At 69.3% G+C, this 113,509-nt stretch carries 98 protein-coding genes, 1 tRNA gene and 1 pseudogene (2 of these 100 only partly in view); 59 read left to right on the forward strand and 41 right to left on the reverse strand.

From position 1 onward, the window contains the following. From FBZ89_RS18385 to FBZ89_RS18395, 3 genes are all read left to right on the forward strand, one after another. Window positions 1-1,494 carry the 3' portion of an OPT family oligopeptide transporter gene (locus FBZ89_RS18385; protein ID WP_145751337.1) on the forward strand. Its footprint begins 534 nt before the window's first position, so 1,494 of the gene's 2,028 nt are visible here — the last part of the coding sequence; its start codon lies beyond the left edge, outside the window; its stop codon occupies window positions 1,492-1,494. A 174-nt stretch (window positions 1,495-1,668) separates the two neighbouring features. Further along, window positions 1,669-3,270, forward strand: a complete 1,602-nt coding sequence (locus FBZ89_RS18390; protein WP_145751338.1) for a DUF1800 domain-containing protein — start codon at window positions 1,669-1,671, stop codon at window positions 3,268-3,270. Between the two features lie 18 nt (window positions 3,271-3,288). After that, window positions 3,289-4,581 carry a DUF1501 domain-containing protein gene (locus tag FBZ89_RS18395; protein WP_145751339.1) on the forward strand — a complete coding sequence of 431 codons (1,293 nt, stop codon included), beginning with the start codon at window positions 3,289-3,291 and terminating at the stop codon, window positions 4,579-4,581. A gap of 88 nt (window positions 4,582-4,669) precedes the next feature. On the opposite strand, the gene FBZ89_RS18400 is transcribed toward FBZ89_RS18395, so the two are convergent. Both FBZ89_RS18400 and FBZ89_RS18405 read right to left on the reverse strand, forming a co-directional pair. Further along, on the reverse strand, window positions 4,670-6,118 hold the full coding sequence (locus tag FBZ89_RS18400) for a methyl-accepting chemotaxis protein (RefSeq protein WP_145751340.1): 1,449 nt from the start codon (window positions 6,116-6,118) through the stop codon (window positions 4,670-4,672). Between the two features lie 314 nt (window positions 6,119-6,432). Next, window positions 6,433-7,833, reverse strand: coding sequence for an MFS transporter (locus FBZ89_RS18405; RefSeq protein ID WP_246172317.1), 1,401 nt, complete (start codon window positions 7,831-7,833; stop codon window positions 6,433-6,435). A 173-nt stretch (window positions 7,834-8,006) separates the two neighbouring features. On the opposite strand from FBZ89_RS18405, the gene FBZ89_RS18410 reads away from it, so the two are divergent. Further along, complete coding sequence (locus tag FBZ89_RS18410; protein ID WP_145751341.1) at window positions 8,007-8,933, forward strand: LysR family transcriptional regulator; 927 nt, start codon at window positions 8,007-8,009, stop codon at window positions 8,931-8,933. Here the strand turns inward: FBZ89_RS18410 and FBZ89_RS18415 are convergent. From FBZ89_RS18415 to FBZ89_RS18425, 3 genes are all read right to left on the reverse strand, one after another. Continuing rightward, on the reverse strand, window positions 8,928-9,164 hold the full coding sequence (locus FBZ89_RS18415) for a hypothetical protein (RefSeq protein WP_186457429.1): 237 nt from the start codon (window positions 9,162-9,164) through the stop codon (window positions 8,928-8,930). The genes FBZ89_RS18410 and FBZ89_RS18415 overlap by 6 nt on opposite strands. 52 nt (window positions 9,165-9,216) lie before the next feature. After that, a complete protein-coding gene (locus FBZ89_RS18420; protein WP_211115279.1) occupies window positions 9,217-11,163 on the reverse strand; it encodes a potassium transporter Kup in 1,947 nt (648 codons plus the stop codon). Between the two features lie 129 nt (window positions 11,164-11,292). Beyond that, on the reverse strand, window positions 11,293-12,543 hold the full coding sequence (locus tag FBZ89_RS18425; protein WP_246172319.1) for an ABC transporter substrate-binding protein: 1,251 nt from the start codon (window positions 12,541-12,543) through the stop codon (window positions 11,293-11,295). A 192-nt stretch (window positions 12,544-12,735) separates the two neighbouring features. Between FBZ89_RS18425 and FBZ89_RS18430 the strand changes: the two genes are divergently transcribed. From FBZ89_RS18430 to FBZ89_RS18445, 4 genes and pseudogenes are all read left to right on the forward strand, one after another. Beyond that, window positions 12,736-13,512, forward strand: a complete 777-nt coding sequence (locus FBZ89_RS18430; RefSeq protein WP_246172320.1) for an ABC transporter ATP-binding protein — start codon at window positions 12,736-12,738, stop codon at window positions 13,510-13,512. Then, a complete protein-coding gene (locus tag FBZ89_RS18435) occupies window positions 13,505-14,209 on the forward strand; it encodes an ABC transporter ATP-binding protein (protein WP_145751343.1) in 705 nt (234 codons plus the stop codon). The genes FBZ89_RS18430 and FBZ89_RS18435 overlap by 8 nt, the downstream gene beginning before the upstream one ends. 325 nt (window positions 14,210-14,534) lie before the next feature. Further along, entirely contained in the window at window positions 14,535-15,404 is an 870-nt protein-coding gene (locus FBZ89_RS18440; RefSeq protein ID WP_145751344.1) for a branched-chain amino acid ABC transporter permease, read from the forward strand. Further along, a pseudogene (locus FBZ89_RS18445) lies at window positions 15,404-16,331 on the forward strand (branched-chain amino acid ABC transporter permease). Before FBZ89_RS18440 ends, FBZ89_RS18445 begins: the two are co-directional and overlap by 1 nt. On the opposite strand, the gene FBZ89_RS18450 reads toward FBZ89_RS18445, so the two are convergent. Continuing rightward, a complete protein-coding gene (locus FBZ89_RS18450; protein WP_145751345.1) occupies window positions 16,321-17,112 on the reverse strand; it encodes an NAD(P)H-dependent oxidoreductase in 792 nt (263 codons plus the stop codon). The pseudogene FBZ89_RS18445 and the gene FBZ89_RS18450 overlap by 11 nt on opposite strands. A 98-nt stretch (window positions 17,113-17,210) precedes the next feature. On the opposite strand from FBZ89_RS18450, the gene FBZ89_RS18455 reads away from it, so the two are divergent. After that, window positions 17,211-18,128 carry a LysR family transcriptional regulator gene (locus tag FBZ89_RS18455; RefSeq protein ID WP_145751346.1) on the forward strand — a complete coding sequence of 306 codons (918 nt, stop codon included), beginning with the start codon at window positions 17,211-17,213 and terminating at the stop codon, window positions 18,126-18,128. Here the strand turns inward: FBZ89_RS18455 and FBZ89_RS18460 are convergent. The 5 genes from FBZ89_RS18460 to FBZ89_RS18480 form a co-directional block, all read right to left on the reverse strand. Next, on the reverse strand, window positions 18,125-20,143 hold the full coding sequence (locus FBZ89_RS18460; RefSeq protein WP_145751347.1) for a beta-N-acetylhexosaminidase: 2,019 nt from the start codon (window positions 20,141-20,143) through the stop codon (window positions 18,125-18,127). The two genes, FBZ89_RS18455 and FBZ89_RS18460, sit on opposite strands and share 4 nt — an antisense overlap. A 48-nt stretch (window positions 20,144-20,191) precedes the next feature. Then, window positions 20,192-21,955 carry an N-acetylglucosamine-specific PTS transporter subunit IIBC gene (nagE, locus tag FBZ89_RS18465; protein ID WP_186457430.1) on the reverse strand — a complete coding sequence of 588 codons (1,764 nt, stop codon included), beginning with the start codon at window positions 21,953-21,955 and terminating at the stop codon, window positions 20,192-20,194. Then, window positions 21,955-24,546: a phosphoenolpyruvate--protein phosphotransferase gene (gene ptsP / locus FBZ89_RS18470; protein WP_186457431.1), complete on the reverse strand. Its 2,592-nt coding sequence runs from the start codon at window positions 24,544-24,546 to the stop codon at window positions 21,955-21,957. Before ptsP ends, nagE begins: the two co-directional genes overlap by 1 nt. Before the next feature lie 371 nt (window positions 24,547-24,917). Beyond that, window positions 24,918-27,578: a TonB-dependent receptor gene (locus FBZ89_RS18475; protein WP_186457432.1), complete on the reverse strand. Its 2,661-nt coding sequence runs from the start codon at window positions 27,576-27,578 to the stop codon at window positions 24,918-24,920. Between the two features lie 324 nt (window positions 27,579-27,902). After that, entirely contained in the window at window positions 27,903-29,414 is a 1,512-nt protein-coding gene (locus FBZ89_RS18480; RefSeq protein WP_186457433.1) for a hypothetical protein, read from the reverse strand. A 294-nt stretch (window positions 29,415-29,708) separates the two neighbouring features. Between FBZ89_RS18480 and FBZ89_RS18485 the strand changes: the two genes are divergently transcribed. The 11 genes from FBZ89_RS18485 to eat all read left to right on the forward strand — a co-directional run bounded on the left by FBZ89_RS18485 (window position 29,709) and on the right by eat (window position 41,569). Further along, a complete protein-coding gene (locus FBZ89_RS18485; RefSeq protein ID WP_145751350.1) occupies window positions 29,709-30,746 on the forward strand; it encodes a glycoside hydrolase family 3 N-terminal domain-containing protein in 1,038 nt (345 codons plus the stop codon). A 180-nt stretch (window positions 30,747-30,926) separates the two neighbouring features. Beyond that, a complete protein-coding gene (locus FBZ89_RS18490) occupies window positions 30,927-32,699 on the forward strand; it encodes an ABC transporter substrate-binding protein (RefSeq protein WP_246172322.1) in 1,773 nt (590 codons plus the stop codon). Window positions 32,700-32,777: 78 nt separating this feature from the next. Further along, entirely contained in the window at window positions 32,778-33,755 is a 978-nt protein-coding gene (locus FBZ89_RS18495; RefSeq protein ID WP_145751351.1) for an ABC transporter permease, read from the forward strand. Window positions 33,756-33,760: 5 nt separating this feature from the next. Next, window positions 33,761-34,624 (forward strand): ABC transporter permease, encoded by an 864-nt coding sequence (locus FBZ89_RS18500; protein ID WP_145751352.1) that lies wholly within the window; start codon window positions 33,761-33,763, stop codon window positions 34,622-34,624. After that, window positions 34,621-35,463 (forward strand): ABC transporter ATP-binding protein, encoded by an 843-nt coding sequence (locus tag FBZ89_RS18505; protein ID WP_145751353.1) that lies wholly within the window; start codon window positions 34,621-34,623, stop codon window positions 35,461-35,463. The genes FBZ89_RS18500 and FBZ89_RS18505 overlap by 4 nt, the downstream gene beginning before the upstream one ends. Before the next feature lie 32 nt (window positions 35,464-35,495). Further along, the gene (locus FBZ89_RS18510) at window positions 35,496-36,362 is read left to right on the forward strand and encodes an ABC transporter ATP-binding protein (protein ID WP_211115280.1); all 867 of its coding nucleotides are present in this window, start codon (window positions 35,496-35,498) and stop codon (window positions 36,360-36,362) included. 297 nt (window positions 36,363-36,659) lie between these two features. After that, the gene (locus FBZ89_RS18515; RefSeq protein ID WP_145751355.1) at window positions 36,660-37,553 is read left to right on the forward strand and encodes a glucosamine kinase nucleotide-binding domain-containing protein; all 894 of its coding nucleotides are present in this window, start codon (window positions 36,660-36,662) and stop codon (window positions 37,551-37,553) included. A 79-nt stretch (window positions 37,554-37,632) separates the two neighbouring features. Continuing rightward, on the forward strand, window positions 37,633-38,643 hold the full coding sequence (locus tag FBZ89_RS18520) for an SIS domain-containing protein (RefSeq protein WP_246172324.1): 1,011 nt from the start codon (window positions 37,633-37,635) through the stop codon (window positions 38,641-38,643). Continuing rightward, complete coding sequence (gene nagA / locus FBZ89_RS18525; protein ID WP_246172326.1) at window positions 38,643-39,788, forward strand: N-acetylglucosamine-6-phosphate deacetylase; 1,146 nt, start codon at window positions 38,643-38,645, stop codon at window positions 39,786-39,788. The genes FBZ89_RS18520 and nagA overlap by 1 nt, the downstream gene beginning before the upstream one ends. A 41-nt stretch (window positions 39,789-39,829) precedes the next feature. Further along, window positions 39,830-40,114, forward strand: a complete 285-nt coding sequence (locus FBZ89_RS18530) for a transposase (protein ID WP_145751358.1) — start codon at window positions 39,830-39,832, stop codon at window positions 40,112-40,114. Between the two features lie 78 nt (window positions 40,115-40,192). Continuing rightward, window positions 40,193-41,569 carry an ethanolamine permease gene (eat, locus tag FBZ89_RS18535; protein ID WP_145751359.1) on the forward strand — a complete coding sequence of 459 codons (1,377 nt, stop codon included), beginning with the start codon at window positions 40,193-40,195 and terminating at the stop codon, window positions 41,567-41,569. A 67-nt stretch (window positions 41,570-41,636) separates the two neighbouring features. Here eat and FBZ89_RS18540 read toward each other — a convergent pair whose 3' ends face one another. Then, entirely contained in the window at window positions 41,637-41,876 is a 240-nt protein-coding gene (locus FBZ89_RS18540) for a hypothetical protein (RefSeq protein WP_145751360.1), read from the reverse strand. A 296-nt stretch (window positions 41,877-42,172) separates the two neighbouring features. Between FBZ89_RS18540 and FBZ89_RS18545 the strand changes: the two genes are divergently transcribed. Beyond that, complete coding sequence (locus FBZ89_RS18545; RefSeq protein WP_145751361.1) at window positions 42,173-42,802, forward strand: YitT family protein; 630 nt, start codon at window positions 42,173-42,175, stop codon at window positions 42,800-42,802. A gap of 96 nt (window positions 42,803-42,898) precedes the next feature. On the opposite strand, the gene FBZ89_RS18550 is transcribed toward FBZ89_RS18545, so the two are convergent. Both FBZ89_RS18550 and FBZ89_RS18555 read right to left on the reverse strand, forming a co-directional pair. Next, a complete protein-coding gene (locus FBZ89_RS18550) occupies window positions 42,899-43,135 on the reverse strand; it encodes a hypothetical protein (RefSeq protein ID WP_145751362.1) in 237 nt (78 codons plus the stop codon). A 425-nt stretch (window positions 43,136-43,560) separates the two neighbouring features. Next, window positions 43,561-44,499 carry a S1/P1 nuclease gene (locus tag FBZ89_RS18555; protein ID WP_145751363.1) on the reverse strand — a complete coding sequence of 313 codons (939 nt, stop codon included), beginning with the start codon at window positions 44,497-44,499 and terminating at the stop codon, window positions 43,561-43,563. Window positions 44,500-44,875: 376 nt separating this feature from the next. Here FBZ89_RS18555 and FBZ89_RS18560 point away from each other — a divergent pair, with 376 nt between their 5' ends. Continuing rightward, window positions 44,876-45,517, forward strand: coding sequence for a site-specific integrase (locus FBZ89_RS18560; RefSeq protein WP_145751364.1), 642 nt, complete (start codon window positions 44,876-44,878; stop codon window positions 45,515-45,517). Between the two features lie 4 nt (window positions 45,518-45,521). On the opposite strand, the gene FBZ89_RS18565 is transcribed toward FBZ89_RS18560, so the two are convergent. From FBZ89_RS18565 to FBZ89_RS18575, 3 genes are all read right to left on the reverse strand, one after another. Beyond that, on the reverse strand, window positions 45,522-45,914 hold the full coding sequence (locus tag FBZ89_RS18565) for a type II toxin-antitoxin system death-on-curing family toxin (protein ID WP_145751365.1): 393 nt from the start codon (window positions 45,912-45,914) through the stop codon (window positions 45,522-45,524). Further along, a complete protein-coding gene (locus tag FBZ89_RS18570; protein ID WP_145751366.1) occupies window positions 45,911-46,135 on the reverse strand; it encodes an AbrB/MazE/SpoVT family DNA-binding domain-containing protein in 225 nt (74 codons plus the stop codon). The genes FBZ89_RS18565 and FBZ89_RS18570 overlap by 4 nt, the downstream gene beginning before the upstream one ends. Before the next feature lie 568 nt (window positions 46,136-46,703). After that, window positions 46,704-46,789 (reverse strand) — tRNA-Leu (locus tag FBZ89_RS18575). Between the two features lie 222 nt (window positions 46,790-47,011). Between FBZ89_RS18575 and FBZ89_RS18580 the strand changes: the two genes are divergently transcribed. The 3 genes from FBZ89_RS18580 to FBZ89_RS18590 are packed head-to-tail and all read left to right on the forward strand — an operon-like array spanning window position 47,012 to window position 48,749. Then, window positions 47,012-47,596, forward strand: a complete 585-nt coding sequence (locus tag FBZ89_RS18580) for a YqaA family protein (protein WP_145620028.1) — start codon at window positions 47,012-47,014, stop codon at window positions 47,594-47,596. 31 nt (window positions 47,597-47,627) lie between these two features. Next, the gene (locus FBZ89_RS18585) at window positions 47,628-48,149 is read left to right on the forward strand and encodes a disulfide bond formation protein B (protein ID WP_145751367.1); all 522 of its coding nucleotides are present in this window, start codon (window positions 47,628-47,630) and stop codon (window positions 48,147-48,149) included. A 12-nt stretch (window positions 48,150-48,161) separates the two neighbouring features. Then, window positions 48,162-48,749 (forward strand): demethoxyubiquinone hydroxylase family protein, encoded by a 588-nt coding sequence (locus FBZ89_RS18590; protein ID WP_145751368.1) that lies wholly within the window; start codon window positions 48,162-48,164, stop codon window positions 48,747-48,749. Here the strand turns inward: FBZ89_RS18590 and FBZ89_RS18595 are convergent, their stop codons facing one another. Beyond that, window positions 48,750-50,864, reverse strand: coding sequence for a TonB-dependent receptor (locus FBZ89_RS18595; protein ID WP_145751369.1), 2,115 nt, complete (start codon window positions 50,862-50,864; stop codon window positions 48,750-48,752). Window positions 50,865-51,120: 256 nt separating this feature from the next. Between FBZ89_RS18595 and FBZ89_RS18600 the strand changes: the two genes are divergently transcribed. Then, window positions 51,121-51,996, forward strand: a complete 876-nt coding sequence (locus FBZ89_RS18600; RefSeq protein WP_145751370.1) for a LysR family transcriptional regulator — start codon at window positions 51,121-51,123, stop codon at window positions 51,994-51,996. A 7-nt stretch (window positions 51,997-52,003) separates the two neighbouring features. Here FBZ89_RS18600 and FBZ89_RS18605 read toward each other — a convergent pair whose 3' ends face one another. Next, complete coding sequence (locus FBZ89_RS18605) at window positions 52,004-52,573, reverse strand: HNH endonuclease (RefSeq protein WP_425465964.1); 570 nt, start codon at window positions 52,571-52,573, stop codon at window positions 52,004-52,006. Window positions 52,574-52,837: 264 nt separating this feature from the next. Between FBZ89_RS18605 and gluQRS the strand changes: the two genes are divergently transcribed. Further along, window positions 52,838-53,686: a tRNA glutamyl-Q(34) synthetase GluQRS gene (gene gluQRS, locus FBZ89_RS18610; protein WP_145751372.1), complete on the forward strand. Its 849-nt coding sequence runs from the start codon at window positions 52,838-52,840 to the stop codon at window positions 53,684-53,686. 114 nt (window positions 53,687-53,800) lie between these two features. After that, complete coding sequence (locus FBZ89_RS18615; RefSeq protein WP_145751373.1) at window positions 53,801-54,280, forward strand: hypothetical protein; 480 nt, start codon at window positions 53,801-53,803, stop codon at window positions 54,278-54,280. A 129-nt stretch (window positions 54,281-54,409) separates the two neighbouring features. On the opposite strand, the gene FBZ89_RS18620 is transcribed toward FBZ89_RS18615, so the two are convergent. Beyond that, window positions 54,410-55,270 carry a DUF4743 domain-containing protein gene (locus FBZ89_RS18620; protein WP_145751374.1) on the reverse strand — a complete coding sequence of 287 codons (861 nt, stop codon included), beginning with the start codon at window positions 55,268-55,270 and terminating at the stop codon, window positions 54,410-54,412. Window positions 55,271-55,478: 208 nt separating this feature from the next. Here FBZ89_RS18620 and FBZ89_RS18625 point away from each other — a divergent pair, with 208 nt between their 5' ends. From FBZ89_RS18625 to FBZ89_RS18650, 6 genes are all read left to right on the forward strand, one after another. After that, on the forward strand, window positions 55,479-56,849 hold the full coding sequence (locus FBZ89_RS18625) for a globin-coupled sensor protein (protein WP_145751375.1): 1,371 nt from the start codon (window positions 55,479-55,481) through the stop codon (window positions 56,847-56,849). 65 nt (window positions 56,850-56,914) lie between these two features. Further along, entirely contained in the window at window positions 56,915-57,118 is a 204-nt protein-coding gene (locus FBZ89_RS18630; protein ID WP_050898461.1) for a twin transmembrane helix small protein, read from the forward strand. A gap of 16 nt (window positions 57,119-57,134) precedes the next feature. Then, window positions 57,135-57,710, forward strand: coding sequence for a cob(I)yrinic acid a,c-diamide adenosyltransferase (locus tag FBZ89_RS18635; RefSeq protein WP_145751376.1), 576 nt, complete (start codon window positions 57,135-57,137; stop codon window positions 57,708-57,710). Window positions 57,711-57,905: 195 nt separating this feature from the next. Next, on the forward strand, window positions 57,906-58,655 hold the full coding sequence (locus tag FBZ89_RS18640) for an electron transfer flavoprotein subunit beta/FixA family protein (protein ID WP_145751377.1): 750 nt from the start codon (window positions 57,906-57,908) through the stop codon (window positions 58,653-58,655). Between the two features lie 2 nt (window positions 58,656-58,657). Next, window positions 58,658-59,605: an electron transfer flavoprotein subunit alpha/FixB family protein gene (locus FBZ89_RS18645; RefSeq protein WP_145751378.1), complete on the forward strand. Its 948-nt coding sequence runs from the start codon at window positions 58,658-58,660 to the stop codon at window positions 59,603-59,605. 95 nt (window positions 59,606-59,700) lie between these two features. Then, window positions 59,701-60,573 (forward strand): 3-hydroxybutyryl-CoA dehydrogenase, encoded by an 873-nt coding sequence (locus tag FBZ89_RS18650; RefSeq protein ID WP_145751379.1) that lies wholly within the window; start codon window positions 59,701-59,703, stop codon window positions 60,571-60,573. A 65-nt stretch (window positions 60,574-60,638) separates the two neighbouring features. Here the strand turns inward: FBZ89_RS18650 and FBZ89_RS18655 are convergent, their stop codons facing one another. Further along, a complete protein-coding gene (locus tag FBZ89_RS18655; protein ID WP_246172328.1) occupies window positions 60,639-61,163 on the reverse strand; it encodes a TlpA disulfide reductase family protein in 525 nt (174 codons plus the stop codon). 96 nt (window positions 61,164-61,259) lie between these two features. Here FBZ89_RS18655 and argH point away from each other — a divergent pair, with 96 nt between their 5' ends. The 4 genes from argH (at window position 61,260) to FBZ89_RS18675 (ending at window position 67,182) form a co-directional block, all read left to right on the forward strand. After that, window positions 61,260-62,705, forward strand: a complete 1,446-nt coding sequence (gene argH, locus FBZ89_RS18660; RefSeq protein WP_425465967.1) for an argininosuccinate lyase — start codon at window positions 61,260-61,262, stop codon at window positions 62,703-62,705. An 11-nt stretch (window positions 62,706-62,716) separates the two neighbouring features. Continuing rightward, window positions 62,717-63,037: a hypothetical protein gene (locus FBZ89_RS18665; RefSeq protein WP_145751382.1), complete on the forward strand. Its 321-nt coding sequence runs from the start codon at window positions 62,717-62,719 to the stop codon at window positions 63,035-63,037. Window positions 63,038-63,070: 33 nt separating this feature from the next. Then, window positions 63,071-64,333 (forward strand): diaminopimelate decarboxylase, encoded by a 1,263-nt coding sequence (gene lysA / locus FBZ89_RS18670; RefSeq protein ID WP_145751383.1) that lies wholly within the window; start codon window positions 63,071-63,073, stop codon window positions 64,331-64,333. Between the two features lie 140 nt (window positions 64,334-64,473). Beyond that, window positions 64,474-67,182: a TIGR02302 family protein gene (locus tag FBZ89_RS18675; RefSeq protein WP_186457434.1), complete on the forward strand. Its 2,709-nt coding sequence runs from the start codon at window positions 64,474-64,476 to the stop codon at window positions 67,180-67,182. Window positions 67,183-67,190: 8 nt separating this feature from the next. Here FBZ89_RS18675 and FBZ89_RS18680 read toward each other — a convergent pair whose 3' ends face one another. Then, window positions 67,191-67,976, reverse strand: coding sequence for a zinc-ribbon domain-containing protein (locus FBZ89_RS18680; protein ID WP_145751385.1), 786 nt, complete (start codon window positions 67,974-67,976; stop codon window positions 67,191-67,193). A 242-nt stretch (window positions 67,977-68,218) separates the two neighbouring features. Here FBZ89_RS18680 and FBZ89_RS18685 point away from each other — a divergent pair, with 242 nt between their 5' ends. The 5 genes from FBZ89_RS18685 to FBZ89_RS18705 all read left to right on the forward strand — a co-directional run bounded on the left by FBZ89_RS18685 (window position 68,219) and on the right by FBZ89_RS18705 (window position 74,734). Further along, window positions 68,219-69,118 (forward strand): cell division protein FtsX, encoded by a 900-nt coding sequence (locus FBZ89_RS18685; protein ID WP_145751386.1) that lies wholly within the window; start codon window positions 68,219-68,221, stop codon window positions 69,116-69,118. Then, window positions 69,115-69,777 (forward strand): YdcF family protein, encoded by a 663-nt coding sequence (locus tag FBZ89_RS18690; RefSeq protein ID WP_246172330.1) that lies wholly within the window; start codon window positions 69,115-69,117, stop codon window positions 69,775-69,777. Before FBZ89_RS18685 ends, FBZ89_RS18690 begins: the two co-directional genes overlap by 4 nt. 101 nt (window positions 69,778-69,878) lie before the next feature. Then, on the forward strand, window positions 69,879-70,655 hold the full coding sequence (locus FBZ89_RS18695; RefSeq protein ID WP_145751388.1) for a lysophospholipid acyltransferase family protein: 777 nt from the start codon (window positions 69,879-69,881) through the stop codon (window positions 70,653-70,655). Between the two features lie 212 nt (window positions 70,656-70,867). Beyond that, window positions 70,868-73,135: an adenosylcobalamin-dependent ribonucleoside-diphosphate reductase gene (locus FBZ89_RS18700; RefSeq protein ID WP_145751389.1), complete on the forward strand. Its 2,268-nt coding sequence runs from the start codon at window positions 70,868-70,870 to the stop codon at window positions 73,133-73,135. 714 nt (window positions 73,136-73,849) lie between these two features. Next, window positions 73,850-74,734, forward strand: a complete 885-nt coding sequence (locus FBZ89_RS18705) for an RNA polymerase factor sigma-32 (RefSeq protein ID WP_145751390.1) — start codon at window positions 73,850-73,852, stop codon at window positions 74,732-74,734. Between the two features lie 166 nt (window positions 74,735-74,900). Here FBZ89_RS18705 and FBZ89_RS18710 read toward each other — a convergent pair whose 3' ends face one another. The 5 genes from FBZ89_RS18710 to FBZ89_RS18730 form a co-directional block, all read right to left on the reverse strand. Further along, on the reverse strand, window positions 74,901-76,214 hold the full coding sequence (locus tag FBZ89_RS18710; protein WP_145751391.1) for an aminotransferase class V-fold PLP-dependent enzyme: 1,314 nt from the start codon (window positions 76,212-76,214) through the stop codon (window positions 74,901-74,903). A 74-nt stretch (window positions 76,215-76,288) separates the two neighbouring features. Further along, window positions 76,289-78,988 (reverse strand): TonB-dependent receptor, encoded by a 2,700-nt coding sequence (locus FBZ89_RS18715; protein WP_246172332.1) that lies wholly within the window; start codon window positions 78,986-78,988, stop codon window positions 76,289-76,291. A 166-nt stretch (window positions 78,989-79,154) separates the two neighbouring features. Continuing rightward, window positions 79,155-80,183, reverse strand: coding sequence for a FecR family protein (locus tag FBZ89_RS18720; RefSeq protein WP_186457435.1), 1,029 nt, complete (start codon window positions 80,181-80,183; stop codon window positions 79,155-79,157). Between the two features lie 25 nt (window positions 80,184-80,208). After that, complete coding sequence (locus FBZ89_RS30925; protein ID WP_186457436.1) at window positions 80,209-80,826, reverse strand: RNA polymerase sigma factor; 618 nt, start codon at window positions 80,824-80,826, stop codon at window positions 80,209-80,211. A 101-nt stretch (window positions 80,827-80,927) separates the two neighbouring features. Beyond that, the gene (locus tag FBZ89_RS18730) at window positions 80,928-82,910 is read right to left on the reverse strand and encodes an adenylate/guanylate cyclase domain-containing protein (RefSeq protein WP_145751395.1); all 1,983 of its coding nucleotides are present in this window, start codon (window positions 82,908-82,910) and stop codon (window positions 80,928-80,930) included. Window positions 82,911-83,494: 584 nt separating this feature from the next. Between FBZ89_RS18730 and FBZ89_RS18735 the strand changes: the two genes are divergently transcribed. Continuing rightward, a complete protein-coding gene (locus tag FBZ89_RS18735) occupies window positions 83,495-84,463 on the forward strand; it encodes a thermonuclease family protein (RefSeq protein WP_145751396.1) in 969 nt (322 codons plus the stop codon). 47 nt (window positions 84,464-84,510) lie between these two features. Here FBZ89_RS18735 and FBZ89_RS18740 read toward each other — a convergent pair whose 3' ends face one another. Continuing rightward, window positions 84,511-84,921, reverse strand: coding sequence for a group III truncated hemoglobin (locus FBZ89_RS18740; protein WP_145751397.1), 411 nt, complete (start codon window positions 84,919-84,921; stop codon window positions 84,511-84,513). A gap of 121 nt (window positions 84,922-85,042) precedes the next feature. Between FBZ89_RS18740 and pip the strand changes: the two genes are divergently transcribed. Next, window positions 85,043-85,990 carry a prolyl aminopeptidase gene (gene pip / locus FBZ89_RS18745; RefSeq protein WP_145751398.1) on the forward strand — a complete coding sequence of 316 codons (948 nt, stop codon included), beginning with the start codon at window positions 85,043-85,045 and terminating at the stop codon, window positions 85,988-85,990. 20 nt (window positions 85,991-86,010) lie between these two features. On the opposite strand, the gene FBZ89_RS18750 is transcribed toward pip, so the two are convergent. Further along, window positions 86,011-86,226, reverse strand: a complete 216-nt coding sequence (locus tag FBZ89_RS18750; protein ID WP_186457437.1) for a succinate dehydrogenase assembly factor 4 — start codon at window positions 86,224-86,226, stop codon at window positions 86,011-86,013. A gap of 148 nt (window positions 86,227-86,374) precedes the next feature. Here FBZ89_RS18750 and FBZ89_RS18755 point away from each other — a divergent pair, with 148 nt between their 5' ends. The 7 genes from FBZ89_RS18755 (at window position 86,375) to FBZ89_RS18785 (ending at window position 94,425) form a co-directional block, all read left to right on the forward strand. After that, window positions 86,375-87,691, forward strand: a complete 1,317-nt coding sequence (locus FBZ89_RS18755) for an RsmB/NOP family class I SAM-dependent RNA methyltransferase (protein ID WP_145751399.1) — start codon at window positions 86,375-86,377, stop codon at window positions 87,689-87,691. A 43-nt stretch (window positions 87,692-87,734) separates the two neighbouring features. Further along, window positions 87,735-88,415, forward strand: a complete 681-nt coding sequence (gene rpe / locus FBZ89_RS18760; RefSeq protein ID WP_145751400.1) for a ribulose-phosphate 3-epimerase — start codon at window positions 87,735-87,737, stop codon at window positions 88,413-88,415. 15 nt (window positions 88,416-88,430) lie between these two features. Further along, complete coding sequence (locus FBZ89_RS18765) at window positions 88,431-90,083, forward strand: heparinase II/III family protein (RefSeq protein ID WP_246172335.1); 1,653 nt, start codon at window positions 88,431-88,433, stop codon at window positions 90,081-90,083. A 131-nt stretch (window positions 90,084-90,214) separates the two neighbouring features. After that, window positions 90,215-91,801 carry a bifunctional phosphoribosylaminoimidazolecarboxamide formyltransferase/IMP cyclohydrolase gene (gene purH, locus FBZ89_RS18770; protein ID WP_145751401.1) on the forward strand — a complete coding sequence of 529 codons (1,587 nt, stop codon included), beginning with the start codon at window positions 90,215-90,217 and terminating at the stop codon, window positions 91,799-91,801. A gap of 165 nt (window positions 91,802-91,966) precedes the next feature. Then, window positions 91,967-93,718 carry a sensor histidine kinase gene (locus FBZ89_RS18775; RefSeq protein WP_145751402.1) on the forward strand — a complete coding sequence of 584 codons (1,752 nt, stop codon included), beginning with the start codon at window positions 91,967-91,969 and terminating at the stop codon, window positions 93,716-93,718. 68 nt (window positions 93,719-93,786) lie between these two features. Then, window positions 93,787-94,065, forward strand: a complete 279-nt coding sequence (locus FBZ89_RS18780) for a type II toxin-antitoxin system ParD family antitoxin (protein ID WP_145751403.1) — start codon at window positions 93,787-93,789, stop codon at window positions 94,063-94,065. Window positions 94,066-94,068: 3 nt separating this feature from the next. After that, window positions 94,069-94,425 carry a type II toxin-antitoxin system RelE/ParE family toxin gene (locus FBZ89_RS18785; RefSeq protein ID WP_145751404.1) on the forward strand — a complete coding sequence of 119 codons (357 nt, stop codon included), beginning with the start codon at window positions 94,069-94,071 and terminating at the stop codon, window positions 94,423-94,425. Between the two features lie 78 nt (window positions 94,426-94,503). Here FBZ89_RS18785 and lepA read toward each other — a convergent pair whose 3' ends face one another. The 8 genes from lepA to FBZ89_RS18825 form a co-directional block, all read right to left on the reverse strand. Continuing rightward, on the reverse strand, window positions 94,504-96,306 hold the full coding sequence (gene lepA / locus FBZ89_RS18790) for a translation elongation factor 4 (RefSeq protein ID WP_145751405.1): 1,803 nt from the start codon (window positions 96,304-96,306) through the stop codon (window positions 94,504-94,506). A gap of 97 nt (window positions 96,307-96,403) precedes the next feature. Continuing rightward, a complete protein-coding gene (locus FBZ89_RS18795; RefSeq protein ID WP_145751406.1) occupies window positions 96,404-97,075 on the reverse strand; it encodes a haloacid dehalogenase type II in 672 nt (223 codons plus the stop codon). 29 nt (window positions 97,076-97,104) lie between these two features. Continuing rightward, complete coding sequence (locus FBZ89_RS18800) at window positions 97,105-98,793, reverse strand: methyl-accepting chemotaxis protein (RefSeq protein WP_145751407.1); 1,689 nt, start codon at window positions 98,791-98,793, stop codon at window positions 97,105-97,107. A 199-nt stretch (window positions 98,794-98,992) separates the two neighbouring features. Beyond that, window positions 98,993-101,386, reverse strand: coding sequence for a phenylalanine--tRNA ligase subunit beta (pheT, locus tag FBZ89_RS18805; protein ID WP_145751408.1), 2,394 nt, complete (start codon window positions 101,384-101,386; stop codon window positions 98,993-98,995). Window positions 101,387-101,469: 83 nt separating this feature from the next. Beyond that, window positions 101,470-102,546: a phenylalanine--tRNA ligase subunit alpha gene (gene pheS, locus FBZ89_RS18810; RefSeq protein ID WP_145751409.1), complete on the reverse strand. Its 1,077-nt coding sequence runs from the start codon at window positions 102,544-102,546 to the stop codon at window positions 101,470-101,472. A 239-nt stretch (window positions 102,547-102,785) separates the two neighbouring features. Beyond that, a complete protein-coding gene (gene rplT, locus FBZ89_RS18815; protein WP_145751410.1) occupies window positions 102,786-103,148 on the reverse strand; it encodes a 50S ribosomal protein L20 in 363 nt (120 codons plus the stop codon). 13 nt (window positions 103,149-103,161) lie between these two features. Continuing rightward, on the reverse strand, window positions 103,162-103,362 hold the full coding sequence (gene rpmI / locus FBZ89_RS18820) for a 50S ribosomal protein L35 (protein WP_004271784.1): 201 nt from the start codon (window positions 103,360-103,362) through the stop codon (window positions 103,162-103,164). Window positions 103,363-103,581: 219 nt separating this feature from the next. After that, window positions 103,582-103,878, reverse strand: a complete 297-nt coding sequence (locus FBZ89_RS18825; RefSeq protein ID WP_145751411.1) for a hypothetical protein — start codon at window positions 103,876-103,878, stop codon at window positions 103,582-103,584. A gap of 32 nt (window positions 103,879-103,910) precedes the next feature. Here FBZ89_RS18825 and FBZ89_RS18830 point away from each other — a divergent pair, with 32 nt between their 5' ends. The 3 genes from FBZ89_RS18830 to FBZ89_RS18840 all read left to right on the forward strand — a co-directional run bounded on the left by FBZ89_RS18830 (window position 103,911) and on the right by FBZ89_RS18840 (window position 106,604). Continuing rightward, the gene (locus FBZ89_RS18830) at window positions 103,911-104,144 is read left to right on the forward strand and encodes a hypothetical protein (RefSeq protein WP_145751412.1); all 234 of its coding nucleotides are present in this window, start codon (window positions 103,911-103,913) and stop codon (window positions 104,142-104,144) included. 36 nt (window positions 104,145-104,180) lie between these two features. Continuing rightward, window positions 104,181-104,636 (forward strand): DUF488 domain-containing protein, encoded by a 456-nt coding sequence (locus FBZ89_RS18835; RefSeq protein WP_145751413.1) that lies wholly within the window; start codon window positions 104,181-104,183, stop codon window positions 104,634-104,636. Between the two features lie 213 nt (window positions 104,637-104,849). Then, complete coding sequence (locus FBZ89_RS18840) at window positions 104,850-106,604, forward strand: potassium/proton antiporter (RefSeq protein ID WP_145751414.1); 1,755 nt, start codon at window positions 104,850-104,852, stop codon at window positions 106,602-106,604. 31 nt (window positions 106,605-106,635) lie between these two features. On the opposite strand, the gene FBZ89_RS18845 is transcribed toward FBZ89_RS18840, so the two are convergent. Both FBZ89_RS18845 and FBZ89_RS18850 read right to left on the reverse strand, forming a co-directional pair. Beyond that, complete coding sequence (locus FBZ89_RS18845) at window positions 106,636-107,217, reverse strand: ActR/PrrA/RegA family redox response regulator transcription factor (RefSeq protein WP_322954632.1); 582 nt, start codon at window positions 107,215-107,217, stop codon at window positions 106,636-106,638. Between the two features lie 298 nt (window positions 107,218-107,515). Next, a complete protein-coding gene (locus FBZ89_RS18850; RefSeq protein WP_145751415.1) occupies window positions 107,516-108,892 on the reverse strand; it encodes an ActS/PrrB/RegB family redox-sensitive histidine kinase in 1,377 nt (458 codons plus the stop codon). A 165-nt stretch (window positions 108,893-109,057) separates the two neighbouring features. Here FBZ89_RS18850 and FBZ89_RS18855 point away from each other — a divergent pair, with 165 nt between their 5' ends. Continuing rightward, complete coding sequence (locus tag FBZ89_RS18855) at window positions 109,058-109,501, forward strand: hypothetical protein (protein ID WP_145751416.1); 444 nt, start codon at window positions 109,058-109,060, stop codon at window positions 109,499-109,501. An 84-nt stretch (window positions 109,502-109,585) separates the two neighbouring features. On the opposite strand, the gene cobT is transcribed toward FBZ89_RS18855, so the two are convergent. After that, window positions 109,586-110,623 carry a nicotinate-nucleotide--dimethylbenzimidazole phosphoribosyltransferase gene (gene cobT / locus FBZ89_RS18860; protein ID WP_145751417.1) on the reverse strand — a complete coding sequence of 346 codons (1,038 nt, stop codon included), beginning with the start codon at window positions 110,621-110,623 and terminating at the stop codon, window positions 109,586-109,588. Window positions 110,624-110,707: 84 nt separating this feature from the next. On the opposite strand from cobT, the gene cobS reads away from it, so the two are divergent. From cobS to FBZ89_RS18875, 3 genes are all read left to right on the forward strand, one after another. Continuing rightward, complete coding sequence (gene cobS, locus FBZ89_RS18865) at window positions 110,708-111,523, forward strand: adenosylcobinamide-GDP ribazoletransferase (protein WP_145751418.1); 816 nt, start codon at window positions 110,708-110,710, stop codon at window positions 111,521-111,523. Between the two features lie 32 nt (window positions 111,524-111,555). Next, on the forward strand, window positions 111,556-112,188 hold the full coding sequence (locus FBZ89_RS18870; RefSeq protein WP_246172337.1) for a histidine phosphatase family protein: 633 nt from the start codon (window positions 111,556-111,558) through the stop codon (window positions 112,186-112,188). Between the two features lie 187 nt (window positions 112,189-112,375). After that, window positions 112,376-113,059 (forward strand): lipid-binding SYLF domain-containing protein, encoded by a 684-nt coding sequence (locus FBZ89_RS18875; RefSeq protein WP_145751420.1) that lies wholly within the window; start codon window positions 112,376-112,378, stop codon window positions 113,057-113,059. Between the two features lie 211 nt (window positions 113,060-113,270). Here the strand turns inward: FBZ89_RS18875 and FBZ89_RS18880 are convergent, their stop codons facing one another. Continuing rightward, window positions 113,271-113,509, reverse strand: partial view of a cobalamin biosynthesis protein CobD/CbiB gene (locus FBZ89_RS18880; RefSeq protein WP_145751421.1) — the 3' portion only. Its footprint extends 742 nt past the window's final position; 239 of the gene's 981 nt are visible here — the last part of the coding sequence; the start codon falls outside the window, past its right edge; the stop codon is at window positions 113,271-113,273.

A 113,509-nucleotide genomic window follows, 5' to 3' on the forward strand; every position in this document is an offset into this window, starting at 1 on the left:
TTCTTCCTGATGACGGCGATGCGTTTCTTCACCGAGCAGTTCCAGGGCTTCCTGCGCATCGGCAATGCCGTCACGGGCCTGGGCACCGGCCTGTCCATGGCCCTGCTGGGCGCCGGCTACCTGGTGGGTGCCACCGTGGGCTTCGCCATGTTCGTGGGCGTGGCCATCGCCTGGTTCGGCGCCGTGCCCATCCTGACCTCGCTGCACCCGCCGGCCGACGGCATGGACCTGATCAAGTACGCCAACAGCGTCGTCTGGCGCCAGCAGGTCCGCCTGATCGGCGCCGGCGCCATCGCCGCCGCCGCCATCTGGACCCTGATCGTCCTGGCCAAGCCCATGACGGACGGCATCCGCGCCTCGCTGAACGCCATGAAGGCCGTGCGCGCCGGCAACGCCCACTCCGTCCCCCGGGTGGAGCAGGACATCCCCTTCCACTACGTCATGGCCATCGCCGCCGTGCTGCTGGTGCCGCTGGCGGGCCTGTTCATCTCCTTCATCCTGGGCACGCCGCTGTCCACCCACCTGGTGGTGCTGGTCCTGGCCGGCGTCGTCTTCGCGGCCGTCATGGGCTTCATCGTCGCCGCCGCCTCGGGCTACATGGCGGGCCTGATCGGCAGTTCCAACAGCCCCATCTCCAGCATCGGCATCCTGGCGGCCATCGCGTCATCGCTGCTGCTGGTGACGCTGCTGGGCAAGGACGGGGTGGCCGACCCGGCCATTCGCGCCGCCGCCGTGGCGCTGGCGCTGTTCACCACCTCGGTCGTGCTGACCATCGCCACCATCGCCAACGATAACCTGCAGGACCTGAAGACCGGCCAGCTGGTGGGGGCCACGCCCTGGCGCCAGCAGGTGGCCCTGGTGCTGGGCTGCATCGTCGGCGCCGCCGTCATCCCGCCGGTGCTGAACCTGCTGCAGCACGCCTACGGCTTCGCCGGCGCGCAACTGGATCCGGGCATGGATCCGGCCAAGACCCTAGGCGCCCCGCAGGCGACGCTGATGGCCACGCTGGCCACGGGCATCCTCAGCGGCAAGCTGGACTGGTCCATGCTGGGCATCGGCGCCGTGGTCGGCATCTGCCTGGTGGTGGTGGACGAGGTGTTGAAGGCCACCACCCGCCGCTTCCGCTTGCCGCCCCTGGCCGTCGCCCTGGGCATCTACCTGCCCATGACGGTCACCGTGCCCGTCAGCGTGGGCGCCCTGCTGGCCTACATCGTCGACCGGGTGCTGGCCCAGCGGGCCAAGGCGGCCGGCATGCCCGTCGAGAAGTTCGTCGACGTGTCCCAGCGCCGCGCCATGCTGCTGGCCTCGGGCATGATCGTGGGCGAAAGCCTGTTCGGCGTGGCCCAGGCGGCCATCATCTCGCTGACCGGCAACCAGGAACCGCTGGCGGTCATGGGCGACGGCTTCGCCGGGGCGGCCGAATGGCTGGGCGGCGCCGTCTTCCTGGTGGCCTGCCTGTGGAGCGTCCGCTGGGTGCTGGCCGAACGGAAGTAACCAGCACCGGATATCAAGTGGGGCGAAAAGCCCCATCCCGAAAGGGTTAGAAAGGGGGTCCCATGGGGGCCCCCTTTTTCTATCCATAGACCCTACCGCTACTGGCGGACGCCGGGTTGTGACGGGAAATAGAGTAGCATGGGGGTCGGATCGATTGATCAAGGAGGGCCGGGAATGGTCGTTCCCATCCCAGTTGCGGCCGCTGGCGCCGCCCCGTCGCAGGAATGGATATTCCTGAACCGCTTCGCCTACGGCCCCCGGCCCGGCGACGCCCAGGCCCTGAAGCAACAGGGCATCCCGCATTGGCTGGATGAGCAGCTGCGCCTGGCGGCCGCCGGCACCGGCCCAGGGCCGGAATGCCAGCAGAAGCTGGACAGCGCGGTCATGCGCATCAAATACGACGCCGGCGAAGGCTGGGCCGCGCTGGATGAGATGCGCCCGCTGCGCACCCTGGACCAGCCGGTGGACGCGCTGTGGTCCCTGAACCAGCCGGATCGCAAGCTGCCTTATCAGGAACGGGTGCGCCCGCGTCTGGATTTGGCCGCGGCCACCGTCATCCGCGCCGTCTATGACCCCGCCCAGCTGCGCCAGGTCATGACGCTGTTCTGGCATGACCACTTTTCCGTCAACGCGACCGATAGCTACACGGCCCCGGCGCTGCCCGCCTATGACACCGCCTTGCGGGCCCATGCCCTGGGCAATTTCCGCGATCTGCTTGAAGCGGTGGCGACCAGCCCCGCCATGCTGATCTACTTGAACAACCGATCCTCGCGCGGCGGGGCGGCCAACGAGAACTACGCCCGTGAGCTGTTCGAACTGCACACCCTGGGCCGCGACGCTTATCTGAACACCCAGTACGACCGCTGGCGCGACGTGCCCGGCGCCCTGAAGGGCGCGCCCGAGGGGTACATCGACCAGGACGTCTATGAGGCCAGCCGCGCCTTCACCGGGTGGAGCATCCAGAGCGGCCAGGACCTGGGCGGCTACAAGGCGCCCAACGACGGTCGCTTCACCTACATCGAATCCTGGCACGACAATTACCAGAAGCGCGTGCTGGCGGCGGAGTTCGACAGCTACCAGCCGCCGCAGAACGACGGGCACAAGGTGCTGGACCTGGTGGCCAACCATCCCGCCACCGCCCAGTTCATCTGCACCAAGATGGTGCGGTCCCTGCTGGGCGGGGAACCGTCGCCGGAGCTGGTCAAAGCCGCCGCCGCGACGTGGCTGGACAACCGCCAGCGCCCCGACCAGATCGCCCGGGTGGTGCGGCTGATCGCCCTGTCGCCCCAGGCCACGGCCAATTGGGGCGCCCGGCCCAAGCGGCCGCTGGAACTGGTGGCCAGCTTCGCGCGTGCCACTGGCATCCCCGTCACCGCCAGCGAGCCGCTGGTGGGCACCATGGATAGCGCCGGGCAGAAGCTGTACGCCTGGCCCAGCCCCGACGGACACCCCGTGGCCGACGATTATTGGTTGGGCGCGCAGAACATGCGGGCGCGCTGGAACCTGGCGCTGGGCTTGGCGGAAGGGTGGTGGATGCCCCCCGGCCTGTCCGCCACGGCCCAGATGGGGCCGGCCGCCGCCCACAGCGGCCAGGCGGTGGCCTTCTGGTCCGACCGCCTGCTGGGCAGCCCCACGGCCATCGACGCCGCCGCGCTGCTGGGCGGCCTGTCACTGGCCGCCGACGCTCCGCCCGTGGTGGACAATAAAACCGGCGAATTCGCCAACCGCCGCCTGGCCGCCTACGTGGCCATGAGCCCCGCGTTCCAGCTGCGCTGAGCGGGAGGAGAGACGATCATGGCGTTCAATCGACGCGAGATATTGAAGACCCTGGCCGCCGCCGGCGCCCTCACCACCGTGCCCGGCCTGGGCCAGCTGGCCTTCGCCGCACCCGGCGGCGCGCCCAACGGCAAAATCCTGGTCGTGCTGTTCTTTCGCGGTGGCATGGACGTGCTGAACTTCATCGGCCCGGCCAACGACGCCGTCTACATCGACGCGCGGCCGGCCGACCTGCGGCTGCTGGACAGCGGCGACAAGGCCGGCATCGCGATGGACAGCGACCTGGCGCAGGGGGTGGACTTCCGTCTGCATCCCGAGGCCGCCGCCCTGCATGAGCTCTACCGCCAGGGCGACCTGGCCATCGTCCATGCCACCGGCCTGTCCAACGCCACCCGCAGCCATTTCGAGGCGCAGGAACTGATGGAGCGCGGCCTGGCGGAAGAGCCCAAGGGCAACGGCGTCCTGGGCACGGAGGGTGGCTGGGTCGCCCGCCTGCTGCGCCAGATGGGAAGCAATGGCGAGTTGGTGGCGGTCAGCACCGCCGGGGGCGTGCCCAAGCTGCTGCAAGGCTATCCCGAAGCCCTGTCCATTCCCGATCTGCGCGGCGGCTTCGGCCTGCCGGGAGGCCCGAGCACCCAGGCGGTGCTGGAGCGGCTGTACCCCGCCGCCGGCCAGCCGGCGTCCTTCAACCCCAATGTCGCGCGCGGCGGCCGCGTGGCGCTGGACGCCGCCCTGCGCCTGAACGCCGCCCTGCCCAAAGGCCCGGACGGCAAGGTCCTGGCCTACCAGCCGGAGCATGGTGGCGCCTTCGATGGCGACATCGGCCGCTCGCTGGAGACGGTGGCCCGCCTGATCCGCATGGACGCCGGCCTGAAGGTCGCCTGCGTCGATATGGGCGGCTGGGACACGCATGAGGGCCAGGCCGGCCGGTTCAAGAGCCTGGTCCACCAGCTGTCCGGCTCGCTGAGCACCTTCTGGAACGACCTGTCGGCCTATCACGACCGCATCACCCTGGTGACGGTCAGCGAATTCGGGCGCCGCCTGCGGGCCAACCGCAGCGGCGGCACCGACCACGGCCACGGCTCGCTGATGATGGTGCTGGGCGGGGGCGTGGCGGGCGGCCGCCTGCTGGGCCGCTGGCCGGGCCTGCAGCCGCAGGACTTGGACGAGCGCGTGGACCTGGCTGTCACCACCGACTATCGCGACGTGCTGACCAGCGTGCTGAAGCATCGCATGGGTGTGGGCCAGGTGGACGCCGTCTTCCCCGGCTTTCACCCGGGCAGCGGCGATCCGGCCCTGTTCCGGGCGTAGTTCGCGTCCTGAAACGATAGGCGGGCGACCCAGGCGGGCGACCCAGGCAGGCGACGTGGGGGAAAAACCTCACGCCGCCCGCGGCCGTTCAGCGCGCCAGCACGTGCGCGGCCTGCTTGGTGGTGGCGACGGCCCCACCCACCTGCCCGATGGCCGCGGCGATGCTGCCGAGGTTGTTGGTCACCGTTTCCACCGCCACGGCCATGCACTGCATGCTGGAGGACATGTTGCGGGTCACCGCACTCTGTTCCTCCACGGCACCGGCGGTGGAGGTCACGTATTCCCGCACAATGCCGATGGACTGGCGGATGGTGCTGAGCGCGCCCACCACCTCGACGGAGACGGCCTGCATGCCCTCGATCTCATCGGAGATCTGCTGGGTGGCGTTGGCGGATTGGGTGGCCAGGTTCTTCACCTCCGTCGCCACCACGGCGAAGCCCTTGCCGGCATCGCCGGCCCGCGCGGCCTCGATGGTGGCGTTCAGGGCCAGCAGGTTGATCTGGCCCGCGATGCCCCGGATGGCCTCGACCACCCCTTCCATGGAGCGCGCCACCTCGGCCAGCCGCTGGGTGGAGGCGTCGGCCTTGTCGGCCAGTTCGGCGGCGCTCTCTGCCGCCGTCCGCGACTGCGCCATGCTTTGCGAGATTTCGCGGATGGAGGCCGCCAGCTCCTCGGCGCTGGACGCCATCATCTGCACGGCGCCCGAGGTCTCCCCGGCGGCCGTCAGGGCATCGCCCGACTGCTGCGTCGTCTGGTCCATGGCGTGATCGATCTCCCCGAAGTTCTTGTCGATCAAGACCTTCAGGTCGGCCAGCATCTGCACCTGGCGGGTGATGTCGGTGGCGTACTTCACCACCTTGAACGGCCGGCCGTTCAGATCGAAAATCGGGTTGTACGACGCCTCGATCCAGACCTCCTTGCCGCCCTTGCCCAGGCGGCGGAACTGGGCCGCCTGGTACTCGCCGCGGCGCAACGCCTCCCAGAAGGCACGGTAATCGGCGCTGTCGCGGTAGGCAGCGTCCACGAACATGGCGTGCGGCTTGCCCTGCGCCTCGGCCAGCGTATAGCCCAGGGTGTTGAGGAAGCCCTCGTTCGCGGTCAGCACGGTACCGTCCATGGTGAACTCGATCACCGCCTGCGATTTGCGGATGGCGTCCATCTGCCCATGCAGGTCGGCGTATTCCATCTTCTGCGCGGTGACGTCGGTGGCGTACTTCACCACCTTCAGCGGCCGGCCCTTGGTGTCGAGGATGGGATTGTAGGAGGCCTCGATCCAGACATCCTTGCCGCCCTTGCCAATGCGCTTGAACTGCGCCGCCTGGTATTCCCCGCGCCGTAGCGCCTCCCAGAAGGCCTTGTAGGCGGCGCCGTTCCGCTCCGCCTCTTCCACGAACATGCCGTGGGGTTTGCCCTGGATCTCCGCCAGGGTATAGCCCATGGCCTTCAGGAAGTTCTTGTTCGCGGTCAGCACCGTGCCGTCCATGGCGAACTCGATCACCGCCTGGGACCGGTCCAGGGCCGTCAAGGTGGCCGCCATAACCCGGAACTTCTGAACGAAACCAGCCAGCACCATTCACACTCCCAAAAAGAGATCCAAGATTTCCAGCCCCGTCACGACGACAGAGTCACGAGATCCCTAATGCTCGTTTGTCGGCACCACGATTGGAGCAATCCAGGAGCATTGGATACTTTATGAGTTAAGATAAAAATCTTGCCAACTTCCTAATGTTCGCACGCGGTTAACATCACCAGGGGGATATATACGCGAAAGGTTATGTAGCGCCCCGGCCTCGGGCGAGCCTTCGCCGGAAGGCCAAGGTGCTGCATTCACCTGGACGCGGCGTCATAGGGTTAAATCCCAAGCGCGGGCCGACGCCCCTGCCTCCTGGCCGTCACCATCAGGGTCAGGGCCACCAAGCCGCCCGCCACCAGGAAGGTGACGCGCATGCCGGCAGCCACCGCGCCCGCCGGGGCGGTGGTGATGTCGGGCACGCCGGCGGCCACGGCGAACACCGCGCCCAGGGCCGAGGCACCGGTGATCAGGCCCAGGTTGCGCGCCAGGTTCAGGATGCCGGAGACGACGCCCCGCCGGTCGGATGGAACATCCGACATGACCGCGGTGTTGTTGGCCGCCTGGAACAGGGCGTAGCCGGCGGTCAGCACGGCGATGGACCCGACATAACCGGCGACACCCGAGATGGCCCCCTGCGCACCCAGCCCCGCCAATGCCATCAGCACCGTCCCCGCCACCATGGCGGCCAAGCCGGCGACACTCACACGCGCCGCGCCGAAGCGGTCGACCAGCCGGCCCGCCGGCACACCGGCCAGGGCCGACATCAGGGGTCCGGCCGACATCACCAGCCCCACCCCGGCGGGGCTCAGGCCCACGGCGCGGGCCAGGTAGAACGGCCCCACCACGAAGGTGGTCGCCATCACCGTCGCCACGGCGCCACTGCCCATCAGGCCGGGCCCCACCACCGGGTCGCGCAGCAGACCCAGGCGCACCAGGGGTGACGGCAGCCGCGCCTCCACCAGCGCGAACAGGCCGGCACCCACGGCCGCCGCCGCCAGCAGCGCCAGGTTCAGCACGCCCCAGTGCCCCCGGCCCAACGTCATGGCCAGGGCGTACAGCGCCAGCGTGCCGCCCAGCAACACCGTGCCGGCGGCATCGAAGCGGGGCCGGTCCGAGGATGCTGACGGCCCGTCCGCCGGCAGCGCCCGCCAGGCCAGCAGCAGGGCCAGACCGCCCAGCGGCAGATTGGCCAGGAAGATGGCCCGCCAGCCCCAGGCGGCGATCAGCACGCCGCCCAGGGACGGGCCCAACGCCGTGCCTACCGCCGACATGGTGCCCATCAAGCCCATGGCGCGGCCGATGCGGTCCTTGGGTACCGTCCCGCCGACGAAGGCCAGGGCCAGCGCCATCATAGCCGACGCGCCCAACCCCTGCGCCGCCCGGGCGGCGACCAGGAGACCCAAGCCGGGCGCCAGGCCGCACAGGGCCGAGGCGCCGGTGAACAGGGCCAGGCCGGCCAGCAACAGGCGGCGGCGACCCGTCAAGTCCCCCAGCCGCCCGACGCTGACGATCAGGGTCGTCATGGCCAGCAGATAGGCCAGCACCACCCATTGCACCTGCTGGAAAGGCGCGCCCAGGGCGCGCGCCAAGGTGGGCAGGGCCACGTTGGCCACGCTGGTGCCCAGGGAAGACAGCAGCACGCACGGCAACAGCGCGGCCAGAACCCACCGGGTCCCCATCGGCGCCGCCTCCGCCACTGGTTGATCCACACTCATTGAGGTCATGTCACCCTCCGTTCATCCGTTGAGGCGGAAGGTAATGACCGGGACAACATGGCGGAACGCGCACGGATTGCAGCATATTCGTGCACGCCACGCGCTATGTCGCGCCGTGCCGCATGTTAGGATACGTCATGGCCACCCTGCCGGACCTGAACCTGCTGATCACCCTGGACGTGCTGCTGAGCGAGGGCAGCGTGGCCAAGGCCGCGCGCCGCCTGCGTCTCAGCCCCTCGGCCATGAGCCGGGCGCTGGCCCGCCTGCGGGAGTTGACGGGCGATCCGCTGCTGGTGCGGGCGGGCCGGGGCCTGGTGCCCACGCCCCATGCCCTGGACCTGCGCGAGCGGGTGGCGCCCCTGGTGCGGGAGGCGGAGGCCGTGTTGCGCCCGGCGGAGGGGCTGGATCTGGCGCGCCTCACCCGCACCTTCACCCTGCGCACCCGGGAAGGCTTCGTGGAAAGCTTCGGCGTGGCGCTCGTCAACCGCGTGGCGCGGGAGGCGCCGGGCGTGCGCCTGCGCTTCGCGCCCAAGCCGGACAAGGGCAGCACACCGCTGCGCGACGGTGCCGTAGATCTGGAAACCGGGGTGGTGGGCGACAGCATGGGGCCGGAGGTCCGCGCCCAAGCCCTGTTCCGCGACCGCTTCGTCGGCGTGGCGCGGACCGGGCATCCCTTGGGCCTAGGTACCCTCACCCCCGCCCGCTTCGCCGCCGCCCGCCACATCGCCGTGGCCCGCCGCGAGCATGATCCGGATCGGCGCCACGCCCCGGTGGACGCGGCGCTGGAACCGCTGGGCCTGGCGCGCGACGTGGCCGTCATCGTCGGCGACTTCTCCGCGGCATTGACCCTGGCCCGCGCCACGGATCTGGTGGCCACGGTGCCGGAGCGGCATACCCTGACCTTGCGCGAGGGCCTGTTCACCTTCGCCCTGCCGGTCGATGTGCCGGAAATCACCGTGTCGCTACTCTGGCACCCCCGCCTGGACGCCGATCCCGCCCACCGCTGGCTGCGCGGGTGCGTCCGCGAGGTCTGCGCCAAAAACGGCGAACCCATCCATTCATGAAGGACCCAGGAGCCTCAATGCCGCGACGATGCCATCCGCGCGGCTTTCCGTGAGAGGTCCGTTCTCATTGAAAAGGTCACGCAGGTGACCACTAAGAACGTGAATCGCCTCGTTGATATCCCGCATCCGGTCAAGCGCGTCAGGTTCGCTGTAGTGGGTCCGCGCGCAGACGGTAAGCTGATGCACGCCCGTTACCAGCAATCTGAGAAGTTCGGGGCGTTGCGCGGTCATCAGGTGACTTTTGACGGGTTCCATATCCATAGGCCAGCGCTCGCTTTCTTTCCTACACCTCCAGTCTGAACCCGACCTCCATCACCTGTTCCGGCGGTAGGTGAAAGTAATCCGACGCCCGCAGGCCCAAGCGCTGCATCAGGTGATAGGCCGTCCAGATGGGGCCGGACAGGGCGGGGTTCCGTTCCGCGCGGATCAGCCGCTCATGCGAGATGTAGTAGGTCACCTCATCCCGGCAGAAGGCCAGGCCCAGGCGCGCCAAGCCGCGCATGACCGTCGGCACGTCCGGCTTTTGCATGAAGCCGATGCGCACCGTCACCCGCCAGAAGCCGTTGCCCACCTGCTCCACCGCCAGGCGCTCACCGGCCGGCACGCGGGGCCGCTTGGTCGGCACCAGGGTCAGCAGGATGACGTGCTCATGCAGCACCCGGTTGTGGGTGACGTGATGCACCAGCATGGGCGACACCCGGTCGGCCGTGCGGGTGACGAACACCGCCGTGCCGGGCAGGCGGTGCACCACCGTCTCCTCCACCTGGCGCATGAAGTCGGCGAAGGTGGTGCCGCCCTCGCTCAGCTTGACCTGCACGACGGCGCTGCCCTTGCGCCAGGCGACCATGAGGAAGGCGATGAAGCCGCCGATGGCCAGCGGCAGCCAGCCGCCCTCCAGCAGCTTGGTGCTGTTGGCCACCAGGAAGGCCAGGTCCACGGCGGCGAAGAAGCCCATCATCAGGTTGGTGGGGATGGCCGGCCAGTTCCACAGCTCACGCATCACCCGGCGCAGCAGGATGGTGGTGATCAGCATGGTGGCCGACACGGCGATGCCGTAGGCGGCGGCCAGCGCCTCGGAATGGCGGAAGCCCAGCACGATCATCAGGGTCGCCAGCATCAGCAGCCAGTTGACCACACCCACATAGATCTGGCCGTAGGACTTGCGCGAGGTGGGGGAGATGGACATGCGCGGCAGCAGGCGCAGGGTGATGGCCTGCCGCGTCATGGAAAACACGCCGGAGATCAGCGCCTGGCTGGCGATGACCGTGGCCATGGTGGCCAGGATGACCAGGGGCACCAGCGCCCAGTCCGGCGCCAGGCGGTAGAAGGGGTTGTCCACCGCCTCGGGCTTGTCCAGCAGCAGGGCGCCCTGGCCCAGGTAATTCAGGATCAGGGCGGGGAAGACGACGACGAACCAGGCCCGGCGAATGGCGCCAGCCCCGAAGTGGCCCATGTCGGCGTACAAGGCCTCCGCCCCCGTCAGCGCCAGGAAGACGGCGCCGAACACGGCGAAGGCCACGCCGGGCGCGTGCACCAGCAGGTGTTCGGCCGACAGCGGGTTGAAGGCCATGAGGATGTCCGGCCGCTGCACCACGTGCCACAGACCAGCGGCCGCCAGCACGCCGAACCACAGCGCCATGATGGGACCGAACAGGCGGCCGATGACGCCGGTGCCGCGGTACTGGATGGCGAACAGGGCCACCAGCACCGCCACGGTCAGGGGCAGGACGAAGGCGCCCAGGTGGCTGTCGGCCACCACCAGGCCCTCCATGGCCGACAGGACGGAGATGGCCGGGGTGATGGCGCCGTCGCCGAACAGCAGCGCGGCGCCGCAGATGCCCAGGAACACCACCATGGGCACCATCTCCTTGGCGCTGGGCGGATGCACCAGGGACAGGAGGGAGAGGATGCCGCCCTCGCCGTCGTTGTCGGCGCGCAGCACCAGGGCCACGTATTTCACCGCCACGATCAGGATCAGCGCCCAAATGATCAGGCTGACCACCCCCAGCACGTCGCCCTCGCTGGGCGGGCGACCGTGATGGGTGACGGCGCCCAGGGCCGTCTGCATGGCATAGAGGGGGGAGGTGCCGATGTCGCCGAAGACCACGCCCAGGGCCCCCAGCATCAGCATGCCGCGGCTGCCGTGGACATGGCCGTGGCCGTGCTGTTCATGCAGGCCATCGATCGCCGGAGTCCCTCCGTCCTTGGCCATCGGTTCCGCGTTGCTCATTCGTCCGGTCCCCGCCCCAATCCCCGCAAAGGTCACCTATCCTAGATAGGCCACCCCGACCGACCTTCTACCGTTGGGGCGGTCGGGGCGGCAATGCGGCGAATGGGGCTTCAAAAGCCGGACGCCCGATCAGGGGGCCTTCTTGGTCAGCGGGCAGGTGCCCTTGTCCTGGGCCTGGTAGGCCTCCTCCCCCGGGATGGTGCGCAGCAGCTTGTAATAGTCCCAGGGCTTCTTGCTCTCCTCGGGCTTCTTCACCTCGAACAGGTACATGTCGTGCACCATGGTGCCGTCCTCGCGCACCGTGCCCTTGGCGAACATGTCGTCCACCGGCAGCTCGCGCATCTTGGCCGCCACCGCCTTGGCGTCGGTGGTGCCCGCCGCCTTGACGGCCTTCAGGTAATGCAGGACCGAGGAATAGGTTCCGGCCTGGATCATGTTGGGCATGCGCTTCGTCTTCTGGAAATAGCGCTCGGCCCACTGTCGGCTGGCGTCGTCGCGATCCCAATAGAAGGCCTCGGTCAGCACCAGGCCCTGCGCCGTCTTCAGGCCCAGGGCATGCACGTCGCTGAGGGTGAACAGCAGGCCGGCCAACCGCTGCCCGCCCTTGGTGATGCCGAATTCCGCCGCCTGCTTGATGGCGTTGGTGGTGTCGGTGCCGGCGTTGGCCAGGCCGATGACCTGGGCCTTGGACGCCTGCGCCTGCAACAGGAAGGAAGAGAAGTCGCTGTTCTGGAAGGGCGCGTTGACCGCCCCCACCACCGTGCCGCCCTTCGCGGTCACGAAGTCGGTGGTGTCCTTTTCCAGCTGGTGCCCGAAGGCGTAGTCGGCGGTGATGAAAAACCAGGATTTGCCGCCCGATTCCACCAGCGCCCCGCCCGTGCCACGCGCCAGGGCATATGTGTCGTAGGCCCAGTGGAAGCCGGTGGGCGAACAGGCCTCATTCGTCAGCTTGGAGGTCGCCGCCCCCACCACGATGTCGATCTTGCCCCGCTCCTTGGCCAGGTCCTGCACCGCCAGGGCGACGGAAGAGGTGGTGAGCTCGCCGATCATGTCAACGGCATCGGCATCGAACCACTGGCGGGCGATGGCGACACCGGTATCCGGCTTGTTCTGGTGGTCGGCGCTGAGCAGCACGATCTTGCGCCCCAGCACGCTGCCGCCGAAATCGTCGATGGCCATTTGCGCCGCCACGACCGATCCCCGGCCGCCGAAATCGGCATAGGTGCCGGACTGGTCGTTCAGGATGCCGATGCGCACCGGCTTGGCCGTGTCCGCCTCCGGCGCCGCCCGGGCCGCCCCCAGCGCCAGCAGGCCGAGCGCCGCGGCGCCCAGCGTTGCCCCGAGAACCACGCGGCCGCGCCGTGTCAGAGTTCCGCTCATCCGGTTCCTCCCGATATCGTTATGGTCGACGCCCGACCCTGCCGATCCCGGCGCCGCAGGGCATCACTATGCCCCATCCCGTGCGATCCGGGAATGCAACACCTTGAAATATCTTGATGCGCTGGGCCTAATGGTCGCGGGGGATGGAAGGGCCGGCGGCAAAGCCGGCCGGGATGCGCGACAGGGCGGCCAATGACCGAGGCGATGATGGACGTGGTCCTGGAAACGCGGGGGCTGACCAAGTCCTTTCGTGGCTTCACCGCCGTGCGCGACCTGGACTTCACCGTGCGTCGGGGCAGCATCCACGCCCTGATCGGCCCAAATGGCGCCGGCAAGACCACCGTGTTCAACCTGCTGACCAAGTTCCTGGCGCCGACCGCCGGCCACATCCTGCATGATGGCGCGGACATCACCGGCGCCAACCCGGCCGCCATCGCCCGGCGGGGCATCGTCCGCTCCTTCCAGGTCTCCGCCACCTTCCCCCACCTGACGGCGTTGGAGAATGTGCGCGTGGCGCTGCAACGGCGCATGCCCGGCCGCTTCCACTTCTGGCGCCCGGAATCCACCCTGGCGACGCTGAACGACCGCGCCCTGGCCCTGCTGGCCGAGGTCGGGCTGGAGGCGCGCGCCCAAGAACCGGCCGGCACCCTGCCCTACGGTGCCAAGAAGGCGCTGGAGATCGCCACCACCCTGGCGCTGGACCCCGACGTGCTGCTGCTGGATGAGCCGCTGGCCGGCATGGGGCGGGAGGACGTGGCGCGCACCGCCGCCCTGATCCGTCGCGCGGCGCAACGGGAAAACGGCCGGCGCACGGTGGTGATGGTGGAACACAACCTGGGCGTGGTCGCCGACCTGTCGGACCGCATCACCGTGCTGCAGCGGGGGGAAATCCTGGCCGAGGGCAGCTACGCCGACATCGCCGCCGACCGCGCGGTGCGCGAGGCCTACATGGGGACCGGGCATGCCTGAGACGGTGCTGTCGGTCAACGGCCTGGACGGCCACTATGGCGAGAGCCACGTGTTGCACAGCGTGGACTTCAGCGTCCGGGCGGGTGAGGTCGTGACCCTGGTGGGCCGCAATGGCGCGGGCAAGACCAGCACCCTGCGCGCCATCATGGGCCTGCTGCCCCGCCGTAGCGGCTCGATCGAATTGAGGGGGCGGCAGCTGATCGGCCTGCCGCCGCACCGCATCGCCCGGGCCGGCGTCGGCTACGTGCCCGACGACCGGGGCATCTTTGCGACCCTGTCGGTGGCGGAGAACCTGGCGCTGCCGCCCCGCACCCGGGCCGGGACCCTCAGCGACGACGAGATCGACGCCCTGTTTCCCCGCCTGAAGGAACGCCGCGCCAGCCCCGGCACCAAGCTGTCGGGCGGGGAACAGCAGATGCTGGCCATCGCCCGCGCCCTTCGCACCGGCGCCCGCCTGTTGTTGCTGGACGAACCGACGGAGGGGCTGGCCCCCGTCATCGTGCAACAGATCGGCGCGATCCTTCGCGACCTGAAGGCGCGCGGCCACACCGTGCTGCTGGTGGAGCAGAACGTGCATTTTGCCGCATCCGTGGCCGACCGCCACATCGTCATGGAAAACGGCCGGGTGGTGGACACGCTGGACAATGCCGAGCTGGCGGCCGACCCCGGTCGGCTGGACCGCTTCCTGGGCGTTTAGGCCAAGGCCGGCGACGGCCGATCTGGGGTGTTTGGGCTGGGGCCGGGGCCGGCGACGCCGGCCCCGGGGTGATACCAGCGGCACGAGATGGAGACTCGTGCCGCTGTAGGCCCCGACTGGGGCCGCCGGAGCGAGCACCCCCAGTTTACGTAAAGGGGGGCACAGCGAGGACAAGCCTAGGCGGACGGATGTCCGCCGCCCGGCGACTGAGGGAGCATTTGAACGGTCACGTCCAAATGCCGCGCGTATGAGTACCGAAGAGCGGAACGAGGATAAGCCAAGCGGGCGGATGCCCGCGCCCGGCGTTCGAGGGAGAAACGAAAGCATGTCCGTCCAGATCCTGTCCGGCCAATTGCTGCTGGGCCTCATCAACGGCGCCTTCTACGCCCTGCTGAGCCTGGGCCTGGCGGTCATCTTCGGCGTGCTGGGCATCATCAACTTCGCCCACGGCGCCTTCTACATGGTGGGGGCCTTCGCCGCCTGGGGCCTGGCGACATACCTGGACATCGGTTATTGGCCGGCGCTGCTGCTGGTGCCGCTGGCGCTGGGAGTCCTGGGCATGGGGGTGGAACGGCTGATGCTGAAGCGCCTGGCGGGCCTGGACCCGTTGTACGGCCTGCTGGCCACCTTCGGCCTGGCCTTGGTGCTGGAGGGGACGTTCCGGCAAATCTACGGCTCCTCCGGTCAGCCCTACCCCGTGCCGGACGCGTTGCAGGGCGGGGTGAATTTGGGCTTCATGTTCCTGCCGCTCTATCGCGGCTGGGTGGTCGCGGCCTCAATCGTCGTCTGCCTGGCCACCTGGCTGGCCATCGAGCGCACCGCGCTGGGCGCTCGCCTGCGCGCGGCGACGGAACGCCCGGACGTGGCGCAGGCCCTGGGCCTGAACGTGCCCCTGCTGGTCACCGTCACCTTCGGCGTGGCGGTGGCGCTGGCGGCCTTCGCCGGGGTCATGGCCGCCCCGGTCTACCAGGCCAACCCCCTGATGGGCAGCAACCTGATCATCGTCGTCTTCGCCGTGGTGGTCATCGGCGGGATGGGGTCCTTGTCCGGCGCCATCCTCAGCGGCTATGGCCTGGGCTTGGCCGAAGGCCTGACCAAGGTGTTCTATCCCCCCGCCGCCAACATCGTGGTGTTCGTCATCATGGCATGCGTGCTGATGGTCCGCCCCGCCGGGCTGTTCGGGCGGGCCACCTGATGCGCGCGTCCCCCCTTGCCATCCTGGCCCTGGTCGCCCTGGCGCTGCTGGTGGCCGCCCCCTGGGTGGTCTATCCCGCCTTTTTGATGAAGGCGCTGTGCTTCGCCCTGTTCGCCGCCGCCTTCAACCTGCTGCTGGGTTACGCCGGCCTGCTATCCTTCGGCCATGCCGCCTTCTTTGGCGGGGCGGCCTATGTCACCGCCCACGCCGCCAAGGTCTGGGGGTGGCCGCCGGAGTTGGCCATCCTGGGCGGCACGCTGGCCGCCGCCGCGCTGGGCCTGGTCCTGGGTGCGCTGGCCATCCGCCGCCAGGGCATCTATTTCGCCATGACCACGCTGGCGCTGGCGCAGATGCTGTTCTTCCTGTTCCTGCAAGCGGGCTTCACGGGTGGGGAGGATGGCATCCAGGCCGTCCCCCAGGGCCGCCTGTTCGGCTTGGTGGACCCTTGGCCAGCCCACCAGCGCCTATTACGCCGTGCTGGCCATCGTGGCCCTGGGCCACCTGGCGCTGTACCGCATCGTCCATTCGCCCTTTGGCCAGGTGCTGAAGGCGGTGCGCGACAACGAGGCCCGCGCCCGCTCCCTGGGCTATGAGGTCGACCGCTACAAGCTGACGGCCTTCGTGCTGTCGGCCACGCTGGCGGGTCTGGCCGGCGGCACCAAGGCCCTGGTCTTCCAGATCGCCACCCTGACCGATGTGCAGTGGCAGATGTCGGGCGAGGTGGTGCTGATGACCTTGCTGGGCGGCATCGGCACCGTGGCCGGCCCGGCGGTGGGCGCCTTCCTCTCCGTCGGGCTGGAAAGCGCGCTCGCCACCAGCGGCCTGCCCGTCGCCGCCGTCATCGGCGCCGTCTTCATCGCCTGCGTCCTGGTCTTCCGCCGGGGCCTGGTGGGCGAGATCGCGGCGCGGCTGAAGATCAGGATTTGAGAGCATTCTCGAGATGCAGGGCGAAGCCGGTGGCGCCGCCGCCGAGCCCCTCCCGCAATTCCATGCTGGGGATCAGATAGTCGCCACCATTCTGCTGGCGATAGGGGATGGGGGACGTCTGTTCCAGCGTGCGCATCCGTTGCCGCAAACGCTCCGCCTCCCCCTCGAAGCCCGCCGCGTCCAGCCGGTCGACGCTGTAAGCCACGAATGGCGGCAGCACGGTGTAGCCGGGGTAGTAGAGGATACCGTGATGGATGGGGAACAGCAGGTCCTCAATGGGGCCATTGATCCCGCGCGGGCCATAGTGCGGGGCCCAGCCGCCGGCGGTGGTGATGACCATGGCGCGCCTGCCCTGAAAGACGCCCTCGCCATAGCGGTCGCCCCAACGCCGGTCGCTGTGTTCCCCCACACCATAGGCGAACCCGTAGGCGAAGACACGGTCGACCCAGCCCTTCAGGATGGCCGGCATGGTGAACCACCACAGGGGGAACTGCAGGATCAGCATGTCGGCCCAGCGCAGCTTTTCCTGTTCCGCCAGCACGTCGGCCGTCAGCCGGCCGGCGGCATAGCCATCGCGCGACGCCAGCACAGGCACCAGGCGGTCCTCAGGCTTCAGGTCGGGGAAGTCGGCATGGTCCACGGTCGCCTTCCAGCCCAGGGCGTAGAGATCGGACACCTGGACGGTGTGGCCCTGGGCCTGAAGCGCGGCGACGGCGACATCGCGCAGCGCGCCGTTCAGCGACCGAGGGTCGGGATGGGCGAAGACAAGCAGGATGTTCATGAGGGTCAATGCTCCGAAGCAGGGAAACCGCCCCCCTCAGGTAGACCCGATCCCATCCATGCGCTACAGATGGCCAATGAATATGATCATGCCGAATTATGGATAAATCTGACATCACGCTGGAGCGCATGCGCACCTTCGTCCGTGTGGCGGAGCGGGGCAATTTGTCGGCCGTGGCGCGGGAGCTGGGGGTGGGCCAGTCCACCGTCACCCGCCAGCTGCGCGAGCTGGAGGAGGCTGTGGGCGTGCCGCTGCTGAGCCGCACCACCCGCCGCGTCACACCGACGGAGGAAGGCGCGCGCTATCACGCCCAATGCGTCCAGATCCTGCGGCTGGTGGACCAGGCGGGGGATGAGGCGCGCGGCGGCGGCCAAGGGGCGGCCGGCACCATCCGCCTGTCCTGCACGGCGGCGCTGGGCGTGCGCCACATCAGCCGTCTGCTGTTCGCCTTCCAGGACCGGCATCCGGACATCGGCATCGACCTGAACCTGACGGATGAGCGGGTGGATCTGGTGCGGGAGGGCGTGGACATCGCCCTGCGCCTGGGGCCCCTGACCGACAGCACGCTGAAGCTGAAACCCCTGGGCCGTTCACGCCGGTCGCTGATGGCCTCGCCGGATTACCTGGCGCGGCGGGGCCGGCCCGCCCGGCCGCAGGATCTGGCGGGCCACGACATCGTCCGCATGTCCAATGTGGCCGGCAGCGCCACGCTGGTGTTGCACGGACCCGATGGCGACCAGGTGGAGGTGCCGGCCAGCGGGCGCTTCCGCGTCGATCATGGCCTCGGCGCGCGCGAGGCGCTCGCGGCCGGCCGGGGCATCGGCCCCACCCATCATTGGCTGATGGACGACCTGCTGGCCGATGGGCGGGTGGAGATCATCCTGCCCGATCATCATCCGCCGCCCGTGCCTTTCAACATGCTGATCGTGCCGGAACGGGCGGGTATCGCCCGCATCCGCCTGTTGATCGACTTCCTGGCCCAGGCCGTGCCCTGTATTCCAGGCATGGAACCTTAACGCGCCGCCTTCACCAGCCTGGTCACCGCCGGCAGGATGGCGAACTCCAGCTCGGCGCCCGGCTCCGCCGCCTCCGCGAGCGTCTTCTCGGCCGCGGCGCGGTCGGCCAGGGGCTGGTCCGTGGCCACGGCGTCGGCGGCGGCCAAGCCCACCTCGGCCAGACGGGTCAGCTTGGCGGCCGGGCCGGCCAGTTCCGCCAGCAAGGGGGTGGCCTGCCGATACGGGGCGAGCAGCGTCCCCGCCGTCTGCCAACGCTCCAGCTGGCTCCGCACCTGCGTCCGGGCTACGGTGTCACCGGGATGGGCGATGAGGCGGTCCACCGCCAGCCCGAACTCCCGCGCCACGGCGCTTTCCGCCGGGATGGCGTCCACCAGGCGGTTCAGCGGCGTGGACTGCACGGCGTCCGGCCGCCGGGCGGAGCGGTTGTAGTCCTTCAGCGGCTCCACCGCCTGGGCCAGGGGCCGGACGGCGCCCACCCCCGCCGGCCCCGCCACCCGGGCCAGCATGGCCTCATTCGCCGCCCGGTGCCGCGACCCGGCGGCGGCCAGGTCGTCGGCCACGGTCGCCAGGCGGGCGTACATGGCGGGGACGTTCCCCGTCATATTCTTGGGCGACCACAGCTTTTCCGCCACGACGGCGGCGCGGGGCCACAGGCGGATATCCAGGTTCTCCGGCGACAGCCGCTCGCTCCAGGCGCAGGCCTCACCGCCCAGGATCAGGCCCTCCAACCCCGCCGGCAGGTTTTCCGGCATGGGGTCGGCGGCGTAGTGGCGGCCGGCCGGCCAGCTCAAATCCAGGTAATAGGGGGCGGAGAGGATGCCGGCATGGCCCGCCAGCGCCGCCTTCCTCAGCGATTCCGCGTCGCGCCAGGACTGCACCACCACGTCCTTGGGCATGTCGCCGTCCATGATCTCGTCCCAGCCGATGGCATGCTTGCCGTGGCGGGCGACGATGGCCTGCACCTTGGTGGTGAACAGGGCCTGCAAGGCGGCGGTGTCTTTCAGCCCGTGGGCCTTCATGTAGGCCTGGACGGCGGGGCTGGCCTTCCACTGTTCGCCGTTCACCTCATCCCCACCGATGTGGAAATAGGGGTCGGGGAACAGCGCGGTCATTTCGCCGACGAGACGATCCAGGAATTGGTATGTGCTGTCGCGTGTCGGGTCCAGCGCGGGATCGAAGACGCCCCAGTGCCGCTCGATGGCATAAGGGCCGGGTGCGCTGGCCAGCTCCGGATAGCCCACCAGCCAGGCGGTGGTGTGGCCGGGCATGTCGAATTCCGGCACGACGCGGATGCCCCGGTCGGCGGCATAGCGGATGACCTGGCGCACCTGGTCCTGGGTATAGAAATCGCCGTCCGAGCCCAGCTGGTGCAGCCTGGGGAAGACCTTGCTTTCCACGCGAAAGCCCTGGTTGTCGGCCAGGTGCCAGTGCAGCACGTTCAGCTTCACCGCCTGCATCAGGTCTATGGTGCGTGCCACCGTGGCGATGGGCATGAAGTGGCGCGACACGTCCAGCAACAGGCCGCGCCAGGGAAAGCGCGGCTGGTCGTGGATGGTCACCACCGGCACGGCCCAGCCCTGCGGGCCGTTGGCCACCAGTTGGGCGAAGGTGGCGATGCCCCGGTTGATGCCGATGGATGTGGCGGCCGTGATGCTGGCGCCGGTTGGCGTCACCGTCAGGGTATAGGCCTCATCCTCCTTGGGCGCCGGCACGGCGGCGCTGACGCCCGTGACGATGAGCGTCAGGGTAGCTCCCTTAGGGACCGGCGCGCCGGCCAGGAACTGCCCGGTCTTGGCGGCCAGGCGCTGGATCAGGGTTTGAGCCGCCGCGGTCAAGTGCGGATCGGCGGGCCCGGCCAACGCCACCGTGAAGCCGCCATCCACCAGCAGCTGGCCCGTGCCCGCGCTCATGGCCGCCGGCAGGGGCATGAGCGCCGCCTGCTGGGCGTGCGCGGCGGAACCGACACTGGCGGCCATCAGGGTCACGCCGGAGACAAGCAAGGCCTTCAGTCGCATAGGTAAGTGCCCTTGAGGAAAGCGGAACCGTGGAAACCGTATGGGCCGTCAGCCCCTGGCCATGGCGGCGGTCAGGGCATCGGCCAGCGGGGCGGCGGGGCTCCCCAGCAGCAGGTGCAGGCGGCCGGAGCCGATCCGGGCCACACCGCGCAGACCCAGGGACAGCAGGCGCCCCTCGTCCACGCCGGTGGCGTCGGCGACACCCAGCAACAGGCGGGTGGCGCGGGCCTCCACCGCTTGGACGTTGGCCGCGCCGCCCAGGGCCGCCAGCACGGCGGCGGCGTCGGGCAAGGGCATCGCAGCGGCCACCGGGGCGGCCACCGGCTCCTCCACCGCAACGGGGACGGCAAGCGCGCCGCCCGCTGGCGGATGGGTGAGGGCCTTGCGGATCTCGCCCGCCACCTGGTCGGCCACGGGGCCCAGCACCACCTGCAGGGCGGTGGCGTTGGGACGGACCACGCCGCGCGACCCCAGGGCCGTCAGTGCACTCTCGTCCACCGCGCGGTTGTCGGCCAATACCAGCCGCAGGCGGGTGGTGCAGGCGTCCACGGTGCGGATATTGCCGGCGCCGCCCAGGGCAACGACGAAGCCACCGCCCCGGCCCTGCTCGGCCAGCGCTTGGGTGGATACAACCGCCGCCGGCGCATCCTCCCGCCCCAGGGTCTTGAGGTCGAAGCGGCGGATGACGAAGGCGAAGGCGGCGTAATAGACGACGAAATAGGCAGCACCCACCGGCAGCAGCAGCAGGGGCCGCGTCGCCTTGCCGAAATTGACGATGTAGTCGACCAGCCCGGCGGAGAAGGTGAAGCCCAGCTTCACCCCCAGCACGTCCATCACCACCATGGCCAGGCCCGTCAGCACAGCGTGCAGGGCGTAGAGGGGCGGGGCCACGAACATGAAGGTGAACTCGATAGGCTCGGTCACGCCGGTCAGGAAAGCGGTCAGCGCCATGGACAGCAGCATGCCGCCGATGGCCGCCCGCCGTTCCGGCTTGGCCGCGCGGTACATGGCCAGGCAGGCGGCCGGCAGGCCGAACATCATGACGGGGAAATAACCGGCCATGAAGCCGCCGGCCGTGGGGTCGCCGGCGAAGAAGCGCTTCAGGTCGCCGGTGGCCCCCTGGTAGTCGCCCAGGATGAACCAGGCGACGTTGTTCAGGATGTGGTGCAGGCCGGTGATGATCAGCACCCGGTTCAGCAGGCCATAGAGGAACAGGCCCACGTCGCCGGCCGACAGCGCGGCGCGGCTGAGCCCGTCCAGGCCCGCCTCCAGCACGGGCCAGCCGAAGCCGAAGACCAGCGCCAGGCCCAAACCGGCGAAGCCGGTGGCGATGGGCACGAAGCGGCGACCACCGAAGAAGGACAGGAATTCCGGCAGCGTCAATTCGCTGTAACGGTTGTAGAGGCCGCCGGCCAGCAGGCCGGACAGGATGCCGGCCGGAACCCCGATCTTGGCCACCGCCTTGATCTTGTAGCTGGTGGCGGCCGCGTCCAGCGCCGTTCCGGTGAGGCCGGCCACCACCTCGGGCGGCACGCGCACCAGGGCCTGCGCCCCCTGGGTCGCCACCAGGAAGCCGACCACGCCGGCCAGGCCGGCGGCGCCGTTGTTCTCCCGCGCCAAGCCCACCGCCACGCCGATGGCGAAGACCAGGCCCAGGTTGGTGAAGATGGCCTCGCCGGCGGCGGCGATGAAGGGGATGCCCAGCAGGTCGGGCTGCCCCAGGCGCAGCAGCAGGCCGGCCACCGGCAGCACGGCGATGGGCAGCATGAGGGCGCGGCCCAGCTGCTGTATCAGGGCGAAGCGGTCGCGCATCAGGCGGCTCCCTCGGTGATGGCGACGGCGAGGCCGGCGCGGGCCAACAGGCTGCGCACGGCGGCGGCGGACTCCTGCGCCAGGGCCTCGGTGGCGAGCGCCACGCAGGCGGCCTTGTCCAGCGGGCGCAAGGCCGCCTTGATGTCCGGGATGGTGGGCGGGGTGGCCGACAGCTCCGTCACGCCCAGGCCCACCAGCAAGGGGGCGGCAGCGGGGTCGGAGGCCAGGGCGCCGCACACGCCCACCCAGCGGCCGTGCCTGGCCGCCCCCTCCGCCGTCTGGCGGATCAGGCGCAGCACGGCGGGGTGCAGCGCGTCCAGGCGGGCGGCCAGGTCAGGGTTACCCCGGTCCATGGCCAGCACGTACTGCGTCAGGTCGTTGGTGCCGATGGACAGGAAATCGGCCTCGGTGGCCAACTGATCGGCCGTCACCGCCGCCGCCGGCGTTTCGACCATGACGCCCAGCTGCACCGGCGGGGCGTGGCCCAGGGCCTCGCGCTCATGGTCCAGCATGTCGCGCACGGCCCGCACCTCATCCAGCGTCGCCACCATGGGCACCATGATGCGGCACTGGCCCACCGGGCGGACGCGCAGGATGGCGCGCAACTGGGTGCGCAGGATTTCCGGCCGGCGCAGGCCGATGCGCACGCCGCGCAGGCCCAGGATGGGGTTTTCCTCGCGCGGCAGGGGCAGGTAGGGCAGCGGCTTGTCACCGCCCACGTCCAGGGTGCGGATGATCAGCGGCCGGCCCTGCAACGCGGTGGCGACGGCCTGGTACTGGGCCGCCTGCTCATCCTCGTCCGGCGCCGTCTGGCGGTCCAGGAACAGGAATTCGGTGCGCAGCAGGCCGCAGCCCTCCGCCCCCTTGGCCACCCCCTTCACCGCGTCGGCCACCTTGCCGACGTTGGTGTAGACCTCGATGCGGGTGCCGTCGGCCATGACGCAGTCGGCGGCCGCCGCCTTCAGGTTGGCCTCGGCCACCACCTTGCGCCGCGCCGTCTCGCGTTCCAGCTTGGCCAGGTCGTCGGCCGGCGGCTGCACATGCAGCAGGCCACGGTCGGCGTCCAGGATCAGCGGGGCGTCGTCCGGGATGCGCAGCACGGCCGCCCCGCCCGCCACCAGGGCCGGCACGCCCATGGAGGCCGCCAGGATGGCCACATGGCTGGTGGGACCGCCGCGCGCGGTGCAGAAGCCGGCCAGGCGGCCGGCGTCCAAGTTGCTGAGCTGGCTGGGCATCAGCTCTTCCGCCACCAGGATGGCGCCCTGGGGCAGGATCACCGGCTGCGGTTCCCGCCCGGCCAGGGCGAGCATGACCTGGCGACGCAGGTCGATCAGGTCGGCGGCACGCTCCGCCATGCGCGGGTTGCCCAGGGCGCGCAGGGCGGCGGCGGACCGGTCGGTGGCGGCGCGCCAGGCGCTCCCCGCAGCCTCGCCGCCGGTGATGGCGGCCTGCGCCTCGTCCAGCAGGTCGGGATCGTCCAGGATGGCCAGGTGCGCCTGGAAGATGTCGCGGCGCTGGGTCTGGCGCGTCTCTTCCGCGTGGGCCACGGCGGCGGCCAGGCGGGTGCGCACGCGGTCCAGGGCGGCGGCCAGGGCCGCCTGCTCGGCATCCGCCCCCAGGCCGCCGGCCGGCACCTCCACCTCCTCTTCCTGCAGGCGGAAGGCGCGGCCCAGCGCCAGGCCGGGGGCGGCGGTGACGGCGCGGATGACGGCCGTCTCACCGGGGGCGAAGGGCGGCTGGGCCTCCAGCGCCGGCGGCTCGTCGTGTGGCGGGACGGCGGCGCTGGGCAGCGAGGGTACGGGCAGCGCCTCGGCGAGCGCCACCGGTGTCTCGCCCAGGCCGGCCGAGATCGCGGCGGCCACGGCGGCCACGGCGGCGGCGGCGTCCTCGCCCTCCGCCAGCACGGTCAGGGCGTCGCCGTGGCGCAGGCCCAGCGACATGGCGGCCACGGCACTCTTGGCATTGGCGCGGCGACCTTGCGCCGCCAGGAAGACGGCGGCGGCGTACGGCTTGGCGGCGGCGGCGAGCACGGCGGAGGGCCGGGCGTGCAGGCCATGCACCAGGGGCAGCACCACCGATTGTTCCGCACTCTGGGTGCGTTCCCCGGCAGCGGCGCTGGCGGCGCCGTCGCCCTGAACCAGCAGGGTCAGCAGCACCTCGCCCGCGCGTACCGGCGTGCCGGTCCTGGCCTCCACCACGGTGGCGGCCGGGCCGCCGGCGATGATCAGGGGGGTCAGCAGGCTTTTGGCCTCACGGGCCAGCAGGTCCATGTCGAAGTCGATCAGGGCGTCGCCGGCGCGCACCAGCGCGCCCTCCGCCACATGGACGGTGAAGCCGCGCCCGCCCAGGGCCACGGTTTCCAGCCCCACATGCATCAGGATTTCCACACCGCAGTCGGCGCGCAAGGTCACCGCGTGGCGGGCACGGTGGACGGTCAGCACCACGCCGTCGCAGGGCGCCCGCAGGGTGGCGCCCGTCGGGTCCAGCGCCAGCCCCTCCCCCATCATGCGCTGGGCGAAGACGGGATCGGGCACCTCGTCCAGCGGGGTCGCCCATCCGTCCAGCGGGGCCAGCAAGATAAGCCGCGTCACGCCGCCGCCATTGCCTGATGCCGTGCCGGTCGGCGTCCCATTTCCCACCATAGAACCACCCACGCCTTTTCCTCATTTTCCCGGCGCCATCGGCGCCGTTTCGGCATTCAACCCGACTAAACCACGCCGCCCCCGGTAGCGGGCGAGCGGCGGGACGCCTCATCCCGCGAAACTCCAGCCCCGGGGAAAAAGGGGCCCGGACGGACGCCCGGGCCCTTTCCAAGTTCGGGGAGATCGAGAGCACAATCCAAAGAAAGCGCGCCCTCACGGAAACAACCCGCCGTCCGCGACGAAACCGGCCGACGGGGCACTGGCGGCGGCCGGGGGTCAGGGGAACGTCCCCTGGGCCGGCCGCCACACACTCATGAACCTCAGTACTTGAAGTGGGCGCCGAAGTAGAACTGACGGCCGTTATCGTAGAGGGCGCGCGGCTGGTCGGTGTTGTTGGCGTAGTACTTCATCAGCTCGTCCGTGATGTTCAGGGCCGAGAAGGTCAGGCTGATGTAATCGTTGACGGGCACGTTGATGGAGGCGTCCAGGGTGCCAAAGTCATCCTGGTTCTCCAGGGTGCTGCGGTCCAGGCCCACCACGAAGTGCGAGCGGAAGGTGTAGGACAGGTGGGCGCTGATCCAGTCGTTCTCGTAATAGCCCGTCAGGTTGTAGGTGTGACGGGAGTTGCCGATCATCGGCGCGCCATTCTCCTCGGTGCCGTAGGCGTAGGTGTAGTTGGCCTGGACGCCGAAGCCGCCGTAGATCGGCTGCTGGATCGCCAGTTCAAAGCCCCGGTTCTTGGCCGAAGTGTTGAACGGGTGGGTTACCTGATAGGTGTGGTTGGCCTTGTAGAAGTCGGAATAGAAGGTCTGCGGCGTGACGCCGTAGGTCACGTACGAGTTCATGTCGTTGTAGAACACGGCGAACGACAGCAGGGACTGCGGGCCGTAGTACCATTCCAGCGAGGCGTCGTAGTTGGTGGACTCGATGGGCTTCAGGTCGGGGTTGCCGCCCGAGCCGGAGGAGGCCACGTCGTTCAGGCTGACCGAACCGCCCAGCGCGCTGTAGTCGGGCCGCGCCATGGTCTTGGCCACCGCCAGGTGGGCCACCACGTCGTCCGTCACCTCCAGCTTCAGGTTGGCGCTGGGCAGGACGTTGACGTAGTCGTGGCTGATGTTGGTCGGCACATAGGGGCCGAAGGCGGAACTGTTGATGGCGCCTGCGGCCCCGGCGGTGGAGGCGAAGTAGACCAGGCTGGTCAGGTTGGTATCGACGAAGCGGACGCCGAAGTTGCCCGACCAGCCGGCGCCGCCGACATTGGCCATGACATAGGCGGCGCTGTCGGTCTCCGACACCTTGAAGGAGCCCGGCCAGTAGTAGCGCGAGGTGCCGTCGGCGCCGTTGATCGGGTCGGCGTTGCCGATGCCATAGGCGTTGAAGAAGGCCGCGACCTGGTCGTTCGACAGGGTCCAGATGTTGTTGAGGATGGAACCGCCCAGGTTGGACCCGAAGCCGGCGGGATAGGTGCCGCTGGACGAGGGCGTGGCCACGCCCCAGCCGCCGTTGGCGCAGCAGCCGCCGTCGACCTTGAACTGGGTGTTGCGCTGGTGGGCGCTGACGCGCACGCCGGCCTTCACCGAGTCCCAAATGCCGGACTTGACGTCGTACTTGGCGTCCAACTGGCCGTAGTATTCCTGGTCCACGGCCGTCAGCACGTCGGTCCAGGCCCAGCCGGTGGCGTAGTTGCCGTTCTGGGTACCGGTGGGAATGCCGAAATTGACGGTGGCGGGGGACGATAGGCCGTTCAGGGCGTAGCTGGCCGATGACGCGGCCACCGCCTCATACGCCGGCTCGGATGGCGTGTCGCCCAGGCCATAGGTGTAGCCGACCTTGCCGGTGAAGCTCAGGCGGTCGGTCGCCTGGTAGGTCACGTCGGCATCGATGTAGGACGTCTCGGCCGAGGCGCCGGGGCGCGAGATCTGGTCGTAGACGATGGCGTTGGTGACCGATGGCGTGGTGGCCGAGGTCAGGGTGTTGTTCTTGACGGTGTAGGCGGTGGGCACCGCCTGCTGCGTCGAGAAGATGCTGGAACCCCAGTACATGAAGTTGCGGTTGGAGTTGTCGGCATCCATGTGAGAGTAGAAGCCGTTGATATCCACCGTCAGCTTGTCGGTCGGCGTGAACTCCACGTCGATGTCGCCGCCCATGCGCTTGCGCTTCTGCTGGAACAGGGCGGAACCGATCAGGGTGGGGTAATAGACGCCGTTCAGTTCCGGATGCGCCTTGACGGCGGCGTCGGTGGCCGCGAACTGCGAATAGCCCAGGACCTCCTGGCCTTCGCGCTGAACGTCGCGCTCCTCATAGAAGGCCTGCGCCAGGACGCCGAAGGTGTTGGACTTGTTCTTCCACGACACCAGGCCGTTGAACTGCGGCGACACCTTCTCGGCCATGTCGCCGTACACGCCCTCGATGTCGGCGGCGGCGGTGAAGCTCTCCTTAAAGTCCAGCGGCTTGCGGGTGATGATGTCGATGGAGCCGGCGACGCCGCCCTCGACCAGGTCCGCCTGCTGGCTCTTGTACACCAGGGTCTGGGAGACGATTTCCGACGGCAGCAGCGAGAAGCTGACCGAGCGGCCCACGGTGGAGAACTGGTCCAGCAGGAACCAGTCGCCGGTGGCCACGCCGTGGCCGTTGATGGTGGTGTTGGTCAGCGAGGGGCTGGAACCCCGGATGCTGACGCGGTCGGCCTCGTCGAAGCCGCCCTCGCCGGAGGCGGCGGACTGGATCATGACGCCGGGCACGCGCTGCAGGGCATCGGCCACATTCTTGTCGGGCAGCTTGCCGATGTCCTCGGCGCTGACCACATCGACCACGGCGGTCTTGTCGCGCTTGACGTCGATGCTGTCCTGAATGGACTTGCGGAAGCCCGTGACGACGATTTCATCGAGGCCGGAGTCCGCCGCCGGGGCGGGCGCGTCGGCCGCATAGGCCGTGGCCGACATGGCCAGCACCGCCACCACGCTGGCGGAACCGCGCAGCATCTTTCTCCCAAAACCCATCAAACCCTCCTCTGGCCCATCTTTTGTGTTTACCGGCGCAGCCAACCGTCAGACCCAACTGACGGCGCCACACCTGGAACCAGACACCGCCACCCCCCTTTTGCCCGATTGGGGAGCCCACCGGGGCAACCCGGGGTGGCCGTGCGTTCCGGCATATCAGGCATGAGAGGGCGGCGGGGGCGAAAGGCTGGTTCCGGCAGAATGTCGAAAATGACGGCAAAACCGGGGATTTTGACTGCCGCGGCCGGTGAAACCTGTAACATTACAATGTATTACTTATGGACTGGGCGGCGGATTGGGGCGGCGCTATATGCGCTCGGCATGCCGCAGGTGCTGTTTCAGGCGGCCCAGGGCCTCACGCACCCCCTCCCGCTCCACACCCGTGTCGGGACAATGCCGTAGCACGAACTCCGCCGTGCGCACCACATCGCGCCAGCGGGGGTTGCGGGGCAGCGTTTCCACCAGCAGGTATTTGTCCAGCGTGCGGGTCTGCAACGAGCTGCGGTCCATATAGACGCGCCACAGCCCGCTTTCCTCCGCCAGCTCGATCTTTCCCTTGCGCTTGGCGTGGTGCCAGAAGTCCAGCGCCAGGGTCATGACATCGACGATGCAGCGGCGGAATTCCTCATTGGCGTCCAGATCGTTGGCCGGCTCGACCTCCGGCACCGGGGCGGGTGCCGGCATTGCCGCCTCCAGCACCGGTTCGGGGGCCGCCATGACGGCGGCGACCACGGGCGGCGGCCGGAAGGGCGCCGGCACCAGGACGGGCGGCGCCACGGGAACCGGCACCTCAGCCACCGCGGGGGCCTTGGGCACGGCGCGGCGGGATTGGCGCCAAGTCCAGCCGCCGGCAGCGGCACTGGCCAGGGTCAGGCCCCAGGTCCACCAGCCCAGCCAGCCCGACAGGGCCCAGCCGCTGGACAGCACCTGGAACTGCCACGGCGACCCGGGCACGCCATACACACCATAAGGAGACAGGCCACGGGCCGATGCCGGCTGGTCGGCCGGGTGCCCGCCAGCATCGATCAGGGCGAAACCGACACCGTGGCGCGTCAGCGTGCCCAGGCGGCGGTCCACCGTGGCCAGCGGCAAGCGGAAGGCCACGACACCCTCGACCGAGCCATGGCGCACCACCGGCCGGGCCACCAGCATGCCCACCCCTTCCGGCCCATCACTGGCGGTGGCGCCGTCCAGATCCTTGGGCGGGGTCACCACCAGCACCTGCGTGGGGTCGTCCACCTTCTGCAGCCGGGCCATGATCTCGCGGAACACCTCGCCCAGCGGGGTGTCGCGGGCGTGGGCGTCGTTCAGATCCTGGCCGAAGGCGCCATCCTTGCGCAGGCTGTAGACCACGCGGCCCAGCCGGTCGATGAGGTAAAGGTCGTTGAAGACGGAGGAGCCGATCATATCCACGAAGCTGGCATGGAAGCGGTCGTGCACAGCCATATAGGGGGCCAATGCGGAGGAGGCGCCCTGCTGCTGCGCATCGCCCTGGGCGAAGGCGGTGCGCAACAGGGCGGCGGCCCGTTCGGGATTGGGCGAAATCTGCGCGAAGGCGGAGGCGAAGCCGTAGTAGCGGCCCACGCTGTAGCCGATGAAGCTGGTGCTGGAGAAGGCGGCGCTCTGGTCGCGCGCGGATTCATACAGGATGCCAAGATCATGGGCGGCCATGTCGCGAGCGGTGGCCACGGCCGTGTCGGTGCGATCCATGACGGCGTACAGCGCCGTCATCAGCGACAGGCAGAGCAGCACCCCAAGCGTGACGAGGCTGGCCGGCGCCTTGATAGCCCACCTCTCAAACCCGACCACCCCGATCACCCCCTGTTTTTTGATGGGGACAGGAATACATCCAAATCCACCGACATCACTGTTTTTAAATCGGCTTTACCGGCGCACGATCGCCACCATACCGTCAATTTCGTCAATCCGCAAAGCGGCCCTTGATCGCCGGGGGCCGCCCGCGCTCCCCTGCCGATGACCGTGACCGGCCTGCCGAGGCGCGGATTTCCTCGATATTCCAGCCCCGCACCACCCCCGGCGCCCATCCCGCGCCGCTGGCACAGCCGCGCCCGCGCCCAACCCATGACCCGACCCGTGAAAAGGTGACGTCCCATGACCGTAAGCACCCGCCAACCGCCGCTCGCCGTCGTCTTCGGGGTGCCGGGGCTGAAGATGACGGCCGACCAGAAAGCCTTCTTCCGCGACGCCGACCCGCTGGGCCTGATCCTGTTCAAGCGCAACTGCGGTACACCCGATCAGTTGCGCCGGCTGTGCGACGATTTCCGCGACGCCGTGGGCCGGGCGGACGCCCCCATCCTGATCGATCATGAGGGCGGACAGCACCAGCGCATGGACCCGCCGGTGTGGCCGGCCTTCCCCCCACCCGCCCGTATCGGCGCCCTGTATCGCCGCGACCGCGCGGCCGGCCTGGCGGCGGCGCGCCTGGACGGGGCGGCCATCGGCAGCCTGTTGCGCCAGCATGGCATTTCCGTCGATTGCGCGCCCCTGGCCGACGTGCCGGCGCCGGGCAGCCATGAGGTCATCGGCGACCGCGCCTTCAGCGACACGCCGGGCGAGGTGGCGGAACTGGCCGGCGCCTTCATGGCCGGCATGATCGCCGCCGGCGTCACCCCCATCATCAAGCACATCCCCGGCCACGGCCGCGCCATGGTGGACAGCCATGAGCGCCTGCCGGTGGTGGACACCGACCTGGACACCCTGGCCGATAGCGACTTCCTGCCGTTCCGCCGTCTCTCGCAAGCGGCCCCCTGGGCCATGGTGGCGCACATCGTGTTCAGCGCCGTGGACCCCGCCCGCCCGGCCTCCATCTCCCCCACCGTGGTGGAACAGGTGATCCGGGGGCGCATCGGCTTCGACGGCGTGCTGATTTCCGACTGCATCTATATGGAGGCGCTGGCCGGCACCCTGGCCCAGCGTTGCGCCGCCGTGCTGGCATCGGGCATCGACATCTGCCTGTCCAGCCATGGCGACGTGGAAGAGTGGCGGCCCATCGCCGCCGCCGCCCGCCCCCTGACGCCCGACAGCCTGGCGCGCCTGGCCCGCGCGACCGTGCCCGCCAATGGCGCCCCCGGCGGCCTGATCGGCGACGTGGCCGCGGCCGCCCGCGACCTGGCGGCCCAGCTGGCATGACGCGTCTTAACGGCGCTCTGACGAAACTGACGAGTTTGCGCCCTGGCCTGGGGCGGCGCGGACGGCGACAGTGAGGGAAGGACGGCGCGCCGGAGACCGGTTAGAGTCGATCAGCGCTTCCGTCCGGGAGCTTCGGTACCCGTCGCCGCACTTTGGGCGCGGTACTTTGGGGGAACGGCCTTGATCCGACGTTTCGTTTCCATCACGGGTGTGGCACTGGCGCTGGCTGCCGCGACGGCGGTGGCGGCCCCCACCGTGACGACGCCCGCGACGGCACCGGCCACGCCGGACGGCCAGCCGGCCCCGGCGACCTTGCCCCCGACGACGCTGACCGTGCTGGCCGCCATGTCCAGCGGCTGGGTGCGCAACTTCAACCCGTTCAACGAGACGAGCCGCCTGCCCAGCGTGCGCGAGTTCATCTATGAGCCGCTGGTGGTCTTTAACTCCATGTACGGCGGCCGGCCCGAATACCGCCTGGCCACGGACTACGCCTTCTCCCCCGACCTGTTGAAGCTGACCTTCAAGCTGCGCGACGGGGTGCAATGGTCGGACGGCCAGCCCTTCACCGCCGCCGACGTCGCCTACACCTTCGATCTGCTGCGCCGGTTCCGGGCGCTGGACACGCTGGACATGGGCAACCGCGTCGCGGCGGTGGAGGCGGTCGACGCCCACACCGTGGTGTTCACCCTGAAGAAGGTGAACACCAGCATCGTGTTCGAGATCGTGCGCGTGCCCGTGGTGCCGCGCCATGTCTGGTCAAAGGTCGCGGACCCCGTGACCTTCACCAACGACACCCCCGTCGGCACCGGCCCCATGACGGAGGTGAGGCGCTTCACCCCGCAGGTCTACGTGCAGTGCCGCAACCCCAATTACTGGGACAGCGCCGACCTGAAGGTCGACTGCATGAGCTTCCCCCAGGTGCGCAACAACGAGCAGCTGCTGACCGCCGCCGCCGAGGGGCGGCTGGACTGGTTCGGCGCCTTCCTGCCGGATATCGAGCGCACCTACGTCGCGGCCGATCCCAAGCACCACCGCTATTGGTTCCCGCCGGGCGGCACGGTCGCCATCGACATCAACCTGAACAGCCCCTCGCGCGGCAACCGCGCCGCCTTCCGCAACGTCAATTTCCGCCGCGCCGTCAGCATGGCGGTGGACCGGCGCGCCATCGTGGACATCGCCGGCTACGGCTATCCCGAGGTCAACGAGTACGCCAGCGGCATCGGCCGCACCTACCAGGACTGGGTGAACCCGGAGGCGGAGCGCCAGTACGGCAAGTTCGCCCATTTCGACAAGAACGGCGCCCAGGCCCTGCTGGCCGAGAGCGGCTTCCGCGACATCAACGGCGACGGCTACATCGACAATGCCGACGGCAGCCCCATCGCCTTCGACATCCTGGTGCCCACCGGCTGGACCGACTGGGTCAATTCCACCCAGCTGGTGGCGGAAAGCCTGAACGCCCTGGGCCTGAACGTCCGCGTCTCCACCGTGGAGCCCGCGTCCTGGGCGCAGAAGCTGATCAGTGGCGACTATGACATGGCCATCAACGGCCTGTTCCCGGGGGAGACGCCCTACCGCAGCTTCGACACCGGCTTCCATTCCCGCTACAGCGGCAAGACGCGCTTCGCCCCCACCCGCTTCACCGATCCGGATTTGGATGGCGCGCTGGACGCGTTCGTCGCCACCATCGACCCGACGGAGCAGCGCCGCGCCATGGACAAGGTGCAGATGATCGTGGCGGCCAACAGCCCCTACGTGCCGCTGTTCAGCAACCCCACCTGGTACGAATACAACACCCGCCGCTTCAAGGGCTGGTTCAACGCCGATAACCCGGTGGCCCGGCCCGACGTCTTCGACGGCACGCCCGAACGCCTGCTGCATCTGCTGGCGCTGGAACCGGTGAAGGGCCAGGCCGCGGCGGCGGCACCGTCACCCCCCACCGCCGGCGGTGGGTGATCCCGCCGCCCCCCATCAGATGAGACCGCGGCGCTTTCGGGCCGCCCCTCAGACACTCAAGGCCAAGGCTGATATCCCATGTCCTTCCTGCTTCGCCGGGCCGGATTCTATGTCGTTGCCTTCGTCGTGGCCGCGATCTTCAACTTCCTGCTGCCGCGGCTGATGCCCGGCAACCCGATCGACATCATGTTCGCCCAGGCCGGCACCGTGCTGCCGCCGGAAAGCCTGGAAGCGCTGAAGGCCACCTTCGGCTTCGTCGACGGGCCCTGGCCGGTGCAGTTCGGCCACTATCTCGCCAGCGTCTTCACCTTCGATCTGGGCCTGTCGGTGCGCTTCCACCCGCTGACGGTCAACGCGGTGCTGATGCAGGCCCTGCCCTGGACCCTGCTGCTGGTCCTGACCTCCTCCCTCATCGCCTTCCTAATGGGTTCGGCGCTGGGCATCCGCGCCGCCTGGCGGCGGGGCGGGGCCTTCGACAGCTTCGGCGCGCCGGCCGCCTTGATGATCCAGGCGGTACCGCCGCTGGTGACCTCGCTGGTCGCCCTGTTCGTGCTGAGCATCCGGCTGAAGTGGCTGCCCACCGGCTACGCCTGGGCGCCGGAGCTGGACCCCGGCTTCACCCTGGCCTTCATCGGCAGCGTGCTGGCGCACGCGGCCCTGCCCATCCTGACCCTGGTGGTGGCCCAGATCGGCGGCTACCTGATCACCATGCGCAACAGCATGATCAACCTGCTGGGCGAGGACTACATCACCCTGGCCACGGCCAAGGGCCTGTCTGACGGGCGCGTGCGCTACGCCTACGCCGCGCGCAACGCCCTGCTGCCCACCGTCACCAGTTTCGCCATGACCCTGGGCGCCACCTTCGGCGGGGCGCTGATCACCGAAATCGTCTTCAACTATCCGGGCCTGGGCTACACCCTGTACCAGGGCATCACCGCCCGCGACTATCCCCTGATCCAGGGCCAGCTCATGCTCATGACGCTGGCCATGCTGACGGCGAACTTCGCGGCGGACCTGCTGTGCCTGGCCCTCGATCCCCGCCTGCGGAGGGCCTGAGCGCCATGCGCGCCTTCTTCACCTCGCTTCTCGCCAACCGCAAGGCCAGCATCGGCGCCGGCATCGTGGCGTTCTTCCTGGCGCTGGCGCTGTTCGGGCCCCTGGTGGCGCCGGCCGGCCCCAACCAGCGCGTGGGCCGCCCGCACGAGGCGCCCAGCGCCGCGCACATCATGGGCACCACCCGCATGGGCCGCGACGTGCTGGCCCAGACCATCCACGGCACCCGCACCTCGCTGCTGGTGGGCCTGTCGGCCGGCCTGATGATCACCGCCATCGGCACCGCCGTGGGGGTCACCGCCGGATACCTGGGCGGCCGGGTGGATGAGGCCCTGAACCTGATCACCAACGTGGTGCTGGTCATCCCCAACCTGCCCCTGATGCTGGTGCTGGCCGCCTTCATCGGGGCCGCCAGCCCGGCCACCATCGCCCTGATCATCGCCGGCACCGCCTGGGGCTGGGGCGCGCGCGTCACCCGCGCCCAGACGCAGAGCCTGCGCAACCGCGACTACATCCATGCCGCCGAGCTGCTGGGCGAGCCCACCTGGCGCATCCTGGCCTGCGAGCTGCTGCCCAACCTGGTCTCCATCATCGGCTTCAACTTCATCGGCAGCGTTCTATACGCCGTGGTGACGGAAGCGACCCTGGAGTTCCTAGGTCTGGGCGACGCGCTGAAAGTCTCCTGGGGCACCCTGCTGTACAACGCCCAGACCACGTCGGCCCTGCAGGTGGGCGCCTGGTGGGAGGTTGCCTGCCCCTGCCTGGCCCTGGTGCTGTTCGGCAGCGGCCTGTCGCTGATCAACTTCGCCATGGATGAGGTCGCCAACCCCCGCCTGCGCACCCTGCGCCTGAAGCTGAGGGCGGTGGCATGATCGCGCCCCTGCTTCAGGTTCGCGGCCTGACGGTCGATTACGCGACACCGGCCGGCGCCACCCGCGCCGTGGACGGCGTGTCCTTCGACCTGGGTGCCGGTGAGGTCATGGGCCTGGCCGGCGAGTCCGGGTCGGGCAAGAGCACGCTGGCCTTCGCCATTGCCCGCCTGCACCGCCCGCCGGCCTACATCACCAGCGGCTGCGTCACCCTGGCCGGCACCGACGTGCTGGCACTGACGCCGAAGGACCTGCGGCGGTGGCGGTGGCGCGAGGTCAGCGTGGTGCTGCAAAGCGCCATGAACGCGCTGAATCCGGTGCTGCGCGTGTCCGACCAGTTCCGCGACATGTTCCGCGCCCACGGCATCACCAACCGGGCCGAGGTGGCGGAGCGCAGCGCCGACCTGCTCCGCCTGGTGGGCATCTCGCCCGACCGGCTGCGCGACCATCCCCACCAGTTCTCCGGCGGCATGCGCCAGCGCCTGGTGATCGCCATGGCCCTGGCGTTGAAGCCCAAGCTGGTCATCATGGATGAGCCGACGACCGCCCTGGACGTGGTGGTACAGCGAGAGATCCTGGAACAGGTGGCCGACCTGCGCCGCCGCCTGGGCTTCTCCGTCCTGTTCATCACCCATGACCTGGCGCTGATGAGCCAGTTCTGCGACCGGGTGGGCGTCATGCTGCAGGGCCGGCTGGTGGACCTGACCACGCCGGCCGCCATCGCGCCCAAGGACGGAAAAGGCGGTGCGGACCATCCCTATACACGCCACCTGTGGGACAGCATCCCGCCGCTGCACCCGGCCACCCCCGTGCGCGCCCGGCCCGACCTGGTGATGCCATGACAGCGCCCGTCCTTGAGACCGAGAAGCTTTCCATGGTTTTCCCGAATGGGAACAAGGCCCTGGACGCCATGGACCTGACCCTGCACCCTGGCCGCGCGCTGGCGTTGGTGGGCGAATCCGGGTCGGGCAAGAGCACCTGCGCCAAGCTGCTGACCCACATGCTGCGGCCCACGTCCGGCCGCATCCTGTTCCAGGGTAGCGATGTCACCGGCCTGTCTCGCCGGCGGGAGCTGCTGGAATACCGCCGCGTCGTGCAGATGGTGTTCCAGGACCCCTTCGCCGCCCTGAACCCCGCCCACACCGTGGCCCATCATCTGGCCCGCCCCCTGGCCCTGCACCGGCCGGACCTGGACCGTGCCGGCCGGGGCACCGAGGTGCGCGCCCTGCTGACCCAGGTGGAACTGGACGCGGACTCCTTGCTGCACCGCTTCCCGCATGAACTTTCGGGCGGCCAGCGCCAGCGGGTGAACCTGGCCCGCGCCCTGGCGGTGAACCCGTCCGTGATCATCGCCGACGAGCCCACCAGCATGCTGGACGTCTCCATCCGCCTCAGCGTGCTGGACACCCTGCAGCGCCTGAAGGCCGAACGGGGCATCGCCCTGCTGTACATCACCCACGATATCGCCACCGCCCGCTATGTGGCGGAGGAGACGGCGGTGCTGTTCCGGGGCCGTGTCGTGGAGTCCGGCCCCACCGCGGCGGTGATCGACGGCCCCCGGCATCCCTACACCCGCCTGCTGCTGTCGGCCGTGCCCGACGCCGACCGGCCGTTCGACACGGGAGGGTCGCTGATCAGCCGCGCCGACGCCGTGCGGCGTCTGAGCGAAGGGCCGGGAAACCTGGTTTATGTGGGACCGGGGCACAAGGCCCGGACCGTGGATGAAAGGGTTGCCGCATGAGCGCCGGGACCTCCCTGACGCGGTCCGGCGGCCGGCTGCGACTGGCCCTTTCGGCGGGGTCATTCTGATGTGGTCTTTTCCTGGCCTTATACAGCCCAGTCTCGCGGCTCGACGAATGGCCCCCCGGGGCAATTTGCATTAGTGCGTTGTTTCTCATGTCATAAGCATGACATTTTTGACGGTTTCAGCGTTATTTTGCGGATGAGATCAGGCAGCTGAATGTGAATGTCGAAAGCTCAACCTTCTGATCTGGTCCGCATCTGGTATCATACCATCACCAAACGAACGGGTCTGGGCATGGGCGACTTTCTTTATATGGGCGTGGATGGCGGCGGCACCGGTTGCCGCGCGCGACTGGCCAACGCCGCCGGCGACCGGCTGGGCGAGGGCCGGGGCGGCCCTGCCAACATCCGGCTGGGCCTGGATGTCAGCTGGGCCGCCATTCTGGCCGCCTGTGACCAGGCGCTGGCCCAGGCCGGCCTGGACCGTGACGCCCTGTCCCGCGCCCATGTCGGCCTGGGCCTGGCCGGCATCTGCCGGGCGGAGGACGAGCGCGCGGTCGAGGCTGCCGCGCCCGTCCGCTGCGCCGGCGTGACCGCCCGCAACGATGCCCACACCGCCTGCTTGGGCGCCTTCGACGGAGCGGACGGCGCCATCCTGATCGCCGGCACCGGCAGCATCGGCTACGCCCTGGTGGGTGGCAGCGGCCGGCCGGTGGGCGGCTGGGGCTTCGAGGTGTCGGATGAGGGCAGCGGCGCCCATCTGGGGCGGGAGGCGGCGCGCGCCGCGCTGCGCGGCCATGACGGCCTGGGACCGCACACGCCCTTCACCCTGCACGTGCTGACGCGGCTGGGGGGTGATCCCGCCGCCGTGGTGGCCTGGGCCGGCACGGCCAGGCCCGGCGATTACGGCACGCTGGCGCCCCTGACCCTGGATTTCGCCGCCGCCGGTGATCCGGTCGCCACCCAGCTGGTGGAGGCCGCCGCCGGCCAGTTGACCGCCCATGTCCGCCGCCTGGTGGAGCTGGGCGCCCCCAAGGTCTGCCTGATGGGCGGCCTGGCCCCGGCGATCGAGCCGTGGATGGCCCCCTGGGCCCGGCGCCTGCTGGTGCCGGCGCGGGGCGACGCCCTGGATGGCGGCCTGCACCTGGCCCGCACCGCCGCCCGGCGCCCGGCGGAGCGCGCCGCATGACGACACACACCGATATCGCCACACAGGAACCATCATGACCGCCGCCGCCACCCCCCCTAAACATCCAATGGGCCCGCTGATGGCCCTTGAGGCCGCCGAGTCCGGTGCCGCCAGCGCCCGCCAGATCGAGCGTGCCGCCCCCCTGTTCCGCGACCTGGGCGCCCGCCTGCGCGCGCTGAAACCCAAGGTGGTCATCACCTGCGCCCGGGGCAGCAGCGATCATGCCGCCGCCTATGGCAAGTACCTGATCGAAACCCGGGTGGGCGTACCGGTCGCCTCCGTCGGGCCGTCCGTCATCTCGCTCTACAACGCGCCGCTGCAGATGGAGGGCGCGCTGTTCGTGGCGGTGTCCCAGTCCGGCCGCAGCCCCGACCTGCTGCGCCTGGCGGAGGCGGCCAAGGCCGGCGGCGCCCTGGTGGTGGGCTTCGTCAACGACGAGACCTCCCCCCTGGCCGCGCTGACCGACGTCTTTATCCCGCTGTGCGCCGGGCCGGAGAAAAGCGTCGCCGCCACCAAATCCTATCTGACTGCTTGCGTCGCCTTCCTGCAGCTGGTGGCCCATTGGCGGGAGGATGCCGGCCTGCTGGACACGGTGGCCAAGGTCCCCGGCTGGCTGGACGCCGCCGTGGCCCTGGACTGGTATCCGGCCTTGCGCCGGCTGGAGTTGGCCACCGGCCTCTACGTCCTGGGCCGGGGCATCGGCAGTGGGGCGGCCGCCGAAATCGCCCTGAAGTGCAAGGAGACGTCGCGCCTGCATGCCGAGGCCTTCAGCGCCGCCGAGGTGGTGCACGGCCCCTTCGCCCTGGTGGGCCCCGGCTTCCCCATCCTGGCGCTGACCCAGGATGACGTGACGGCGGAGGTGACGCGCGGCACCCTGGCCAAGGCCGCCGTCCTGGGCGCCCCCATCCTGGCCACCGAGACCGGCATCGACGGTGTCGAGCCCCTGCCCGTGGTGGCCGGCCTGCCGGCCGAGGTGGGCCCCCTGGCGGCGGTCGCCAGCTTCTATATGGCCATCCACAAGGTGGCGCGGGCCCGGGGCCTGGACCCCGACGTGCCGCCCAACCTGCGCAAGGTGACGGAGACGGTGTGATGCGGACTTTCTTCCACGGGTGCCCGGTCTTCACCGGCGATCAGACACTGGAGGGCATCGGCGTCCTGGTGGAGGAGGGCCGCGTGCTGGACCTGCTGCCCCGGCCGCCCGCCGGGGCCGTGGAGGAAGTGGCGCTGGAGCCCGACAGCCTGTTGGCGCCGGGCTTCGTCGACACCCAGGTGAACGGCGGCGGCGGCGTGCTGTTCAATGAGACGCCGACGGCGGCGGCGGCCCTGGCCATCGCCAGTGCCCACCGCCGCTTCGGCACCACGTCCCTGCTGCCCACCTTCATCACCGACGCCGCCGGCAAGTGGCGCCTGGCGGTGGATGCGGCCGCCGAGGCCGCCCAGGTCCCCGGCGGCGGCGTGGTCGGCATCCATCTGGAAGGCCCCTTCCTGAACATGGAACGCCGGGGCGTGCACGAGGCCGCCTATGTCCGCGCCCCCACGGACGAGGACATCGCGTTCCTGCTGGGCCTGCCCGCGCGCTTTCCCGGGGGCCGCGTGCTGCTGACGCTGGCGCCTGAAGTGGTGGACGACGGGACCCTGGCCCGGCTGGCGGAGGCCGGCCTTATCCTGGCCGGTGGCCATTCCGCCGCCACCTACGCCCGCACCGATAGCGCGCTGGACCAGGGCCTGACCGGCTTCACCCACCTGTTCAACGCCATGCCCCCCTTGATGAACCGGGAACCGGGCATCGCCGGCGCGGCCCTGTCCAGCCCGCGCGGCTGGTGCGGCATCATCGCCGACGGCGTGCACGTCCACGGCGCCGTGCTGCGCCTGGCCCTGGCGGCCAAGGGGCCCGACCGGCTGTTCCTGGTGACCGACGCCATGTCGCCCACCGGCACCGACGTCGACAGCTTCGAGCTGTACGGCCACACCATCTACCGCCGCGACGGACGGCTGGTGACGGCGGACGGCGTGCTGGCGGGGGCCGACATCGACATGGCGGCGGCCGTGCGCGGGGCCGTCCGCCTTATGGGCGTTGGGCCGGAGACGGCCCTGGCCATGGCGGCGCGCGTGCCGGCCACCTTCCTGGGGCTGGACGATCTGGGCCGCATCACGCCGGGCGCGCGGGCGGACTTCGTGGAGCTGTCGCAGGCCCTGACCGTGCGGCGGGTGTGGAGCGCCGGCGCGGAACGATAGGGCCAAAGAAGACGAACGGGGCCAGGAACGGGAGAGGGGCAATGAAACGGAATCATAGCGCCGAGGAAATCGCACAGTGCCTGGCCAAGGCCGATGGCCTGCTGGCGCAGGGCGTGAAGGTGGTGGACGTGGCGCGCATCCTGGGCGTCAGCCGCATGACCTATTATCGCTGGCGCCGCGACCAGGCCGGCGCGCCCGATGAATCCGACCTGCGCCGCCGCCTGACGCGGCTGGAGGAGGAGAACGCCGCCCTACGCCGGCAGTTGGCGCAACTGATGACGGGCGCCACCGACGCCCAATCATTGGGCATTCTGGCCTTCGCCTAAAACCGGGGCAAATCACCCTCCCCCACATCGAGGTTTCCGGGGCATACTGATCCGGAAAACCAAACGGGGGCGTGGAGCATGGCGACGGACGGGGCCGGGCTGAGCAAGAGCCTGGGCGGGTGGCATCTCTGGGGCATCGCCGTCGGGCTGGTGATCTCTGGCGAGTATTTCGGGTGGAGCTATGGCTGGGCCCAGGCCGGCACGCTGGGCTTCCTGGTTACCACCGTCCTGGTGGCGGTACTGTACACCACCTTCATCTTCAGCTTCACGGAACTGACCACCGCCATTCCCCATGCCGGTGGGCCCTTCGCCTACAGCCACCGCGCCTTCGGGCCCCTGGGTGGCTTCATCGCCGGCTATGCCACGCTGATCGAGTTCGTCTTCGCCCCGCCGGCCATCGCGCTGGCCATCGGCGCCTACCTCAATGTCCAGGTCCCCGGTCTGAGCCCCAAGCTGGCGGCCGTGGGCGCCTATGGCGTCTTCGCCGCGTTGAACATCGCGGGCGTCACCATCGCCGCCACGTTCGAGTTGTGCGTCACCTTGCTGGCCATCGCCGAACTGCTGGTGTTCATGGGCGTAGTGTCGCCGGGCTTCACCTGGGGCAACTTCGCCGCCCACGGCTGGTCGGGTGAGGCCGGGCCCCTTGCGGCCCCGGCCCTGGGTGGCATCTTCGCCGCCATCCCCTTCGCCATCTGGTTCTTCCTGGCCATCGAGGGCGCGGCCATGGCGGCGGAAGAGGCCAAGGACCCCGCCCGCACCATTCCCCGTGCCTACATCGCCGGCATCCTGACCCTGGTGGTCCTGGCCTTCGGCACCATGGTGCTGGCCGGCGGGGTGGGCGACTGGCGCGACCTGGCCAACATCAACGACCCCCTGCCCCAGGCCATGAAGGCGGTGGTGGGGGCGGACAGCGGCTGGCTGCACATGCTGGTGTGGATCGGCCTGTTCGGCCTGGTGGCCAGCTTCCACGGCATCATCATGGGCTATTCCCGCCAGATCTTCGCGCTGGCCCGGGCGGGCTTCCTGCCGGCGGGCCTGAGCCGCCTGCACGCCACGCGGCGCACACCGCACCGGGCCATCCTGGCGGGCGCCGTGGTGGGCATCGCCGCCATTTTTTCCGATGAGGTGCTGGCCTTCGGCGGCCAGCCGCTGACGGCCAACATCGTCACCCTGTCGGTGTTCGGCGCCATCGTCATGTACATCATCAGCATGGCCAGCCTGTTCCGCCTGCGCCGCACCGAGGCGGACATGCAGCGCCCCTTCCGGGCACCCGGATATCCCCTGGTGCCGGCCGTGGCGCTGGGCCTGGCCTGCCTGTGCCTGGCGGCCATGGTCTATTACAATCTGCTGCTGTTTGGGGTGTTCGCGGCCCTGCTGGCCTTGGGCTGGCTGTACTGCCGCTTGACCGTCTTGCGCCAGCCGGCCGGCGGTGTGCTGCCGGAGACGGGCCTATAGGAAGGCGAACGGCCCGGGCGAAGGCGTCCGGGCCGCTTCCTCATACCAGACGACACGCTGACGGCGGTCAGCGCGCCAGCATGCTGTTGGTGATGCCCGGGGTGGGCACCTCCAGGTCCGGGCGGCCCAGGCGACCCGCCATTTCGGCGCGCACCACCTTCAGCCGTTCCAGATATTCCTCGGCCTCGTCACCGGCGGTGTCGGTCAGGATCAGACTGTCGCTGCTCCACCGTTCGATCAGGGGATCCAGGTCGGCGATGCGCTCCTGCAGGACGCGGGCGTACGCGGCGCTCTGGTTCGTGCTCATGGCTTTCCTCCTGCTGTGATGCGTCCCTCAAGCCTTTCAAACACCGGGGAGATGGGCAACGGGGCAATGGTTCAAGGCCCCTACGCCGAAAGCCCGTAACGTCCCCCGGCCCCTATGCGGTCCGACTAGGTGCGGACGGTTACGTCCGGCGGACGATCTTGGCCAGGGGAGCGATGACCTATGGCGGACGTCGCGAGGGCCGTCCCGGCGGATAACCTGCCGTGTGATCATTGAAGATCACGTCGCGTTAAATTTCAATATAAGATAGGAAATTCTCAGTATTCGTCGGCTGATAAATGATGAATTCGGTCAATCAACAGCGCCACAAATCTTATGAGTACCTGGCGGCGCTGGGCATCGGCACGCTGCTCGTCTCGCTGGGCACCGTGCTATATGCCAAGGCGACATTGTTGGTGGGCAGCATCGCCGGCCTGGCCCTGTTGTTGCACTATGTAACCGACCAGGGATTCTGGCTGTTCTTCTTTGTGCTGAACCTGCCCTTCTATGTCCTGGCCTGGCGGCGCATGGGCTGGCGCTTCACGGCGCGCACCTTCGCCGCCGTCTGCCTGGTCACGGTGGAAACGCGGCTGACACCCGGCTGGGTGGATTTCGCCGTGCTGAACCCGGTCTACGCGGCGTTGGCCGGCGGCGGGCTGATCGGCACCGGCCTGCTGATCCTGTTCCGCCACCGCATCGGGCTGGGCGGCATCAACATCCTGGCGCTGTATCTGCAGGAACGGTTCGGCATTCGCGCCGGCTATGTCCAACTGGGCCTGGACGCGGCCATCCTGACGGCCGCCTGCTTCGTGCTGACGCCGCAGCGCCTGGCCTTGTCGGTTATGGGCGCGGTTGTCGCCAACATGATCGTGGCCATGAACCACCGCGCCGACCGCTACCTGGGCCTGACCGCCGATCCGGCGCGCTGACGATTAGGTACGCATGCGGACGCCGGACGCAAAACCACCCGGCCCCGCGTCCGCCATCGGGGCGGAGCGCGGGCGATGGGAATTCCTCAGCCGCCGCTAACGGACCGTCATGCCGTCGGCGACCTGGGAGGCTATGCGGCCGTCCAGATCCGGTCGCGTCATGCGGCTGACCAGGTCGGCCCGCAACTCCTTGAGACGGCCCACAAATTCCTCGGCCTCGCCCTGGGCGGCGCCGGTCAGCCGGAAATGCCCGCTGGTCCACCGGTCAATGAGGGGGTCGAGATCAGCGATGTGCTCCCTCAAGACGAGGGAATAGGTGCTGTACTGGGTCATGGGACACCTCCACCTTTGTGCCTCCATGAAAATCCCGCGCCGGCCCCTTCGCAACTGTTCTCTCGTATTGGTCCCCCTATTTGACGCACATCAAGTAATTGGCGCGAATATTATCTGATAAAGCAGATCGATCGCCAAACCATGGCCTCAGCCGCCGGCGTCGATCACCGTGGGCCGCCAGCCCGAGGGGGCGGCTCAGGGGACGCAAATCGACATCCGGCCGCTGCGGCCGCTCCAACGCCTTGGAGAACAGCCCGCCTTCATTCTGACTGCTTCTCCCCCGGCGAACGGCCGCGACGGCGGCCCTATGCCCGGCACCCTGGTCCCAGCATGTTCAATATCGTATGACGAGCGGCAATGGCGGCGCCCACCTGGCGCCGCCGTGTCGAATCTTCGCGTCCGTCAGGTGCGGACGGCCCGTGGGTTCAGTGCCCGACCGCCTGGTTCACCACCCAGGCCAGGCGCACGCCGGCCATTTCCAGGCGCATGCGGACCAGCGGCCAGGCGGCGGTCTCGTAACCTTGGGCCAGGCGCTCTACGCCATCGGATTCCGGCGCCTGCAGCAGGCCATAGACCACGTCGCGGGCCAGGCCATGGCTTTCCTCGCCCCAGGCCTGCACCGCCTTGTCCAGACCGGCGCCCTTGAACGGGGGCTTGGTGGACGGCGTCTTGGGCGTCCAGGCCTTGGCGTCATAAGCGGTGATGCCGGGTTCCAGCGTGGCGGCGGCCGCCTTGGCCGCAGCCAGGTCGATCGAATAGTCCTTGTTCACCGACAGGCCCAACTCACGGTCGACGATGGAACCATCCCAGACCGAGTGCAGGTTCAGGTGGCCGTTCCGGTCCTCATCGAAATAGCGGACCTTGACGTCGTTGCCGCCTTTGTCGTGGTTGCGCTCGGCGGCATGCAGGGGCTGGTGCAGGTCGCCCACCAGGTGGACCACCCACTTCAGCGCGGCCAGCCGCGCCTCGGGCGCCGCCTTGGTATCGGCCAGCAGGCGGGCCTGTTCCGGCAGGCGGGCCAGGACGCAGTTGTCGTCGGCGCAGTCGCGGGCGGGGTCGTAGGCCGGCTGGTCGGTGGGCACATCGACATAGTGCCAGGGCAGCGTGTCGGGCAGGCCGCCCTTGTCCTTGGGCAGGTGGCCCACGGTGTCCGGCCAGCTCGCCACCTCATCCAGGGTGTGGTGGCCTTCCAGCGACAGCAGCTGGTCCACCACCGCCTTGGCCTTGGGCGTCAGCCGGTCCTGCGCGATGGCGCCGACGATGGCATGCCCATTGGGGCCCCAGGCCAGCGCCGGCCCGGCGGTGAGGGCGACGGCGGCGGTGGACATGGCGGCGGCGATGGCGAGGCGGCGAAAGGCGGTCATGGGGGGTCCCGATCTGGAGAAGGCCGCCAAATTAACCGCTTAACATTGCGCTGTCATGTCGGGTGCGACAGCGGGGCACGGGATGCTGGCACAAAAATTGGCCCGGGAAGGGCCATCTTTGGCAGTCAGCGATTTCAAAGGATGGAAGTGGTGCCCCCGGTCGGACTCGAACCAACACGACCTTGCGGCCAACAGATTTTGAGTCTTAGCCAACAGAATTTTCCCGGGAGAGCGTCGATTATCGGTGACAGGCTATCACACTGATTTATAATAGGTAATTGCCTTCTCCTGTTTTCCGACATCGGGCCGGATGCGCCGGAATTTTCCCCACCGTGGGTACTGCGTGAGTCCCTCGCCGTGAGTCCTGGGGGGTTTGATGCAGACGAAAATCACCAAGAAACTGGTCGACCAGATGCAGCCTGGGCCGACCGACATGCTGGTCTTCGATACCCTCCTAAAGGGCTTCGTCCTGAACGCCGTTCGCCTCCTGCTCCTCACCGGCTGCCGCGTGGGTGAGCTTCTGGCGCTGCGCTGGGCTGACATCGACCTGGAGGCCGGTGCCCTCTATATCCGCGACGCCAAGGCCGGCGCCCGGGCGCACCCTATCGGCGCCGTCGCCGCGGCCTTCCTGGCGGAGATGGACCACACCTCACCGTGGCTACTCCTCGGCATCAAGGACACCAAGAAGCCGCTGGCGGCGAACACGCTGGGCCATGCCTGGTCCCGCATCCGCGCCCGGGCGGAGTTGCAGGACGTGCGCCTGCACGATCTCCGCCACACAGTAGGGACCTATGCCGGCCAGGCCGGCGCCAATGCCTTCCTGGTCCGCGACAAGCTGGGACACAAAACCCTGGCCATGACCGGCCGCTATGTCAGCAAGGACGCCAACCCACTCCGCGAGCTGTCGAACAAGGTGGAGGGACGGATCATGGCGGCGCTGAAGGCGGGGCAAGCGGAGGATACCGGCCAGGTAGTACCAATGCCGACCAAGCGCAGCGGTCGGTCATCAGCGGAGTGATAGTTCACCCTTTCACACTGTTGTCCGCCACCCACCGGCGGAACTCTTCCTCCGATCGCTCGCTGGCGGCGACGGCCAGGATCATGTCGGCCGCCTCGCGCTCACTCACGTCCAGAAACAGGCCGTTCAGGATAAGTGTCGTACCCAGCGCCACGAACCCGGCCCGCTTATTGCCGTCCACGAAGGGATGGTTGCGCAGGATGCTGACGCACACGGCGGCGGCCAGGTCGAACACCGTGACCGACCCCTCTGCATAGGCAATGATCTGGTGGGCGCGGGCCAGCGACGCCTCAAGGGCGCCACGGTCCCGCAAGCCCGAGGCGCCACCATGCTCCGCCAGCAATTCCGCATGCAGGTCGATAATGGCTTCGATTGGCGGGACGAGGAACTCGGTCACTTCGCCAGCACCGCCATGGCGCGGCGGTAGCGGGTGGAGAAGGCCCGGCCGGCGTCCATGGCTTTGCTGTAGGTGTCGTCCGACTTGGCGATTTCAATGCGGCCATCCCGCACCGACAGCGTGACCTCATCGCCGCGATCAAGGTGCGCCTCGGCTAGCACATCACGCGGGATGGTGATCCCGGTAGAATTCCCGACCTTGGTCAGCTTGGTGGTGTGCATGGCGCGCTCCGTCGTTACGTGCGCTACTATGTAATAACCCATGTTCTTACGTCAATGAGCATTGACCTCGAGACGCACAATGCCCTTGCCCATTCATTGCAATTTCGTATGCTGATGCTCCGTGGGAGTCGGTTGCCAGGAAGTAGGCGTGCTTGCCAGCCGTAAACCCGGCTAACCGACGCGGCGGCACGCTGAAAGCTGTATCTCCCACCATGTCAAGGTAGCGCTCTCCGGGTCGGGGCAGTAGCGGCGGCCATGGCGATAGGGCGAATCCTGGCCACCGACCAGGGCCCCAGCATCTATCAGACCAGCAGGCCAGACGGTTTGCTCTTCATCTGACCCCAGGCCGCCAAGCGTAGCGGGCTGCCTCGTGCGAACGAGACTGACAACCCGAGAGCCCCCCCCTTGCACACGACTGCAAGCCATCCAGCGGCCATCTGACGCCAAGCGTTCGAACGCTTCCACAGCTCCAATGGGTGCGGGGCCGTATACGCCCCCATACTCTACCGTGAGTCCCCAGTGAGTCCTGGAGCAGTTTCAGGCGCTAAGCCGAAATCTGCTAAGTCATTGGTGCCCCCGGTCGGACTCGAACCAACACGACCTTGCGGCCAACAGATTTTGAGTCTGCCGCGTCTACCATTTCGCCACGGAGGCACCGGGCGCTTTCAAGCGTGCGGGGGATCATAGCGATAGAAAGCCGGGGGTCAAGCGCCGCATGAGGCCGGCGGATCATGCGCAGGCCACGCGGTTGACACGCGGCGGGACGGGGGCGGCGGTTGCGGGCGCGGGGCGCACCTGATAGACGGGTAGCGCCCGGCCCCGCCGCCCTTTGGCCTGTCGCCACAGGGAATGGGGCCCCGCTGTCGGAGATGCCCGTTGCTGCGTAGCCTTTATGACCGCACCCTCGCCCTCGCCGGCCACCGCCACGCCGTCTGGGCCCTGGCGGGTATTTCCTTCATCGAAAGCTCAGTCTTTCCGATTCCCCCGGATCTGCTGCTGATCCCGCTGATCCTGGCCGACCGGCGCCGGGCCTTCTTCCTGGCCACGGTCTGCACCGTCGCCTCGGTCCTGGGCGGCTTCCTGGGCTACGCCATCGGCTATTATTTCTGGGACACCATCGGCCATCGCGTCATCGAGGCCTATGGTCTGATGGGCAAGTACATGGAGTTCAAGCAGGGCTTCGACGAGAAGGGCGCCTGGATCATCATCCTGAAGGGGATGACCCCCATCCCCTACAAGCTGGTGACCATCGCCAGCGGCGCCTTCCAGTTCGATCTGGCCACCTTCGCCGGCGCCTCGCTCATCTCCCGCGCGCTGCGCTTCTTCCTTGTCGCCGCACTCCTCTGGAAATTCGGCGAGCCTATCCGCACATTCGTGGAAAAGCGCCTGACGCTGGTCACCACCGTGGCCCTGCTGCTGGTCATCAGCGGCTTCATCCTGGTGAAGTACCTGCATCTCTGAGTCCCCGCCGCCCAAACCGGAAGCCGCCCCCATGACCGCCTACGCGCCCAGCCCGACCGCCGCCCCGTCCCCGCTGGCCCACCCCCGCCTGCCGCAGGCGGCGCTGGTGCTGGCGTCGGTCGGGGCCCTGGGCACGGCGCTGCTGTCGCAATATGTCGGCGGCTTGCACCCGTGCGAGTTCTGCATCTGGCAGCGTTGGGCCTATGTCGCCGCCATCGTGGCGCTGCTGCCGGGCCTGGCGAACACGCGCTTGCGCACCGCCTCGCTGGTCCTGGGCGGGGTGGCCTTCCTGGCCGGTGCGGCCATCGCCGGCTTCCATACGGGTGTGGAGCAGCATTGGTGGGAAGGCTTCACCACCTGCAGCAGCAGCATGCCCAAGAACCTGACGCTGGATCAGCTGCGCGAACGCCTGCTGTCCGCCCCGCTGGTGCGCTGTGACGAGGCGCAGTGGACCTTCCACGGCATCTCCATGGCCGCCTTCAACTTCCCGGCCTCGCTGATCCTGGGCCTGCTGGCTTGGGCCGCCGCCCGCGCCGGCGCCAAGCGCGCCTGAGGGAGGGCACCCATGACCGCCACCGCCACGACCGACACCCCGAAGCCGGCCGAGCGCCTGGCCCGCCGCCCCCTGCCGGGCGACCTGGGCACCGAGGCGCAGATCGCCCGCATCATCCGGGTGGACCAGGCGGGCGAGTATGGCGCGGCCCGCATCTATGCCGGCCAGTTGTCGGTGCTGGGCAAGAGCCCGGTGGGCGCCACTATCCGCCATATGGAGGAGCAGGAGCGCGTCCACCTGGACACCTTCAACCAGATGATGGTGAAGCGCCGCGTGCGCCCCACGGCCCTGCAGCCGCTGTGGAAGGTGGCCGGTTACGCCCTGGGTGCCGCCACCGCCCTGATGGGGAAGCGCGCCGCCATGGCCTGCACCGTGGCGGTGGAGGAGGCCATCGACGCCCACTACGCCGAACAGGCGGAGCGGCTGGGCCCCGGCGAATCGGATCTGAGGGCCACCATCGAGCGGTTCCGGGCGGAAGAGCTGGAGCACCGCGACATCGGCCTGGCCCATGACGCCGAGCTGACCACCGGCTACCCCGTGCTGTACACCCTGATCAAGGCGGGCACCCGCGCCGTCATCTGGGTGGCGGAGCGGGTCTGATCACGTCCCTTCACCGTTTCCGCCCAGCTTGTAGGTCAGCCTGAGATAGACGATCTGCCCCGGCACGGCCACTTCGGACCGTTCCCGGTACTGCGGCGTGTCGATCCACGTGACATGCCGCACGCCATTGAACACGTCGTTGGCGGTGACGATCAATTTCAGGCGGGACGTCACGTCATGACCATAGGACAGGGTCAGTGACTGATAGCCGGACCGCGTGCCGCCCGCTTCCAGCGACCGGCCATGCAGTTGTGCCTGCAGTTGCAGGCTGTCGCCCTGCTCCGGCGTCCAGGTCAGGTTGACCTTGGTCAGGTGCGTGAACAGGGCGCCGCTGTACTCCCTGCCACCGGCGGCCCCCCCACCGACCGGCATGGATTCCCGGACGTGGGACAGGTCGGAACTGAGGCCGACCGCCCAGTCCGGCCCGAGATGGAAGTCCACCGCCAGGTCCAGGCCGGCCGACCTGCCGCCGCCCGCGTTTTCCACCGTGGACACCAGCGTCGTGGCGCCCGGTGCGGCGGCATAGCGGTAGTCCACGATATCGTCGGTCAGATGGCGCGCATACAGGGTGCCGCTGGCCGTCACCTTCCCCGCCGTATAGGTGTAGCCGGCCTCCACCGAGTCCGTGCGGCTGGGCCGCAGGCCGGTATTGCCCAGGATGGTGACCGACCCGACGATGGTTTGAAGGGGATTCAGTTGTTCCGTCGTCGGCCGGTCGATGCGCCGGGTATAGCTGAGCCTCAGGCGACTCTCGGGGCTGAGGTCCCGGCCCAGGGACAGGCTGGGCAGCCAGCGTAGGTCATCCGAATCCGGCATGCCGTCCGCCCCCGCCAGGAACCGCATCGCCATCGACTCCACCCTCAGCCCACCCTTGACCAGCCAAGGCCCCAGCAGGCGCTGATAGCTGGCGTACCCGGCGCTGAGGGTGCGGTTGAGGCCGAAGCGCGCTGCGGGGGGGACGCCGAACCCGCCACCGCCCGGATCACCCACCGCCCCCGCCTGATAGGCCGACTGCACCCGGTCCGACTCGACCTCGAAACCCAGCTTGACCTGCCCCTCCCGGGGCAGCGGCAGGACATAGTCGCCGCCGACGGTATCGATCAGTTCACGTTCCGTGTGCCGCTGCCGATAGATGTCCTCCACGGAGGCCGGAACCTGGAAGAGCTGGTCGTCGGTCTGGTCGCGCAGCGTCTCATGATCCTCATGGCTGGCCTTCACGGTCAGCGTGTCGCCGCCGACCACCCCCTTGCGGATGTAATCGCCGGTCACGGAGGCATGGTCGAAATGCTGCGGGGCGCGGTCCTGGGTGACGTTGCGGCCGGTCACCCCGCCGTCGGGGCCATAGACGTCCAGATCGTCCTGGTATTGGCGCGGCCGGTGGCGCAGGGCCCCTTCCCCGGCGAAGCTGACGGTGTCGTGGTCCGACGCGGCATAGGACACGGTCAGGGTGCCGGTGGTGTTGGTGTAGGGCACGAAGGTGGCGCGATGCTCCACCAGGCGGCCGGCGGCCGATCCGTCCGCGTTCTTGGCCGTCCGGTCGATATCCAGCAGATCATAGCGGATGTCGTCCCGCACGTCGGCCGAGCCGCTGAACGTCCAGGCGCTCAGCCCGAAGGAACCGGCGGCGGAGCCGCTGCGCCGCCCCTGCGGACCGATACCCGCCCCCAGGTCCGCCTTGGCCACCGGGCTGCGCGGCTTGCGCGTGACCAGGTTGACGACGATGCCGGCATCCCCCCGGAACTCCGGCCCCGGGTCGGTGATGACCTCGATCTTGGCGATGGTGTTGGCCGGCATGGACTGCAGGGCGGTCGCCAGGGGCATGCCGCGCAACGCTGGGGAAGGCTTGCCATCGACCATGACCGTGACGGCGGCGCCATGCACGCGGACCTTGCCCGCGGCATCGACACCGACGGCGGGCAGGGCGGTCAGGACGTCGGTGACACTGCCGCCCCCCTTGGCCTGGAGGTTGTTCGCCAGGTCATAAACCGTGCGGTCGTCCAGGCGCACGGCTTCCGGCGGGGTGGCCGTAACCGTGATTTCCGTCTGCGCCAGCGCCGATGGCGCGGCGACGGCGAGGCTGGCGATGACCGCGTTTCGAACCCCCCTGACCTTCACCCCGTTCCCCCTTCATATGGTCTTGGCACAGGCACATGGGCGCACTTCCCCGCCGGCGTGGGCCGGGAGGTCACAAACGTGGGCGCATGGCTGGAAACGAGGGGAGCGGCACTCGCGAAAGACGGGGCACTCCCCGCGCTTTTCTCAGGCCGCTCCGCCCCCGTCGGTCGGTAATGCCTTAAAATTCCAGCCTTTGATCGCCAACGCAAACGACGATACCTTGGCGCTATCCTGAGTTTTTCTAAGGACGGTCCCCATGCCGCTCAGCGCCATTTCCTTGAACGCGCTACGGGCCTTTGAGGCCGCGGCCCGGCATCTGAGCCTGACCCGCGCGGCGGCGGAACTGCACGTCACGCAATCGGCGGTCAGCCATCAGGTGCGCGGATTGGAGGAGCAGCTGGGCGTCAGCCTGTTCCGCCGCAGCACCCGGGGCCTGATCCTGACCGATGAGGGGCAAGCCCTGGCGCCCACCATCCTGGAGGCCTTCGCCATGATGGAGCGGGCGCTGGACGCCGTCAGCGCGACCGGCCCGGCGGAGATCGTCAATTTGGGCGTGGTCGGCACCTTCGCCGTGGGCTTCCTGTTCGAACGCCTGGCCACGTTCCGGGCCCACCATCCGCGCGTCGACCTGCGCATCATGACCAACAACAACAAGGTCGATCTGTGGACCGAAAGCCTGGACCTGGCCATCCGCTTCGGCGACGGCGCCTGGCATGGGGTGGAAGCGCATCGCCTGATGGACGCGCCCATGACACCGCTGTGCGCGCCGGCCCTGGCCGCCGTCCTGAAAACGCCGGCCGACCTGGCCGCGCATCCGCTGCTGCGGTCCTATCGGGCCCAGGATTGGCCGGCCTGGCTGAAAGCCGCCGGCGTGCCCGGCATCCCGGCGCGGGGCCCCCTGTTCGACGCCTCCACCCTCATGATCCAGGCGGCGATGCTGGGGGAAGGCGTCGCCCTGGCGCCGCCCGCCATGTTCCGGCGGGAGCTGGACGAGGGCCGGCTGGCGCAGCCGTTCCCGGTGACCGTGGATACCGGGTGCTATTGGCTGACCCGCTTGTTTTCCAAGCCGCTGACGCCGGGCGTGAGGGCGTTCCAGGATTGGATCCTGGCCTGCACGGCGCCCCACCGATGACCGGGCATCAGAACGGGTCCAACTCAGTATCCCAATAGAGGAAGTCGCGCCAGCTCTCGTGCAGGAAGTTGGGCGGGAAGGCCCGGCCGTTTTCCTGCAGCTGGAAGACCGTGGGCTGGAAGGGGGGGCTGCGGGGGATCATGCCGCACACGTGGGGCAGCCGGTTGCCCTTGGCCAGATTGCAGGCGGAGCAGGAGGTGACGACGTTGTCCCAGGTGGTGCGTCCGCCGCGGGAGCGTGGGATGACGTGGTCGAAGGTCAGTTCCTGGGTGGGGAAAGGCTCACCGCAATACTGACAACAGAAGTGATCGCGCAGGAAAACGTTGAAGCGGGTGAAGGCCGGCCTTCGCGTCGCCGGTATGTATTCCTTCAAGCTGATGACGCTGGGTATTCGGATTTCCGCCGTGGGCGACCGGACGACGCGGTCGTAGACGGAAATGATGTTCACCCTGTCCAGGAAGACCGCCTTGACGGCGTCTTGCCAGGACCAGAGGGACAAGGGGAAGTAACTGAGCGGCCGAAAATCGGCGTTCAGCACCAAGGCCGGACAACTGTCTAGTGGTGGAGACAATACCACCCCCGCACCGTTCCCGAGGACGGCCGCGGGCCGAACCCACGGCCAGAAATCACCGTCTTATTAGCCTTTCCCGCCCGTCTCGGCAATCCTCGCCTTCATGGGGAGCCCGGTATTTCACGATAACGTCATACCGCTACCCACAAGATGTGGGGTCGATGTCCCGGCCTACCCCTTTTTATAGGCCCGCCCCCCGCACACCACCCCCACGACTCGGGACGGGGGGTGGGGGTGGGCAACGGCCGCCCGCCGGTGGTATCAGGGGACATGGACCAGCCCGTCACCCGTTTCGCCCCCAGCCCCACCGGCCTGCCCCATCTGGGCCACGCCTATTCCGCCCTGTTCGGCTGGAATGCCGCGAAGGAAGCGGGCGGCACCTTCCTGCTGCGCTTCGAGGACATCGACCCCAACCGCTGCCGGCCGGAGTTCGAGGCGGCGTTCATCCGCGATCTTGGCTGGCTGGGCCTGAGGTGGCCGGCGCCGGTGCGCCGCCAGTCGGGGCATATGGCCGACTACCGCGCCGCCCTGGATCGGCTGGCGGGCCGGGGCGTGCTGTACCCCTGCTTCTGTTCGCGCAAGGACATCCAGGATGAGATCGCCCGGGCCGGGGCGGCGCCCCATGGGCCGGAGGGACCGCTTTATCCCGGCACCTGCCGCCACATGGACCCGGGCCGCCGGGCCGAGCTGCTGGCCGCCGGCGCGCCGCACGCCCTGCGCCTTGATGTCGCGGCGGCCGTCCGTCAGACCGGGCCGCTGACCTGGACCGACCGCGAGGCCGGTCCCCAGGCGGCCCAGCCCGGCATCCTGGGCGACGTGGTGCTGGCCCGCCGCGACGTCGCCACCAGCTATCACCTGGCGGTGACGGTGGACGACCACCTGCAAGGCGTCACCCTGGTGACCCGGGGGCGTGACCTGATGGAGGCGACGCACGTGCATCGCCTGTTGCAGGCCCTGCTGGGCCTGGACGTGCCCACCTGGCACCACCACCGCCTGCTGGTGAACGAGCGGGGCGAAAGGCTGGCCAAGCGCGACGGCGCCGCCAGCCTGGCGGCCTTGCGTGACAGGGGCGCCACACCGGCCGAGGTCTGTCATCGCCTGGGCATGGAAACGCCTTGATCGCGAAACGACTTGATCAACAATGGGTCGCGCTCATTTAGCCATGCGCACACGCTTCGCTTTTGAGCGAATTTTTCGCCACCCAGACGGAAGGCCCCGTGGTAAGAACGCGCCATGCCTGATGCCGATACCCTCGCCCACTACCGCACCCTCGTCAAAGACACGACGATAGACGGCAACACCCTGCTGTCGACGGACTACTTCAATCACTTCAACGAAGTGATCATGCTGTTGTCCATGCTGGGCGACATGCCGGACATGCTGGAAGAGATCCGCGCCTGGCACCCCAAGACCTACAAGCAGCATTTTGAGGGCAGCGGCCTGGGTTTCGCGGCACTGGCCATCGACGCCTACGACCATGTGCCGCCGGAATACCGCCAGCCCTTCGACCGCGTGGTGGAAGAGCTGGACGCGACTATCGCCGAGGCGGTGATGGCGCTGGAGACGGAACAGGATTCGCCGGAGATGCTGGGCTTCCTGGCGACGGACTATTGGCAGCGCCTGCAGAAGCTGGTGGACCGGGGCAGCGCCATCGTCCACGGCGCCACCGAACAGGCCACGCTGGACCAGGACGCGATCGACGCGCTTTTCTGAGTCCTCAGGCGCCGGCAGGGCGTCCGCCCCTTGGCTATCCTCAGTTTCCAGTCCGCTACGCTCCCCGGAAACTTCCGGCGGACGCGGTCGCGTCCTGAAGGAACGCTGGGCGGGAGAAGCTGTCGCGCTTCAATCCACCGCCCTCAAACCCGTCACCAAATCCATGTAATCCGGCTCGTGATCCGGGCTGAGTTGGCCGTGGCGGATCAGGAAATCGATCACCACCAGGTTGACGTTGAACTTCCAGTCGTCGGTGGTGCGCACGCTGTCGGCCACGCGGGCCAGGGGCCAGAGCTCGAAGGCCTCGACCTCGCCGTCCGTGTTGCGCGGGATGATGTCGCGGCTGAGCGCCAGGTCATAGCAGAACAGGGTGTCGCGCCGCAGGCCGGCCACGGTGTCGAAGACATAGGTGATGGCGCCCACCGGCACGGCGGCACGGGCCAGGCCGGGATCCAGCCCCGCCTCCTCATGCGCCTCCTTCACCAGGTTTTCCGCCAGGCTGAGACCGGCCGGCTGCCCGCCCGCCACCATGTTGTCCAGCTTGCCTGGGGCCACGCCGCGGTCACGGGCGCGGCGGCCCACCCACATCTCGATACGCCCATCCAGGCCGGGCACATAGCCGTTCACGTGCAGGCCGAAGCCGCGCGCGCCGAAACCGGGAACGGCCGCACGGTCGATTTTCAGCAGTTCCGGCTGGCCCCACTGCGCCAGCACCGGGAAATCCTCCCCGCGCAAGGGGGGCACCATCCCCTCCGCCGCCAGCACCGCCACCACCTCGGCCACGGCCTGGCTGCGGCGCGCGGGATCGGGAGGCAGCAGGTCCAGCAGGGGTGCCGCCCCGCCCGTCAGGCGGAAGGCGTCGCTGAGGCCGGCCACCCGGTCGGCGAAGGCGGGACGCACCTGCCCCACCGGCCGGCCATTGACCGCAAAGGGCAGGAAGGCCGCCGCGTCGTGAGTGTTGCACGCCTGGATGTGTCGAATGAAGGCCATGCCCCGGTTTAGCCCGGACAAGGCGCGGACGCAATGCCGCCCGTGGCGGCCAAACGGTCGCGGTCAATCTGCATCAATTACTATTGCCAAATGGTTAGGGTGGGGCTGGCCGGCCGGTTGTCTTTACGGATAATTCATCAACCTGGCATGACTTTGATGCGTCCGCACGGTGCCAGCCGAGCGCCGCATACACGCCCCGGAGAAAATCATGACTGCTGACGAAGACTCCATGCAGCGCCAGTTCCAGGAACGCCTGGCCTTTCTGGAAATCGACGCCGTGACCCGGGACGCCCTGCGCGGCCTGCGCCCGCATGTCGAACGCGAGTTGCCCACCATTCTGGACCGGTTCTACGCCAAGCTGCGGACCCAGCCGGCGATCTTCAAACTCTTCGGCGGCGACAAGCACCTGTCGCACGTGAAGGACATGCAGATGCGGCATTGGGCGGCCATCGTCACCGGCACCTTCGACGCCACCTACCTGGACAGCGTCATCCGCGTGGGCCGCGCCCACAACCGCCTGGGACTGGAGCCACGCTGGTACATCGGCGGCTATGCCTTCATCACCGGCGAGTTGCTGGCCATGGTGACGCGCATGGACCGGCGCGGGCCCTTCGCCTGGCTGCGGCCGCGCCTGGACGTGGCCCGCCTGCAACAGGCCCTGCTGCGCGCCGTCATGCTGGACATGGATCTGGCCATCTCCGTCTATATCGAGGAAGGGCGCAAGGACCGGCAGCGGGTGCTGGAAGGCCTGGCCCAGAATTTCACCGACACCATGGCCGGCGTCATCGATGGCATCGGCGGCGCCGTGGGCGGGCTGCGCCAGGACGCCAGCCTGCTGACGCAAGCCGCCGACCAGTCGCTGGCGGAAAGCACGCAGGCCGACACGGCTGCCGGCAGCGCCGCCAGCAATGTCCAATCGGTGGCCAGCGCGACCGAGGAACTGTCGGCCTCCATCACCGAGATCAGCGCCCGCGTCGTGCAATCCAACAAGATTTCGGCACAGGCCCTGGAAACGACCCGGCGCACCGACGGCGCGGTGCGCGGCCTGGTGGCCGCCGCCGCCCGCATCGGCGACGTGCTGAGCCTGATCAACACCATCGCCAGCCAGACCAACCTGCTGGCCCTGAACGCCACCATCGAGGCGGCGCGAGCCGGCGAGGCGGGTAAGGGCTTCGCCGTCGTGGCGGGCGAGGTCAAGACCCTGGCCACCCAGACCGCCAAGGCAACGGAGGAGATTTCCGCCCAGGTGGGCGCCATCCGCCACGTGTCGGAAGAAGCCGTCTCGGCGATCAGCCAGATCGGCAGCGTCATCGCCGGCATGGATGAGATCGCGACCTCCATCGCCAGCGCGGTGGAGGAACAAAGCAGCGCCACCCGGGAAATCGCCCGCAGCATCGCCCAGGCGGCCACGGGCACCGCCAGCGTCTCGGCCAACATCAGCCACGTGGCCGACGCCGCCCGCCAGACGGGGGCGGCGGCCGGCCGTCTGAGCCAATCGTCCGGCGACCTGGGGCTTCAGGCCCAGCGCCTGCGTGAGGGGGCGCAAACCTTCGCCGCCCGCTTGCGGGAAAGCGCGTGATCCCCCGAGGAGGAATGGCCCCAAGCCGATGGGCAAGCGCGCCAGCGCACGCTATAATCGCGGCCATGGGCACATTCCTCTTCTTCTGCCTGGGCGCCACCATGCTGGCCGTGCTGGGCGTCCTGATCCTGGGCCTGTTCACCATGGCCCGGGGCGGCGACAAGGCCGGCACCACGGGTAACCGCCTGATGTGGTGGCGCATCCGCCTGCAGATCCTGGCGGTGGTGCTGTTCATCCTGACGGCGCTGGCCTTGAGTCACCACGCATGACGGCGCGCGGGGCGGCATGGTCACACTGACCCGCATCTACACACGGGGCGGCGACACGGGCCGGACCTCGCTGGGGGATGGCCGCCGCGTGGCCAAGCACGACCTGCGGGTTGAGGCCTACGGCACGGTGGACGAGGCCAACGCCGCCATCGGCCTGGCCCGCCTGCACACCGCCGGAACGCCGGTGGACGCCCACCTGTCCCGTATCCAGAACGACCTGTTCGATCTGGGCGCCGACCTGTGCACGCCGGAACAGGAAAACCCCCAATACCCCCCCCTGCGCATCGTCGATGCCCAGGTCGACCGGCTGGAGCGGGAGATTGACGCGCTGAACGCCGATCTGGCGCCGCTGTCGTCCTTCATCCTGCCGGGCGGCACCCCCGCCGCCGCCTTTTTGCACCAGGCCCGCACCGTCACCCGCCGGGCGGAGCGGCTGGTGGCCAGCCTGGCGGAGCGGGAACCAGTGAACCCGGCGGCCTTCAAGTACCTGAACAGACTTTCAGATTTTCTGTTCGTGCTGTCGCGCCATGTCAATGACAGGGGGGCCGGCGATGTCCTATGGGTGCCCGGCGCCAACCGCGAGGGACGTTAAACCCTTGGGTTTAGGCCATATTGCAGTGCAACAGGGCAGCGTTGACAGCTTTGTGGGACAATCCTATTTTTGCCGACCACGTCCGATGGCTCGATCCGCCGGACGGGGAAAATAACCAGAACCCGCCAGATCGAGGGTGGAGCGTCACACCGGGCGGGCGCCCTTCCCAAGAAGTGCCAAAGGATGGCTTGAGACATGAAGATACTGGTCGCGGTCAAGCGGGTCGTTGACTACAACGTGAAGGTCCGTGTGAAGGCGGATGGCACGGGTGTGGAAACGGCCAACGTCAAGATGTCGATGAACCCGTTCGACGAGATCGCGGTTGAGGAGGCTGTGCGCCTGAAAGAGGCGGGCAGGGCCACCGAGATCGTGGTGGTGAGCGTGGGCCCGGCACAGGCGCAAGAGACGCTGCGCACGGCGCTGGCCATGGGTGCCGATCGCGCCATCCTGGTGCAGACGGATGTGGAGACGCAGCCGCTGGGCGTGGCCAAGGCGCTGAAGGCGCTGGCGGAGAAGGAACAGCCCGGCCTGGTGATCCTGGGCAAGCAGGCCATCGACGACGACGCCAACCAGACCGGCCAGATGCTGGCCGCACTCCTGGGCTGGGCCCAGGGCACCTTCGCCAGCAAGGTGGTGCCGGCGGAAGGTACCGTTGCCGTGACGCGTGAGATCGACGGCGGCCTGGAGACGGTGGATCTGAAGCTGCCGGCGGTGGTGACCACCGACCTGCGCCTGAACGAGCCGCGCTACGCCTCGCTGCCCAACATCATGAAGGCCAAGAAGAAGCCGTTGGAGACGGTGGACGCCGCCGGTCTGGGCGTGGACCTGACGCCGCGCCTGAAGACGCTGAAGGTGGCGGAGCCGCCGAAGCGGGCCGGGGGTGTGAAGGTGGGCTCCGTCCAGGAGCTGGTGGCCAAGCTGAAGACCGAAGCGCGGGTGATCTGACCATGACGACTCTTGTTATCGCTGAGCCCTCGACGGAAGGTTTGAAGACCCCGACGCTGACCACCCTGGGGGCGGCCGCCAAGCTGGGCGGCGACGTCCACGTCCTGGTCATCGGCCAGGGTATTGCCTCTGTCGCGGACGCCACCGCCCAGGTGGCCGGCGTGGCCAAGGTGCTGACGGCCGATGCCGCCGAACTGGCGCACGGCCTGGCGGAGAACGTGGCCCCGCTGGTGGTGAACTTGGTGAAGAGCGGCGGCTACAGTCATGTGCTGGCGCCCAGCACCACCTTCGGCAAGAACGTGGCGCCGCGCGTGGCGGCCCTGCTGGACGTGGCGCAGATCAGCGACATCACCGGTGTGGAAAGCCCCGACACCTTCACCCGGCCCATCTATGCCGGCAACGCCATCGCCACCGTGCAGTCCAGCGACCCGGTGAAGGTGGCGACGGTGCGCGGCACGGCGTTCGAGGCGGTGGCGGCCACCGGCGGCAGCGCGGCGGTCGAGGCCGTGTCGGGCGCGGCGGACGCCGGCCTGTCCACGTTCGTGAGCCAGGAGGTGTCGAAGTCGGAGCGGCCGGAGCTGACGTCGGCCCGCGTCATCGTCTCGGGCGGCCGGGGCATGCAGTCGGGCGACAACTTCCCGCTGCTGGAGGCCCTGGCCGACAAGCTGGGGGCGGCCGTGGGCGCCTCTCGTGCTGCGGTGGACGCCGGCTTCGTGCCCAATGACTACCAGGTCGGGCAGACGGGCAAGATCGTGGCGCCGGAGCTGTATATCGCCGTGGGCATCTCGGGCGCCATCCAGCACCTGGCCGGCATGAAGGACAGCAAGGTCATCGTCGCCATCAACAAGGACGAAGAGGCGCCGATCTTCCAGATCGCCGACTACGGCCTGGTCGCCGACCTGTTCAAGGCCGTGCCGGAATTGACTGCGGAATTGGGCAAGGCGGGCTGACCCAAGCCCGTTCAACACCCTACTCTATCTCTTGTTAAGGGTCCCCTGGCAGTATCGGGGGACCCCGCCAGGGTGGCCTTGCAAGGACAGACACCATGATACGCACGATCGGCATCATCGGTTCGGGGCAGATGGGCACGGGCATCGCCCACGTGACATCGCTGTCCGGCCATACGGTCCGGCTGATGGACACCAGCCCGGAGTCGCTCTCTCGGGCCATGCAAGCCCTTGAGAAGAACCTCGACCGTCAAGTCTCAAAGGGCAAGATCACCGAGCTGGAAAAGGATGAGGCCCTGGCCCGCATCTCCACCGGCACGGAGATGTCCACCCTGGGCGATTGCGACCTGGTGATCGAGGCCGCGACCGAGAACGAGGACATCAAGCGCGGCATCTTCAAGGAGTTGGTGCCGCACCTGAAGGCCGACGCGCTGGTGGCCACCAACACCTCGTCCATCTCCATCACCCGGCTGGCCGCCTGCACCGACCGGCCGCACAAGTTCATCGGCATGCACTTCATGAACCCGGTGCCGGTAATGCAACTGGTGGAGATCATCCGGGGCATCGCCACGGATGAGGAAACCTATCAGGCCATCCGCGAACTGACGTTCAAGCTGGGCAAGACCCCCGCCGTGTCGGAGGACTTCCCCGCCTTCATCGTCAACCGCGTGCTGCAGCCCATGATCAACGAGGCGGTCTATACCTTGTATGAGGGCGTGGGCTCGGTCGAGGCCATCGACACCGCCATGAAGCTGGGCGCCAACCATCCCATGGGACCGCTGGAACTGGCGGATTTCATCGGCCTGGACACCTGCCTGTCGGTGATGCAGGTGCTGTACGAGGGCCTGGCCGACAGCAAGTACCGGCCCTGCCCGCTGCTGGTGAAGTATGTCGAGGCGGGCTGGCTGGGCCGCAAGGTGGGCCGTGGCTTCTACGACTATTCCGGCGATACGCCCAGGCCTACCCGTTAAGGGGCCCCACGCGCTAGGTTCACTTCAACAAAAAAACCGCCCCCCTTCGCAGGGGGGCGGGTTTTTTATTTCTTATAAAACTTGATCAGCGCCTGCGCTTCGGGGGAATTCCAATCGGCATCGCCTTCCAGGCGGCCGATCTCGCGCCCCTGGGCATCGATCAGCAGGGTGGTGGGCAGGCCGCGTGGCTTCAGCACCGACATGGCCGTGCTCTTGGGGTCCAGCCAGGTCGACAGGTGGGTGATGCCGTGGTTCTGGATGAAGGGCGTCACCACGCGGGCGCCGCCCCGGTCCAGCGACAGGGCCACGACCTCGAAACTCTTGTCGCCCATGGCGCCCTGCAGCTTATCCAGCGACGGCAGTTCCTGGACGCAGGGGCCGCACCAGGTGGCCCAGAGGTTCAGCAGGACCAGGTGGCCCTTGAGGTCCGACAGGTGGATGCCGCTGCCGTCGGGGCGGGTCAGCGCCAGGTCGGGAACCTGGGGATGGTCCGGCGTTTCGGTGAAGGGGGTGATGCCGCCCTTCAGCACCGGGGCCGCATTACCGGCCGCGCATGCCGCACCAGCGCAGAAAACGACCGACGCGACCACGCCAATCCTTGCGAGAAACCGCAAAATCGCCATTCTTGCCATCACCCTCGTTCACCGGGCCCCTACGCCGGCCCCGCTACAATTGGTCCCCGACCCCTGATGACGTCAACTCCCGCGACCCCGGAAAACGCCACGCCCGACCAGAATGCCGCAGCGAACGGCGCGGTAAACGAGCTGTGGGGCGGCCGCTTCAGCCGTGGCCCGTCGGAGATCATGGAGCGCATCAACGTGTCCATCGGCTTCGACAAGAAGCTGTGGGCGCAGGACATCGCCGGGTCCAAGGCGCACGCCACCATGCTGGCGGCCCAGGGCATCATCACCCAGGACGACGCTGGCGCCATCCTGAAGGGCCTGGACCAAGTGGCCGAGGAAATCCGCGACGGCCGCTTCGTCTTCAAGACCGAGCATGAGGACATCCACATGAACGTGGAGTCCCGCCTGAAGGAACTGATCGGCGAGCCGGCCGGCCGCCTGCACACCGCGCGCTCACGCAACGACCAGGTGGCGACCGACTTCAAGCTGTGGGTGCGCGGCGCCCTGCAGCGCCTGGACGGCGACATGAAGGCGCTGCAGGCGGCCCTGATCGAGCAGGCCGACCGCAACATCGACACCATCATGCCGGGCTTCACCCACCTGCAGACGGCCCAGCCGGTGACCTTCGGCCACCATCTGCTGGCCTATGTGGAGATGCTGGGCCGCGACCGCGCCCGGGTGCGCGACGCCATCGCCCGCCTGAACGAATGCCCGCTGGGCAGCGCGGCCTTGGCGGGCACGCCCTATCCCATCGACCGCGACGCCACCGCCGCCGCCCTGGGCTTCGACCGGCCGACGGCCAATTCGCTGGACGCCGTGTCCGACCGCGATTTCGCCCTGGATTACCTGGCCACCGCCGGCATCTGCGCCGTTCACCTGTCGCGCCTGGCGGAGGAGATCGTGCTGTGGTGCACGACCCAGTTCCGCTTCATCCGCCTGTCGGACGCCTTCACCAGCGGCAGCTCCATCATGCCGCAGAAGAAGAACCCGGACGCGGCCGAGCTGGTGCGCGCCAAGTGCGGCCGCGTCATCGGCGCCCTGTCGGGCCTGCTGGTGGTGATGAAGGGCCTGCCGCTGGCCTATTCCAAGGACATGCAGGAAGACAAGGAACCGGTGTTCGAGGCCGACGACACGCTGGCCCTCTGTTTGGCCGCCACCACCGGCATGATCCAGGACATGACGCCCGACCCGGCGGCCATGCGCCGCGCGGTGGAGGCGGGCTTCCCCACCGCCACCGACCTGGCCGACTGGCTGGTGCGCCGTCTTGGCCTGCCCTTCCGCGAGGCGCATCATGTCACCGGCCGCATCGTCCGGCTGGCCGAGGAACGGGCCTGCGGCCTGTCGGACGTACCATTGGATGTCATGCGCGGCGTGGACGCCCGCATCACCGAGGAGGTCTATGCCGTGCTGAGCCTGGAAGCCTCCGTCGCCAGCCGCACCAGCTTCGGCGGGACGGCCCCAGAACGCGTGCGCGCGGCCGTGGCCGCCGCCCGGGAACGGTTCCTGTGAGGGTAAGCCATATGAAAAAGGTTCTGCTGATCGCCGGTCTGACCGCCGCCGCCCTGGCGCTGTCGGCCTGCGGCAAGATCGCCCACACCCTGGACACCCCGGACGGCGAGGATCATCCCCTGAACTTCTACCCCAGCCCCAAACTGGATCCGCAGCCCAACGTGAAGGAGGCGCTGCCCAGCTCGGCCGACCAGCCGGCCGGGTCGCCCGCCACCATACAGCCCAGCGCGCCCTATGGCGTCATGCCGGACAGCCCCGTCATCACCAACAGCGGGCCGATGATGGGCGGCACCACCACCCCTTCCTCCTCCGGTTCCTCAACGCCCCAGTAAAGGGCCCCAGCAGACGCGACGGTTTGGATTTCGATGGCCTTCTCCTATGTTTCCGGCGTGCTGACCGCCGACGGCGTTCCCCTGGACCGGTTGGCCGAGGCCGTCGGCACCCCCGTCTATGTCTATGCCGCCAGCCGCCTGCGGGCCAATTACCAGGCTTACGCCCGGGCCTTCGCCCGTGACCCGGTGGATGTCTGCTTCGCCCTGAAGGCCAATTCCAACCAGTCCATCATCAGCCTGTTCGCCCGCCTGGGCGCCGGCGCCGACGTCGTGTCGGAAGGGGAGATGCGCCGCGCGCTGGCCGCCGGCGTGCCGCCGGAAAAGGTGGTGTTCTCCGGCGTGGGCAAGACCCGGGACGAGCTGGCGGCGGCCCTGGTGGCCGGCATCCACCAGATCAACGTGGAAAGCCTGCCGGAGCTGGAGGCCCTGTCGGCCGTGGCGACGGAGATGGGCCGCGTGGCCCCGGTGGCCCTGCGCATCAATCCGGACGTGGACGCCGGCACCCATGGCAAGATTGCCACGGGCCGCAAGGAGGACAAGTTCGGCATCGACCTGGGCCACGCGGTGGCGGCCTATGCCAAGGCCAGCGGCCTGCCCGGCTTGGCGCCCAAGGGCTATGCCGTCCACATCGGGTCGCAGCTGCTGAACATCAGCCCCTATGACGACGCCTACGGCCACCTGTCGGACCTGGTGATCGCCACCCGCGAGGCCGGCCTGAAGATCGAGCGGCTGGACCTGGGCGGCGGCCTGGGCGTGCCCTACAAGAACGAGGCGGCGCCGGACCACGACGCCTATGCCGGCATCGTGCGCAAGCGCCTGGGCAACCTGGGGTGCCGCCTGACGCTGGAGCCCGGCCGGTCGCTGGTGGGCGACGCCGGCGTGCTGCTGGCCCGCGTCATCTACGTCAAGGAAGGGCTGCACCGCCGCTTCCTGATCGTGGACGCGGCCATGAACGACCTGATGCGCCCCACGCTGTACGACGCCTATCACGGCATCCGCCCGGTGCTGGAGCCAGCGGCCGACGCCCCGCTTTCCCCCATGGACGTGGTGGGCCCCATCTGCGAGACAGGCGACACCTTCGCCCGCCAGCGGGAGCTGCCGCCGGTGGCCCAGGGCGAACTGGTGGCCTTCATGACCGCCGGGGCCTACGGCGCCGCCATGTCGTCCACCTACAACTCCCGCCCGCTGGTGGCGGAGGTGCTGGTGGATGAGGGCCGGTGGGCGGTCATCCGCCGCCGCCAGACGTTCGAGGAAATGCTGGCCCTGGACGTGGCGCCCCAATGGCGCCACGTTTAAGGCGCAGGGCATAGGGCCCACACCAGAGGGCACGGGGCAGCCGAAAGGGTACCGACGGCATGGCTGAGAGGGCACTCACCTCCCGCAAGGACGGGCGACGGGCATCCGATGCCGCCGCGCCCGTGCCCAGGGGCATTGTCGTGTCCCTGCCGAATCGCGCGCACCTGCCCCTGGTCCCGCCGCCGCTGAAACCCTGGCGCCGCCCCTTGCGCGCCGCCTGGCTGTCGCTGGCGGCGGAGCGGGTGGGCCTGCGGCTGTGGCCCCTGCCCGGCCTGCTGATGCTGGGCCTGGCGCTGGCCTGGTCGGGCGCCCTGCCCCACCTGCCGCCCTGGGCCCATGGCCTGGCGCTGGCCGCCTTCGCCGCCGCTGTCGTCGCCCTGCTGGTCCGCCGCCTGCGCGGCCTGCGCCTGCCCGACCGCGACGCCGTGTTCCGCCGGCTGGAGCGGGACAACAACCTGCGCCATCGGCCCTTCGACCTGCTGATCGACACGCCCGTGGACCAGGCCGGCCCCGCCGCCACCCTGTGGGCCGCCGCGCAGGATCGCGCGCGCCGCGCCCTGGCGGGGGTGCGCGCCGGGTGGCCCACCCTGGATCTGCCCAGCCGCGACCCCTGGGCCCTGCGGCACGTCGCCGCGCTGCTGCTGGCGATCGCGGCCATCATGGCCTGGGGTGACTGGCGCCCCCGCCTGATCGAGGCGCTGGATCCGGGGTTCGAGGCGCCGCCCGCCGGCGCCGAGGCCGACCTGGATGTCTGGATCACCCCGCCGGAATCGACCGGCCTGCCGCCGCAATTCCTGACCCGCCGGGGCAAAGCCCCCCAGGGCGACGGCGCGGTTGACTCCCGGGGCGACATCAAGGGCGCGATTTCCGTGCCGGCGGGCGCCACCGTCACCGCGCGCCTGGGCCCCCACCATCGCGCGCCCACGCTGTCGCTGGATGAGGACGCCGTGGCCTTGGACGCGGCCGCGACCGGCGGCTTCCAGACCAGCCGCACCGTGACCAAGGGCCAGCGCATCACCGTCGCCGACCGGGGCCGCACCCTGGGCAGCTGGCCCATCCGCATCGTCGCCGACGACCCGCCGGCCATCGCCTTCCGCGAAAAGCCCAGCGCCACCGAGCGCTATGCCCTGCGCCTGGACTACACCGCCGCCGACGACTACGGCATCGCCAGCGTCACCGCCACCGTGACCCCCACCACGCGCGCGGAAGGCACGACGGTGGAACCCCTGGTCCTGACCCTGCCCGTGCCCCCCCGGCCCAGCCGCGAGGCGTCCGCCGCCGGCACGCCGGTGGTGGCCAACGCCACCGGCTATTTCGACCTGACGGCCAGCCCCTGGGCGGGGCAGCCCGTGACCATCCAGCTGGCGGCCACCGACACCGCCGGCCAGACGGCGACCAGCGACACCCAGACCACCACCCTGCCGGAACGGGTGTTCAACAACCCCACGGCCAAGGCCGTCATCGCCCAGCGCCGCGCCCTGCTGGACCAGGGGGAGGAGGCGCGCAAGCCCGCCGCCAGCGCCCTGCTGAGCCTGGCGGGTGAACTGGACGGCTATGCCGGCGATCCCACCGTGTTCATGGCGCTGTACGCCGCCGCCCGGCACCTGGGCCTGAACGACGACGGGCGGTCGCTGACCGACGTGGCCGACCTGTTGTGGGACACCGCGCTGAAGATCGAGGACGGCAGCCTGGCCTCGGCGGAGACGGAATTGCGCGACGCCCGCCAGCGCCTGGCCGACGCCCTGGACCGCAACGCCTCGGAGGCGGAAATCCGCCGCGACCTGGACGCGCTGAAGTCGGCGCTGAACCGCTACATGCAGGCCCTGGCGGAGAAAAGCGACCAGCAGCAGGGCCAGAACGGCGCCCCGCCGCCGGACGACCAGAACGCCCAGACCATGGACATGGGCCAGATGATGGAGCAGCTGGAGCAGATGGCCCAGACCGGCGCCCGCGACGCCGCGCGCAAGATGCTGGACCAGATGCAGGACCTGATGGAAAGCGTCCAGACCGGCCCGCAGAAGCCGCCGACGGAGGCGGAGCAACAGCAGATGCGCCAGAACCTGCAGATGCTGGAAAAACTGCAGGACCTGGCCAAGCGCCAGCGCGAGCTGATGGACCAGACCTTCCGCCAGGGCGACCGGGGCGAACCTGAGGACAGCCCACCACAGCCCGGCACCCGGGGCGACGGTCCCAACCGCTCAACCCCCAACCGCCAGGGTGCCGCCCCTCGCCAACCTCAGCGCGACCCGTCCGCCGATGCCACGGCCCGCGACCTGGCCAAGCAGCAGGACGCCCTGCGCCGCGAGTTGCAGGCCCTGATGCAGCGGCAGGGGGGGCAGGCCGGCCCGCAATCCGATGAAGGCCAGGACCAGCAGGGGGACGCCCAGCAGGGCCAGGACCAGCCCGGCGGGCAGGAGAACGGCAACGGCGGCGGTCAGGGCCCCGGCCAGGCGCCCTCCCCCCTGGACAAGGCGGACCGGGCCATGGGCCAGGCCGGGCGCGCCCTGTCGGAAGGATCCCCCGAGGACGCGGTGGAGGCCCAGGGCCGGGCGTTGGAGGCCCTGCAGGACGGGTTGAAGGGCATGGCGCAGCAGATGGGCCGCCAGATGGGCCGGGGCACCCGCGTGGCCCCCCGCAACGCCACCAACGGCCGGGGCCAGAACACCGACCCGCTGGGCCGCCAGATGACGGGCCAGGGCGCCGCCAGCACCGACAGCGTCAAGATCCCCGACCATGGCGACCTGCAGCGCGCCCGCGAAATCCTGGAAGAACTGCGCCGCCGCGCCAGCGAGGCCGGCCGGCCCAAGGAAGAGCTGGACTATATCGACCGCCTGCTGAAGCGGTTCTGAGGCCACCCTCAGTTCGGCAGCACGAATTCCGGGCGGATCTGCGCCGCCTGGCCGCCCTTTTCCACGATGTTGCCGTGGTAGACGGTCTTCTCGCCGGGGAACAGGCGGCGGGCCTTGGGCTGCATGCGCCAGCGCTGGAAAGGCTTGCCGTCGGCGCCCAGGGCGGAGGCCATGAGGTCGGGCACGTCGCGCTGGCGGTCGGACTTGTTCTGCACGGTGATATCGACGAACAGCATGGACGTGCCTTCCACGTCGCGGAATTCCGTCTTGCTGTCCACCATCTCCAGCCCCGTGCCGGGCGGTTCAACGCCGAAGCCGAAGGCGTCGTACAGGCGGGCGGCGGCGGGCCAGGCATTGACCACAGCGTCGCGTTCCACCGCCAGGCCAGTGATGCCGCCGGCGATGACCACGGCCAGGACGCCCCAGCGCACCGCCGCGAACAGGCGCCGGGGCTTCTCTTCCGGTTCCGGGATCGCCATCGTGGATGAGGGCTGGCGCAGGCGGCCCAGCGACAGGGGGGCCGGGGCCTCATCCGCCGCCATGGTCAGGGTGTCGTATGCCGTCTCCCGCTCCATGGCCGCGGCCAGGTCGGCGAAGGAGGACGAGGACGGGGCGGACGACATCCAGTCGTCATCGTCGTCCGCCGGCGGGGCGGCCGCCGCCGGGCGGCCGGCCGTTTCCGGCACTTGATGCCAGACGGAACCGCAGGCGCTGCACCGCACGCGGCGACCCCGCCCCAGCAAGGCGTCGTCGACCCGGAAGCGCGTGGCGCAGGACGGGCAGGTTGTTATCATGGGAGGCAGGGCCAGGCCGAAATCCTTAAGAGGCGCCTTAGACTTAAACGAAAAGGTCGGGGATGCGCAAGGTGGGCCCCGGCCCTGGCCCCGACGGCGAAACGGCCTATCCCGTTCTGGCAGGCGGCACTGATGCCGCAGCCCCGCCGTCCGGCCGACGCGCTGGACGCCCGCCACCCCGCCGTGCCATCACTAGGACCAATACCGTTCCCCTGGCCCGTTCCCTTGGAGAGGCAGTCCCCATGAGCCGGCGCGGCCCCGCCGTCCTGTCCCTACGCCGCGATGCCACGGGCCGTTTCCTGCCCTGGCTGATCGCCCTGATGGTTTTCCTGTCCACCCTGGCGGTGGCGGCGGCGCAGTTGCTGTCCGGCTGGGCGCAGCGCTGGGATAGCGGCCTGGACGGCAGCCTGACCATCCAGGTCAGCCCGGTGGGGGACGTGAAAAAAGGCGACGGCACCCCCGCCCCGCTGGATGAGCGGGTGCAGATGGTGCTGCACGCGCTGGGCGGCGTGCCCGGCATCATCAACGCCCGCCCGGTGCCCATGGCCGACGCCGCCCGCCTGGTGGAGCCCTGGCTGGGCGATGGCGCCCTGCTGCAGGACCTGCCCCTGCCCGCGCTGATCGACGTCACCGCCGGCCCGGCCGTGGATGTCACCGCCCTGCGCCAGCGCCTGGCCGCCGCCGTGCCCGGCACATCGGTGGAGGAGCCGGGCGTGTGGCTGCGCGACCTGCGCCGCCTGGCCCGCCTGGTGGAGGCCGTGGCCCTGGTCATCGTGGCCCTGATCGGCGGGGCCGCCGTGGCCGTGGTGGTGTTCGCCGCCAAGGCCGGCCTGGCCATGCACCAGGACGACGTCGATCTGCTGCACGTCATGGGCGCCACCGACAGCCATGTGGCGGGCCAGTTCCAGCGCCACATCCTGCGCCTGTCGCTGACCGGCGGCGTGGGCGGCACGGCCGTGGCGCTGGTTACCCTAGCCGTGCTGTCGCTGCTGTCCCGTACGGTGGAGGGCACGCTGCTGCCGCCCCTGACGCTCGCCCCCTTGCAATGGCTTGTGCTGGCCGCCGTGCCGGTGGTGGCCGGCGCCCTGGCCGCCATCAGCGCGCGGCTGACCGTGCTGCGCGCGCTGGAGCGGCTGCCGTGACCTTGCCCGGGGCGCCCCTAGGGACGCGCCCGCCGCAGGCGGAACCGTCCGCCCTGGTGGGACATGGCGCCCTGTTGTGGGCGCGCGTGCGCCGCCTGACGGGCGTGGGCGCCGCCTTGGGCGCGCTGTGGCTGGCGGGCCTGCTGACCTTCGCCGCCCACATCCCCCGCGCCCCGGAGGAAGAGACCGCGGCCACCGACGCCATCGTCGTGCTGACGGGGGGCAGCGAGCGGCTGGAGGCCGGGTTCGACCTGCTGGCCGCCGGCCGGGCGCGGAAACTGTTCATCTCCGGCGTCTATCGCGGGGTGGACGTGCGGGCCCTGCTGCGCATGTCGCAGGCGACGCCCGCCGCCCTGGAATGCTGCGTGGTGCTGGGCTACAGCGCCGACGATACGGTGGGCAACGCGGCGGAAACGGCGCGGTGGATGCAGGCGGAGGGTTTCCATTCCCTGCGCCTGGTCACCGCCAACTATCACATGCCACGCAGCCTGGTGGAGTTCCGCCACGCCCTGCCCGACGCCCGCATCGTGCCCCACGCGGTGCAACCACCCAACGTGCGCCTGGACGGCTGGTGGCACTGGCGCGGCACCGCCGGCCTGATCGTCAGCGAATATGACAAGTACCTGGTGGCCTTCCTGCGCCACGCCCTTGGCCTCTAACCACCTCTGGGGCCCCCTTCGACGCTTGGGGGAGAGTGGACAGGCCGGCCCGCAGGCACTATCCCTGCACCCATCAACCCTGGTCATGACGGTTACGGGCGATGCTGGTTCTGCGATCCCTGGTCTTCAACATCGTCTTCTACATCTGGACGATGCTCTGGTGCTTCGGCCTGCTGTGGACCCTGGTGGTGCCCCACCGCACCATGATCTGGGCCATCCGCTGCTATATGCGCACCCTGAACTTCTGGGAACGCGCCATCATCGGCCTGAAGTACGAGGTGCGCGGGCTGGAGCACCTGCCCAAGACCGGCGCCTTCCTGGTGGGCGCCAAGCACCAGTCGATGTGGGAGACGATGAAGCTGCACCTGCTGATGGACGATCCCGCCATCGTCCTGAAGAAGGAGCTGACCTACATTCCCATCTGGGGCTGGTACGCGGCCAAGGCGCGCATGATCGCCGTGGATCGGGGCAAGCGCGGCGCCGCCATCCAGTCGCTGCTGCGCGGCGCCCGGGAGCGCGTGGCCGAGGGCCGGCCCATCGTCATCTTCCCCCAGGGCACCCGCACCGCCGTGGGCGCCTGGCGGCCCTACAAGATCGGCATCGCCCTGCTGTATGAGGCGCTGGACATCCCGCTGGTGCCCATGGCCCTGAACTCCGGCCTGTTCTGGCCGCGCCACAAGTTCCTGCGCCGCCCCGGCACCATCGTCATCGAGTTCCTGCCCCCCATCCCCCCCGGCCTGTCCAAGGGCCAGGCGCTGGCCCACCTGGAGGCGGTGCTGGAGCCCGCGACCGACCGCCTGGTCATGGCCGCCGGCGGCCCGGCGACGGAGCGTCCGCCCAATGCCCCGCCCCTGGCCGAGGTGCCCGCCGCCGGCTGAACGGGCCTTTCCGCATAAGCTGGGGGCGCGATTGACCGCCCCCGGCCGCCGGCCTACCCTTCACCGGAGCAATCATCCGGAAGCGGAGGGTGCGCATGGTCGGGCGTGAAGGTCAGGCGACGACAGTCCCCGGGGCGGACACTCCCTCCGAGACGCTCCCCGACTCCGGGACGCGTCCCGACTGGCCGGCTATCTCGTCCCAGGTCTGGGATATGAAGTACCGGTTCAAGCAACCGGACGGCGCCCCCATCGACCAGACCGTGGACGACAGCTGGCGCCGCGTGGCCAAGGCCCTGGCGGAGGCGGAGCGCGACCCCGCGCTGTGGGAGCCCCAGTTTCACGAGGCGCTGAAGGACTTCGCCTTCCTGCCCGCCGGCCGCATCCTGGCCGGGGCCGGCACGGGGCGCAGCGTCACCCTGTTCAACTGCTTCGTCATGGGCACGGTGCCCGACGACATGGGCGGCATCTTCGCCGGCCTGCGCGAGGCGGCGCTGACCCTGCAGCAGGGCGGCGGTATCGGCTATGACTTCTCCACCCTGCGGCCCCGGGGGGCGCCGGTCGCCGGTGTGGGGGCGGACGCCTCCGGCCCCATCTCGTTCATGGACGTGTGGGACGCCATGTGCCGCACCATCATGAGCGCCGGCAACCGCCGGGGCGCCATGATGGCCACCCTGCGCTGCGACCATCCGGACATCGAGTCCTTCATCGACGCCAAGCGCGACCCCGGCCGCTTGCGCATGTTCAACCTGTCGGTCCTGGTGACCGACCCCTTCATCACGGCGGTGCGCGAGGACGGCCCCTGGGACCTGGTGTTCGAGGGCAGGGTCTGGCGCACCGTGCGGGCGCGCGAGCTGTGGGACCGCATCATGCGGGCCACCTACGATTACGCCGAGCCCGGCGTCATCTTCATCGACCGCATCAACGCCCAGAACAATCTGGGCGGGGTGGAGGTCATCAGCGCCACCAACCCCTGCGGGGAACAGCCGCTGCCGCCGTACGGCGCCTGTCTGCTGGGTTCCGTCAACCTGGCGGCCCTGGTGGTGGACGGCTTCACCCCCGACGCGCGGCTGGACCTGGACCGCTTGGCGCGCCTGGTGCCGGTGGCGGTGCGCATGCTGGACAACGCCATCGACGTCTCGCGCTTTCCCCTGCCGGCCCAACGGCAGGAAGCGCAGGCCAAGCGCCGCGTCGGCCTGGGGGTGACCGGGCTGGCCGACGCCCTGATCCTATGCGGCGTGCGCTATGGCACGCAGAAGGCGGTGGATCTGACGCGGCAATGGCTGGGCGCCGTGCGTCGCCACGCCTACCGCGCCAGCGCCGGCCTGGCGGCGGAGAAGGGCGCCTTCCCGCTTTATGACCGGGAGCAATACCTGACCCGTCCCATGATCCGTGGCCTGGACGACGTGACCCGCGCGGCCGTGGAGCGCCACGGCGTACGCAACGCCCTGCTGACCTCCATCGCGCCCACCGGCACCATCTCGCTGCTGGCGGGCAACGTGTCCTCGGGCATCGAGCCGGTGTTCACCTGGGAATACGACCGCGCCGTCCTGCAGCCCGATGGCAGCCGCAAGGTCGAGCGGGTGGCGGATTACGCCTATCGCCGCTTCCGCCGCACCTTCGGCCCCGACGCGCCCCTGCCCGACAGCTTCGTCGACGCGGGCACCCTGCCCCCCGCCGCCCATCTGGTGATGCAGGCGGCGGCACAGGGGGAGGTCGACAGCTCCATCTCCAAGACCATCAACTGCCCGGCGGACATGGACTTCGAGACGTTCAAGGACGTCTATCTGCAAGCCTATGACCTGGGCTGCAAGGGCTGCACCACCTACCGTCCCAACGCCATCACCGGGTCGGTGCTGTCGGCGCCCGTGGCCGATACCGCGCCGCCGCCTGCCGCTGCCGCAACGCCGGCGCCGATGGCCACCCTGGCGGCCACCGCCAGCGGTGCCGTACCCCTGGATCGGCCGGAAACGCTGGTCGGGGCCACCTACAAGGTGCGCTGGCCGGGCAGCGATCACGCCCTCTACATCACCATCAACGACATTGTGATCGAGGAACGGCGGCGGCCGTTCGAGGTCTTCATCAACTCCAAGAACATGGAGCATTACGCCTGGACGGTGGCGCTGACCCGCATGATCTCCGCCGTGTTCCGGCGGGGCGGCGACGTCGCCTTCGTGGTGGAGGAGCTGAAAGCCGTGTTCGACCCGCGCGGCGGACAATGGATGAAGGGCCGCTACGTCCCCTCCCTGCTGGCCGCCATCGGCGAGGTCATCGAGCGGCACATGCTGGAGACCGGCTTCCTGATGCGCGCCGGCGGCCTGCCCGCGGTGCACGAGGATGCCGCCGGCACACCCGCCCCGGCGGAAACGGCGCCCGAAAACCGGCAGCCACCGGTCCAATGCCCCCGCTGCGGCCAGGCCAGCCTGGTGCATCAGGAGGGGTGCGACACCTGCCTGTCCTGCGGCTATTCCCGCTGCGGCTGATCGCCCTGTTCCCCGACGCCGGCCGGCCATTGATCGAAAGAGATAGGGGCCGGGTTCTCCCGCGCCCTTAGCGCGTCGCGCCCGCGCCCCGCTCTGTGCCGGAAGGCATAGGCCGCACCCGAGGCTGGACGGCACCGCGCCACCACGCCCCGCTGCGGGGCGGCGGGGCGCTCAACCACAGGACGTGCGACATATCGCCCGACCCCAGGGTTTCCGCCAGCCTGGGCAAGGCCTTGGGGCGCCCGGCCGCCTTCCCGCTGCCTGTTAACATGGGGCGCCCCAGACCATTCCAATACCAGGGGTCCAATGTTAACAGAAGCGGAAGCTAGGCCGTGCGCCTACGCCCTCCGCCAGGGTGACGAAGGGCCTATTGGCAGGGCCGGCTATCCCCCGAATAAGCCCGGTCGATGACGCCCGATTATATCAAATTAGAGAAATTAGACCCTTTGGTGGTGGTAATAGACGCCTAGGACCTGGGCCAGCCTAAGGCAAGCTTGGGTTATGCCCTGTGGGTGATCGACTTTTTCCCGCGATATTTCAGTGCTCCGATCGGTCATTACTGTCTCACCGATCCCGCAAATCCACGTGGGGTGTTGACCCGGAGGAATAGGCCACCGGGGCGCCCCATCCGGGACCGACACTGACGGAAGCCTTGGCGCAATGCCGGGTCCCCCGACAGAGGTCGATGCCGGGACTGCCAAGATGGAGGGGAGCATGGCGCACATTGACGATCCTCACACCCAGAAGGCCAACCTGTCCTTCATCAAGGCGTCCATGAAGGCGCCGCTGCTGAGCCGGGACCATGAGTTCGAGCTGGCCCGCCGCTGGCAGCAGAACCGGGACGAAAAGGCGCTGCACGCCCTGGTTTCGTCCCATACCCGCCTGGTCGTGGCCGTCGCCAGCCGCTTCCGCAATTACGGCCTGCCCCTGGGCGACCTGGTGCAGGAGGGCAACCTGGGCCTGATGCAGGCCGCCAGCCGCTTCGAGCCGGAGCGGGAGGTGCGCTTCTCCACCTACGCCGCCTGGTGGATCCGCTCCACCATCCAGGAATTCGTGCTGCGCAACTGGTCCATCGTGCGCACCGGCACCACGGCGGGGCAAAAGTCGCTGTTCTTCAACCTGCGCCGCCTGCGCGCCCGCATCGACAACAACCCCTCCGCCACCTCGCTGACCGCCGAGGGCCGCCGCAGCGTGGCCGAGGAGCTGGACGTGAGCGAGCATGAGGTGGAGACCATGGAAATCCGCCTGACCGCCACCGACCAATCGCTGAACCACCCGCTGAGCGAGGATGGCGGCGAGTGGCAGGACTTCCTGGCCGACAACGGCCCCTCGCCCGAGCAGATCGTCATCGGGCTGAAGGACAGCCGCAGCCGCACCGCCTGGCTGAGCGAGGCCATGGACACCCTGTCGCCCCGCGAGCGCACCATCATCTCCGCCCGCCGCCTGCGCGAGGACGGCGCGACGCTGGAGGAGCTGGGCCACACCCTGGGCGTCAGCAAGGAACGCGTGCGGCAGCTGGAGCACCGCGCCATGGGCAAGCTGCGCCAGAGCATCATGCGCCATGTGGGCCGGCCGGAAGAGCTGTTCGTGGAGGCTTAGTCGCTGGCCTCAGGCGCCGGCGGGGCATCCGCCCTTGGCTATCCTCGGTTTCCAGTCCGCTAACGCCCCCCCGGAAACTCGCGGCGGACGCGGTCGCGTCCTAGTTGCTCCGCTCCGAACCAGATAACGGCCGGGTCATAGCTGCCCGGCCGTTTTATTGGAAGCTTCAGACTTCCCTCAACGCCTGTACCAGCCTGGCCATGTCGTCGGGCGTGGTGCTGAAGCCGGGGGTCACGCGCAGGCAGGCGCCGCCGGCCAGGCCGGTGCGCACCACGGTGAACAGGCCGTGCCTCTCCAGCAGACGGGCGGCCAGGGCGGTGTTGGCCGCCGGCGTGGTCTGGCCCTTCACCCGGAAGCTGGTCATGCCGGCGCTTAGGCGCGGATCATCGGGGGCCAGCACCTCGATCTTCGGCAACTCCCGCGCCGGCAGGGCCCACAGGTCGCGCAGGTGGCGCAGGCGGGCGCCGATGATGGGCGTGCCCAGGGCCTGGTGGAAGTCCAGCGCGTCAATGGCGGCCATCTGGGCTGCGAAGTTGGCCATACCGGTGTGCACGCGGCCCAGGATGGGGTCACGCTCCGACGGTTCCTCGCCCATGAAGGGCTCGATGTCGGCGATGCGGTCTTTGCGAATGTAAAGGGCGCCGACGCCCAGGGGGGCGCCGATCCATTTGTGCAGGTTGAAGACGGCGAAGTCGACGCCGTCGCCGTGCACGTCCACCAGGCCCTGGCCCCAGGCCTGGGCGCTGTCCACCACCACGTCCACGCCGCGCCGCCGGGCCATGGCCACGATCTCGCGCACCGGCTGGCGCAGGCCGTCGCGGTGGCTGAGATGGGTCAGCAGCATCAACCGCACCTGGGGGTGGGCGGCCAGCGCCTGGTCGTAGGCGTCGATCAGGTTCTGGTGCGTCGCCGGATACGGCAGGTCGATGCTGATGACCGTGACACCCCGCCGCCGTTCCAGCCAAGAGGCCGCCATGCGGGCGCTGTCATAGTCATGGTCGCTCATCAAGACGGCGTCACCGGGCTTCAGCCGGGCATAGCCGCCGATGACCGCCTGCAGCGATTCGGTGGCGTTGCGGGTGATGACGATCTCGCCCGCGTCGGCATGCACCATGGCGGCGATGCGCTGGCGCAGCGTCTGGTAATAGCCGACGAAATCCCGGCGCACGAAGGTGGCGCCTTCCTGGTTCACCTTGGCGGTGTAGCGCTCGTACGCCGCCTGGATGGCCAGCGGCATCTGGCCGAAGGCGCCGTATTCCAGGTTGATGATGCCGGTCTGGAGCCGGGCGGGGTACGCGGCCGCGACGGCGGCCCAGCCGGCCTCGTCATCCGCCGCCGGCGGGGCGACGCCGGGGGCCAGGGGGCTGGGCAAGGGACCCGGCACAGGGCTGGACTGGGCGAACACCGGCACGGCGGACCCGCTGAGCAGGCCACCGGCACCGCCGGCCAGGGCGGCTTGAAGCAGGGTGCGTCGATGCATGGAAAATCACTCCCTGGGTGCCGCCCCGGATGGGAGGTCGGGACGGCACCCCGAACAGACTCGACAGATAATACTCAGAAGGCGGCGTTGAAACGGACGTAGTAGCGGCCGCCGTAGGTGTCGTAAGGGGCGTTGCGCGAATATTCGATGCCGCGGCTGGCCTGGTAGATGGCCTTGGCCGGATAGGTGTCGAAGATGTTCTCGCCCGCCACCTTGACCGCCAGATTGTCGGTGATGTGGTAGGTCACCGACAGGTCGACGAAGGTGATGCCGTCGAAGGTCTGGAAGATGTCGCCGGTGGAATTGCCGCTGCTGTCAGTCCAGCCGCCGTAGTAGCGGACGCGCACCTGGTAATCGAAGGGATTGTCGCTGTAGGTCAGGCTGCCGGTGATGTTGTTCTTGGGCAGGCCCTGTTCATACAGCACCTTCTGCGTGGGGTTGGCGTTCAGGCTGCCGCCCGTGACCATGGTCAGGTTGTGGTTGTACGCCAGCTTCATGTCGATGCGGGCCGTGTCGAACACCGGCTGGGTGTAATCCAGCACCACGTCCAAACCCTGGGTGCGGGTGTTGAAGTCGTTGGTAAACCAATACACCGACGTGAAGTTGTCCGCCCCGGGCACGCCCTGGGCCACCAGCTGCGCCTTCTGCGCCGCCGTCAGGTTGATGGTGGGGGAGCTGGAGAAGCGGTGGTCCACATCCACCTGATAGGCATCGACGGAGCCCGACAGGCCCACATCCGTACGCCACACCGCCCCCAGGCTGTAGTTCCGCGACGTTTCAGGGCTCAGCGGCTTGGCGCCCAGGGCCACGGCCAGCGGGTTGTCCGGCGACAGGCGGCCGCTGGTGAACAGCTGCAGGGTCTTGGTGTCCAGCCCCTGCGAGGTGCTGAGCGAGTTTATCTGCCCCGGCGTGGGCGCGCGGAAGCCGGTGGAGTAGGAGGCGCGCAAGGCCAGGTCCGGCGTGACCTCATACCGGGTGGAGGCTTTGTAGGTCATCTTGTCGCCGAAGCCGGAATAGGTCTCGTAGCGGCCGGCGGCGCCCACGGTCCAGTCCGGGGTCAGCTTCGCTTCCATGTCGAGGTAGCCGGCATAGCTGGTCTGGTACCAGGACCCGGCCTGCAGGTTGCTGAAGCCGGGAAAGCCGTTGGCGCCCGAGGCCAGCCCGGCGGCGGCACCCGGCCCCACCTGGTAGGAGGCCGTGTCGCCCGCCTCCACCGTGTAGATCTCCAGCCGGCGCTCGGCGCCGAAGGCGATGTTCAGCGGCTCATCCAGGCCGGCGTCCAGACGATAGACGCCATCGGCGTTCAGGTTGAACTCATCCTGCCGCTGGGTGCCCAGGTTGAAGTTGTAGGGGCTGGTCGGGCCCAGGGAGGCGTTGATGGAATTGTTCAGGAAAAACCGGCTCTCATTCTCGCCGTAGCTGCCGCTCAAATCCCAGTCCAGGTCGCCGCCGACATGGCCCCGGGCGCCCCAGGCGGCCTGGTAGTCGGTGTACTTGATGCCTTCCTTGGGCGTGAAGCCGTTGGGATAGACGCTGCGCAGGTCCCAGCCGGGGAAGACCCTGGGCGCCAGGCCGTAGACGCTGGCGTTGTTCTTGGGGTCGGGGATGCGCCAGTTGATGTCGTTCATGCCCTCGCCGGTGGCGATGGTCATGAAGCCATAGAGCTCCACGGCGCCCACGGGCAGCAGGCCGTCCACGGCGTAGTGATAGCTGCTCTCATCCGGCCGGCCCCAGCGCTGCACCGGGTTGGCGATGGTCAGCTGCGGGTTGGCGGCCTGGAAGGCCTTGGCGTCGTCGCGCTGGTGGGTGCGCGAGGTCAGCGTGCCGTCGGACCATTCGGCCGTGGCCATGAGGTGGCCGCCGTCGCCGATCTCGGTGGCGCCCCGCAGGCCGCCGTTCCAGGTGGTGCCGTCGCCAGCGTAGTACTGCGAGCCCTGCATGTAGCCGTAGACGCCGGGCCGGTCATCCAGCTGGATGTTGATGACGCCGGCGATGGCGTCGGACCCGTACTGGGCCGAGGCGCCGTCGCGCAGTACCTCGACCCGGCCGATGGCAAAGTCCGGGATCTGCGCCAGATCCGGGCCCTGGGCGCCGCGCGTGCCCAGGTAGGCGGTGCGGTGGAAGCGCTTGCCGTTGATCAGCACCAGGGTCTGGTCGGGCGACAGGCCGCGCAAATGGGCCGGGCGGATGAACTGCCCGCCGTCGGAGCTGGGCAGCTTCTGCACGTTGAAGCCGGGAATGACCTGGGTCAGGTTCTCCAGCAGCTGGTTGGAGGCGCCGTCCTGCAGGTCCTTGGCCGACAGCACGTCGACCGGGGTCATGGTGGTGAACTGGGTGCGGCCCCGGTCGCGGGTGCCGGTCACCACCACCTCGTCCAGGCTGCCGCCGGCGGCGTCGGCCACCTGCACCTCGGCCGGGGCGGGTGCCGCCTGGACCTTGCGCGGCGGGGCACCGGTGGAAACCGGCGTGGGTGCCAGCTTCAGCACCACGGTGTGGCCATCGTCCGACGCCACCACCAGGGGCGTACCCTTCAGCAGGCGTGCCAGGGCCTGCTGGCGATCCAGGTCCCCTTGCAGCGCCGCCGTGGAGATGCCGTCCAGCTGGTCGGTGGGCGCCAGGATCTGGATGCCGGCCTGCTGGGCGAACAGCGGGATGGAGCGGACGGCCGGCTGGGCCGCCAGGTCGAAGTGCGCGCTTTGCGCCCAGGCCGGAACCGCCCACCCCATCAACGCCGTACTGCACAGAGCAAAGAAACTGCCATATTTCTTAATCATGACGATCATTCCCCAACAATGGTTGGCGATTTGGCCGGTCGTTGCCGCCTATCGCACTCGTTTCCGCGTTCATACTGGGGAGAGATCGGTCGGATTATATTTCCGCCACTGCGTCATTTAAGTTTAACAGGTGAACCTGAGTCGCCGCGAACCGGCCACGGCCACCTCAATCATAAAGAACTATCGAATCGCCATCTTCCCGATACTTGGCGCTGAAGCCGACAGCCACCGCCCGGGCGAAGCCGTCCAGGTCGGTGGCCTGGAACAGGCCGGAGATATGGCGCTGCGCCAGGCGGTCGCTGGCCAGCACGATGCGCCGGTGGGAGTAGCGGGCGAACTGCGCCGCCGCCTGGGCCAGCGTCTCGCCCGCGAAAGCCAGGCGCCCTTCCCGCCACATCAAGGCGCGGTCGAGGGCGCCGGGGACCACCGCCTCGAAACTGACCAAGCTGCCGTGCCCGGCGCCGCCGGGACGCACGCTGACCTCCTGCCCACCGCTCACCAGCACGGCGTCCCGCGATACCAGGTGCAGGGTCCAGTCGCGGCCGGTGACGCGGTCCAGCGTTTCCGCCAGGGGCGAGGGCGCGCCTTCCACCGCCACCTTCCCCGACAGCACGGCCACGGTCATGACGCCGTCACCGTTCAGGCGGGCGCAGCAGGCGCCGCCGGTGGTGGCCAGCTGGGCGAGCGGGCTGCGGACGACAAAGGGGCGGTCGGAAACGGGGGCCGCGTCGAAAAACGCCTCGCCCCGATCCAGGTACAGCAGCCGCCGGCCGGCGGTATAGGCCAGGGTGACGGACGAGTCGGTGTTCAGCGTCAGGGTGGAGCCGTCATCCAACGGAATGTGCCGCACCTCACCCACGGCGGAGCTGTAGGTCTGCCGGGCCGCCGGCTGGCGCATCCCCGCCCCCAACGCCGCCAGGCCGGCCACGCTGGCCGCCGCCGCCAGCAGGCGACGGCGGCTGTGGAGGGGCGCGCGGTCGCGGGGAGCGGCCTCCCCGATGGGAGCGGGCGTCAGGTCCCGCCGGCTCAGCAGCAGGGCGCGGGCGCGGGCCAATGCGCCGAGATGGCGGGGGTCGGCGGCCAGCCAGGCGTCAAGCTCCCGCCGTTCATCGGCGGTCAGGGCGCGGGCGTCCATCCGGGCCACCCAGGCGGCGGCGGCCAGATCGATCGCCCCGGCGGTTTGTCTTACGCTCACGCTCATCGGGTCCCTTGCCAACCGATCACCGTTCGCCCCGGCCGAAGCGCTCCGACAGCAACTTCAGTCCCCGGGTGATGTGCTTTTCCACGGTGTTTTCCGACAGGCGCATACGCCGCGCGATCTCCTGCTGCGGCAGGCCTTCCACCCGGCGCATAACGAAGGCGCGGCGGGTCTGGCGCGGCAGGTCGGCGATGGCGTCCTGGATCAGGCGCAGTTGCTGGCGCGCCGATGTCACCTCTTCCGGCGAGGGGGCGTCCACCACCGCCTCCAGCGTCGACAGGTCGGCCACGGCGGCGATGGGCACCACGCGCGACTGGCGCACCAGGCGCAGCACGACCGAATAGGCGGTCTGGAAGGCATAGGCGCGCGGGTTCTCGATCCCGGCGACACAGGCCTTGGCCACCAGGATGGCGTAGGTCTCCTGCACCACGTCATCGGCATCGAAGCCCAGGAAGGACTTCGAGCGCAGCCAAGCCCTGAGCCCGTGTTCATGCGGCAGGATGTGGGCGGCCAGCCACCGCGCCCTCTCGTCGCTGAAGGGGGCATCCCTGAACGGGGCATCGCCGAGGGGCGCGCGTTGCGGCCCGTCCTGCGGCCGGGTGATCGCGTCGTGTCGATCCTGCACGGGGGCGTCATCCACTGGAGGTGCATCCCTCAACGGCCGCCTCGGGGTGGGGCGGCGCCGGGATACTAGGGGGTGGATGCACCGGCGGGGGACTTTCCCCCACCCGTCATAAAAATTTAAGACGGGGTGGTGACGGGCAGTTGGGGACAGACAGGCTCCAAGCCCGGGTCGCCGATGGTCTGGCCCGTGGGTCCCACGGGGTCCCGGGGACCGTGCACGCCGTCGGCCAGCTGCCAAACCCGCACCTGCCCGGTGCGGCCGCGCAGGCTGAACTCGCCCACGTCGGTCATGGGCACGCCGCAGTCGGCGGCGGCGTCCACCGTGTCGGCGCTGGCCAGCACGATGCAGGCGGCGGCCGGGTCGGCCAGGTCGGCGCCCAGCGCCTCCAGGCGGGCGGCAGCGTTCACCGTATCGCCCACGATGGTGTAGTTGATGCGGCTGCTGGTGCCGATGTTGCCCACGACCACCGGGCCGGAATGGATGCCGACGCGCAGGCGGATGGCGGGCCGGCCCTGGGCCACCGCCTCGTCATAGCTCTGGCGGATGCAGCGGTTGATGGCGGCGGCGGCGCGCAGGGCGCGCGCGGCATGGTCCGCCTGTTCGTCCGGCGCCCCCCAGAAGGCCATGACGGCGTCGCCGATGAACTTGTCCACCGTACCGCCCTCGGCCTCGATGCAGGCGGACAGCAGCGTGAAATGCTCGTTCAGCAGCGAGGCGGTCTGCGCCGGGGTCATGTTCTGGGCCAGGGTGCTGAAGCCCTTGATGTCGGTGAACATGACGGTGACGTCACGCTCCTCGGACAAGATCGAGCCGGCGTGGTCGCCTCGGCGGATAAGGCGCAGCACCAGGGCCTTGGGCACGTAGGACTCGAACCAGCGCAGGCCGGTCAGCATGGTGTTGAAGGCGGCGGCCGCGTCCGACAGTTCGCGCAGGCGGCTGTCGGGCAGGTAGGGCACGGCGTGGAAGTCCAGGTCGCGCAGCGACGACGCCGCGTGCGACAGGCCCCGGATCTGCCGGCTGATGGTCTTGCCCAGGATCAGGCTGAGGGCGACCGACACCAGCAGGATGGCGACGCCACCCAGGCCGAACCAGCGCACGCGGCGGATTTCCTGGTCCACCTCGCGCTGCGGCAGGGCCATGACCAGGGTCCAGTTCTGGGCACCGTAGCCGCTGAGGTCGCGCAGCAGGTAGACGTAGTCGACGTCGCCGACGCTGGCCTGGCGGAAGTCCAGGTCGCGCAGCTTGCCGCCCATGCCGTCGCGCGCCACCACGCGGCCGGGGGGCTGGCGCTGCCAGATGCCGGCGGCCACGGGATCGCCCAGGTCGGACAGGGTGGGCAGGGGCGGGTTGCGACCGGCCAGGTTGAAGGTACGGCCAATCAGGGCGGGATGGGCCAGCACGTGGTCGGCATCGAACAGGATGAAGGCGGTCACACCCTGGCTGCTGTCCAGTTCGCCCAGGAAGCCCGACAGGTCGGCGAAGCTGACGCCCACCAGCACGGCGCCCAGGAACTTGCCGCTCTTGGATCGCACCGGCGCGCGCACGGTGAGGAAGCTGGTGCCCTCATCCTCAGACCACACCGGGTCCACCCAGCGGGCGACGGGCGCCGCCTTCATCTCCTGCATCAGGAGATCGCTGTTGGGCGGCGGCGGCACGGTGATGACTTCGGCGTCGTTGGGGCCCGTGCGACGGGCCACGGTCCAATGACTGTCGGCGGACAGGAAGCTGACCGCGGTGATCTGGGGCGACGCCGCCAGGGCCGAGCGCAGGTTCTGGCCCAGCCGCGCCTCATCGCTGGTGTCGATCTCCCCCCGCTGAATGGACGCCACCAGGAATTCCGCCTGGTATTGCGCCGGGTCCAGCTGGGCGCGCACCCGCACCGTCATCCCGTCCATGGCCAGGATGACCTTGTCGGTCAGCAGCGCCGCAGTGTTGCGGGTGGAGGTGCTGAAGCCCAGGATCAGAACGCTGGCCACCGCCACCAGGACCAGCGTGCCGAAACCCAGCAGCAGCGCGGTCGCGATGGAGACGCGCACGGCGGACCGCCGGATGGGGCATCCCTCCGCCGGCCTTTCCAGAGCCTGTGTCGTTTCGCTCATGACCGCACGGTAGCCGTCGGGCAGGCCGACGGCAACTGCGGCAAGCGTGCAGGCCCCCCTGCCGCCGGTATGGGCCTAATTCCTACTTAGCATATTGCATAGTGCAAACGAGACTCTGTGACGCCGCGCATATTGCATTAAGCAATACATAATGCATCGATTTTGCTGATGCCGTGTGCCGCGGGTAACTCCACACCAGATCGCAACCTCGGCGAAAATGGCTGGAAAAGGCCAATAAATGGTTAACGCGACGACGCGCCGCATCCTTGGCCCACAGCTTGCAGAGGTTGCCATGTCTCGCAGAACAACCCCGGTAAGGGACCCGCAGACGGTGGAACCGACGGAATTTGCCTATTCAGCGTTTTCGGCTTCGCGTCCCTGATAGCCCCAGGGTCGAGGCGACTCTGGAGAGGCAGGAACACCTGACGCCCCATCACCGGCATACGCGGCCGTGCCATCAATCGGTTCTGGCAGAACGCGTAAACTATCCAACGGCGCGGATCCAGGTGGTCCGCGCCGTCTCTTTTCTTCGCATCCCCCGTGCCGTATCGTCATCGCGCCCTGGTTGCCGGAAGCCCACCGCGATGCACGCTTGGCGACTCGCCCTGTTGCCACTGCTGATCCTGACGGCGGCCCTCCAGCCGGCCGAGGCCCGGACGCATCGGGCGCACCACAAGCCGCACAAGGAACGCGCCGCGAAGGGGGCCCACGGCCTTATCCCCGCCGGCAACGGCGTGGTCATCGGCGTGCTCAGCGGCGACACCGTCACACTGCGCGACGGCCGGGTCGTTCGCCTGGCCGGTATCCTGGCACCCAAAATGGGGGCGACCAAGGCCGCGCGCACCGCCCACGCCAGCAGCTCCCAGGACGAGAAGGCAGGCCGCACCCCCTGGCCCCTGGCGGAAGAGTCGCGGCATGCGCTGGAGGAGCTGGTGCTGAACCGCACGGTCAACCTGATGCTGGGCGGGGTGGACCATGACCGCTACGGCCGCGTCCTGGCCCACCTGATGGTGCGCGACGGACGCCACCAGGTGTGGGTGCAGGACGCCCTGCTGCGCCAGGGTTGGGCGGAACTGGCGCCCCACCCCGACGCGCCCCGGGGCTTGGCCGCCCTGCGCCGGGCGGAGGATCACGCCCGCGAAGGGCAGCTGGGTCTGTGGGCCGACGGCTTTTACGCCGTGCGCGACCCCGACACAGCCTTCCGGGCCCAGGGCCGCTACGCCGTCGTCACCGGCCGCGTGCTGGACGCGGCCGACGCCCGCGAGCGCATCTACCTCAACTTCGGCGCCGACCGGCGCACCGACTTCACGGTGGAGATCGACCGCCGTGATATGGCCGCCTTCCGCGCCCGCCATCTGAGCCCGCTGGACCTGAAGGACCGATTGGTGGAGGTGCGCGGCTGGGTGGAGGATCACAACGGCCCCATGATCCGCGTCACCAACCCCGACCAGATCATCACCACCGACGGCCGCTGGCCGCGCCGCCGCCCGGTGCGGGGCCGGAAGGAAGACAAGGACGGGGGCGACACGGCGCCGGCCGCATCGGATCCCTGAGCGACGGAGGACACCCGCGACGCCTTCGTCACGGTCAACGCCAACACCTAGCGCAGGTAGGCGCCCGCGTCCTCACCCCGGGCCACCGCCATGCCCATCTGCAAGCTGCGGCCGATGCGGGCGCTGACCTCCGCCAGGCGGTCCGCCGCCTCCGCCGTGAACAGGCCCCGGGCCGTCTCCTGGAACAGGGCCAGCCAGCGGCGGAAGTGATCCGGCCCGATCATGGCCAGGCCGGCGTGCACCACCATGGGCCGGCCATCGTAGCGGCCGGTGGACAGCAGGACGGAGGACCAGAAATCCACGATGCGCGCGCGGTGGCGGTCCCATGCCTCCTCGGTGGTGCCGACGGCGCCCTCGAAGACCGGACCCAGCAGCGCATCCCGGCGCGCCCGGTCGTAGAAAGCCCGCACCAGGACGGTCAGCGACTCTTCCGTGAAGGCGGCAAATGGTTGTGACATCGCTGTAAAAACTCCCGCAAAACAGGCCAGGCGGAACCGGCCGGGCTTGGTTGGGTTTGCGCTGGGGGCCGGCCTTGGCCTACACTTCGGCCCTTATTCGAGCAATCTGGTGTACCGACCCATGGCGCGCGGCGATCTTTTCCCACCCCTGGAACTCTACCGGACGGGCACGCTGGCCGTCAGCGGCCTGCATACCATCTACTGGGAGGAAGCCGGCAACCCCGACGGCGCGCCCGTGGTCTTCCTGCATGGCGGCCCCGGTGCCGGCGCCTCGCCCACGCACCGCCGCTTCTTCGACCCCAGGCACTACCGCATCGTCATCCTGGACCAGCGCGGCGCCGGCCGGTCAACCCCGCTGGGCGAAATCCGCGAGAATGGCATTCCCGATCTCATTTCGGATCTGGAACAATTGCGCTCGGTGCTGGAGATCGACCGCTGGCTGGTGTTCGGCGGCTCCTGGGGGTCCACCTTGGCGCTAGCCTACGCCCAGGCCCATCCGGAACGGGTGAAGGGCCTGGTCCTGCGCGGCATCTTCCTGATGCGCCAGCAGGAGATCGATTGGTTCCTCTACGACATGCGCACCTTCTTCCCCGAGGCTTGGTCCACCTTCGTGGCCCATATCCCCGTGAATGAGCGGGGCGACCTGCTGGAAGCGTACTACCGCCGTCTGACCTCCGCCGATCCGCAGACCCGCATGGCCGCAGCCCGGGTGTGGAGCGTGTATGAGGGCGCCTGTTCCACCCTGCTGCCCAGCCCGGAACTGGTGTCGGCGTCGGGCGAGGACAACCACGCCCTGGGCCTGGCGCGCATGGAGGCGCACTACTTCCGCAACAACAAGCTGTCGCCGGAAGCGGCCCTGCTGGAAAACATCGACCGCATCCGGCACATCCCGGCCATCATCGTCCAGGGCCGCTACGACGTGGTCTGCCCCATCCGCACGGCGGACGAGTTGCACCGCGCCTGGCCCGAGGCCGACTACATCGTCGTGCCGGACGCCGGCCACAGCGCCATGGAACCGGGCATCCGCTCCGCCCTGGTGCAGGCGACGGAGCGGTTCAAGACCCTCTGACCTCCCGGGGCGCCACCGGTTTAGAAATCGCTGCAGCGGCCCTTGCGTTCCCAGTCGCCATAGCGAGTGGGCTCGGGGCCGCTGGGGCCGCCGATTTCGCGCACGGCCGGCTGTTCCGCCGCCGGGCCCTTGGCAGGCTCGGGCTGCGTCTCAGGCGTGGCCGGGGTGGTGGGCGCCACGTGCGTCTTGAATACCGGGGCCTTGGGATCGGGCATGTGGGGGGGCGGCTTGCTCATGAGGCTATAATTGGCCCCGGTGCCCGCCGCCGCCAAGGGCTTTTGCCGGGGGCCTGCCTTTCCCGCCCGAATCCATGCCGGAAACGGGGGGCGGGTGGCCGAAAGGGGCCGGTGACAGCGGGCCCGTTCCGGGGTACACCCCGGCCCCATGAATACCGAAACGCTGGCCGCCCGCCGGGTGGTCCTGGATCTCTTGGAAAGCGTGCTGCGCCGCCGCGTGCCGCTGGATGACGCGTTGGACCAGCACCGGGGCCTGCCCGGTTTGGAGCCGCGCGACCGCGCCTTCGTCCGCCTGCTGACCGCCACCGTCATCCGCCGCCTGGGCCAGATCGATGCCGTGGTCATGGCGCTGCTGGCCCGGCCGGACCTGCCCAAGGCCGGCGTGCTGGACATCCTGCGCGTTTCCGCCGCCCAGTTGCTGTTCCTGGGCACCCCCGCGCACGCCGCCGTGGACACCGGCGTGGAACTGGCCGTGGCCAAGGGCTTGGCCGGCATGAAGGGCCTGATCAACGCCGTGCTGCGCCGCCTGGCGCGCGAGGGCGCCGACCTGCTGGCCGCCCAGGACGCCGGCCGCCTGAACACGCCCGACTGGCTGTGGCTGGCCTGGCGCCAGCACTACGGCACCGGCCATACCCGCGCCATCGTCGACGCCCACCTGGTGGAGGCGCCGCTGGACATCACCGTGAAGGGCGACCCGCACGCCTGGGCGGAACGGCTGGAGGCGACAGTGCTGCCCACCGGCACCCTGCGCCGCGCCGCCGGCGGATCGGTCACGGAGCTGCCGGGCTTCAACGAGGGCGCCTGGTGGGTGCAGGACGCCGCCGCCGCCCTGCCCGCCCGCCTGCTGGGCGATGTCGCCGGCCTGACCGTCATCGATCTGTGCGCCGCGCCGGGCGGCAAGACCGCCCAGCTGGCCGCCGCCGGCGCCAAGGTGACGGCGGTCGACCGCTCCGCCCCCCGGCTGGACCGGCTGTCGCGCAACATGGAACGCCTGGGCCTGTCGGTCGCCACGGCGGTGGCCGACGCCACCAAGTGGCTGCCGGACGAGCCGGTCGACGCCGTGCTGCTGGACGCGCCGTGCAGCGCCACCGGCACCATCCGCCGCCACCCCGACGTGGCGCGGCTGAAGACGCCGGAAGACGTGGGCCGCCTGTCGGGCGTGCAGCGCCGCCTGCTGGACCGCGCCATCGACATGGTGAAGCCCGGCGGCCTGGTGGTCTACTGCACCTGCTCCCTGCAGCCGGAGGAAGGCGAGGAGCAGTTGTCCAAGCTGCTGTCGCGCCGCCTGGACGTGATGGTTGAACCCGTCATCCCCGTGGATTTGGCCTATGGTCCGGACGCCGACGCCACGGCGCTGGCGCCGCTGGTGACCGATAGTGGCGACGTGCGTACCACGCCCGGCCATTGGGCCGAACTGGGCGGCCTCGACGGATTCTTCATGACCCGCTTGCGCCGCACCGCCTAGCGGTTGGCAAAGCGGCCCTTAGTTGATAGGAACCATAGTCACCATGCAGCAGCCGGTACGCATCGCCCCCTCCATCCTGTCGGCCGACTTCGCCAACCTGGGCGCGGAGGTGCGGGCCGTGGACGCTGCCGGCGCCGACTACATCCATATCGACGTCATGGACGGGCATTTTGTGCCCAACCTGACCATCGGTCCCATGGTGGTGCAGGCGCTGCGCCCGCATTCGGCCAAGGTGTTCGACGTGCACCTGATGATCAGCCCCGTGGACACTTTCGTCACCGCCTTCGCCAAGGCCGGCGCCGACATCATCACCGTCCACCCGGAGGCCGGCGCCCACACCCACCGCACGCTGCAGCTGATCCGCAGCCTGGGCAAGAAGGCCGGCGTGGCGCTGAACCCGGCGACGCCCATCTCGGTCCTGGACTACATCATGGACGACGTCGACATGATCCTGGTCATGTCGGTCAACCCCGGCTTCGGCGGCCAGTCCTTCATCAACAGCCAGAAGGACAAGATCAGGGCCATCCGCCAGCGCATCGACGCCGTGACGGCCGGCACGTCCCGTGTCATCGACCTTGAGGTCGACGGCGGTATCAATGCCGAGATGGCGCCCGTGGCGATATCCGCCGGCGCGGACGTGCTGGTGGCCGGTACCGCCACCTTCCAGGATGGGCCGGAGGCCTACGCCGACAACATCCGCCGCCTGCGCGGCCCGCTGGTTTAAGGGGTCGAACGGCGCATGGCCCGTGTCATTTCCGGCATGAGACGGTTCCGCGCCGGCCCTGGCGCGCTGGTCTACCGGACGCCGCTGTACGGCGTGCTGCTGAAAAGCCGCGCCCCCCAGGCGCTGGGCGTGGTGCCGGCCGACCCGTGGCCGGGCGACCCCCGTCAGGGTGAAGCGCTGCTGGCCGGCCGCTTCGCCTTCGCGGGTGAGGAGCGCCAGGCCGACCTGCCGCCCTGGCTGGACCTGTCCGCCGGATCCGCCTGGCTGACGGCCCTGCACGGCTTCGACTGGCTGCGCCACCTGAAGGCCGCCGGTGGCGACGCCGCCCGCCGCCAGGCCCGCGTGCTGGTCACCAGCTGGCTGGACGGCTTTTCCTCCTGGCATGCCGTGGCCTGGGCGCCGGAGGTGACGGCGCAACGCATCGTCGCCTGGATCGGCGCCCACGACTTCTTCCTGGCCAGCGCCGACGATGGCCTGCGCGCCCGCGTCTTCGACAGCCTGGCCCGCCAGATCCGGCACCTGGCCCGGCTGGTGCCCGGCCGCCTGCGCGGCGTGGACCTGATCCTGGGCATCAAGGGCCTGGTCTATGGCGGCTTCTGCCTGCCGGGCCGGGGCCGTACCGCCCAGCGCGCCCTGTGGCTGCTGAACCGCGAGCTGACCCGCCAGGTCATGCCCGATGGTGGCCACGTGCAGCGCAGCCCTTCCCTGCAATTGCAGGTCCTGCGCCACCTGATTGATATCCGGGGCGTGCTGCGCGCCGCGCGGGCCGACGTGCCCGACGCCGTGCAGCACTCCATCGACCGCCTGACGCCCACCCTGCGCTTCTTCCGCCATGGCGACGGGGGCCTGGCCCTGTTCAACGGCGGCTGGGCGGAAGACCCCGCCTTCATCGACACGGTGCTGAGCCAGGCCGACGCCCGGGGCCGGCCCCTGCGCTCCGCCCCCCATGTGGGGTTCGAACGGCTGGCGGCGGGCCGCGCCTGCGTGCTGTTCGATGCCGGCGCGCCGCCGCCGGCCGGCCTGGACGCCCGGGCCCATGCCGGCAGCCTGTCGTTCGAGATGAGCGTGGGGCGTGAGCGCCTGATCGTGAACTGCGGCAGCCATCCGTCCGAGACCGGCGCCTGGCGCGGGGCCTTGGCCTCCACCGCCGCCCACTCCACCCTGGTGGTGGCCGACACCAACTCCGCCTCCGTGCGCGAGGATGGCGGCCTGGGCCGCCGCCCGCATCCCGTGGAGGCCAAGCGGCGCGAGACGGGCGGGGCCGTCCTGGTCGAGGCGGCGCACGACGGCTATCGCGACGGCTTCGGCCTGATCCACCACCGCCGCCTGTACCTGGCCGAGAATGGAGAGGACCTGCGTGGCGAGGACAAGCTGGAGGGCGGATCCGGCGGCCAGTCCTACACCCTGCGCTTCCACCTGCATCCGGGCGTGCACGCCAGCCTGTCCCAGGGCGGCGACGGCGTGTTGCTGCGCCTGCCGTCGGGCGCCGGCTGGCGCCTGCGCCTGTCGGGCGGCACGGTGGGGTTGGAGGAAAGCGTCTACCTGGGCGACGGGCCCGAGCCGCGCGGCACCCTGCAGGTGACCGTGCGCGGCACGACCGCCCCCGGCGGCGCCACCGTGAAGTGGGCCCTGCGCCGCGAGAAGAAGACCGAGGGCGCCGACCCCTGACCCACTCCGTCTGAATTCCTCTTGAGCCCGGCCCTTTGAGCATGATGCGATCGCATCATGCTCAAAACATTTTGAGTGTCTTGGCCCGGGTTTCTCTTTTCCCAACGTCCCATCCAAGCCGGATTGCCATCATGACCAGCCCCGATCTCGTTCCCCTGCGCCGCGCCCTCATCTCCGTGTCCGACAAGACCGGCCTGATCGAGCTGGGCCAGGCCCTGGCCGCGCGCGGCGTGCACATCCTGTCCACCGGCGGTTCCGCCCAGCGCCTGGCCGAGGCCGGCGTGCCCGTGACCGAGGTGGGGGACCACACCGGCTTCCCCGAGATGATGGACGGCCGGGTGAAGACCCTGCACCCGCGCATCCACGGCGGCATCCTGGCCCGCCGTGATGACGAGGGGCACGTGGCCGCCATGAACACCCACGACATCCCCGGCATCGACCTGGTGGTGGTGAACCTCTATCCCTTCGAGGCCACGGTGGCGAAGGGCGCCGACTTCGAAACCTGCATCGAGAACATCGACATCGGCGGCCCCAGCCTGATCCGGGGTGCGGCCAAGAACCACGACTTCGTGGCGGTGGTGACCGACCCGTCCGACTATGCCCCGCTGCTGGCCGAGCTGGCGGCCCATGATGGGCAGACCACGCTGGACCTGCGCCGCCGCCTGGCGGCCAAGGCCTATGCCCGCACCGGCGCCTACGACGCCGCCATCGGCGCCTGGTTCGCCAACCGCCTGGGCCAGACCTGGCCGGAGAGCGTGACCGTGTCCGGCACCCTGCGCCAGACCCTGCGCTATGGCGAGAACCCGCACCAGACAGCCGCCTTCTACGTGACCGGGGAGCGCCGCCCCGGCATTGCCACCGCCACCCAGTTGCAGGGCAAGGAGCTGTCGTACAACAACCTGAACGACACCGACGCGGCGTTCGAGCTGGTGGCCGAGTTCGACCGGCCGGCCATCGCCATCATCAAGCACGCCAACCCCTGTGGCGTGGCCGAGGGCGATGACCTGCCCACCGCCTACGCCCGTGCCCTGGCCTGCGACCCCGTGTCCGCCTTCGGCGGCATCATCGCCGCCAACCGTACCCTGGATGCCGTGACCGCCGAGGCCATATCCCGACTGTTCGCCGAGGTGGTGATCGCCCCCGACGCGGACGAGGCCGCCCGCGCCGTGCTGGCGGGCAAGAAGAACCTGCGCGTGCTGCTGACCGGTGACCTGCCCAACCCGGCCCAGGCCGGCACCCTGATCAAGACCGTGGCCGGCGGCTTCCTGGCGCAGAGCCGGGACGATGGCCGGGTTCTGCCGGGCAACCTGAAGGTGGTGACCAAGCGCGGCCCGACGGCGAAGGAGCTGGCCGACCTGCTGTTCGCCTTCCGTGTGGGCAAGCATGTGAAGTCCAACGCCATCGTCTATGCCAAGGACCTGGCCACGGTGGGTATCGGCGCCGGCCAGATGAGCCGAGTCGACAGCAGCCGCATCGCGGCCATCAAAAGCCGGGAGGCGGCGGAGGCCGCGGGCCTGGCCGAGCCGGGCACCAAGGGCAGCGTGGTGGCATCCGACGCCTTCTTCCCCTTCGCCGATGGCCTGATCGCGGCGGCGGAAGCCGGGGTGACGGCCGTCATTCAGCCCGGCGGCTCCATGCGTGACCAGGAAGTGATCGACGCTGCGGACGAGCGCGGCCTGGCCATGGTATTTACCGGCATGCGTCATTTCCGTCACTGACGGCGGCAGGGACAGGGGGGACGGTTCCGTATCAGGGACCATCCCCCTTCCACCCCGCCCCTATCCTTGAAAGGCGGGTGTTCAGGGATGGCGATAACCGATGGGGTAAGCCCAGGACCGCGAAGCATGCGGTAACCTGGGCGAAGTAAAACCAGGGCAGCCCGTATGAACGCCTCCGCGCCAGACCATACTGCTTCGGCCGGCGCCTCTCTCCCTGATCTTCTGGCTGGCGGCGTCCAGGCCCCGGATGGCGGCGTCCATTCCGACGCGACCGCCGTTCCCTTGATCCCGTCCGCCGGTCGCCCCGTGGCGGCCCTGCTGGTCATGAGCCTGGTGCTGACCCTGCTGGTCTTCGCCTGGGCCGCATGGGACCACCACCGCCGCGTCTGGGACGATGCCCGTGAGCAGGTGGTGGACGTGACCCACGTACTGGAAGAGCATGCGGGCAAGATCTTCAGCATCCATGCCACCAGCTTGCGCTATGTCGAGCGCCTGGTGGATGACGCCGGCTGGAAGGACATCGCCGGTGACAGCCGTTTCTACGACCGCTTGCGGGAAATCTGGCAGGCCTCTCCGGAGTTGGAGAGCGTGTGGGTGGTGGACCCCACCGGCATCATCCGCGTGAACACGGTGCAGTGGCCCACGCCCGCGCTGGACGTCGGCGACCGGGAGTATTTCCGCGCCCAGCTGAAGCCGGGCGCCGGCATCTTCATCGGGCAACAGTTGCGCGGCCGCATCTCCGGCGCAGCCTTCCTGCCCATCAGCCAGCGCATGGAAACGCGGGATGGCCGTTTCAACGGCGTTGCCCAGCTATCGCTGAAGCCGGACTATTTCATCGCCTTCTACCGGTCGCTGTTCTCGGCCGATCCCAAGACCATGATGCTGGTGCGCGAGGATGGCGCCGTGCTGCTGCGCGAGCCCGCCCCCGCCGATGGCGACCTGCAGCAGGGCTTCTATCCCGAGCTGCTCAAGACGCCGGAGGACCCCACCGGCACCTTCATCCTGACCTCTTCCATCGATGGGGTGCGGCGGCTGTACGCCCGGCGCAAGGTGCCCAACCTGCCGCTGTACGTCCTCTACGGCATCGACACGGCCAGCATCGCCAAGGAATGGGAAGACAGGGCCCTGGTCTACGCCGCCGTGGCCGTTCCGGCCTCGCTGGCGCTGATGCTGGTGGCCTGGATCGCCATCCGCCGGTCACGCGACCTGGCGCGCGCCGACCGGATCCTGCGCCATGCCAACACCCTGCTGGAGGCGCGGGTGGCCGACCGCACCCGCCACCTGGACCGCGCGCTGGCGGAACGCGAAATGCTGCTGCGCGACACCCACCACCGGGTGAAGAACAATCTGCAGGTCGTCTCCAGCCTGCTGCAGCTTCAGGCCGGCATGAACCCGGCGTTGCGCCCCGCCCTGGGCGACGCCCTGCGCCGCATCCACGCCATGGGCATCCTGCACGAGCAGCTGCACCACGCGTCGGACGTCGACGTGGTGCAGCTGGACCGGGTGATCACCGCCCTGACGCGCGAGATCGACAACATCCACCAGGGCGAGGGGCACGCGGCGGGCGGGCCGCGCCGCGTGTCCGTGGTGCTGGACCTCATGCCGCTGGAGAGCGACCTGACGGCGTCCGTGCCGGTGACCCTGGTGCTGAACGAGGTGCTGTCCAACGCCTTCAAGCACGCCTATCCCGGGGATGGCACCGGCACCCTGGCCGTGACCCTGCGACGGGAGGGGGCGGAGGGTATGCTGACTGTCGCCGACGATGGCGTGGGCATGCCGGATACCGCCACCGGAAGCGGCCGCAAGAGCCTGGGCCTGCTGCTGATCGACGCCTTCACCCGCCAGCTGCGCGGCAGTTTCCTTTACGAGGCGACCACGCCGGGCACGCGATTCACGCTACGGTTCCCGCTGGGGTGAGCAACGTTGGCATAATATGCCAATTGGGCTTAAGCTAAGGTTTCCGAACTGATGGCAGGAGCATTCCCATGCCGACACGCAACGTGGTGCTGACCGACCACAATGAGCGGGTCATCGAAGACTTGGTCCGGACAGGGCGTTATCAGAATGCCAGCGAAGTGCTGCGGGCCGGCCTAAGGCTCATTGAGCGAGTGGAAAATGAGCACGCCGCCAAGTTGAAGGCGCTGGGCGAGGCGGCGGAAGCCGGCCACCGTGAAATGGATGAAGGGCGGTTCGACGAGGTTACGGACGACGGTTTGGAAGAATACGTGGCCGCGCTTGGCAGGGAAGCGGCTGGCGGTCCCTGACGCATGCTGCGCTATCGGATCACGCCCCTGGCCCGCGCGGACATACGGGCCATCTTGGCACATTCGAATCTGACGTTCGGCGATTTGGCGCGCCGGCGATATGAGGCGCTCATAGTCCAAGCCATTCGCGACATTGCCGCGGCACCGCATCGGCTGGGCAGCGTCGAACGACCGGAGCTGCGGGGCCGAACCTATCATTTACGGTATAGCCGAGCGAGGGCCTGTGTCGCGGGCGCAGCCGTCCACAATCCCCGCCATCTGTTGCTCTATCGCCTGGAACCCGGTGTGGTTGGCATCGTGCGTGTCCTTCACGATGCCATGGACGTGGAACAGCACCTTCCGGCAGAAGACACGCCCTGAGATGGGATCCCTCTGAAACGCAAACCGGCCGCCCTTGAGGGGGCGGCCGGAGCGATGGGCACGTCTTGAGGGCGGCGATCAGCCGTCACCCATCTTGAGGGCGGCGATGAAGGCGCTCTGGGGGATTTCGACCTCGCCGAACTGCCGCATGCGCTTCTTGCCTTCCTTCTGCTTGTCCAGCAGCTTGCGCTTGCGGCTGATGTCGCCGCCGTAGCACTTGGCCAGCACGTCCTTGCGCATGGCGCTGATGGTTTCGCGGGCGATGACGCGGCTGCCGATGGCGGCCTGCACGGCAATCTTGAACAGCTGGCGCGGGATCAGCTCCTTCAGCCGTTCGCACAGCAGGCGGCCGCGATGCTCGGCCTGGCTGCGGTGGACGATGGTCGACAGGGCGTCCACCGGCTCGGCGTTCACCAGGATGGACATCTTGACCAGGTCGCCGGTCTCGTACCCGTCCATCTGGTAGTCGAAGCTGGCGTAGCCGCGGCTGATGGACTTCAGCCGATCATAGAAGTCGAACACCACCTCGTTCAGCGGCAGCTTGTAGACCAGCATGGCGCGACCGCCGACATAGGTCAGGTCGATCTGCTGGCCGCGCCGCTCGGTGCACAGCGCCAGGATGCCGCCCAGGTACTCGTCGGGCAGCATGATGGTGGCGCGGATCCACGGCTCATCGATGTGGTCGATGCGGATGGGGTCCGGCATGTCGGCCGGGTTGTGCATGTCGATGACCGACTTGTCGGTCATGTGGACCTTGTAGATGACGCTGGGCGCCGTCGTGATCAGGTCCAGGTTGAATTCGCGCTCCAGGCGTTCCTGGATGATTTCCAGGTGCAGCAATCCTAAGAAGCCGCAGCGGAAGCCGAAGCCCAGGGCGGCCGATGTCTCCGCCTCGAACTGGAAGCTGGCATCGTTCAGGGCCAGCTTGCCCAGGCTTTCGCGCAGATGCTCGAACTCCGCCGCGTCGGTGGGGAACAGGCCGCAGAACACCACCGGCACGCTGGGCTTGAAGCCTTCCAGCGGCTCGGCCGCCGGGCGGCGCTCCTCGGTGATGGTGTCGCCGACCTTGGTCTCGCGGATGTCCTTGATGCCGGCGGTGATGAAGCCCATCTCGCCCGGGCCCAGGCGGCCCGACTGCACGGCCTTGGGCGTGAAGTGGCCGACGCGGTCGGCCTCCTTCGCGGCGCCCGTGGCCATCATGCGGATCTTCTGGCCGACCTTCAGCTCGCCATCCACGACGCGCACCAGGATGACCACGCCCAGGTAAGGGTCGTACCAGCTATCGACCACCAGGGCCTTCAGCGGCGCGTCCAGGTCGCCCTTGGGCGGCGGCAGGCGGGTGACGATGGCCTCCAGCACGTCCTTGATGTTCAGGCCGGTCTTGGCCGAGATCATGACGGCGTTGCTGGCGTCCAGGCCGATGACGTCCTCGATCTGCTGCTTGATGCGGTCGGGTTCGGCCGCCGGCAGGTCGATCTTGTTCAGGACTGGGACGATCTCATGGTTGTGGTCGATGGCCTGGTAGACGTTGGCCAGCGTCTGCGCCTCCACCCCCTGCGAGGCGTCCACCACCAGCAGCGAGCCCTCGCACGCCGCCAGCGACCGCGAAACCTCATAGGCGAAGTCGACGTGGCCGGGCGTGTCCATCAGGTTCAGCTGATATGTGCGCCCGTCATCGGCCTTGTAGGTCAGGCGCACGGTCTGCGCCTTGATGGTGATGCCGCGCTCGCGCTCGATATCCATGCTGTCGAGCACCTGCTCGCGCATCTCGCGGGCGTCCAGGCCGCCGCAATACTGGATCAGGCGATCGGCCAGGGTCGACTTGCCGTGGTCGATGTGGGCGATGATGGAGAAATTGCGGATGTGCGAAAGGTCGGTCATGACGGGCCGGTCTGGGGAAACTGACCGCGACCATAGGATGCCCGGCGTCCCCGCGCAACCGCGGGGTTGGCGGGGCGTTCATGTGCGGGTTGGGTGCTTAGGACGCGATGGCCGCCGCCAGGTCACGCAGGCCGGAAACGGTCACCGTCGGCGGAATGCCCCAGGGGTCGAACAGCGCCTGGGGCGAGCGTTTCACCCAGGCCGCGCGCCAACCGGCGGAGAGGGCGCCGATGACGTCGAAGGGGTTGCTGGAGACCAGCCAAGTGTCGGCCCGCGCCGCCGCCGCCGTCTTCAGGAAATGGCCGTAGACGGCCGGGTCGGGCTTGAACGATCGCAGGTCGTCCGTGCTGACCACCCCCAGGAACAGGCCGCTGATACCGGCGGCGTCCAGCAGGGTGTGCACCGCCTCGGCGGCGCCGTTGGAAAAGGCGTAGAGGCGGAAGCCGGCCGCGCGCAGCTGGGCCAGCCCGTCCGCCACGTCGGCGAAGGCCGGTAGCGTGCGGTAGGCGGTCAGCAGGGCCGTGCGCTGGTCCAGGCTCAGCGGCGCCCCATAAAAGGCATTGGTATGGTCGAGGGCCTGGGCGGTGCAGACGCTGAAGGGGACGTAGGCCCGCATCAGGGCCCGGCGGAAGGCGTATTCCAGCTGCCGCTCCCGCCAGGTGCGGGAGAAATCCGCCGCGCGGTCGCCCACCATACCCCCCAGCATGGCCACTAGGCCGTGGGTGTCGATCAGCGTGCCGTAGACATCAAAAGCCAGTGTCGCCGTCATCGGGACCCTCCCTCACCAGAGGGACAATCCTACCCCGCCCGCACCTTGGTCAGGAAGCCCGCCACCTGGTGGCGCAAATGGTCGGATTGGGCGACCAGGTCCTGGGCGGCGTGCAGCACGTCCACGGCCATGGTGCCGGTCTCGCTGGCGGCGCGGGTCACCTGGCCGATGGTGCTGGACACGTCGGAGGTGCCGGCGGCGGCCTGGGCCACGCTGCTGGCAATCTCGTTGGTGGCGGCACCCTGCTGCTCCACCGCCGCGGCGATGGTGGTGACGATGTCGCTGATGCGGCCGATGGTGCCGCTGACGCCGTGGATGGCGCCGGCGGCACTGCCGGCCACGGCCTGGATCTCGCCGATCTGGGCGCTGATCTCCTCCGTCGCCTTGGCCGTCTGCGTCGCCAGGGTCTTCACCTCGCTGGCCACGACGGCGAAGCCCTTGCCGGCCTCACCCGCCCGCGCCGCCTCGATGGTGGCGTTCAGCGCCAGCAGGTTGGTCTGGCTGGCGATGTCGCTGATCAGGCGCACCACGTCGCCGATCTTGCGCGCCGCCTCCACCAGGCCGCCCACGGTGTGGTTGCTACGCTCCGCCTCCACCACGGCGTTCTGGGCGATCTGCGAGGATTCCTCCACCCGCCGGCCGATCTCCTGGATGCTGGTGGACAGCTGCTCGGCCGCCGCCGCCACGGTGTTGACGTTGCCGGCCGCGGCCTCCGCCGCGCCGGCAACCGCCAGGGTCTGGTGGTTGGTCTGCTCGGCGATGGCCGACAGGCCCTTGGCGTTGCCCTGCATGCGGTCGGCGGCGCCGGCCACCCCCTCAACCACCTGGTTCATGCTGGCCTCGAACTCGTCGGCCAGCTGGGCCAAGGCGGCCAGGCGCTCGGCCTGGGCCTGGGCCTTCATCGTCTCCTGCTCATGGCGCAGGGTGTCGGCCTCCACCATGGTGCGCTGGAAGATGCGCAGCGCCCGCACGGTGGCGCCGATCTCGTCCCGGCGGTCGGTGGCCCGCACCTCCACGTTCTGGTCGCCGTCGGCCAGGGCCGTCATGGTATCGACGATGCGCTTCAGCGGGCGCGATACGCTGGCCCAGGCGATCCACAGCGCCAGCGCCATGATCAGCACGGCGCCCGACAGGCCGGCCACCAGCGTCACCCAATAGGTGCGCTCGTTGCGGGCCTTGGCGGCGGCCTCGCCCTTGCTCAGATTCTCGTCCACCGCCTTGGTGATGACGGTCAGCCGGTCCAGCAGCTTGGACAGGCGGATGTCGAACTCATCGGTCAGGGTGGCGGCGCCGGCCTTGATGTTGCCGGCCGCCATTTGTTCGCGCGCCTCTTCCGCGAACTTCATCATGGCCTTGAACTCGTCCCGGGCCATGGCCAGGTCGTCCTTGGACCCGGGGTTCAGCTTGGCCACGCTGTCCAGGTACTTGGAGAGGTCGCTGGCCTGCTGCCCGATCTCATCCTTCATGCTGTCGATGATGAACTTGTCGGTTTCCGCCAGCATCATGTAGCTGATGCGGCCGATGTTGGCGGCGGCGCCATTGGCCCGGTCGATGGCCTTCAGGGCCTCCGCCTCGCCGCGCAGCAGGTGCTGGTATTGCGCAGCACCCGTGTTCATCTGCGACAGGGTATAGAGGGAGGTGCCGAGCGTCACCAGACCCATCAGGATCAGAGGCAGCAGCAGCTTCTGGATGATGGGCAGATCCCGGAAAAACTTCATGCCGTCTGTCCTCCCCCAACGGGTGACGCCATAAGTGTAGGCGTCAGTTTCCGCTTTTTATCTTTGGAAAGATAGTAAGGGGTGGGGGCACGGGCGGTGCAAGTGGTTAAAGTCGTCTAAAATTCACAATAAGTTGGTTAAAAAGAAAGGCGCCCCCTGAAAGCCAAGGGGCGCCTACTGCAAGCTTGCGGCCTCTGTGTCAGCCGCGCAACACGGCGCCGGTCGCTTTGGTGACGGCGGCGACGACTTTGGCGGCCACGGCCTCGATTTCCACATCCGTCAGGGTTTTGTCCACCGGTTGCAACGTGACCGACAGGGCGATGGATTTGAAGCCCGTTTCGACTCCGGGCCCCTGGTAGACGTCGAACAGCTGCACGCCGGTGATCAGGGCCTTGTCGGCCCCCTTGGCGGCGCGGACCAGGCGATCCGCCTCCACCTCGGCCTCCACCACAAAGGCGAAGTCGCGGCTGATGGGCTGGAAGGCCGACAGCTCCAGCTTCGGCTTCTCGGTCCCGCCCTTCTTCTTCGGTTGCGGGATCACGTCCAGGAACACCTCGAACGCCACCAGCGGGCCGGTCAGGTCCAAGGCCTCCAGCACCGCCGGATGCAGCTCGCCGAAGCGGGCCAGTACGGTGGGGCCCAGCCGCAGGCAACCGGAGCGGCCCGGATGATACCAGCCGGGCGCGTCGGTGGAGACGACCAGGTTGGCCGTGGGGGCGCCGGCGGCCTCCAGCGCCGCGATGGCGTCCGCCTTCGCGTCATAGGCGTCCACGGGGCGGGTGCCCTTGGCCCAATGACGGGCCACGGCCAGGCCGGCGCGCACGCCGGCGGCCACCAGGTCCTGCCCCTTCTCGCTGCCGTCGCGGAAGGCGGGGCCCACCTCGAACAGCGCCAGGTCGGCATAGCCGCGCGCGGCGTTGCGGCCGGCGGCGGCCGCCAGGTTGGCCAGCACCGATGGGCGCATGATGGCCAGATCGGCGCTGATGGGGTTCAGCAGGGCCAGCTCCTCCGGCGCCCCGCCGAACAGCTTGGCCGTCTCGGGCGCCAGGAAGGACCAGGTGATGGCCTCCAGCATGCCCCGGCCGGCCAGCAGGCGGCGCACGGTGGCGGTGCGGCGCTGCTTGGGCGTGACGGCGACCTTGGGCAGGCCCTCGTCGCGCGGCAGGCTGGTGGTGGGGATGGCGTCGAAGCCGTGGATGCGCAGCACTTCTTCCACCAGGTCGGCCTCGCCCTGCACATCGGCGCGCCAGGACGGCGGCACGGCGTGGATCAGGCCGTCCTTGCGGCTGGTCTCGAAGCCCAGGGCGGTCAGGATGCGCAGCTGGTCGGCTTCCGGAACGTCCACGCCGCCCAGATGGGCCACGCGGGCAGGGCGCAGGGTCAAGGGGCGGCGCCAGGCGGGCTCGGCACCGGCCACGAAGACCTCCCCCGCCTCGCCGCCGCAGAGTTCCAGCACCAGGCGGGTCGCCTGCTCGATGCCGCTGACCACCGTGGCCGGGTCCACGCCGCGCTCGAAGCGGTAGCGGGCGTCGCTGTCGATCTGCAGGGCGCGGCCGGCCTCCGCCACCTTGGCGGGCTCGAACAGCGCCGCCTCGATGATGACGTCGGTGGTCGTCTCCGACACGCCGGTGCTCTCCCCGCCCATGACGCCGCCCAGGGACAGGACGGCGCCGCTGGCGTCGGCGATGACAGCCAGGCCGGCGGGCAGGGTGTATTCCTTGCCGTTCAGGGCCAACAGGGTCTCACCCGCCTTGCTGTCGCGCACGGTCAGGTCGCCCCGGACCTTGGCGGCGTCGAAGACATGCAGGGGACGCACCTGGTCCATGGTCATCAGGTTGGTGATGTCCACCAGGGCAGAGATGGGGCGCAGGCCCACGGCGGTCAGCTTGTCCTGCAGCCACTGCGGGCTGGGGCCGTTGCGCACGCCGCGCACCACGCGGGCGGCGAATTGCGGGCAGGCCGCCGTTTCCAGCGCCACCTTCACCGGGGCGGGGAAGACGCCGGGCACGGGCGCGGTGTTCAGAGGCCTCAGCGTGCCGACGTCGGCCGCCGCTAGGTCCCGGGCGATGCCGTGGACACCGGCGCAGTCCACGCGGTCGGGGGTCAGCGAGATCTCGATGACGGCGTCGTCCAGCTTGCGCCAGGCGGCGAAGCTGGCGCCCACCGGCGCCTCCTCCGGCAGCTCGATGATGCCGTTGTGCTCATCCGACAGGTTCAGCTCACGCTCGGAGCACAGCATGCCCCGGCTTTCCACGCCGCGGATGGCGCCCACCTTAAGCGTGTCGCCCGTGGCCGGGATGACGGCGCCCGGGCTGGCGAACACCACGGTGATGCCGGCGCGGCAGTTGGGGGCGCCGCACACCACCTGGATGGGCCCGCCCGTGCCGGTGTCGACCATGGCGACGCGCAGCTTGTCGGCGTTGGGGTGCTTCTCCGCCGACAGCACCTTGGCGATGACGAAGGGCGCCAGCGCCTTGCCGGTATCCTCCACGCCCTCGACCTCCAGGCCCAGGGATGTGAGCTTGTCGGTGATGACGTCCAGCGGAGCGTCGGTTTCAAGGTGCTGCTTCAGCCAGGAAAGGGTGAACTTCATCGCTACCTGCCGTTCTTCGGGTGGGGCGCCTGGCCTCAAGGCCGGCTGCCGCTCTTTAAGGGTGGGTTATCGGGTCAGACCCATTAGCGGGTGAGACCCTGGGCCAGGCTGGGCACGTCCAGCGGCACGAAGCCGTAGTGCTTCAGCCAGCGCAGGTCGGCCTCGAAAAAGGTGCGCAGGTCGGGGATGCCGTACTTCAGCATGGCCACGCGCTCGATGCCCATGCCGAAGGCGAAGCCCTGCCAGCGGGTGCTGTCGATGCCGCAATTCTCCAGCACCTTGGGGTGGACCATGCCGCAGCCCAGGATCTCCAGCCAGTCGCCATGGTTGCCCAGCTTCAGCTCGCCGCCCTTGCGCGAGCAGCCGATGTCCACCTCCGCCGACGGTTCGGTGAAGGGGAAGAAGCTGGGGCGGAAGCGCAGCGGCAGGTCGTCCACCTGGAAGAAGGCGCGGCAGAACTCCAGCAACGTGCCCTTCAGGTGGCCCATGTGGATATTCTCGCCGATCACCAGGCCTTCGATCTGGTGGAACATGGGGGTGTGGGTCTGGTCGTAGTCGGACCGGTAGGTGCGGCCGGGCGCGATGATGCGGATGGGCGGCTCCCCCGCCAGCATGGTGCGGATCTGCACCGGGCTGGTGTGGGTGCGCAGCACGCGGGTATCCCCGTCCGGCCCGTTGGGCAGGTAGAAGGTGTCGTGCATTTGGCGCGCCGGGTGCTCCGGCGGGATGTTCAGGGCGGTGAAGTTGTTGAAGTCGGTCTCGATGTCCGGCCCCTCCGCCACGGTGAAGCCCATGTCGGCGAAGATGGCGATCATCTCTTCCACCGTCTGGCTGATGGGGTGGACTCGGCCCTCGACCTCGGGGCGGGCCGGCAGGCTGACGTCGATCCGCTCCGCCTCCAGCTTCTGCGCCAGCGCCTCGGCCTTCAGCACCTGGCGGCGGGCGTCCAGCGCCAGGGAGATCTCTTCCTTCACGGCGTTCAGGGCCTGGCCGCGTTCCCGCCGCTCATCCGGCGTCAGCGATCCCATGTCCTTCATCAGGCCGGTGATGCGGCCCTTCTTGCCCAGGGCGTCCACCCGCACCTCTTCCAGGGCGGCCAGGTCGGGGGCGGCGGCAGCGGCGGCCAGCAGGTCGGCCTTGAGGCTGTCGAGGATGTTCATCGCGACGATCCGTCTTCTCGGGGGCAGTGGGGCAAACTCGGAGCGATACTATCAACGGCACCAGGCTTTGACTCGTGCCGTTGTAGGACGCGACCGCGTCCGCCGGAGCGAGCACCGCAGGGCGCAGCGAGGAAGCCAAGCGGCCGGATGGCCGCGCCCGGCGTTTGAGGGAATAAAAAAAGGGAGCGGGCCCGCCGGGCCTGCTCCCCTTCTTATCAGCGCCGTTGATCCGGGTAGGATCAAGCGGCCTTGAGAGCGGCCTGGGCTTGATCGACCAGGACCTTAAACGCCTCCGGCTCGCGCGCGGCGATGTCGGCGAGGACCTTGCGGTCAACGTCGATGGCGGCGCGCTTCAGGCCGTGCATGAACTGGCTGTAGGTCAGGCCGTGGATGCGGGCACCGGCGTTGATGCGCTGGATCCACAGGGCGCGGAAGTTACGCTTCTTGGCGCGACGGTCGCGGTAGGCGTAACGCAACGCCTTCTCGACCTTCTCGATCGCGATACGGAAGCAGCTGTTGGAACGACCCCGGTAGCCCTTGGCCAGCTTCAGGATCTTCTTGTGACGGGCGTGGGTGGTCACGCCCCGCTTAACGCGAGCCATGGTTCAGCCCTCCTTACGGTACCCGGATGAAATTCTTGGTGATGATGATACCGTCCTGCTTGGACAGGGTCATCATGCCGCGGGCGTTCCGCTTCATCTTCTGCGGACGCTTGCGCATGCCGTGGCGCTTGCCGGCGGCCTGGGCGCGAACGAGACCGGAGGCGGTCAGCTTGAACCGCTTCTTCGTCCCGCTGTGATTCTTCAGCTTGGGCATTTTGGTTCCTCACGAAAGAATAACCGCCCCTGGGGGACGTCCCTGGGGACGGCGGTGGATCCATTTGAGCGGGTGGGCATGCCCTGGACCTTTCGGTCCGGCCTCGCCGCCAAAATGAAGCGCGGTTTGTACACGGGGGCGGGGCGTATGGCAAGGGCCGAGCGCGGCGGAACGCCTGCATGAGTGTCGGGGCCGCCCTTCAAAACTGCGGGGCGGCCATCATAGCCGGCCGGGGATGTCCGCCATTTCATGGAAGACCGCCAAAATGGCGGGCCGGGGCAAATGGCGAAAGGCGATCCAATAGCGCCCGGACTTGACCCACAGCCAGCCGCGCCGCGCGAGAATGGGGTAGGACCTTGGCGCCGTGAGGCCAATGGCCGTTCCGGCTAGAATGGCATCGGATGCACGTTCCAGGGCCGCATAAAGGTTGCGAACCGCTTCCGCGCGACCAAGCTCTTCATAGTGATCCCGAAGGTCGGCGACATGTTGCGCGGCGCGCCGGGTAAGCGGAATCACCGTCGGGTCGCCGCTCCGCGGGATGGTGCGTCTTGCCGCTTGGCCTCAAGTCGGGCGATGCTGGCGCGCAACTCTTCCAGGACGGCTTCTCCAACGACAAGGTCACCAGCAGCGTATTCCGCCTCGCTGATGTCGAGGTCGGCGATCAAGTCGGAAAGTGGGCGTCGGGTCGGGTCGCTCATGACTATAAGATGGCATTGCCATCCTGGGCTGTCGAGGGGGCGCCGTTTACTCTTGCCGTGCTCCGGCAGCGGCCCCACTTCTAAAAACGCCACCGATTCCTTGAAAGGGAGCGCCCGCCCATGCCCGAGCTTTACACCATAGGGTATGAGAAGGCGGGCCAGCCGGCGTTGGTGGAGCGCCTGGTGCGGGCCGGCGTGCGCACCCTGATCGACGTGCGCGAACTGCCGCTGTCGCGCCGGGCCGGCTTTTCCAAGGGCCCGCTGTCGGCGGCCCTGCGCCAGGCCGGCATTGAATACCTGCACCTGAAGGCGCTGGGCACGCCCAAGGAGGGCCGCCTGGCGGGGCGGGCCGGCAACCAGCCGCTGTTCTGGTCCATCGTCGACCAGGCCCTGGCCCGGCCGGAGGCCCAGTATGAGCTGGGGGTGGCCGCCGCCACCGCGCTGAACCAGGGGCCCGCCTGCCTGCTGTGCCTGGAGGATGACCCGCACATCTGCCACCGCTCCCGCGTCGCGGCCGACATGGCGGCCGGCTGGGGCTTCGACATCCACCACCTGTCGGTGGACGCCGCCTTCTAGCCCGCCCGGATCCGCCGCCCCCAAATTTGCCAGCGGGCGCCGCAAGGCGGACACAATGGGCGGCGAGAAGAACCAGGAGGCCGGCGGATGGGACCCGAAAGGGACGCTGGCCCAACGGACAGCTAGTCCAAGGGCTTGGGGCTAGGGTAAGCCTCAGGCGGATCGGGTCAACGGGGCGCCGGAAACGGACGCCCGGGGGGAGCAAGTCGGCCAGTGCATCACGTCGACACCATCATCTTCGCGCTCGGATCGCTGCTGATGCTGGCCATCCTGGCCGGCCGCGCCTCCTCCCGCATCGGCGCGCCCCTGCTGCTGGTGTTCCTGGCGCTGGGCATCGCCGTCGACAAGCTGGCCAACTTCCAGTTCAACGACTACCGCCTGGCCTCGCTGGTCGGGTCCATCGCCATCGCCGTCATCCTGTTCGATGGCGGCCTGCGCACGCCCAAGGCGGTGTTCAAGGTGGCGCGATGGCCCGCCCTTGTCCTGTCCACCGCCGGCGTGCTGGTCACGGCCGGCGTCACCTGCGTGGTGGCGCGCTGGCTGCTGGGCGTGGGCTGGGCCCAGGGTTTCCTGATCGGCAGCATCGTCGCCTCCACCGACGCGGCGGCCGTGTTCCTGCTGCTGCACCAGCGGGGCCTGCGCCTGCGCCCCCGCGTCTCCGCCCTGCTGGAGGTGGAGTCGGGCCTGAACGACCCCATGGCCGTGTTCCTGACCCTCCTGTCCATTCACGCCGTGCAGGGGGCCGGCTTCGGCTGGGCGCAACTGGGCCAGTTCGCGCTGGAGATGGGCGGTGGCGGCATCATCGGTATCGCCGGCGGTTTCGCCCTGTCGGCCATCATCAACCGGCTGGAGCTGTCGGCCGGCCTCTATCCCATCCTGGCGCTGGCCGGCACCCTGTTCATCTTCGGCGCCACCCAGACCATCGGCGCCTCCGGCTTCCTGGCCGTGTACCTGGCCGGCTTCATCATGGGCAACCGCCGGGTCAAGGCGCGCCAGATCATCGAGCGTTTCCACGACGGTCTGGCCTGGCTCAGCCAGATCTCCCTGTTCCTCATGCTGGGCGTGCTGGTCTCGCCCGACACGCTGGTGCGGGTGGCGCTGCCGGCCCTGGTGGTGGCCGTGGCGTTGATCCTGGTGGCGCGGCCCCTGGCCGTCACCCTGTGCCTGTCCTTCTTCGGCTTCGCCTGGAATGAGCGGCTGTTCATCTCTTGGGTCGGCCTGCGCGGCGCGGTCCCCATCTTCCTGGGCCTGCTGCCGGTGCTGTCGGGCCTGCCGGGGGCCGAAACCTATTTCGGCATCGCCTTCGCCGTGGTGCTGCTGTCCCTGCTGGCCCAGGGTTGGACCATCGGCCCGGCGGCGCGCCTGCTGGACGTGGAAATCCCGGCCGACCCCGAACCGCCCGGCCGCGCCGACATCGACCTGCCGGTGGACGGGCCGCAGCAGCTGGCCATGCTGACGGTGGCGCCGGAGAGCGAGGCGGCGGTGCGCGGCCTGGGCCGGCTGGTGGTGCCGGAATCCGTGCGCGTGCTGGCCATGATCCGCGAGGGCCATCCCGTGGCGCCGGAGGAGGTGCGGGTGCTCTACCCCGGTGACGCCGTGCTGGTGCTGGGCGAACCGGCGGCCCTCACCGCCATGGAACGCCTGTTCGGCCGCCGCGACCACGGCCGCCGCGCCGCCGGGTTGGGCGATTTCCAGGTCAAGGGCGACACGCCCCTGGCCGCCGTGGCCGGGCTCTATGGCTTCGAGGCGCCGCCCGTCGACGGCGACATCGCCATCGGCGAGCACCTGGCCCGCCGCCTGGGCCGCCGCGCCTCCGTCGGCGTACGCCTGAAGGTGGGCGAGGTCGCGCTGATCGTGGCGTCCATGGACGAGACGCGGGTGACCGAGGTCGGCATCGACCTGACACCCAACGAACGGCCCTGGACGCGCCTGCGCCAGGGCCTGAAAGGCCTCAGGCGCAGCGCCTGAGGCCTTTCAGGCCGCCTTTGGGAAACCGCGCTCAGGTCCGGGGCGCGTGCTTGTTCAGGATGCGCTGCAGGGTGCGGCGGTGCATTTTCAAGCGGCGCGCGGTTTCCGAAACGTTGCGGTCGCACTGCTCGAACACCCGCTGGATGTGTTCCCAGCGGACGCGGTCGGCCGACATGGGATGTTCCGGCGGCGGCGGCAGGGGGCCGTCGGTCAGCAGGGCGGCCTCGACCGCGTCGGCGTCCGCGGGCTTGGGCAGGTAATCGACGGCGCCGGCCTTCACGGCCGCGACGGCGGTGGCGATGTTGCCATAGCCGGTCAGCATGACGATGCGCGCCTCGGGCCGTGCGTCACGCAGGGCCTTCACCACGTCCAGGCCGCTGCCGTCCGCCAGGCGCAGATCGACCACGGCGTAGCGGGGAGCCGCCTCCTGCGCCACGTCCACGCCCAGGGCGACGCTGTCCACCGCCACCACGTCGAAGCCGCGCTTTTCCAGCGCGCGGGCCAGGCGGATGCGGAAGGGGGCGTCATCGTCCACCACCAGCAGGCTGCGCGACGCGTCCCCGGTGAAGCCGAGGCGCATGGGATCGATCACGTCACCGGTCTCAACGTTCATTCTCGAAAACCCCTTATTTTCCGGCCATGCCGCAGGACGGTTGCAAACTTACCAACGACCTTACTACGCCGTGTTTGGACGCTTCCGTGCAATTCCGACACGCGGCAAAAGGACGCCCCGTCATGGCCGGAGAGATGGACACGGGATTATGTCCATCCAAGGGCGGCAATACGCGATTGTTCACCATACGAAGGTTTCCCATTCTTTCGCGCCGTTCCGACGGCCGGCGGCCTCGTCTCGCGCGGCCCCCTCACCTGCGCGGCCAAGTCACCTGCGCGGCCAAGTCACCTCGACCAAGTCACTGGGCCGCCGGCAGCGGTCCGCTCCAGTTCACGGTGACATGGGCGCCGGCGCCCACGGGCGTGCTGCCGGGCCGGCCGTTGGCGTAGGAGACGACGGCGCCGGTGCGTTCCAGCAGGATCTGGGCGATGAACAGGCCCAGCCCCATGGTGCCGCCGCCGCCGGCGCGCACCGGCACCTGCTCCAGCCGCTCGTCCCGGTCGGAAACGTAGGGTTCGCCCAGGCGTTCCAGCAGGCTGACGGGGAAGCCGGGGCCGTCGTCGGCCACGGTCAGCACCAGGGCGGAGGGGTCGCAATGCAGGGTCACGTCCACCCGGGTGGTGGCGAACTGCATGGCGTTCTGGAGGATGTTGCCCAGGCCGTGCTGCAGTTCCGGCGACAACGGCAGGGGGGAGGGCGCGCCCTCCTCCGCCCCGGTCACGGTGATTTCCAGCGCCACGTCCGCCCGGCGGTGGGGGGCGGCCACGGCCTCGATCACCTGCACCGGACCCAGGGGGGCGTAGGGCTCCATCTCGCCCTCCGCGTCCGGGCGGCGGGCGAGATCGGCCAGGATGACGCGGCAGCGATCGGACTGGCTCTGCAGCAGCTGGATATCCTCCACCCAGGGGTTGTCGGGCGGCATGTCGCGGGCCAGTTCCTTGGCCACCACGGCGATGGTGCCCAGCGGGCTACCCAGCTCATGCGCCGCGGCGGCGGCCAGCGCGCCCAGGGCGGAGGCCTTCTGCGCCCGGGCCAGCGACACCTGGCTGGCGATCAGGGCCTGCGACAGGTCGCGGCCGGACTGCGCCACCTTGTAGACGTAGGTGGCGATGAAGATGGCGGACAGGGTCAGCGCCGCCCAGATGCCGCCCAGATAGATGGGCGGCAGGGTGACGCCGTTGCTGGCCGGCCACGACAGGGGCATGGCCAGGACCCAGACCAAGGTCAGGCAGGCGGTGGTCAGCGTGGTCAGCCCGGTGACCAGGCGCCGGCCCAGCATGCTGGCCCCCACCATCAAGGGCGCCAGCACCAGCACGGCGAAGGGATTTTCCAGCCCGCCGGTCAGCATCAGCAGCACGGTCAGTTGCACCGTGTCATAGCCCAGGAACAGCACCGCGCCCCGTTCGGTCAGGAAGGGGCTGCGCCGGCGCCGGGCGATGGCGTAGAGGTTGATCAGCAGCGACACCGCCGTCACCGCCAGGGCCGGCAGCAGCGGGATGTCGATGCCGACCAGATCCTCCACCGTCAGCAAGGTGACGGTCTGACCGGCGATGGCGATCCAGCGGATGGTGTTGAGCGTACGCAGGTTGATGCGGGCTGCGGCCCAGCGTCCCCCCTCCGGCCGCGCGTCGGCCGCACCGTCATCCGTCGTTGCTGTCCACGCCTGCCGCGTCATCGACCTGATCGTCCTGGGTAAATGTTGGCCGGGTGAAGATTGGCCTGGATAGGCCAGCGGCAACCATGCCGGGCGTCAAGCTATAGCGCACGGGGCACGGCGTCGCACCTGTCGCCATCGACGGGCCCCGCGCAGGCCCTTGCCCCCGGGCGCGCGGCATTGATAATGGCTGGGAACGCGGAGCCGGACCATGGCTCGGCCAATGGAGAGCAAGCCTTGGAAAGCCAGCGCAAATTCGCGGTGCAGAAGCCCCAGGGCAAGAAGTGGGAAACCCTGGCCCTGGTCGACAACCTGCCGGCCGGCAAGCGGGAATTCAGCGAAGCGGTGCGCAGCCACGGCCGGGGCTATGTCCGGCTGATCCAGGTGGATTTCGAGAGTGAGGAGGCGCTGTCCAACTACGACTGGCGCCTGGTGGAACTGCACGACCCCTACAAGGGCAAGGGCCGGCCCAAGCCCACGGTGGTGGCGGGATCGGAACGCCCGATCAAGCCCAAGAAGGGCAAGGGCCCGGGCGAGAAGGTGGCGGTGCCCATCCGCACCTGGATGCTGGCCTGCCTGGTGGCGGTGGCCGTGGGCGTCATGTGGGTGGTGACGTATCACCGGCCGTGAGGGGCCGGTTGGTTCGCCTCAGGCGCCGGCGGGCCACCGGGCCCTCAAGCCAGCGGATGCTGGCCCCGGCGCTTGAGGAAAACGTCAATGCGTAGCCCGGCCCTCGGCGCCCCGGGTCGACACGCCGGCCTCGGCGAAGGTGGCCATGCCGGTGTGGCAGGCGACGGCGGCCTGCAGGAGGGGCAGGGCCAGGGCGGCGCCGGAGCCCTCGCCCAGGCGCATGCCCAGGGTCAGCAGCGGTTCCTGGCCGAGGATGTCCAACAGGCGGCGGTGCGCCGGCTCGGCCGACAGGTGGCCGACGATGCAATGGTCCAGGGCGCGGGGGTCCAGCTTGTACAGCACGGCGGCGGCGGCGGTGCAGGCGTAGCCGTCCAGCACCACCGGGGTGCGGGCCATGCGGGCCGCCATGATGGCGCCGACAATGGCGGCCAGTTCATAGCCGCCCAGGGCCCGCAGCACGTGGAAGGGATCGCTCAGCAGGTCGGCGTTGGCGGCCACGCCGGCCGCGACCACGGCCGCCTTGCGGGCCATGCCGTCGGCATCCAGGCCGGTGCCGGGGCCCACCCAGTCCTCGGCATTGCCGCCGAACAGGGCCAGGCACAGGGCGGCGGCGGATGTCGAATTGCCGATGCCCATCTCCCCCAGGCACAGCACGTCGATGCCGGTTTCCACCGCCATCATGCCGTAGGCCATGGCGCGGGCGCAGGCTTCCTCGCTCATGGCGGGGCCGTGGGTGAAGTCGGCGGTGGGGTTGTCCAGGTCCAGCTCATAGACACGCAGGTCGGCGTCGGCCTGGCCGCACAGCTGGTTCACCGCCGCACCGCCTTGGGTGAAGTTATGCACCATCTGCGCCGTCACCGCCGCCGGATAGGCCGACACGCCCAGGGCCGCCACGCCATGGTTGCCGGCGAACACCGCCACGCGGGGATGCTGCACCCGGGGAGGCGTGCGGCCCTGCCAGGTGGCCAGCCATTCGGTCAGGCTTTCCAACCGGCCCAGGGCGCCGCGCGGCTTGGTCAGCTGCACCTCGCGCTGCATGACGGTGGTGGCGGCCTCCAGATCCGGGCCCGGCAGGTCGGCCAGGACGCGGCGGAATTCGTCGAAGGAGGGGATGTCGCTCATGATGCTCCGGCCCGATAATGGGACCCGCGATCAGGCGCCGGACTGGCGCTGGCGGGCGGACGGGACTTCCCGTATACCGGAACCATGACTGATGCAACGGGGCCGCGCCTGGGCGGTGTCTTCGCCGAATTCATAGCCGCCGTGATCTTTTTGACGCGGCTGCCCATCCGTTGGCGCGGCGACTGGCCGCAAGACCTGGATTCCCGGGCGCTGACCTGGTTCCCCATCGTGGGCACCCTGATCGGCGCCATCGGCGGCCTGGTCTACTGGGGCCTCAGCAGCGTCAACGTCCCGCCCCTGCTGGCGGCCCTGCTGACGGTGGGGGCGCTGATGGGCCTGACCGGCGCCCTGCATGAGGACGGACTGGCCGACGTGGCCGACGGCTTCGGCGGCGGGCGCGACCGCGAGGCCAAGCTGACCATCATGAAGGACAGCCGGGTAGGCACCTATGGCGCCGCCGCCCTGGTGCTGAGCGTCGCCGCCCGCACGCTGGCCCTGGCGGCGATCGCCAGCCCGCACCATGTGGCTGTGGCCCTGATGGGCGCGCACGCCTATTCCCGCGCCTTCCTGCCGGGCATGAAGCTGCTGTTGCCGGAGGCGCGGCTGGTGGGCAACAGCGCCAGTGTGGGCAAGCCCAACAGCGCCCGCGCCCTGGCGGCGCTGCTGGCCGGCTTCGTCCTGGCGGCCACCACACTGACCAAGCTGCCGCTGGATGGCGGCATGACCCGCATTGCCATCCTGGCGGTGGCGACCGGCGGCGTCCTGGTCGTGGGTCAGTTGGCCCGGCGCCAGGTGGGCGGCATCACCGGCGACGTGCTGGGGGCAACGGAACAGGTGGTGGAGATCCTGTTCCTGGTGGCCGTGACCGGCGCCCTGGGCGCCGCCGTCGCCATGCCATGAGCACGTCCTTTCCTCCCTCGGCACCGCCCCCCTTGGCGACGCCCCCCTTGGCGACGACGGTGCGGTGGTGGTGGGTGCGCCACGCCCCCCTGGCGCAGCCGCACCAGATCGCCGGCCAGGCGGATGTGGAGCTGGCCCTGTGGCCGGGCCCCAGCGCCCAGCTGACGGCGGCGCGCCTGCCCACCAGCGCCCTGTGGCTGGCCAGCCCCCTGGGCCGCACGCGCGAGACGGCCGCGCGCCTGGCGGCCCTGGTCCCCGCCACCCCGCCCGAACCGGCGACCGACCCCCGGCTGATGGAACAGCATTTCGGCGCTTGGCAGGGCCGCAGCTATGCCGAGCTGGAGGACGCGGGCGACCCGCAGCTGGCCCCCTTCTGGGCCGACCCGGCCGGCGTCGCCCCGCCCGGTGGCGAAAGCTTCGCCGAGGTGTGCCGCCGCGTGGCCCAGGCGGTGGAGGAGTGGAGCGCCCGGCAAACCGGCGACCGCGACATCATCTGCGTCAGCCACGCCGGCCCGGTGCGCGCCGCCATCGCCCAGGCCCTGGCCCTGACGCCCGCCACGGCCCTGTCGCTGGACGTGGCGCCCCTGTCTCTGACCCGCCTGGACCGCATCGCCACCGCCGATGGCCCCGCCTGGGCCGTGCGCTGGATCAACCGCATCCCCTGACCCAACTTGCCGCACGGCCGCCTTACTTCGCCTTTAGGGTCACCACCACGGTGTCCGCGGCTTAGGGCCTGATGGGGCGTGCCCGTCTGGGGCATGGGCGGCGGCACCCAGATATGGTAGGAATTCTGCCAACAACATCAAAAGGTGGTTCAGCCACGCTGAACCCTGACTAATGAGGATGAGGAAGATGATCGATCGGCGGCAGGTGTTGGCGGGTGCGGCGGCGGGCATGGCGCTCGCGCTGGGAACCGCGATGCCGGCGCGGGCGGAGGTGACGGAAGCGCAACTGATGGTGGAGCGCGCGCGGCTGACCGCCATGACCCTGCTTGGCGATCCGCAGTACGCGCCGCTGAAAAGCCTGCTGGGCCGGGCCAAGGGCGTGCTGATCCTGCCCAACGTCATCCAGGCCGGATTCTTCCTGGGTGGGGGCGGCGGCACCGGCGTGCTGGTGGCGCGCGGCACCGACGGGTCGTGGAGCGGCCCCGCCTTCTACACCATGGCCGAGGCCAGCTTCGGCCTGCAGTTCGGCGGCCAGCAGGCGCAGATGATGCTGGTGATCATGACCGACAAGGGCCTGAACGCCGTCATGGACCGCAGCGTGAAGCTGGGCGCCGACGCCAAGGTGGCGGTGGGTGAGCTGGGCACCCAGGTCGGCGCCGGCTATGGCGTGGGCGTGGACGCCGACATGTACGTTTATGCCAAGACCAGCGGCCTGTTCGGCGGCCTAGCCGTTGACGGCTCGGTCATCACCCCGCGCAAGGAATGGAACGACATCTTCTACGGCCAGCAGACCACCCCTGAGCAAATCCTGCTGGACCGCGCCTTCTACCGGCCGGAAGCCCAGGCGCTGGCGAGTGTTTTAAGTCAGTAAAGCGCCCCCTCAAACGGCGGACGCGAGCATCCCCCCGCTTGCCTCGTCCTCGCTGCGCCCTTCTTCGCCCGGGAAGCGCTATCGAGCGCAGCGACAAGGACGCGACCGCGTCCGCCGCAGATTTACGGGGTGCCGAAGGCGGACTGGAAATCGAGGATAGCCAAGGGGCGGATGCCCCGCCGGCGCCCGAGAAACACTGTGTGAGAAGCACTCAAGCCCAGACCAGCGCCAGCAGTGCGATACACACGGCCAGCAGGCCGGCGGCGGCGGTCAGGGCCACGACGGCGCGCATGTCGCTGGCGTCGACGCGGGCGCGGCCGGTGCCCAGCCAGTCCTCGTAGACCACCATCTCACCCTCCTTGCGCGGGCCGGCCAGGGCCAGGTTCAGGGCGCGGGCCACGGCGGCCACGGGCAGGGCGGCCGTGCCCTGGATGTGCTGGGTGCGCAGGG

The sequence above is a fragment of the Nitrospirillum amazonense genome (assembly GCF_007828045.1).
Lineage (GTDB): Bacteria > Pseudomonadota > Alphaproteobacteria > Azospirillales > Azospirillaceae > Nitrospirillum > Nitrospirillum amazonense_C.

Bases quoted from the DNA above. Each gene is read 5' to 3' on its own strand.
- gluQRS (WP_145751372.1), top strand. From the start codon at position 52,838: ATGGACCAGCCCGTCACCCGTTTCGCCCCCAGCCCCACCGGCCTGCCC.
- FBZ89_RS18550 (WP_145751362.1), bottom strand. From the start codon at position 43,135: ATGACCCAGTACAGCACCTATTCCCTCGTCTTGAGGGAGCACATCGCT.
- FBZ89_RS18835 (WP_145751413.1), top strand. From the start codon at position 104,181: ATGCCCGAGCTTTACACCATAGGGTATGAGAAGGCGGGCCAGCCGGCG.
- FBZ89_RS18420 (WP_211115279.1), bottom strand. From the start codon at position 11,163: ATGAGCAACGCGGAACCGATGGCCAAGGACGGAGGGACTCCGGCGATC.
- FBZ89_RS18555 (WP_145751363.1), bottom strand. From the start codon at position 44,499: ATGACCGCCTTTCGCCGCCTCGCCATCGCCGCCGCCATGTCCACCGCC.
- FBZ89_RS18665 (WP_145751382.1), top strand. From the start codon at position 62,717: ATGAAAAAGGTTCTGCTGATCGCCGGTCTGACCGCCGCCGCCCTGGCG.
- FBZ89_RS18495 (WP_145751351.1), top strand. From the start codon at position 32,778: ATGTCCTTCCTGCTTCGCCGGGCCGGATTCTATGTCGTTGCCTTCGTC.
- FBZ89_RS18845 (WP_322954632.1), bottom strand. From the start codon at position 107,217: ATGAACGTTGAGACCGGTGACGTGATCGATCCCATGCGCCTCGGCTTC.
- FBZ89_RS18685 (WP_145751386.1), top strand. From the start codon at position 68,219: ATGAGCCGGCGCGGCCCCGCCGTCCTGTCCCTACGCCGCGATGCCACG.
- FBZ89_RS18625 (WP_145751375.1), top strand. From the start codon at position 55,479: ATGACTGCTGACGAAGACTCCATGCAGCGCCAGTTCCAGGAACGCCTG.
- FBZ89_RS18775 (WP_145751402.1), top strand. From the start codon at position 91,967: ATGAACGCCTCCGCGCCAGACCATACTGCTTCGGCCGGCGCCTCTCTC.
- FBZ89_RS18715 (WP_246172332.1), bottom strand. From the start codon at position 78,988: ATGATTAAGAAATATGGCAGTTTCTTTGCTCTGTGCAGTACGGCGTTG.
- FBZ89_RS18390 (WP_145751338.1), top strand. From the start codon at position 1,669: ATGGTCGTTCCCATCCCAGTTGCGGCCGCTGGCGCCGCCCCGTCGCAG.
- eat (WP_145751359.1), top strand. From the start codon at position 40,193: ATGGCGACGGACGGGGCCGGGCTGAGCAAGAGCCTGGGCGGGTGGCAT.
- FBZ89_RS18700 (WP_145751389.1), top strand. From the start codon at position 70,868: ATGAAGTACCGGTTCAAGCAACCGGACGGCGCCCCCATCGACCAGACC.
- FBZ89_RS18405 (WP_246172317.1), bottom strand. From the start codon at position 7,833: ATGGGGACCCGGTGGGTTCTGGCCGCGCTGTTGCCGTGCGTGCTGCTG.
- FBZ89_RS18755 (WP_145751399.1), top strand. From the start codon at position 86,375: ATGAATACCGAAACGCTGGCCGCCCGCCGGGTGGTCCTGGATCTCTTG.
- FBZ89_RS18645 (WP_145751378.1), top strand. From the start codon at position 58,658: ATGACGACTCTTGTTATCGCTGAGCCCTCGACGGAAGGTTTGAAGACC.
- FBZ89_RS18410 (WP_145751341.1), top strand. From the start codon at position 8,007: ATGGCCACCCTGCCGGACCTGAACCTGCTGATCACCCTGGACGTGCTG.
- FBZ89_RS18500 (WP_145751352.1), top strand. From the start codon at position 33,761: ATGCGCGCCTTCTTCACCTCGCTTCTCGCCAACCGCAAGGCCAGCATC.
- FBZ89_RS18740 (WP_145751397.1), bottom strand. From the start codon at position 84,921: ATGTCACAACCATTTGCCGCCTTCACGGAAGAGTCGCTGACCGTCCTG.
- FBZ89_RS18705 (WP_145751390.1), top strand. From the start codon at position 73,850: ATGGCGCACATTGACGATCCTCACACCCAGAAGGCCAACCTGTCCTTC.
- pheS (WP_145751409.1), bottom strand. From the start codon at position 102,546: ATGAACATCCTCGACAGCCTCAAGGCCGACCTGCTGGCCGCCGCTGCC.
- FBZ89_RS18520 (WP_246172324.1), top strand. From the start codon at position 37,633: ATGGCCCTTGAGGCCGCCGAGTCCGGTGCCGCCAGCGCCCGCCAGATC.
- FBZ89_RS18515 (WP_145751355.1), top strand. From the start codon at position 36,660: ATGGGCGACTTTCTTTATATGGGCGTGGATGGCGGCGGCACCGGTTGC.
- rpe (WP_145751400.1), top strand. From the start codon at position 87,735: ATGCAGCAGCCGGTACGCATCGCCCCCTCCATCCTGTCGGCCGACTTC.
- FBZ89_RS18795 (WP_145751406.1), bottom strand. From the start codon at position 97,075: ATGACGGCGACACTGGCTTTTGATGTCTACGGCACGCTGATCGACACC.
- FBZ89_RS18695 (WP_145751388.1), top strand. From the start codon at position 69,879: ATGCTGGTTCTGCGATCCCTGGTCTTCAACATCGTCTTCTACATCTGG.
- FBZ89_RS18450 (WP_145751345.1), bottom strand. From the start codon at position 17,112: ATGAACATCCTGCTTGTCTTCGCCCATCCCGACCCTCGGTCGCTGAAC.
- FBZ89_RS18395 (WP_145751339.1), top strand. From the start codon at position 3,289: ATGGCGTTCAATCGACGCGAGATATTGAAGACCCTGGCCGCCGCCGGC.
- FBZ89_RS18850 (WP_145751415.1), bottom strand. From the start codon at position 108,892: ATGACGCGGCAGGCGTGGACAGCAACGACGGATGACGGTGCGGCCGAC.
- FBZ89_RS18530 (WP_145751358.1), top strand. From the start codon at position 39,830: ATGAAACGGAATCATAGCGCCGAGGAAATCGCACAGTGCCTGGCCAAG.
- FBZ89_RS18455 (WP_145751346.1), top strand. From the start codon at position 17,211: ATGGATAAATCTGACATCACGCTGGAGCGCATGCGCACCTTCGTCCGT.
- FBZ89_RS18855 (WP_145751416.1), top strand. From the start codon at position 109,058: ATGGCTGGGAACGCGGAGCCGGACCATGGCTCGGCCAATGGAGAGCAA.
- FBZ89_RS18780 (WP_145751403.1), top strand. From the start codon at position 93,787: ATGCCGACACGCAACGTGGTGCTGACCGACCACAATGAGCGGGTCATC.
- lysA (WP_145751383.1), top strand. From the start codon at position 63,071: ATGGCCTTCTCCTATGTTTCCGGCGTGCTGACCGCCGACGGCGTTCCC.
- nagE (WP_186457430.1), bottom strand. From the start codon at position 21,955: ATGCGCGACCGCTTCGCCCTGATACAGCAGCTGGGCCGCGCCCTCATG.
- FBZ89_RS18400 (WP_145751340.1), bottom strand. From the start codon at position 6,118: ATGGCGGCCACCTTGACGGCCCTGGACCGGTCCCAGGCGGTGATCGAG.
- FBZ89_RS18730 (WP_145751395.1), bottom strand. From the start codon at position 82,910: ATGAGCGAAACGACACAGGCTCTGGAAAGGCCGGCGGAGGGATGCCCC.
- FBZ89_RS18545 (WP_145751361.1), top strand. From the start codon at position 42,173: ATGATGAATTCGGTCAATCAACAGCGCCACAAATCTTATGAGTACCTG.
- FBZ89_RS18430 (WP_246172320.1), top strand. From the start codon at position 12,736: ATGACCGAGGCGATGATGGACGTGGTCCTGGAAACGCGGGGGCTGACC.
- FBZ89_RS18875 (WP_145751420.1), top strand. From the start codon at position 112,376: ATGATCGATCGGCGGCAGGTGTTGGCGGGTGCGGCGGCGGGCATGGCG.
- FBZ89_RS18630 (WP_050898461.1), top strand. From the start codon at position 56,915: ATGGGCACATTCCTCTTCTTCTGCCTGGGCGCCACCATGCTGGCCGTG.
- FBZ89_RS18765 (WP_246172335.1), top strand. From the start codon at position 88,431: ATGGCCCGTGTCATTTCCGGCATGAGACGGTTCCGCGCCGGCCCTGGC.
- FBZ89_RS18425 (WP_246172319.1), bottom strand. From the start codon at position 12,543: ATGAGCGGAACTCTGACACGGCGCGGCCGCGTGGTTCTCGGGGCAACG.
- FBZ89_RS18710 (WP_145751391.1), bottom strand. From the start codon at position 76,214: ATGCATCGACGCACCCTGCTTCAAGCCGCCCTGGCCGGCGGTGCCGGT.
- FBZ89_RS18600 (WP_145751370.1), top strand. From the start codon at position 51,121: ATGCCGCTCAGCGCCATTTCCTTGAACGCGCTACGGGCCTTTGAGGCC.
- nagA (WP_246172326.1), top strand. From the start codon at position 38,643: ATGCGGACTTTCTTCCACGGGTGCCCGGTCTTCACCGGCGATCAGACA.
- FBZ89_RS18585 (WP_145751367.1), top strand. From the start codon at position 47,628: ATGACCGCCTACGCGCCCAGCCCGACCGCCGCCCCGTCCCCGCTGGCC.
- FBZ89_RS18460 (WP_145751347.1), bottom strand. From the start codon at position 20,143: ATGCGACTGAAGGCCTTGCTTGTCTCCGGCGTGACCCTGATGGCCGCC.
- FBZ89_RS18505 (WP_145751353.1), top strand. From the start codon at position 34,621: ATGATCGCGCCCCTGCTTCAGGTTCGCGGCCTGACGGTCGATTACGCG.
- rpmI (WP_004271784.1), bottom strand. From the start codon at position 103,362: ATGCCCAAGCTGAAGAATCACAGCGGGACGAAGAAGCGGTTCAAGCTG.
- FBZ89_RS18475 (WP_186457432.1), bottom strand. From the start codon at position 27,578: ATGCTGCGCGGTTCCGCCAGCGTGGTGGCGGTGCTGGCCATGTCGGCC.
- FBZ89_RS18570 (WP_145751366.1), bottom strand. From the start codon at position 46,135: ATGCACACCACCAAGCTGACCAAGGTCGGGAATTCTACCGGGATCACC.
- FBZ89_RS18440 (WP_145751344.1), top strand. From the start codon at position 14,535: ATGTCCGTCCAGATCCTGTCCGGCCAATTGCTGCTGGGCCTCATCAAC.
- FBZ89_RS18435 (WP_145751343.1), top strand. From the start codon at position 13,505: ATGCCTGAGACGGTGCTGTCGGTCAACGGCCTGGACGGCCACTATGGC.
- FBZ89_RS18785 (WP_145751404.1), top strand. From the start codon at position 94,069: ATGCTGCGCTATCGGATCACGCCCCTGGCCCGCGCGGACATACGGGCC.
- FBZ89_RS18415 (WP_186457429.1), bottom strand. From the start codon at position 9,164: ATGACCGCGCAACGCCCCGAACTTCTCAGATTGCTGGTAACGGGCGTG.
- FBZ89_RS18650 (WP_145751379.1), top strand. From the start codon at position 59,701: ATGATACGCACGATCGGCATCATCGGTTCGGGGCAGATGGGCACGGGC.
- pip (WP_145751398.1), top strand. From the start codon at position 85,043: ATGGCGCGCGGCGATCTTTTCCCACCCCTGGAACTCTACCGGACGGGC.
- cobT (WP_145751417.1), bottom strand. From the start codon at position 110,623: ATGAGCGACATCCCCTCCTTCGACGAATTCCGCCGCGTCCTGGCCGAC.
- FBZ89_RS18735 (WP_145751396.1), top strand. From the start codon at position 83,495: ATGCACGCTTGGCGACTCGCCCTGTTGCCACTGCTGATCCTGACGGCG.
- purH (WP_145751401.1), top strand. From the start codon at position 90,215: ATGACCAGCCCCGATCTCGTTCCCCTGCGCCGCGCCCTCATCTCCGTG.
- FBZ89_RS18620 (WP_145751374.1), bottom strand. From the start codon at position 55,270: ATGGCCTTCATTCGACACATCCAGGCGTGCAACACTCACGACGCGGCG.
- lepA (WP_145751405.1), bottom strand. From the start codon at position 96,306: ATGACCGACCTTTCGCACATCCGCAATTTCTCCATCATCGCCCACATC.
- rplT (WP_145751410.1), bottom strand. From the start codon at position 103,148: ATGGCTCGCGTTAAGCGGGGCGTGACCACCCACGCCCGTCACAAGAAG.
- FBZ89_RS18635 (WP_145751376.1), top strand. From the start codon at position 57,135: ATGGTCACACTGACCCGCATCTACACACGGGGCGGCGACACGGGCCGG.
- FBZ89_RS18485 (WP_145751350.1), top strand. From the start codon at position 29,709: ATGACCGTAAGCACCCGCCAACCGCCGCTCGCCGTCGTCTTCGGGGTG.
- FBZ89_RS18510 (WP_211115280.1), top strand. From the start codon at position 35,496: ATGGTTTTCCCGAATGGGAACAAGGCCCTGGACGCCATGGACCTGACC.
- FBZ89_RS18750 (WP_186457437.1), bottom strand. From the start codon at position 86,226: ATGAGCAAGCCGCCCCCCCACATGCCCGATCCCAAGGCCCCGGTATTC.
- FBZ89_RS18615 (WP_145751373.1), top strand. From the start codon at position 53,801: ATGCCTGATGCCGATACCCTCGCCCACTACCGCACCCTCGTCAAAGAC.
- pheT (WP_145751408.1), bottom strand. From the start codon at position 101,386: ATGAAGTTCACCCTTTCCTGGCTGAAGCAGCACCTTGAAACCGACGCT.
- cobS (WP_145751418.1), top strand. From the start codon at position 110,708: ATGACTGATGCAACGGGGCCGCGCCTGGGCGGTGTCTTCGCCGAATTC.
- FBZ89_RS18640 (WP_145751377.1), top strand. From the start codon at position 57,906: ATGAAGATACTGGTCGCGGTCAAGCGGGTCGTTGACTACAACGTGAAG.
- FBZ89_RS18540 (WP_145751360.1), bottom strand. From the start codon at position 41,876: ATGAGCACGAACCAGAGCGCCGCGTACGCCCGCGTCCTGCAGGAGCGC.
- FBZ89_RS18680 (WP_145751385.1), bottom strand. From the start codon at position 67,976: ATGATAACAACCTGCCCGTCCTGCGCCACGCGCTTCCGGGTCGACGAC.
- FBZ89_RS18800 (WP_145751407.1), bottom strand. From the start codon at position 98,793: ATGAAGTTTTTCCGGGATCTGCCCATCATCCAGAAGCTGCTGCTGCCT.
- FBZ89_RS18590 (WP_145751368.1), top strand. From the start codon at position 48,162: ATGACCGCCACCGCCACGACCGACACCCCGAAGCCGGCCGAGCGCCTG.
- FBZ89_RS18560 (WP_145751364.1), top strand. From the start codon at position 44,876: ATGCAGACGAAAATCACCAAGAAACTGGTCGACCAGATGCAGCCTGGG.